The organism is Roseivivax marinus, from assembly GCF_900109705.1.
GTDB lineage: Bacteria > Pseudomonadota > Alphaproteobacteria > Rhodobacterales > Rhodobacteraceae > Roseivivax > Roseivivax marinus.
Map to the genome: position 1 here is coordinate 162,977 of NZ_FOAI01000002.1, position 110,624 is coordinate 273,600.

At 68.5% G+C, this 110,624-nt stretch carries 114 protein-coding genes and 1 riboswitch (2 of these 115 running past the window's edge); of the genes, 53 read left to right on the forward strand and 61 right to left on the reverse strand.

Features of this window, described 5'->3' with window-relative positions:
• The 4 genes from BMX29_RS03420 to modA form a co-directional block, all read right to left on the reverse strand.
• A protein-coding gene (locus BMX29_RS03420) for an aldo/keto reductase (protein WP_092810414.1) crosses the window boundary here: on the reverse strand, positions 1-166 show its start. The gene continues 878 nt to the left of window position 1, outside the view; only the first 166 of its 1,044 coding nucleotides appear in the window; its start codon is at positions 164-166; the stop codon falls past the left edge of the window.
• A gap of 143 nt (positions 167-309) precedes the next feature.
• Positions 310-1,386 carry a molybdenum ABC transporter ATP-binding protein gene (modC, locus tag BMX29_RS03425; protein ID WP_092810772.1) on the reverse strand — a complete coding sequence of 359 codons (1,077 nt, stop codon included), beginning with the start codon at positions 1,384-1,386 and terminating at the stop codon, positions 310-312.
• Positions 1,387-1,678: 292 nt separating this feature from the next.
• Positions 1,679-2,374, reverse strand: coding sequence for a molybdate ABC transporter permease subunit (gene modB / locus BMX29_RS03430; RefSeq protein WP_092810416.1), 696 nt, complete (start codon positions 2,372-2,374; stop codon positions 1,679-1,681).
• A 5-nt stretch (positions 2,375-2,379) separates the two neighbouring features.
• Positions 2,380-3,159, reverse strand: coding sequence for a molybdate ABC transporter substrate-binding protein (modA, locus tag BMX29_RS03435; RefSeq protein WP_092810774.1), 780 nt, complete (start codon positions 3,157-3,159; stop codon positions 2,380-2,382).
• 155 nt (positions 3,160-3,314) lie between these two features.
• Here modA and BMX29_RS03440 point away from each other — a divergent pair, with 155 nt between their 5' ends.
• Entirely contained in the window at positions 3,315-3,920 is a 606-nt protein-coding gene (locus BMX29_RS03440) for an ImuA family protein (protein ID WP_092810418.1), read from the forward strand.
• A gap of 167 nt (positions 3,921-4,087) precedes the next feature.
• Positions 4,088-5,797, forward strand: a complete 1,710-nt coding sequence (gene metG, locus BMX29_RS03445; RefSeq protein ID WP_092810420.1) for a methionine--tRNA ligase — start codon at positions 4,088-4,090, stop codon at positions 5,795-5,797.
• Positions 5,798-5,888: 91 nt separating this feature from the next.
• Here metG and BMX29_RS03450 read toward each other — a convergent pair whose 3' ends face one another.
• Positions 5,889-6,323, reverse strand: coding sequence for an FKBP-type peptidyl-prolyl cis-trans isomerase (locus tag BMX29_RS03450; protein WP_043843326.1), 435 nt, complete (start codon positions 6,321-6,323; stop codon positions 5,889-5,891).
• A gap of 323 nt (positions 6,324-6,646) precedes the next feature.
• On the opposite strand from BMX29_RS03450, the gene BMX29_RS03455 reads away from it, so the two are divergent.
• Together BMX29_RS03455 and BMX29_RS03460 are read left to right on the forward strand one after the other, a co-directional pair.
• Complete coding sequence (locus tag BMX29_RS03455; RefSeq protein ID WP_175471108.1) at positions 6,647-7,201, forward strand: L,D-transpeptidase; 555 nt, start codon at positions 6,647-6,649, stop codon at positions 7,199-7,201.
• Positions 7,202-7,363: 162 nt separating this feature from the next.
• The gene (locus BMX29_RS03460; RefSeq protein WP_092810438.1) at positions 7,364-7,576 is read left to right on the forward strand and encodes a hypothetical protein; all 213 of its coding nucleotides are present in this window, start codon (positions 7,364-7,366) and stop codon (positions 7,574-7,576) included.
• Positions 7,577-7,581: 5 nt separating this feature from the next.
• On the opposite strand, the gene BMX29_RS03465 is transcribed toward BMX29_RS03460, so the two are convergent.
• Complete coding sequence (locus BMX29_RS03465; protein WP_092810440.1) at positions 7,582-7,851, reverse strand: hypothetical protein; 270 nt, start codon at positions 7,849-7,851, stop codon at positions 7,582-7,584.
• A 138-nt stretch (positions 7,852-7,989) separates the two neighbouring features.
• On the reverse strand, positions 7,990-8,694 hold the full coding sequence (locus BMX29_RS03470; RefSeq protein ID WP_051487432.1) for an arylesterase: 705 nt from the start codon (positions 8,692-8,694) through the stop codon (positions 7,990-7,992).
• Between the two features lie 13 nt (positions 8,695-8,707).
• Here BMX29_RS03470 and BMX29_RS03475 point away from each other — a divergent pair, with 13 nt between their 5' ends.
• From BMX29_RS03475 to BMX29_RS03495, 5 genes are all read left to right on the forward strand, one after another.
• Positions 8,708-9,403 carry an ABC transporter ATP-binding protein gene (locus BMX29_RS03475; protein ID WP_092810441.1) on the forward strand — a complete coding sequence of 232 codons (696 nt, stop codon included), beginning with the start codon at positions 8,708-8,710 and terminating at the stop codon, positions 9,401-9,403.
• Positions 9,400-11,928 (forward strand): ABC transporter permease, encoded by a 2,529-nt coding sequence (locus BMX29_RS03480; RefSeq protein WP_092810443.1) that lies wholly within the window; start codon positions 9,400-9,402, stop codon positions 11,926-11,928. The genes BMX29_RS03475 and BMX29_RS03480 overlap by 4 nt, the downstream gene beginning before the upstream one ends.
• Positions 11,929-12,096: 168 nt before the next feature.
• Positions 12,097-12,963, forward strand: a complete 867-nt coding sequence (locus BMX29_RS03485) for an inositol monophosphatase family protein (protein ID WP_043842935.1) — start codon at positions 12,097-12,099, stop codon at positions 12,961-12,963.
• A gap of 78 nt (positions 12,964-13,041) precedes the next feature.
• Complete coding sequence (locus BMX29_RS03490) at positions 13,042-13,350, forward strand: ATP-dependent Clp protease adaptor ClpS (protein WP_051487430.1); 309 nt, start codon at positions 13,042-13,044, stop codon at positions 13,348-13,350.
• 215 nt (positions 13,351-13,565) lie between these two features.
• Complete coding sequence (locus tag BMX29_RS03495) at positions 13,566-13,868, forward strand: hypothetical protein (RefSeq protein WP_043842934.1); 303 nt, start codon at positions 13,566-13,568, stop codon at positions 13,866-13,868.
• Positions 13,869-14,361: 493 nt separating this feature from the next.
• Here the strand turns inward: BMX29_RS03495 and gcvP are convergent, their stop codons facing one another.
• The 4 genes from gcvP to BMX29_RS03515 form a co-directional block, all read right to left on the reverse strand.
• A complete protein-coding gene (gene gcvP / locus BMX29_RS03500; protein ID WP_092810444.1) occupies positions 14,362-17,217 on the reverse strand; it encodes an aminomethyl-transferring glycine dehydrogenase in 2,856 nt (951 codons plus the stop codon).
• Between the two features lie 161 nt (positions 17,218-17,378).
• Positions 17,379-17,741: a glycine cleavage system protein GcvH gene (gcvH, locus tag BMX29_RS03505; RefSeq protein ID WP_043842930.1), complete on the reverse strand. Its 363-nt coding sequence runs from the start codon at positions 17,739-17,741 to the stop codon at positions 17,379-17,381.
• 26 nt (positions 17,742-17,767) lie between these two features.
• Positions 17,768-19,057 carry a glycine cleavage system aminomethyltransferase GcvT gene (gcvT, locus tag BMX29_RS03510; protein ID WP_092810446.1) on the reverse strand — a complete coding sequence of 430 codons (1,290 nt, stop codon included), beginning with the start codon at positions 19,055-19,057 and terminating at the stop codon, positions 17,768-17,770.
• Between the two features lie 171 nt (positions 19,058-19,228).
• A riboswitch (glycine riboswitch) is annotated at positions 19,229-19,317 on the reverse strand.
• 19 nt (positions 19,318-19,336) lie between these two features.
• On the reverse strand, positions 19,337-19,846 hold the full coding sequence (locus BMX29_RS03515; RefSeq protein ID WP_092810448.1) for an RrF2 family transcriptional regulator: 510 nt from the start codon (positions 19,844-19,846) through the stop codon (positions 19,337-19,339).
• Between the two features lie 188 nt (positions 19,847-20,034).
• Here BMX29_RS03515 and BMX29_RS03520 point away from each other — a divergent pair, with 188 nt between their 5' ends.
• The gene (locus BMX29_RS03520; protein WP_338110908.1) at positions 20,035-20,493 is read left to right on the forward strand and encodes a gamma-glutamylcyclotransferase; all 459 of its coding nucleotides are present in this window, start codon (positions 20,035-20,037) and stop codon (positions 20,491-20,493) included.
• Positions 20,490-21,731, forward strand: a complete 1,242-nt coding sequence (locus BMX29_RS03525) for a DUF2254 domain-containing protein (protein ID WP_092810452.1) — start codon at positions 20,490-20,492, stop codon at positions 21,729-21,731. The genes BMX29_RS03520 and BMX29_RS03525 overlap by 4 nt, the downstream gene beginning before the upstream one ends.
• Positions 21,732-21,827: 96 nt before the next feature.
• Here the strand turns inward: BMX29_RS03525 and gltX are convergent, their stop codons facing one another.
• Positions 21,828-23,165: a glutamate--tRNA ligase gene (gene gltX / locus BMX29_RS03530; RefSeq protein WP_092810454.1), complete on the reverse strand. Its 1,338-nt coding sequence runs from the start codon at positions 23,163-23,165 to the stop codon at positions 21,828-21,830.
• Between the two features lie 116 nt (positions 23,166-23,281).
• Between gltX and BMX29_RS03535 the strand changes: the two genes are divergently transcribed.
• Both BMX29_RS03535 and thpR read left to right on the forward strand, forming a co-directional pair.
• A complete protein-coding gene (locus tag BMX29_RS03535) occupies positions 23,282-23,752 on the forward strand; it encodes a GNAT family N-acetyltransferase (RefSeq protein ID WP_092810456.1) in 471 nt (156 codons plus the stop codon).
• 69 nt (positions 23,753-23,821) lie between these two features.
• The gene (thpR, locus tag BMX29_RS03540) at positions 23,822-24,370 is read left to right on the forward strand and encodes an RNA 2',3'-cyclic phosphodiesterase (protein ID WP_175471109.1); all 549 of its coding nucleotides are present in this window, start codon (positions 23,822-23,824) and stop codon (positions 24,368-24,370) included.
• Positions 24,371-24,373: 3 nt separating this feature from the next.
• Here the strand turns inward: thpR and BMX29_RS03545 are convergent, their stop codons facing one another.
• Complete coding sequence (locus BMX29_RS03545) at positions 24,374-24,925, reverse strand: 2OG-Fe(II) oxygenase (protein ID WP_092810460.1); 552 nt, start codon at positions 24,923-24,925, stop codon at positions 24,374-24,376.
• Between the two features lie 122 nt (positions 24,926-25,047).
• Positions 25,048-25,641, reverse strand: coding sequence for an NAD(P)H:quinone oxidoreductase (gene wrbA, locus BMX29_RS03550; RefSeq protein WP_092810462.1), 594 nt, complete (start codon positions 25,639-25,641; stop codon positions 25,048-25,050).
• 145 nt (positions 25,642-25,786) lie between these two features.
• Between wrbA and BMX29_RS03555 the strand changes: the two genes are divergently transcribed.
• Positions 25,787-26,185, forward strand: coding sequence for a metallopeptidase family protein (locus BMX29_RS03555; RefSeq protein WP_092810778.1), 399 nt, complete (start codon positions 25,787-25,789; stop codon positions 26,183-26,185).
• Between the two features lie 12 nt (positions 26,186-26,197).
• Here BMX29_RS03555 and BMX29_RS03560 read toward each other — a convergent pair whose 3' ends face one another.
• Positions 26,198-26,650: a phosphate-starvation-inducible PsiE family protein gene (locus tag BMX29_RS03560; protein WP_043842917.1), complete on the reverse strand. Its 453-nt coding sequence runs from the start codon at positions 26,648-26,650 to the stop codon at positions 26,198-26,200.
• 69 nt (positions 26,651-26,719) lie between these two features.
• Complete coding sequence (locus tag BMX29_RS03565) at positions 26,720-28,381, reverse strand: NAD+ synthase (protein ID WP_092810464.1); 1,662 nt, start codon at positions 28,379-28,381, stop codon at positions 26,720-26,722.
• 231 nt (positions 28,382-28,612) lie between these two features.
• On the opposite strand from BMX29_RS03565, the gene BMX29_RS03570 reads away from it, so the two are divergent.
• From BMX29_RS03570 to BMX29_RS03580, 3 genes are read left to right on the forward strand one after another with little or no spacing between them, the layout of a single operon-like run.
• A complete protein-coding gene (locus BMX29_RS03570; RefSeq protein WP_092810466.1) occupies positions 28,613-30,151 on the forward strand; it encodes an MORN repeat-containing protein in 1,539 nt (512 codons plus the stop codon).
• 4 nt (positions 30,152-30,155) lie between these two features.
• Entirely contained in the window at positions 30,156-30,893 is a 738-nt protein-coding gene (locus tag BMX29_RS03575) for a DUF4336 domain-containing protein (RefSeq protein ID WP_092810468.1), read from the forward strand.
• Positions 30,894-30,919: 26 nt separating this feature from the next.
• Complete coding sequence (locus tag BMX29_RS03580; protein ID WP_043842914.1) at positions 30,920-31,135, forward strand: hypervirulence associated TUDOR domain-containing protein; 216 nt, start codon at positions 30,920-30,922, stop codon at positions 31,133-31,135.
• A 122-nt stretch (positions 31,136-31,257) separates the two neighbouring features.
• On the opposite strand, the gene BMX29_RS03585 is transcribed toward BMX29_RS03580, so the two are convergent.
• The 4 genes from BMX29_RS03585 to truA all read right to left on the reverse strand — a co-directional run bounded on the left by BMX29_RS03585 (position 31,258) and on the right by truA (position 35,377).
• Positions 31,258-32,223 (reverse strand): calcium/sodium antiporter, encoded by a 966-nt coding sequence (locus BMX29_RS03585; protein ID WP_092810470.1) that lies wholly within the window; start codon positions 32,221-32,223, stop codon positions 31,258-31,260.
• A 136-nt stretch (positions 32,224-32,359) separates the two neighbouring features.
• On the reverse strand, positions 32,360-33,886 hold the full coding sequence (locus BMX29_RS03590) for a cryptochrome/photolyase family protein (RefSeq protein ID WP_175471110.1): 1,527 nt from the start codon (positions 33,884-33,886) through the stop codon (positions 32,360-32,362).
• A complete protein-coding gene (locus BMX29_RS03595; RefSeq protein ID WP_092810474.1) occupies positions 33,883-34,548 on the reverse strand; it encodes an SDR family NAD(P)-dependent oxidoreductase in 666 nt (221 codons plus the stop codon). The genes BMX29_RS03590 and BMX29_RS03595 overlap by 4 nt, the downstream gene beginning before the upstream one ends.
• Positions 34,549-34,606: 58 nt before the next feature.
• Positions 34,607-35,377, reverse strand: coding sequence for a tRNA pseudouridine(38-40) synthase TruA (gene truA / locus BMX29_RS03600; RefSeq protein ID WP_092810476.1), 771 nt, complete (start codon positions 35,375-35,377; stop codon positions 34,607-34,609).
• A gap of 104 nt (positions 35,378-35,481) precedes the next feature.
• Between truA and BMX29_RS03605 the strand changes: the two genes are divergently transcribed.
• From BMX29_RS03605 to BMX29_RS03615, 3 genes are read left to right on the forward strand one after another with little or no spacing between them, the layout of a single operon-like run.
• On the forward strand, positions 35,482-36,897 hold the full coding sequence (locus BMX29_RS03605) for a YcjX family GTP-binding protein (RefSeq protein ID WP_092810478.1): 1,416 nt from the start codon (positions 35,482-35,484) through the stop codon (positions 36,895-36,897).
• Positions 36,894-37,379 (forward strand): GNAT family N-acetyltransferase, encoded by a 486-nt coding sequence (locus tag BMX29_RS03610; RefSeq protein ID WP_240093101.1) that lies wholly within the window; start codon positions 36,894-36,896, stop codon positions 37,377-37,379. The genes BMX29_RS03605 and BMX29_RS03610 overlap by 4 nt, the downstream gene beginning before the upstream one ends.
• Entirely contained in the window at positions 37,376-38,419 is a 1,044-nt protein-coding gene (locus BMX29_RS03615; RefSeq protein WP_092810480.1) for a YcjF family protein, read from the forward strand. Before BMX29_RS03610 ends, BMX29_RS03615 begins: the two co-directional genes overlap by 4 nt.
• A 131-nt stretch (positions 38,420-38,550) precedes the next feature.
• Here the strand turns inward: BMX29_RS03615 and BMX29_RS03620 are convergent, their stop codons facing one another.
• A complete protein-coding gene (locus BMX29_RS03620; protein WP_092810482.1) occupies positions 38,551-38,859 on the reverse strand; it encodes a hypothetical protein in 309 nt (102 codons plus the stop codon).
• Between the two features lie 840 nt (positions 38,860-39,699).
• Here BMX29_RS03620 and ileS point away from each other — a divergent pair.
• Both ileS and BMX29_RS03630 read left to right on the forward strand, forming a co-directional pair.
• Positions 39,700-42,726, forward strand: a complete 3,027-nt coding sequence (gene ileS / locus BMX29_RS03625) for an isoleucine--tRNA ligase (RefSeq protein ID WP_092810484.1) — start codon at positions 39,700-39,702, stop codon at positions 42,724-42,726.
• Positions 42,727-43,046: 320 nt separating this feature from the next.
• Positions 43,047-44,069, forward strand: a complete 1,023-nt coding sequence (locus BMX29_RS03630; RefSeq protein ID WP_244889137.1) for a LacI family DNA-binding transcriptional regulator — start codon at positions 43,047-43,049, stop codon at positions 44,067-44,069.
• 158 nt (positions 44,070-44,227) lie between these two features.
• Here BMX29_RS03630 and BMX29_RS03635 read toward each other — a convergent pair whose 3' ends face one another.
• Positions 44,228-45,010, reverse strand: a complete 783-nt coding sequence (locus BMX29_RS03635) for an NYN domain-containing protein (RefSeq protein WP_092810488.1) — start codon at positions 45,008-45,010, stop codon at positions 44,228-44,230.
• A 285-nt stretch (positions 45,011-45,295) separates the two neighbouring features.
• On the opposite strand from BMX29_RS03635, the gene BMX29_RS03640 reads away from it, so the two are divergent.
• Together BMX29_RS03640 and BMX29_RS03645 are read left to right on the forward strand one after the other, a co-directional pair.
• On the forward strand, positions 45,296-46,441 hold the full coding sequence (locus BMX29_RS03640; RefSeq protein WP_092810489.1) for an amidohydrolase family protein: 1,146 nt from the start codon (positions 45,296-45,298) through the stop codon (positions 46,439-46,441).
• A gap of 333 nt (positions 46,442-46,774) precedes the next feature.
• Entirely contained in the window at positions 46,775-46,999 is a 225-nt protein-coding gene (locus BMX29_RS03645; protein ID WP_043842898.1) for a hypothetical protein, read from the forward strand.
• Between the two features lie 190 nt (positions 47,000-47,189).
• Here BMX29_RS03645 and rpsD read toward each other — a convergent pair whose 3' ends face one another.
• Positions 47,190-47,810, reverse strand: coding sequence for a 30S ribosomal protein S4 (gene rpsD / locus BMX29_RS03650; protein ID WP_043842896.1), 621 nt, complete (start codon positions 47,808-47,810; stop codon positions 47,190-47,192).
• Positions 47,811-48,052: 242 nt separating this feature from the next.
• On the opposite strand from rpsD, the gene BMX29_RS03655 reads away from it, so the two are divergent.
• The 5 genes from BMX29_RS03655 to BMX29_RS03675 all read left to right on the forward strand — a co-directional run bounded on the left by BMX29_RS03655 (position 48,053) and on the right by BMX29_RS03675 (position 52,956).
• Positions 48,053-48,877, forward strand: a complete 825-nt coding sequence (locus BMX29_RS03655) for an EAL domain-containing protein (RefSeq protein ID WP_092810491.1) — start codon at positions 48,053-48,055, stop codon at positions 48,875-48,877.
• 120 nt (positions 48,878-48,997) lie between these two features.
• Positions 48,998-50,173: an acetyl-CoA C-acetyltransferase gene (locus BMX29_RS03660; RefSeq protein WP_043842893.1), complete on the forward strand. Its 1,176-nt coding sequence runs from the start codon at positions 48,998-49,000 to the stop codon at positions 50,171-50,173.
• A gap of 48 nt (positions 50,174-50,221) precedes the next feature.
• Positions 50,222-51,064, forward strand: coding sequence for a patatin-like phospholipase family protein (locus BMX29_RS03665; protein ID WP_092810493.1), 843 nt, complete (start codon positions 50,222-50,224; stop codon positions 51,062-51,064).
• Between the two features lie 82 nt (positions 51,065-51,146).
• A complete protein-coding gene (gene phbB, locus BMX29_RS03670) occupies positions 51,147-51,869 on the forward strand; it encodes an acetoacetyl-CoA reductase (protein WP_043842889.1) in 723 nt (240 codons plus the stop codon).
• A gap of 151 nt (positions 51,870-52,020) precedes the next feature.
• On the forward strand, positions 52,021-52,956 hold the full coding sequence (locus tag BMX29_RS03675) for a VOC family protein (RefSeq protein WP_092810495.1): 936 nt from the start codon (positions 52,021-52,023) through the stop codon (positions 52,954-52,956).
• A gap of 74 nt (positions 52,957-53,030) precedes the next feature.
• Here the strand turns inward: BMX29_RS03675 and BMX29_RS03680 are convergent, their stop codons facing one another.
• The 3 genes from BMX29_RS03680 to BMX29_RS03690 form a co-directional block, all read right to left on the reverse strand.
• On the reverse strand, positions 53,031-53,210 hold the full coding sequence (locus BMX29_RS03680) for a YdcH family protein (protein ID WP_043842885.1): 180 nt from the start codon (positions 53,208-53,210) through the stop codon (positions 53,031-53,033).
• Between the two features lie 116 nt (positions 53,211-53,326).
• Entirely contained in the window at positions 53,327-54,109 is a 783-nt protein-coding gene (locus BMX29_RS03685) for a tRNA1(Val) (adenine(37)-N6)-methyltransferase (RefSeq protein ID WP_092810497.1), read from the reverse strand.
• Positions 54,099-54,314: a putative signal transducing protein gene (locus tag BMX29_RS03690; RefSeq protein ID WP_043842884.1), complete on the reverse strand. Its 216-nt coding sequence runs from the start codon at positions 54,312-54,314 to the stop codon at positions 54,099-54,101. The genes BMX29_RS03685 and BMX29_RS03690 overlap by 11 nt, the downstream gene beginning before the upstream one ends.
• A gap of 58 nt (positions 54,315-54,372) precedes the next feature.
• Here BMX29_RS03690 and BMX29_RS03695 point away from each other — a divergent pair, with 58 nt between their 5' ends.
• Positions 54,373-55,380: a polyprenyl synthetase family protein gene (locus BMX29_RS03695; protein ID WP_043842883.1), complete on the forward strand. Its 1,008-nt coding sequence runs from the start codon at positions 54,373-54,375 to the stop codon at positions 55,378-55,380.
• A 13-nt stretch (positions 55,381-55,393) separates the two neighbouring features.
• On the opposite strand, the gene BMX29_RS03700 is transcribed toward BMX29_RS03695, so the two are convergent.
• From BMX29_RS03700 to BMX29_RS03710, 3 genes are all read right to left on the reverse strand, one after another.
• Positions 55,394-56,251: a 4-(cytidine 5'-diphospho)-2-C-methyl-D-erythritol kinase gene (locus BMX29_RS03700; RefSeq protein ID WP_092810499.1), complete on the reverse strand. Its 858-nt coding sequence runs from the start codon at positions 56,249-56,251 to the stop codon at positions 55,394-55,396.
• Complete coding sequence (locus tag BMX29_RS03705; RefSeq protein ID WP_092810501.1) at positions 56,238-57,962, reverse strand: tetratricopeptide repeat protein; 1,725 nt, start codon at positions 57,960-57,962, stop codon at positions 56,238-56,240. The genes BMX29_RS03700 and BMX29_RS03705 overlap by 14 nt, the downstream gene beginning before the upstream one ends.
• A gap of 130 nt (positions 57,963-58,092) precedes the next feature.
• On the reverse strand, positions 58,093-59,742 hold the full coding sequence (locus BMX29_RS03710; RefSeq protein ID WP_092810503.1) for an electron transfer flavoprotein-ubiquinone oxidoreductase: 1,650 nt from the start codon (positions 59,740-59,742) through the stop codon (positions 58,093-58,095).
• Between the two features lie 239 nt (positions 59,743-59,981).
• On the opposite strand from BMX29_RS03710, the gene greA reads away from it, so the two are divergent.
• Together greA and BMX29_RS03720 are read left to right on the forward strand one after the other, a co-directional pair.
• Positions 59,982-60,452: a transcription elongation factor GreA gene (gene greA, locus BMX29_RS03715; RefSeq protein ID WP_043842877.1), complete on the forward strand. Its 471-nt coding sequence runs from the start codon at positions 59,982-59,984 to the stop codon at positions 60,450-60,452.
• 16 nt (positions 60,453-60,468) lie between these two features.
• Positions 60,469-61,500: a hypothetical protein gene (locus tag BMX29_RS03720; protein ID WP_092810505.1), complete on the forward strand. Its 1,032-nt coding sequence runs from the start codon at positions 60,469-60,471 to the stop codon at positions 61,498-61,500.
• Between the two features lie 18 nt (positions 61,501-61,518).
• Here the strand turns inward: BMX29_RS03720 and BMX29_RS03725 are convergent, their stop codons facing one another.
• A complete protein-coding gene (locus tag BMX29_RS03725; RefSeq protein WP_092810781.1) occupies positions 61,519-63,066 on the reverse strand; it encodes an ATP-dependent DNA helicase in 1,548 nt (515 codons plus the stop codon).
• Positions 63,067-63,160: 94 nt separating this feature from the next.
• Here BMX29_RS03725 and BMX29_RS03730 point away from each other — a divergent pair, with 94 nt between their 5' ends.
• Entirely contained in the window at positions 63,161-63,898 is a 738-nt protein-coding gene (locus BMX29_RS03730) for a metallophosphoesterase family protein (protein ID WP_092810507.1), read from the forward strand.
• 9 nt (positions 63,899-63,907) lie between these two features.
• On the opposite strand, the gene BMX29_RS03735 is transcribed toward BMX29_RS03730, so the two are convergent.
• The 5 genes from BMX29_RS03735 to BMX29_RS03755 form a co-directional block, all read right to left on the reverse strand.
• Entirely contained in the window at positions 63,908-64,543 is a 636-nt protein-coding gene (locus tag BMX29_RS03735) for an acyl-homoserine-lactone synthase (RefSeq protein ID WP_092810509.1), read from the reverse strand.
• Positions 64,544-64,708: 165 nt separating this feature from the next.
• Positions 64,709-65,437 carry a helix-turn-helix transcriptional regulator gene (locus BMX29_RS03740; protein ID WP_244889138.1) on the reverse strand — a complete coding sequence of 243 codons (729 nt, stop codon included), beginning with the start codon at positions 65,435-65,437 and terminating at the stop codon, positions 64,709-64,711.
• Positions 65,376-65,585, reverse strand: a complete 210-nt coding sequence (locus BMX29_RS18755) for a hypothetical protein (protein WP_043842869.1) — start codon at positions 65,583-65,585, stop codon at positions 65,376-65,378. Before BMX29_RS18755 ends, BMX29_RS03740 begins: the two co-directional genes overlap by 62 nt.
• 203 nt (positions 65,586-65,788) lie before the next feature.
• A complete protein-coding gene (ccrA, locus tag BMX29_RS03750) occupies positions 65,789-67,075 on the reverse strand; it encodes a crotonyl-CoA carboxylase/reductase (RefSeq protein WP_043842866.1) in 1,287 nt (428 codons plus the stop codon).
• 130 nt (positions 67,076-67,205) lie between these two features.
• On the reverse strand, positions 67,206-68,594 hold the full coding sequence (locus BMX29_RS03755; RefSeq protein ID WP_092810513.1) for a 1-acyl-sn-glycerol-3-phosphate acyltransferase: 1,389 nt from the start codon (positions 68,592-68,594) through the stop codon (positions 67,206-67,208).
• 175 nt (positions 68,595-68,769) lie between these two features.
• On the opposite strand from BMX29_RS03755, the gene BMX29_RS03760 reads away from it, so the two are divergent.
• From BMX29_RS03760 to deoD, 3 genes are all read left to right on the forward strand, one after another.
• Positions 68,770-70,749: a protein meaA gene (locus BMX29_RS03760; RefSeq protein WP_092810515.1), complete on the forward strand. Its 1,980-nt coding sequence runs from the start codon at positions 68,770-68,772 to the stop codon at positions 70,747-70,749.
• 175 nt (positions 70,750-70,924) lie between these two features.
• Positions 70,925-71,236 (forward strand): H-NS histone family protein, encoded by a 312-nt coding sequence (locus tag BMX29_RS03765; RefSeq protein ID WP_043842861.1) that lies wholly within the window; start codon positions 70,925-70,927, stop codon positions 71,234-71,236.
• A 4-nt stretch (positions 71,237-71,240) separates the two neighbouring features.
• A complete protein-coding gene (gene deoD, locus BMX29_RS03770) occupies positions 71,241-71,951 on the forward strand; it encodes a purine-nucleoside phosphorylase (RefSeq protein WP_092810517.1) in 711 nt (236 codons plus the stop codon).
• Positions 71,952-71,973: 22 nt separating this feature from the next.
• On the opposite strand, the gene BMX29_RS03775 is transcribed toward deoD, so the two are convergent.
• From BMX29_RS03775 to BMX29_RS03840, 15 genes are all read right to left on the reverse strand, one after another.
• Positions 71,974-72,816, reverse strand: coding sequence for an urea carboxylase-associated family protein (locus BMX29_RS03775; RefSeq protein ID WP_092810519.1), 843 nt, complete (start codon positions 72,814-72,816; stop codon positions 71,974-71,976).
• Between the two features lie 114 nt (positions 72,817-72,930).
• Positions 72,931-74,115 (reverse strand): type III PLP-dependent enzyme, encoded by a 1,185-nt coding sequence (locus tag BMX29_RS03780; RefSeq protein WP_092810521.1) that lies wholly within the window; start codon positions 74,113-74,115, stop codon positions 72,931-72,933.
• A gap of 197 nt (positions 74,116-74,312) precedes the next feature.
• Entirely contained in the window at positions 74,313-74,507 is a 195-nt protein-coding gene (locus tag BMX29_RS03785) for a hypothetical protein (RefSeq protein WP_092810523.1), read from the reverse strand.
• A gap of 64 nt (positions 74,508-74,571) precedes the next feature.
• Entirely contained in the window at positions 74,572-74,739 is a 168-nt protein-coding gene (locus tag BMX29_RS19115) for a hypothetical protein (RefSeq protein ID WP_175471111.1), read from the reverse strand.
• A 192-nt stretch (positions 74,740-74,931) separates the two neighbouring features.
• On the reverse strand, positions 74,932-75,711 hold the full coding sequence (locus tag BMX29_RS03790; RefSeq protein ID WP_092810525.1) for a succinate dehydrogenase iron-sulfur subunit: 780 nt from the start codon (positions 75,709-75,711) through the stop codon (positions 74,932-74,934).
• A 1-nt stretch (position 75,712) separates the two neighbouring features.
• Positions 75,713-76,036 carry a hypothetical protein gene (locus BMX29_RS03795; protein ID WP_092810527.1) on the reverse strand — a complete coding sequence of 108 codons (324 nt, stop codon included), beginning with the start codon at positions 76,034-76,036 and terminating at the stop codon, positions 75,713-75,715.
• Entirely contained in the window at positions 76,036-77,841 is a 1,806-nt protein-coding gene (gene sdhA / locus BMX29_RS03800; protein WP_092810529.1) for a succinate dehydrogenase flavoprotein subunit, read from the reverse strand. Before sdhA ends, BMX29_RS03795 begins: the two co-directional genes overlap by 1 nt.
• Positions 77,842-77,856: 15 nt before the next feature.
• Positions 77,857-78,228 carry a succinate dehydrogenase, hydrophobic membrane anchor protein gene (gene sdhD / locus BMX29_RS03805; RefSeq protein ID WP_092810531.1) on the reverse strand — a complete coding sequence of 124 codons (372 nt, stop codon included), beginning with the start codon at positions 78,226-78,228 and terminating at the stop codon, positions 77,857-77,859.
• A 12-nt stretch (positions 78,229-78,240) separates the two neighbouring features.
• Positions 78,241-78,624 carry a succinate dehydrogenase, cytochrome b556 subunit gene (sdhC, locus tag BMX29_RS03810; RefSeq protein WP_043842844.1) on the reverse strand — a complete coding sequence of 128 codons (384 nt, stop codon included), beginning with the start codon at positions 78,622-78,624 and terminating at the stop codon, positions 78,241-78,243.
• A gap of 162 nt (positions 78,625-78,786) precedes the next feature.
• On the reverse strand, positions 78,787-79,197 hold the full coding sequence (locus tag BMX29_RS03815) for a hypothetical protein (RefSeq protein ID WP_092810532.1): 411 nt from the start codon (positions 79,195-79,197) through the stop codon (positions 78,787-78,789).
• A gap of 4 nt (positions 79,198-79,201) precedes the next feature.
• A complete protein-coding gene (locus BMX29_RS03820) occupies positions 79,202-80,254 on the reverse strand; it encodes a MaoC family dehydratase (protein WP_092810534.1) in 1,053 nt (350 codons plus the stop codon).
• Entirely contained in the window at positions 80,254-80,457 is a 204-nt protein-coding gene (locus BMX29_RS03825; protein ID WP_043842840.1) for a DUF1737 domain-containing protein, read from the reverse strand. Before BMX29_RS03825 ends, BMX29_RS03820 begins: the two co-directional genes overlap by 1 nt.
• 4 nt (positions 80,458-80,461) lie before the next feature.
• Positions 80,462-81,007, reverse strand: a complete 546-nt coding sequence (locus BMX29_RS03830; protein ID WP_092810536.1) for an NnrU family protein — start codon at positions 81,005-81,007, stop codon at positions 80,462-80,464.
• 3 nt (positions 81,008-81,010) lie between these two features.
• Positions 81,011-81,865 carry an HpcH/HpaI aldolase/citrate lyase family protein gene (locus BMX29_RS03835; protein ID WP_217644372.1) on the reverse strand — a complete coding sequence of 285 codons (855 nt, stop codon included), beginning with the start codon at positions 81,863-81,865 and terminating at the stop codon, positions 81,011-81,013.
• A 163-nt stretch (positions 81,866-82,028) separates the two neighbouring features.
• Positions 82,029-82,784 carry a sulfite exporter TauE/SafE family protein gene (locus BMX29_RS03840; RefSeq protein WP_092810540.1) on the reverse strand — a complete coding sequence of 252 codons (756 nt, stop codon included), beginning with the start codon at positions 82,782-82,784 and terminating at the stop codon, positions 82,029-82,031.
• A 185-nt stretch (positions 82,785-82,969) separates the two neighbouring features.
• On the opposite strand from BMX29_RS03840, the gene mdh reads away from it, so the two are divergent.
• Positions 82,970-83,932 carry a malate dehydrogenase gene (gene mdh, locus BMX29_RS03845; RefSeq protein WP_043842834.1) on the forward strand — a complete coding sequence of 321 codons (963 nt, stop codon included), beginning with the start codon at positions 82,970-82,972 and terminating at the stop codon, positions 83,930-83,932.
• A gap of 72 nt (positions 83,933-84,004) precedes the next feature.
• Here mdh and BMX29_RS03850 read toward each other — a convergent pair whose 3' ends face one another.
• The gene (locus tag BMX29_RS03850) at positions 84,005-85,072 is read right to left on the reverse strand and encodes a glycosyltransferase family 2 protein (protein WP_175471112.1); all 1,068 of its coding nucleotides are present in this window, start codon (positions 85,070-85,072) and stop codon (positions 84,005-84,007) included.
• A gap of 261 nt (positions 85,073-85,333) precedes the next feature.
• Here BMX29_RS03850 and sucC point away from each other — a divergent pair, with 261 nt between their 5' ends.
• The 9 genes from sucC to lpdA all read left to right on the forward strand — a co-directional run bounded on the left by sucC (position 85,334) and on the right by lpdA (position 95,744).
• Complete coding sequence (sucC, locus tag BMX29_RS03855; RefSeq protein ID WP_043842832.1) at positions 85,334-86,527, forward strand: ADP-forming succinate--CoA ligase subunit beta; 1,194 nt, start codon at positions 85,334-85,336, stop codon at positions 86,525-86,527.
• A gap of 160 nt (positions 86,528-86,687) precedes the next feature.
• Complete coding sequence (locus BMX29_RS03860) at positions 86,688-87,074, forward strand: hypothetical protein (RefSeq protein ID WP_092810544.1); 387 nt, start codon at positions 86,688-86,690, stop codon at positions 87,072-87,074.
• 58 nt (positions 87,075-87,132) lie between these two features.
• Complete coding sequence (gene sucD / locus BMX29_RS03865; protein ID WP_043842830.1) at positions 87,133-88,020, forward strand: succinate--CoA ligase subunit alpha; 888 nt, start codon at positions 87,133-87,135, stop codon at positions 88,018-88,020.
• A 116-nt stretch (positions 88,021-88,136) separates the two neighbouring features.
• A complete protein-coding gene (locus BMX29_RS03870; RefSeq protein ID WP_092810546.1) occupies positions 88,137-91,112 on the forward strand; it encodes a 2-oxoglutarate dehydrogenase E1 component in 2,976 nt (991 codons plus the stop codon).
• Between the two features lie 4 nt (positions 91,113-91,116).
• The gene (gene odhB / locus BMX29_RS03875) at positions 91,117-92,742 is read left to right on the forward strand and encodes a 2-oxoglutarate dehydrogenase complex dihydrolipoyllysine-residue succinyltransferase (protein WP_092810548.1); all 1,626 of its coding nucleotides are present in this window, start codon (positions 91,117-91,119) and stop codon (positions 92,740-92,742) included.
• A 106-nt stretch (positions 92,743-92,848) separates the two neighbouring features.
• Positions 92,849-93,232 (forward strand): cupin domain-containing protein, encoded by a 384-nt coding sequence (locus BMX29_RS03880; RefSeq protein WP_092810550.1) that lies wholly within the window; start codon positions 92,849-92,851, stop codon positions 93,230-93,232.
• Positions 93,229-93,810, forward strand: coding sequence for a hypothetical protein (locus tag BMX29_RS03885; protein WP_092810552.1), 582 nt, complete (start codon positions 93,229-93,231; stop codon positions 93,808-93,810). Before BMX29_RS03880 ends, BMX29_RS03885 begins: the two co-directional genes overlap by 4 nt.
• A gap of 51 nt (positions 93,811-93,861) precedes the next feature.
• Positions 93,862-94,257, forward strand: coding sequence for an MAPEG family protein (locus tag BMX29_RS03890; RefSeq protein ID WP_092810554.1), 396 nt, complete (start codon positions 93,862-93,864; stop codon positions 94,255-94,257).
• Between the two features lie 98 nt (positions 94,258-94,355).
• Positions 94,356-95,744, forward strand: coding sequence for a dihydrolipoyl dehydrogenase (gene lpdA, locus BMX29_RS03895; RefSeq protein ID WP_092810556.1), 1,389 nt, complete (start codon positions 94,356-94,358; stop codon positions 95,742-95,744).
• 85 nt (positions 95,745-95,829) lie between these two features.
• Here the strand turns inward: lpdA and BMX29_RS03900 are convergent, their stop codons facing one another.
• Genes BMX29_RS03900 through BMX29_RS03915 form a run of 4 tightly spaced genes read right to left on the reverse strand, consistent with a single transcriptional unit; the run spans position 95,830 to position 98,598 of the window.
• A complete protein-coding gene (locus BMX29_RS03900; RefSeq protein ID WP_175471113.1) occupies positions 95,830-96,267 on the reverse strand; it encodes a GNAT family N-acetyltransferase in 438 nt (145 codons plus the stop codon).
• 8 nt (positions 96,268-96,275) lie between these two features.
• Complete coding sequence (locus BMX29_RS03905) at positions 96,276-97,019, reverse strand: lysophospholipid acyltransferase family protein (protein WP_043843297.1); 744 nt, start codon at positions 97,017-97,019, stop codon at positions 96,276-96,278.
• Positions 97,019-97,912, reverse strand: coding sequence for a cell division protein FtsX (locus BMX29_RS03910; protein WP_244889139.1), 894 nt, complete (start codon positions 97,910-97,912; stop codon positions 97,019-97,021). Before BMX29_RS03910 ends, BMX29_RS03905 begins: the two co-directional genes overlap by 1 nt.
• Positions 97,913-97,920: 8 nt before the next feature.
• On the reverse strand, positions 97,921-98,598 hold the full coding sequence (locus BMX29_RS03915) for a cell division ATP-binding protein FtsE (protein ID WP_092810785.1): 678 nt from the start codon (positions 98,596-98,598) through the stop codon (positions 97,921-97,923).
• Positions 98,599-98,797: 199 nt separating this feature from the next.
• Here BMX29_RS03915 and BMX29_RS03920 point away from each other — a divergent pair, with 199 nt between their 5' ends.
• The 3 genes from BMX29_RS03920 (at position 98,798) to BMX29_RS03930 (ending at position 100,738) form a co-directional block, all read left to right on the forward strand.
• Positions 98,798-99,796 carry a zinc-ribbon domain-containing protein gene (locus BMX29_RS03920; protein ID WP_092810562.1) on the forward strand — a complete coding sequence of 333 codons (999 nt, stop codon included), beginning with the start codon at positions 98,798-98,800 and terminating at the stop codon, positions 99,794-99,796.
• A 92-nt stretch (positions 99,797-99,888) separates the two neighbouring features.
• Positions 99,889-100,227, forward strand: a complete 339-nt coding sequence (locus BMX29_RS03925) for an STAS domain-containing protein (protein ID WP_092810564.1) — start codon at positions 99,889-99,891, stop codon at positions 100,225-100,227.
• A 7-nt stretch (positions 100,228-100,234) separates the two neighbouring features.
• Positions 100,235-100,738, forward strand: coding sequence for an ATP-binding protein (locus BMX29_RS03930; RefSeq protein ID WP_092810566.1), 504 nt, complete (start codon positions 100,235-100,237; stop codon positions 100,736-100,738).
• Positions 100,739-101,849: 1,111 nt separating this feature from the next.
• Here the strand turns inward: BMX29_RS03930 and BMX29_RS03935 are convergent.
• The 3 genes from BMX29_RS03935 to BMX29_RS03945 form a co-directional block, all read right to left on the reverse strand.
• Positions 101,850-103,220 carry a glutamate--cysteine ligase gene (locus BMX29_RS03935; protein ID WP_092810568.1) on the reverse strand — a complete coding sequence of 457 codons (1,371 nt, stop codon included), beginning with the start codon at positions 103,218-103,220 and terminating at the stop codon, positions 101,850-101,852.
• 62 nt (positions 103,221-103,282) lie between these two features.
• Positions 103,283-103,795: a hypothetical protein gene (locus BMX29_RS03940; protein WP_342342374.1), complete on the reverse strand. Its 513-nt coding sequence runs from the start codon at positions 103,793-103,795 to the stop codon at positions 103,283-103,285.
• Complete coding sequence (locus BMX29_RS03945; RefSeq protein WP_092810570.1) at positions 103,792-104,526, reverse strand: 16S rRNA (uracil(1498)-N(3))-methyltransferase; 735 nt, start codon at positions 104,524-104,526, stop codon at positions 103,792-103,794. The genes BMX29_RS03940 and BMX29_RS03945 overlap by 4 nt, the downstream gene beginning before the upstream one ends.
• A gap of 12 nt (positions 104,527-104,538) precedes the next feature.
• Here BMX29_RS03945 and ubiA point away from each other — a divergent pair, with 12 nt between their 5' ends.
• The 3 genes from ubiA (at position 104,539) to BMX29_RS03960 (ending at position 107,828) form a co-directional block, all read left to right on the forward strand.
• A complete protein-coding gene (ubiA, locus tag BMX29_RS03950) occupies positions 104,539-105,504 on the forward strand; it encodes a 4-hydroxybenzoate octaprenyltransferase (RefSeq protein ID WP_092810572.1) in 966 nt (321 codons plus the stop codon).
• A 61-nt stretch (positions 105,505-105,565) separates the two neighbouring features.
• The gene (locus BMX29_RS03955; RefSeq protein ID WP_092810574.1) at positions 105,566-107,515 is read left to right on the forward strand and encodes an OmpA family protein; all 1,950 of its coding nucleotides are present in this window, start codon (positions 105,566-105,568) and stop codon (positions 107,513-107,515) included.
• The gene (locus BMX29_RS03960; protein ID WP_043842810.1) at positions 107,502-107,828 is read left to right on the forward strand and encodes a hypothetical protein; all 327 of its coding nucleotides are present in this window, start codon (positions 107,502-107,504) and stop codon (positions 107,826-107,828) included. The genes BMX29_RS03955 and BMX29_RS03960 overlap by 14 nt, the downstream gene beginning before the upstream one ends.
• A gap of 10 nt (positions 107,829-107,838) precedes the next feature.
• On the opposite strand, the gene BMX29_RS03965 is transcribed toward BMX29_RS03960, so the two are convergent.
• A complete protein-coding gene (locus tag BMX29_RS03965; RefSeq protein ID WP_043842808.1) occupies positions 107,839-108,156 on the reverse strand; it encodes an HNH endonuclease family protein in 318 nt (105 codons plus the stop codon).
• Between BMX29_RS03965 and BMX29_RS03970 the strand changes: the two genes are divergently transcribed.
• Positions 108,155-109,411 (forward strand): TIGR03862 family flavoprotein, encoded by a 1,257-nt coding sequence (locus BMX29_RS03970; protein WP_092810576.1) that lies wholly within the window; start codon positions 108,155-108,157, stop codon positions 109,409-109,411. The two genes, BMX29_RS03965 and BMX29_RS03970, sit on opposite strands and share 2 nt — an antisense overlap.
• A 76-nt stretch (positions 109,412-109,487) precedes the next feature.
• On the opposite strand, the gene holA is transcribed toward BMX29_RS03970, so the two are convergent.
• Both holA and lptE read right to left on the reverse strand, forming a co-directional pair.
• Positions 109,488-110,513 carry a DNA polymerase III subunit delta gene (gene holA, locus BMX29_RS03975; protein ID WP_092810578.1) on the reverse strand — a complete coding sequence of 342 codons (1,026 nt, stop codon included), beginning with the start codon at positions 110,511-110,513 and terminating at the stop codon, positions 109,488-109,490.
• A 9-nt stretch (positions 110,514-110,522) separates the two neighbouring features.
• Positions 110,523-110,624, reverse strand: the end of a protein-coding gene (gene lptE / locus BMX29_RS03980; protein WP_092810580.1) for an LPS assembly lipoprotein LptE. Its footprint extends 399 nt past the window's final position; only the last 102 of its 501 coding nucleotides appear in the window; its start codon lies off the right edge, out of view; it ends in the stop codon at positions 110,523-110,525.

Consider the following 110,624-nt stretch of genomic DNA (forward strand, 5'->3'; position numbering starts at 1 on the left):
TCACCGGGTACATCTCGGCCGCGTCGAGGAAGTTGATCCCGGCGTCGCGGGCACGGTCGAGCTGGGCGTGCGCGTCCTTCACCCCGGTCTGGTTGCCGTAGGTCATGGTGCCGAGGCAAAGCTCGGTGACATCGAAGCCGGTGCGGCCAAGCGGTTTCGTCTTCATGTGAGGGGGCCTCCTTGCGGTCGCGCGGAACCTAGCGGCGCGCGGGCCGGGTGCAAGGAGGTCAGCCGTGTGCGCTGGCGCACGACGCGAACCGATGGTCCAGTTGCTCTCGGCTTGAGCACGGGGACCGCCCATGGGCCGGTTCAGCGCGCCCCGATATCCGCCGGCGCGACCGCCACCGATTTCAGCACCGCGTAGCACGACATTCCCTCGGCGAGCCTCAGCGCCTCCGCGCTTCGGCGGGTGACACGGGCCAGCAGCATGTCGTCGCCCGCCCGCAGCTGCGCCGTCACGCCTGGGCCGCCCCCGTATCGCAGGGCGGCCACCGTCACCGGCAGCACGTTCAGCGCCGAGATTCGCGCCGGCCGCTCTGTCGCGATCATCACGTCCTGCGCGAGGATCCGGACCCGAAGCGGGGTGCCCTCCGCGGCGTCGATCCGCGGCAGGTAGAGACGCCCGCCGGAAATCGACAGCTCCGTCACGCCGTCCTCGGCATGCGCGGCGACGCGGGCGGGCAGGACCGCGCCGGCCTCGCGCAGCCCCATCAGGTGAACGAGGCCCGGATCGGCCATCAGGTCCTCGGGCGGGCCCGCGCGCACCACCTGCCCCGCCTCCATAACGACGAGGTGCGAGGCCAACCGCGCGACCTCGGCCAGCGCGTGGGTGACGTAGAGGATCGGCACCCCGGTCTCGGCCCGGAGCCGTTCGAGATAGGGCAGGATCTCGGCCCGCCGCGCAGCGTCCAACGCGGCAAGAGGTTCGTCCATCAGAAGGATGTCCGGCTCGGACAAGAGCGCGCGCCCGATCGCCACCCGCTGCGCCTCGCCCCCGGAGAGGCCGCGCGGACGACGGTCCATCAGGTGCGCGATTCCCAGCATCTCGGCCACGCGGCCGCGCGCCGCGGCGGACGCCCCCCGCCGGGCATAGGCGAGGTTCCCCCCAACGGTCAGGTGTGGAAAGAGCCGTCCCTCCTGAAAGACGTAGCCGACGCGGCGTCGGTGCACCGGCACGTCGATCCCGCGAGCACTGTCGAAAAGCACCCGGTCGCCCACCGTGATCCGCCCCGTGTCCGGCCGCAACAGCCCTGCGACGGCGTTGACGACCGACGTCTTGCCCGAACCGGAGCGCCCGAACAGCACCGTCACCCCGGAGGGTGCGGAGAAGGCGGGCCCGAGTTCGAAATGGCCCAGCCGGTGCGCGATATCGATCTCTAGGTCCATGCGGCCTCGCGTGCGGTGGCGTCGGTCCGCTGCGGTCGGCGCGATTCCGGCTGCGAAGAGCATGTTGGTCCCGTCGGCACATCGCGCAGCACATGAAGGACGGCTCGGCGCACATGGGGTGAGGTGCACGCCAGTTCGACCCTCCGGCTGGGCTCATCGCATCTGCCAGTCGCATGACGGGGGGGCTGCAACGCCCACGCGATGTCTGCGCGCAGGCCCGAGGGCATGGCGTGGGTCGTAGCCGGCCGCGCCTCTGCTTGCGGACGGTCTCTGCTGCCGTCGCCCATCCCGCTCATCCCTCCCGGATGCGGGCGGCGACGCGCGCGCCCAGCCATTCCGACACCGCCAGCGCCGCCATTGCGATCGCGATGGAGATGGCCACGAGCACCAGGGCCGCGCGTTCTCCGCCGGGCACCTGTAGGAATGCGTAGATCGCCGAGGGCACGGTCTGGGTCTCGCCGGGGATGTTCGACACGAAGGTGATGGTCGCGCCGAATTCGCCCATCGCCTTGGCGAAGGCCAGAACCGCGCCCGCCACGATCCCCGGCGCGATCAGCGGCAGCGTGATGGTCAGGAACACGCGAACCCGCGACGCGCCGAGCGTGGCCGCAGCCGATTCTAGCCGCGGATCCACGGCCTCGACCGCCAGACGGATGGCCCGCACCAGCAGCGGGAACGCCATGATCGCCGCCGCGAGCGCCGCACCGGTCCAGCGGAAGGCCAGCGTGATCCCGAACCAGTCGTGCAGCCACGCGCCCACCGGCCCCTGCCGCCCGAACGTCATCAACAGCAGGTAGCCCGTGACCACCGGCGGCAGCACCAGCGGCAGGTGGACGAGCCCGTTCAGAAGACCACGCCCCGGGAAGCGGCCGCGCGCCAACGCGATCGCGGCGAGCAGGCCGAGCGGCAGGCTCGCCAGCGTCGCCACCAGCGACACCCGCAGCGACAGAGCCACTGCCTGCCACGCCTCGGGGCCCAGCGCCTCCACCCGCCTCAGTCCGCGTCGCCGGTGTCGAAGCCGTGGCTGTCGAGCACCGCGCGCCCGGCCTCGGTACCGAGCCAGTCGAGGAAGGCCGCGGCGGCCCCGGGGGCGTCGGCCTCGGCGGTCACGGCGCCGGGATAGACGATGGGATCGTGGGAGTCGTCGGCAAAGGTGCCGGCAACATGCACGCGCGGCTCGGCGGCAGCGTCCGTGGCGTAGACGATGCCCAGCGGCGCCTCGCCCAGCGCGACCAGCGCCAGCGCCGCGCGCACGTTGTCGGCCTGCGCCACGCGGGGGGCCAGTGCCTCCCACCTGCCGAGCGAGGTCAGCGCCTGCCGCCCGTAGATGCCCGCCGGTACCGCGTCGACGAGCGCCATGGCGAGCCGGCCTTCCGGGCCGAGCGCACCGGCGATATCGGTGTCGGCGGTCACCTCTTCGGTGCTGTCCTCGCCCGCGCCGGAGGCGATCAGGACCAGCGAGGTCCGCGCGACGTCGCGGCGGGTGCCCGTGTCGATCATGTCGCGGTCGGTCAGCCAATCCATCCAGTCGGCATTGGCCAGCACGACCGCGTCGGCGGGCGCCCCCTGCGCGATCTGCCGCGCCAGCGCCGAGCTGCCCGCGGGCGCGACGGTGACCTCGTGCCCGGTCTCGGCGCCCCAGGTCTCGCCCGCCTCGGTCATCGCGTCGCCCAGCGAGGCGGCGGCGAACAGCGTGACCGTCTCGGCCCGCGCGTTCGCGGCCGAGGCGAGGATCATGGCGACGCCGAGAAGCGGCAGCGCAGGGCGGAACATGGGCACGGACCTTTCGGGACGGATCGCGCGCAGTTTCAGGGCGTTGGGCGCCGAGAACAAGGGGCGCCGGCCGCGCACCCCCGTTCCATCTCCGGACGGGCCGGTTCTCGCATCGAATCGTTGAGAACAAATAAAGAACAAACTACCCTCTCTCCATGCCCCGCTCTGCCGCCTCCGTCCTGACCCGCGCGCCGCACGCGCCGCCCCCTGCCCTGTCGCTCTGGGACGAGGTGGCGCTGCCGCTGTCGCGGGTGCACGAGGTCTGCGGCGGGGCGCGGCGGACCCTGGCGCTGCGGATCGCCTCCGAAACCGGCGGCCCGGTGATCTGGATCGCGCCGTCCTGGGGCCGCGACCCGCTGCACCCCGACGGCATCGCCGGGCTGATCGAGCCGCGCGAGGTCCTCTTCGTCTCGCCCCGCCGTCCCGAGGACATGCTCTGGTCGATGGAGGAAAGCCTGCGCGCGGGCGTGGCGCCGCTGGTGGTGGCCGACCTGCCCGAGCCGCCGCCGCTGACCCCGGTCAGGCGCCTGCACCTCGCCGCCGAGGCCGGCACCACCGAGGGCACGGTGCGACCGCTCGGCCTGCTGCTGACCCCCGGTGCCGGCGGCGCGCCCGGTGTCGAGACCCGCCATCGCATGGAGCCCGCCCATGCCGGCGGCGCCTCGCGCTGGCGGCTCGAGCGGCTGCGCGCCCGGATGGCCCCGCCCAAGACGTGGGAGGTCACCGAGACCGGCCTCGCCCCGTCCGTCGCGTCGGTCTGACAGGAAGACGGGCAGCCAAACGCACGCTGCGTGCCTCGCGACAACCTGAGGCTCACCCGAACACGGCCCGGACTCAGCTCCGACGCGCCCGTCCGGTCGCGGCACTGGCACTTCGCCGTCCCGTTCGCTAGGACGGCCCCAACCTGACGACACCTCGGCGGAGCGACATGGCACGGCATCTCATCACCTCGGCCATCCCCTACATCAACGGGATCAAGCATCTGGGCAACCTCGTGGGCAGCCAGCTGCCCGCCGACCTCTACGCCCGCTACCAGCGGGCGCGGGGCCACGAGGTGCTGTTCCTGTGCGCCACCGACGAACACGGCACCCCTGCCGAGCTGGCGGCGGCCAAGGCCGGCAAGCCCGTCGCCGACTACTGTGCCGAGATGCACGGCGTGCAGGCGAAGCTGGCCGAGGGGTTCCGGCTGTCCTTCGACCATTTCGGCCGCTCCTCCAGCCCGCAGAACCACAGGCTGACGCAGGCCTTCGCCAAGGCGCTCGACGAGGCCGGGCTGATCCGCGAGGTCAGCGAGACGCAGATGTATTCCCCCGAGGACGGACGCTTCCTGCCCGACCGCTACATCGAGGGCACCTGCCCGAACTGCGGCTTCGAGAGTGCCCGGGGCGACCAGTGCGACAACTGCACCAAGCAGCTCGATCCGGTCGACCTGATCGACCCGCGCTCGACCATCTCGGGGGCCACGAACCTCGAGATGCGCGAGACCAAGCACCTGTTCCTCCGCCAGTCGGCGATGAAGGACGAGCTCGAGGCGTGGATCGACACCAAAGCCGACTGGCCGGTGCTGACCACCTCGATCGCCAAGAAGTGGCTGAATGACGGCGACGGCCTGCAGGACCGCGGCATCACCCGCGACCTCGATTGGGGCGTGCCGGTGCAGCGCGGGGACGAGCCCTGGGCGGGCATGGAGGGCAAGGTCTTCTACGTCTGGTTCGACGCGCCGATCGAGTACATCGCCTGCGCGCAGGAGTGGGAAGAGGCCGGCAAGGGCTCGGACTGGGCGCGCTGGTGGCGCACCGACGCGGGCGCGGACGACGTGCGCTATACGCAGTTCATGGGCAAGGACAACGTGCCCTTCCACACCCTGTCGTTCCCCGCAACGATCCTCGGGTCGGGCGAGCCGTGGAAGCTGGTCGATTACATCAAGTCGTTCAACTACCTGAACTACGAGGGCGGCCAGTTCTCGACCTCGCGCGGGCGCGGCGTGTTCATGGACCAGGCCCTCGACATCCTGCCCAGCGACTACTGGCGCTGGTGGCTGCTGTCCCATGCGCCCGAGTCCAATGACGCCGAGTTCACGTGGGAGAACTTCCAGTCGTCGGTGAACAAGGACCTTGCCGACGTGCTGGGCAACTTCGCCAGCCGGGTCACCAAGTTCTGCCGCTCCAAGTTCGGAGAGGACGTGCCCGCGGGCGGCACCTTCGGCGACCGCGAGCGCCAACTGGTCGCGGACCTGTCGGCCAAGATCGGCGAATACGAGGCGCACATGGAGGCGATCGAGGTCCGCAAGGCCGCCGCCGCCCTGCGCGCGGCGTGGGTGCTGGGCAACGAGTACCTTCAGGAAGCCGCGCCCTGGTCGACCTTCAAGGAAGACCCCGAGACCGCGGCCATGCAGATCCGGCTCGGTCTGAACCTGATCCGTCTTTACGCGGTGATCTCGTCGCCGTTCATTCCCGATGCCTCCGCGCAGCTGCTCGAGGCGATGAAGGCCGGCGACGCCGACTGGCCGTCGGAACTGGACGCGGACCTTCAGAAACTGGGCGCGGGCCACGCCTTCACGGTCCCGGACGTCACCTTCCGCAAGATCGCGGATGCCGAGCGCGAGGACTGGCAGGCGCGTTTCGCCGGCACGCGCTGAGGCGCGCTCAGCCGCACCATCGGGTCACGCATGAAAAAGCCGCCGGGCCATAAGGCGCCGGCGGCTTCTTTTGATCAGAGAGATCGTGAGATCAGGCGGCTTTGATCTCGACCAGCTCGATGTCGAAGTTCAGGTCCTGCCCGGCCAGCGGGTGGTTCGCGTCGAGCGTGACCTCGGACTCGTTCACGTCGGCGACAACGACCGGAACGGTCTGTCCGTTCGGGGTCTGGACCTGCAGCTGCGTGCCGGGATCGAGCGGGATGTGATCCGGGATCTCGGTGCGCGGCACGGTCTGCGTGGCGTCGGGATTGCGGTCGCCATAGGCTTCGGCGGCCGGCACTGCGACGGTCTTCTTCTCGCCGACGTTCATGCCGGGCATGGCGCTGTCGAGGCCGGGAATGATCTGGCCCGAGCCGACGGTGAACTCGAGCGGGTCGCGGCCCGCGCTCGAGTCGAAGGTCGACCCATCAGCCAGCGTTCCGGTATAGTGGATGAGAACGGTATCGCCCGTTTTGACTTCGGTCATCATGACCTCCGGTTCAGGTTCGGGTGTATCTTGCGAGGCCACGGCGCGGATGCCGCGGGTAACTCGCCTTTGCGGGTTCGATCACGAATCGTAAGCATCGTGTCCGTCCTTTGCAAAGGGGCGGGCACGATTCATCTGCCCCGAGCGCGATATTTCCCCAACGTCAGGTGGAAACTCGGCGGTTTCCCCCGGTTTTGTGTGACAATAGCGCCATTTTGGGCCCCCGAGACACTGCACGGTGGACGGTCCGGGTGTGATTCCCGGCCCCGCCTGCAATGATCGGGTCCAGACCGTTTCGTGCCGACCAGATGTAGAGAGATGCCATGATTTCACGCCGCCATTTCCTGACCGTCGCCGCTGCCGGCGTCGCCACCCCCGCGATCGTGTCCGCGCAAGCGGTCGACCCGGTGTTCCAGCCGCAGCGCGTGCGGGTGAAACAGTCGCTGGGCTCGCCGCAGATCCTGATCCTGCCGCAGGCGCACTTCCTCTATTTCGTGGACCAGCCGGGCTCGGCGCTGCGCTACGGCGTGGGCGTGGGACGTGCGGGCCTCGAATTCACCGGGGAAGCCACGATCCAGGCGAAGAAGGAATGGCCGACCTGGCGCCCGACGCAGGAGATGATCGAGCGCGAACCGCAGACCTACGGACGCTTCGCCGGCAATGACGACGTCCAGCCGGGCGGCCCCGGCAACCCCCTGGGAGCGCGCGCGCTCTACCTTTTTCAGAATGGCCGCGACACGTTCTACCGCATCCACGGCACGAACGCGCCGGGCTCGATCGGACGCTCGGTGTCGAATGGCTGCATCCGGATGCTGAACGATCACGTGATCGACCTGTACCAGCGCGTGCCGATCGGCACCAAGGTCACTGTCTTCTGAGAGGCGTCGGGGCCGCACTCCACATTGCGGCCCCGTCCCGCGAGAGCATGGCGAACGCCCCGACCTTTCGTCACCGGGCCATATTCACGCCACCTTTACCCGCTTGAGTAAATCTCGTCGCACAACCGCGAGGATCGCGCGACGGGGACGCAGGAGGCTTGAATGGTCACGATGGCACTGGTGCTCGGAAGCGCGATCGGCACGCTCGCAGGCATCTTCGGGTGGCTCGCCCTCGGCCTCGCGCCGCTGTCCGCCTTCGGTCTCTATCTCGGCTGCGCGTTCGGCCTCGCCGCCCTGGCGGCCTCGGCCAATCTTATGCGGGCAACGGTCTCCCGAGCCGCGCCGAAGGCCGTGCGGGTATCCCCGGTGCGCTGAGGCGCCTACCAGACCACCCGGATGAACAGCAGGATCGGCACGATGCCAGCTGCGGCAATACAGAACAGTTGCGCCCAGTGGCTCGACCGTTTCAGCAGGCCGGACGATTTCATCGCGTCCCCGTAGGCATAGGCCGCGAACGGCAAGGCCGCAGCCTGACCCGCCTCGATCATCTGACGCCGGCGCACCGTGCCGGACAGGTCGCGATACCGCGCCTTCATCGCCTCGGTGTCCGGACGATCGTGGGCGGTGTGGGACGTGGCGTGCTGGTTCATGATGATACGCTCTTCCTGACCTTGCGTAACAGCGACTTGGCGCAGTCCGCCCCGAAGGCAAGGCCGCTTTGCGGGCGGGTGTCTCGACCGCGTCCCACCGGCCGAAGCGGAGTGCGAGGTGACCCGGGCGACCCGCCTTCAGCCGCCGTCCGCCGGACGGCCCGCGGCGCTGTCGTCCGCGCCCACATCTTCACGCAACAGTGCCGCGACCTCGGGCCCGATCGCCTCGACGATCCGCGCAACGCCCTCCGCGTTGGGGTGGATGCCATCGGACTGCATGAAAGCCATCGCACCCGACGGGTCGCCTTCTTCGGTCAACGGCCCCAGAAAGTCAGGGACGAACCGCGCGCCGTACTGCTCCGCGAGGTCGGGATACATGGCCTCGAAATCGCGCTTGTATGCGGCGCCGTAGTTGCCCGGGGCCGACAGTCCCACCAGGAGGACAGGCAGGTCGCGGCCATCCGCCGCGGTTAGGATGCCATCGAGGTTCTCTCGGCTGACCGCCGGGTCGATCCCCCGCAAGAGGTCATTGCCTCCAAGTGCCACCATCATCGCGTCGGTTGTGTCCTGCAACGACCAGTCGACCCGTGCGAGGCCGCCCGCCGTGGTGTCGCCCGAGACGCCCGCGTTGATCACGTCCACGTCAAGTCCGTCCGCGCGCAGCCACGCCTCGAGCTGCGGCACGAAGCCGTCGGCCTCGGGCAGACCGTAGCCCTGCGTGAGGGAATCGCCCAGTGCGACCAGTTCCAGCGTCTCGGCCTGCGCGGTGCCGCACAGCAGCATCGCCACCAGCGCTGCCTTGCTGAGCGGGGTCACCACCCCATATGTCGCTCTGCCTAACATGGGACTTCTCCATATGACGGACGCCGTTCTCCGCCTCCAAGATGTGACCTTGCAGCTGATGGGCAATGCCGGCCCGGTCGAGATCCTGCACGACATCGACCTGGAGGTTGCGCGTGGCGAGACGCTGAGCCTGATCGGCCCGTCCGGCTCCGGCAAGTCGTCGCTTCTCATGGTGATGGGCGGGCTCGAGCGCGCGACCTCCGGCAGGGTCGAGGCACTGGGCCATGACCTCACCGCGATGGACGAGGATGCGCTGGCCACCCTGCGCCGCGATCACATGGGAGTGGTGTTCCAGAGCTTTCACCTGATCCCGACCATGACCGCGCTGGAAAACGTGGCCACTCCGCTGGAACTGGCCGGCATGTCCGACGCCTTCGACCGCGCCCGCGCCGAGCTGGACGCCATGGGCCTCGGAAAGCGCACCGATCACTACCCCGCACAGATGTCGGGTGGCGAGCAGCAGCGCGTCGCGCTCGCCCGCGCCGCTGCCCCCCGCCCCGAGATCCTGCTGGCGGACGAACCCACCGGCAATCTCGACGGCCAGACCGGCGATGCGATCATCGACCTTCTGTTCGGGCTGAGCGAGCGTCACGGCGCGACACTGGTTCTCGTGACCCACGCGCCCTCCCTCGCGTCGCGCTGCGATCGCACCGTACGGCTGACCGACGGGCGCCTGGACCGCGACGGCCTGCGCGGGGCGGCGGAATGACCCTTCGCACCGCCGCCATCTTCGCCCGGCGGGAGCTGCGCGGCGGTCTCCGCGGCGGCTTTCGCGGCTTTCGCATCTTCCTCGCCTGCTTGGCTCTCGGTGTCGCGGCCATCGCCGGGGTCGGCTCGGTTCGCTCGGCCATCCAGGCGGGGCTCGAGGATCAGGGCGCTGTTCTGCTGGGCGGCGACGCGCAGGCACAGTTCACCTACAGGTTCGCCAACGACGAAGAGCGGGCATGGCTCGACGACATCTCGACCGAGCTCTCCGAGATCGCCGACTTCCGCTCCATGGCCGTGGTGCCGCGCCCGGACGGAAACGACCGCGCCCTGACGCAAGTGAAGGCGGTCGATGACGCCTATCCGCTGCTCGGAGAGGTGGAGCTGTCACCCGCCATGCCCCTGTCCGAGGCACTGGACGGGGACGGCGTGGTGATGGCCCCGATCCTCGCCGACCGGCTGGACCTCGCGCCCGGCGACACCGTCCGGCTGGGCGACAAGGACTTCACCTTCCGCGCCACGTTGGAGACCGAGCCGGACGACGCCGGCGGCGGGTTCGAGTTGGGCCCCCGCACCATCGTCGCGAGCGCGGCGCTGGACGGCACCGGTCTGCTGGAGCCGGGCACACTGTTCGAGACGGAGTATCGCCTGCGCCTGCCCCCCGGCGCCGACCTCGACGCGCTGGCCGCGGAGGCGCGCGACCGATTTCGTGACAGCGGCATCCGGTGGCGCGACGCCCGCAACGGGGCGCCGGGCACGGCACGTTTCGTCGACCGTCTCGGCGCGTTCCTCGTCCTCGTGGGGTTGTCGGGCCTCGCAGTCGGCGGCATCGGGGTGTCCTCGGCGGTGCGGGCGTACCTGTCGCGCAAGACGTCCGTCATCGCGACGCTGCGCACCCTCGGCGCCAGCCGTGCGACGATCTTCCAGACCTACTTCCTCCAGATCGGCGCGCTGGCCTGCTTCGGGATCGTCATCGGCCTGGTGCTCGGCGCCGCGTTGCCGCTCCTGTTCGCGCCGCTCATCGCCGATGCGCTGCCGGTTCCGACGCTGTTCACCCTGCACCCCGGGCCGCTGGCCGAGGCCGCGATCTACGGCGTGCTGACGGCGCTGCTGTTCACGCTCTGGCCGCTTGCCCGGACCGAGGACGTGCGCGCGGCCACGCTCTTCCGCGACGCGCTGTCGACCGCGCGCACCCTGCCCGCGCCGCGGTACCTCGCGGCGACCGGCGCACTGCTGGTGGCGCTGGTGGGACTGGCGATGGCGTTCTCGGGCACGGTGGAGCTGACGCTTTGGACCGCCGGAGGCATCCTCGGCTCGCTCGCGATCCTCGCCGTGGCCGCGATGGGCCTGCGCGCGCTGGCCCGCCGTGCCGCGCCGGCCGCGCGGGGCCGTCCGGCTCTGCGCTGGGCGCTCGGCGCCATCGGCGGCCCCCGGGACGAGGCGGCCTCGGTCGTGCTGTCGCTGGGTCTCGGTCTCGCCGTGCTCGCCGCCATCGGGCAGATCGACGGAAACCTGCGCGCGGCGATCGCAAGGGACCTGCCCGAGGTCGCGCCCTCCTACTTCTTCGTCGACATCCAGAAAGACCAGATGCCGGGGTTCCTCGACATCGTGGAGGGCGATCCGTCGGTGCACCGCGTCCAGTCCGCCCCGATGCTCCGCGGCGTCATCACCGAGATCAATGGACGCCCCGCCGAAGAGGTCGCGGGCGACCATTGGGTGATCCGGGGCGACCGTGGTGTGACATACTCGGCCGCGCCACCCGAGGACACGCGCCTGACCGCGGGGGACTGGTGGCCCGAGGACTATGACGGACCGCCGCAGGTCAGTTTCGCCGCCGAGGAGGCCGAGGAGATCGGCCTGCAGCTCGGTGACGAGGTCACCTTGAACATCCTCGGACGGGACATCACGGCCGAGGTCACCAGCTTTCGGGGGGTGGACTTCTCGACCGCGGGGATCGGCTTCGTGATGTCGATGAACCCCGCGGCACTCGAAGCGGCGCCGCACACGTTCATCTCGACGGTCTACGCCGATGCCGACGCCGAGGCGGACGTCCTGCGAGAGGTCGCGGACGCCTTCCCGAACGTGACCGCAATCGGCGTGCGCGACGCCATCGATCGGGTGAGCGAACTTCTCGCAGGCGTCGCCGAGGCGGTGCGCTGGGGCGCGGCGGCGACGTTGATCACCGGCTTCCTCGTACTGATCGGCGCGGCAGCCGCCGGGGTCGAGGCCCGGACCTTCGAGGCCGCGGTGCTCAAGACGCTGGGCGCACGGCGCGGCCGCATCCTCGCGAGCTTCGCGCTGCGCTCGGCGTTGCTGGGGGCGGGCGCTGGGATCGTCGCCATTATCGCGGGGCTCGGCGGTGGCTGGGCGGTGACCACCTTCGTGATGGAAACGTCCTTCGCCCCGGTCTGGGCTTCGGCGCTGGGGATCGTGGCCGGCGGGATCGCGGCGACGCTGCTCGCCGGGCTCGCTTTTGCCTGGGGCCCGCTCGCCGCCCGGCCGGCGCAGGTGCTGCGCGCGCGGGAATGAGGCATAGCCCTTCGAATCGGGGAACTTTCGGGCAAGGCGCCGTCGTTTTCTGAAGATGGCCGTCGCGGCAGCTTCAAGCGGGTGCCGCGCCGCTTGATCGCCGGGTCCGCGCTGCGTAAGCCCGGTCACGACGCCTTGCCCCGACACCGCCCGACCGAGGAACCGCCGATGTCCGAAACCCTGCCCGCCCCGCTTTCGGCCGATATCGGCCGCGCCCGGAAGACCCAGGTCCTCAACCTCGTTCGCCGCGCCGCACGGGCCGAAATCCTGCCGCGATTCCGGTCACTTGGCGCGGGAGACGTGGATCGCAAGAGCGGTCCGCAGGACCTCGTGACCGATGCCGACCGCGAGGCCGAGAAGATGATCGCACGGGGCCTGCAGGCGCTCTGGCCCGAGGCTATGATCCTCGGCGAGGAAGATGCGGCCACCCATCCCGAGCGCATCCAGAAGATCGGAGAGGCGGCCGTTGGCTTCACCATCGACCCTGTAGACGGGACGTGGAACTTCGCGAACGGTCTGACGCTATTTGGCGTCATGGTCTCGATGACCCGGTACGGCGTTCCGGTCTTCGGCCTGCTCTACGATCCGATCATGGACGACGTCATCTGGGCCGAGGCCGGAGAGGCGGCGGAGTTCGTGAAGGGCCGCCGCACGCCGCGCAAGCTGAAGGTCTCGGGCGGGGGCGTCCTCGAGGAGATGTCGGGCTTTGCCGGGCTGCACCTGCTGCCCGCCGACAAGCAGGAGGCGTTCGCCGCCACCCTGCCCCGGCTCCAGCGCGTCGTGTCGATGCGCTGTGCCTGTCACGAGTTCCGCACCTTCGCCCAGGGTGGCGTCGACTTCGTGCTGGCAACGAAAGTCACGCCTTGGGACCACACCCCCTGCGCCATCGTCGCCGAGCGCGCGGGCGGGTACGTTTCCATGCTGGATGGCTCTGATTTCCGTGCAGGACAGACAGATGGCTATCTTCTGGCCGCATCCAACCGGGCCAGCTGGCGCCGCCTGCGGGACCTCTGGGCGTTCCTGCTGGACGACTGAGGCGCGAAGCCTCCACACGTAAAACTGGACAAATGAGCCTCTTCGCGCAACCATGAGGGGACGCGAGGAGTGTTGTCCATGTCCGGCACCCACACCATCGACGCGCCCGCCCCCGAGGTGAAGAGCCGCGCCGCGCGGCCGCGCCTGTTCAAGGTGATCCTGCTCAACGACGACTTCACCCCGCGCGAGTTCGTGGTGGGCGTGTTGCGAAGGATTTTCCGGATGGCGGACTCCGAGGCGCTGGGCGTGATGCTGACCGCGCATCGCCGCGGTGCCTGCGTGGTGGCGGTATTCACCCGCGAGGTCGCGGAGGAGAAGGCCAGCCGCGCAACTCAAAGAGGAGCCGATTCGGGGCACCCTCTGACCTTCACAACCGAAAGCGAGTAACGTGGCGGCCTGTGCCACAATTCAGGGGTGATTGTCGTGAAGCCGACAACAAGGCCGCAAAACCGGGGTAATTGTGTCGAAGAAAGCTCGCCTTCTACGAGAATCCCCGTGTTCCCCCAAGGGCCTCATTAACGTATAGTTAACGACAACCGCAGGTTTAGAACTGCGGGACAGTCGCCGGGGGGCGCCCGGCTGTTAGTCACGGAGACACGGTCATGTTCTACGACAAGACACTCTGCGCAGATGCCGCTCTGGTTGCATCGGTTCCCGTTTCGGCCCTGAGCCGCACCCGGGTCCGTCGTTCGGCCAAGCGTCTTCTCTCGTACCTCTCGAGCCCGCAGGTGCGCATGGCGCTTCCGGGCAGCGAGCGCAACGGTGTGCGCGATCTCCGCACCCTGTGCGGTTCGCTCCTGAGCAAGGGCACGCTGGAAGAGTCCGAGGCCTGCGCCCTGCAGCGCCGGGCCCTGGAATTCCACGACTCCCTTACGCAGCACGACTCCCGCGCCGACATTCTCTGATCGGCTCCTCGCCGGCGGCCGTCCCTCACGGCCGCCGGCGCGACGACGACGCCTCACGGCGAAGACCGCGCGACACGCGCCCGACCGGCACCCCGCCGCGGCGCAGCACCCATAGATTTGTCGCGGTCCGAACGTGATCGTCGGGCACCCCCGGCCGGCCTTGCCTGCAAGGTCGGCCGCGCGGTGACACACGCAGTAGGCGAAGCGCCGCACTGCAGAAATCAGCCCCCTTATCGACCTGTCGATCGACCACCGCACACGCCTGCGGCGAAAGGCATGCGGCTCGTTCCGCCCTATTGCCCTGCGCGCGGAGCTTTCCGGCATACCACTTCACGCACGCCACAGGCGATACAACCGCATGGGCGGGGTTTCACACGCGTGCGCGGGGCAAAGGCAGCCACAAAACGCATCCCGCGCCCACCCCGAAACGCAAAATCGCCGGCGCCCGAAGGGACGCCGGCGGTGTCGATCCGAAAACGGTGCCGGTGGTGCCTTACTCTGCCGCCTCGGCGTAATCCTCCATTGGCGGGCAGGTGCAGATCAGGTTCCGGTCGCCGTAGACGTTGTCCACGCGGTTCACCGGCGGCCAGTACTTGTCGACACGGAAGGCGCCGGACGGGAAACAGCCCTGCTCGCGCGAATACGACCGGTCCCAGTCGCCGACCAGGTCCTCGACCGTGTGCGGCGCGCGCTTGAGCGGGTTGTCCTCCCGGTCCGACGTGCCGTCCTCGATCGCGCGGATTTCCTCGCGGATTCCCAGCATCGCGTCGCAGAAACGGTCGAGCTCGGCCTGTGTCTCCGACTCCGTGGGCTCCACCATCAGCGTACCGGCCACCGGCCAGCTCATGGTGGGCGCGTGGAAGCCGCAATCGACCAGCCGCTTGGCGATGTCGTCCACGGTGACGCCGGCGCTCTTGTCGAAGGGCCGCACGTCGAGGATGCACTCGTGCGCCACACGGCCCTTCGGCCCGCGGTAGAGCACCTTGTAGGCGCCCTCCAGCCGCTTGGCGATGTAGTTGGCGTTCAGGATCGCCACCTTGGTCGCCTGCGTCAGGCCCGCGCCGCCCATCATCTGGATGTAGGCCCACGAGATCGGCAGCAGCGAGGGCGAGCCGTAGGGCGCCGCCGACACCGGCCCCGGGCCGGACCCCTCGGCCGCCAGAGGGTGCGACGGCAGGTGCTCGGCCAGGTGCGACTTCACGCCGATCGGACCCATGCCGGGGCCACCGCCGCCGTGCGGGATGCAGAACGTCTTGTGCAGGTTCAGGTGGCTCACGTCGCCGCCAAGATCGCCCGGCCGCGAGATGCCCACCATGGCATTGAGGTTCGCGCCGTCGATGTAGACCTGCCCGCCATTGGCGTGGGTGATCTCGCAGACCTCCTTGACCGTCTCCTCGAACACGCCGTGGGTCGAGGGATAGGTGATCATGATGCCCGCGAGGCTGTCGGCGTGCTTCTCGGCCTTTGTGCGGAAGTCCTCGATGTCGATCGAGCCCATCTCGTCGCATTTCACCGGCACGACCTTCCAGCCCACCATCTGCGCCGAGGCGGGGTTGGTGCCGTGGGCGTTCACCGGGATCAGGCAGACGTTGCGGTGCGCCTCGCCGTTCGCCTCGTGGTAGGCGGCGATGGTCAGCAGGCCCGCGTATTCGCCCTGTGCGCCCGAATTCGGCTGCATCGAGATCGCGTCGTAGCCGGTGACCTGGCACAGCTTGGCGTTCAGCCCGTCGATCAGCTCCTTGTAGCCGGCGGCCTGGTCCTCGGGGCAGTAGGGATGCAGATTCGCGAACTCATGCCACGACAGCGGCATCATCTCGGCGGCCGAGTTGAGCTTCATCGTGCACGAGCCCAGCGGGATCATCGCCCGGTCGAGTGCCAGGTCGCGGTCCGCGAGACGGCGCATGTAGCGCACCATCTCGGTCTCGGCCCGGTTCATGTGGAAGACCTCATGCTCGAGGTAGGGCGACGTGCGGATCAGCGCCTCGGGCAGCCGGTAGGTCTGCGATTGCGGGTCGTCCTTGCGCGTCACGCCGAAGGCGCGCCACACGGCCTCGATCGTGGCGGGGCGCGTGGTCTCGTCCACCGCGATGCCCACCTTGGTCTCTCCCACGGCACGCATGTTCACGCCCTCGCGGACGCCCGCGTCGATCACCGCCTTCTGGAACAGGCCGACCTCGACCGTGATCGTGTCGAAGAAGTCCTTGGGCTCGATTTCGAAGCCCGCGTCCTCGAGGCCCTGCGCCAGCCGCGCGGTCTTGCGGTGGATGCGCTCGGCGATGGCGCGCAGGCCCTTGGGGCCGTGAAAGACGGCGTAGAAACCCGCCATGACCGCCAGAAGCGCCTGCGCGGTGCAAACGTTCGAGGTCGCCTTCTCGCGCCGGATGTGCTGCTCGCGGGTCTGCAGGGCAAGGCGGTAGGCGCGGTTGCCGCGCGCATCCACCGACACCCCCACGAGGCGGCCGGGGAGCGACCGTTTGTAGGCGTCACGGCAGGCGATGTAGGCGGCGTGCGGCCCGCCGTAGCCCATCGGCACGCCGAAGCGCTGGGTGGTGCCCACGGCTATGTCGGCGCCCATTTCGCCCGGCGACTTCAGCACGCAAAGCGCCATCGGATCGGCCGACACGACGCCCACGGCCTGCGCCGCGTGCAGACGCTCCATATGGCCGGTGAAGTCGCGGACGCGGCCGTAGGTGCCCGGATACTGGAAGAGCGCGCCGAACACGGCTTCGGGGTCCAGATCGTCGGGGTCCCCGACGATCACCTCGATCCCGAGCGGACGGGCGCGGGTGCGGACCACGGCGATGTTCTGCGGGTGGCAGTTCTCGTCGACGAAGAATGTCCTCTGCTTCGACTTGGCGACGCGCCCCGCCATGGTCATCGCCTCGGCACAGGCCGTGGCCTCGTCCAGCAGGGAGGCGTTCGCGATCTCGAGACCGGTGAGGTCGGACACCATCGTCTGGTAGTTCAGCAGCGCCTCGAGGCGGCCCTGGCTGATCTCGGGCTGGTAAGGCGTGTAGGCGGTGTACCAGGCCGGGTTCTCGAGGATGTTGCGCTGGATCGCCGGAGGACAGATCGTGCCGTGATAGCCCTGCCCGATCAGCGAGGTCAGCACGGTGTTCTTCTTGGCGATCTGGCGCATCCACCACAGCAGCTGACGCTCGGACATGGGCCGGCCGGTCTCGAGCGGCTCCGACTGAAGGATGGATTGCGGCACGGTCTCGGAGATGAGAGCGTCGATGTCGTCGACGCCCAGCGTCTCGAACATCGCGTCCATCTCGGACGGCGACGGCCCGATATGGCGGCGGTTGGCGAAGTCGTAGGGCTGGTAGTCGCTCGGCGCGAAACTCATCCGGTGTCTCCTGTCAGGGGCCGGCCCGCGCGGGGCCCGTCAATCTGTCGATCGGAAATGCGAAGGACGTCGCGGGCCGGGCCGCGAGGCGTCCAGAGGTGGTGCTGTCGGCGATCCGGTGGCGCCCGCCCCCTCGGCACGAGGGGTCCGGGGAACCGGGATCAGCCGATGAAGTCCTTGTAGGCGGCGTCGTCCATCAACTCGTCCAGCGCCGAAAGGTCCTCGACCTGGATTTTGAAGAACCACGCGTCGCCCTCGGGGTCGTCGTTGACCTTGCCCGGCTCCTCGACGATGGCCTCGTTGACCTCGACGATCTCGCCGTCGACCGGCGCGAGGATGTCCGAGGCGGCCTTAACCGACTCGATCACCACGACCTCATCGTCCTTGGAGACGGTCTTGCCCACGTCGGGCAGTTCGACGAACACCACGTCGCCCAGCTGTTCGGCGGCATGCGCGGTGATGCCCACGGTGACGATGTTGTCCTCTTCGGGACGTAGCCACTCGTGCTCTTCGGTATATTTCATCGGGTATCTCTCTCCTGCTGGAAGGGTCAGCGTTTGAAGCCGGGGGAGACGAAGGGCAAGGCGACGACCTCGACCGGCATCCGCTTGCCGCGCACCTCGCCCCAAAGGGTGGTGCCCGGCGTGGCGGAGGCGGCCGGCACGTAGCCCATGGCGACCGGGCCGCCCACGGTGGGGCCGAACCCGCCCGAGGTCACGCGGCCGACCGGGCTATCCCCGGTCTCGTCGTCGTAAATGACCACGCCCTCGCGCATCGGCGCCCGTCCCGTCGGTTTCAAACCGACTCGCTTACGCGCGCCGCCGCCGTCGAGTTCCCGCGACGTGCGATCCGCGCCGGGGTAACCGCCCGCGCGCGCGCCGCCCGGACGCCGCGCCTTGCCGATGGCCCAGGCGAGCCCGGCCTCGACCGGCGAACTTTCGGTGTCGATGTCGTGGCCGTAGAGGCACAGCCCCGCCTCGAGCCGCAGCGAGTCCCGCGCGCCAAGGCCGATGGGTGCCACGTCGGGGTGGTCGAGCAGCTTGCGCGCCAGTCCCTCCGCCGCCTGCGCGGGCACGGAAATCTCGTAGCCGTCCTCGCCGGTATAGCCCGAGCGCGAGACCCACGCCTCTGCGCCGTCAAGCTCGACGGTCGCCACGTCCATGAACTTCATGTCCCGCACTTCCGGCGCGAGTTCGGCCAGCACCGCTTCGGCAGCGGGGCCCTGCAACGCGAGAAGTGCGCGGTTCTCCAGCACCTTGACCGTCACTTCAGGCTCGAGCCCCGCGCGCAGGAGCGCGATGTCGGCCTCCGCACGGGCGGCGTTGACCACGAGGAACAGGTGATCGCCGCGGTTGGCGACCATCAGGTCATCCTCGATCCCACCGGCCTCGTTGGTCAGAAGGGCATAGCGCTGCCGGCCTTCCTTCAGCCCCGATACGTCCGCGGGCACGAGCCGCTCCAGCGCCTCTGCCACGTCGGCCTGGCGACTGCGGAGCACGACCTGGCCCATGTGACTGACGTCGAACAGGCCCGCCTTCTCGCGCGTGTGCTGATGTTCCTTCATCACGCCCATCGGGAACTGCACGGGCATGTCCCAGCCCGCAAAGTCGACCATCTTGGCGCCCAGCTCAACGTGGAGGGCGTGCAGCGGCGTACGCTTCGGACCGTCCTCCTCGTCGGACGCGCCGCCCGCGTTGGACTGGGCCGACTGCGCCGGATTGGCGTGGTGGTGGTGATGATGATGTTCGCCCGGACCGTGTGGCACGCCGCAGCCACAGATGTCGCGGGTCTCAAGATGCGCGTAGCGCGCGTTCGCGTCGTCGTCGTCGCGTCCGGCCATGCGGTCCCCGTTCGCTTGCGCCCGATGCGGCTGTTGCCGGGTGCCGGGCCGTTCCTGTCACGAGGCCCGGCGCACGCGCCGCGACCCCCAGAACGCCCCCTCTGTCCCTTCGCCTGAGATCGTTATCCCTTCGGCGGACGCGGTCGCTGCCGCGCCTCTCTCCAGAGTCGTTACCCCGCGACGGTCCGTCTGCCTGAGAGTTTCCGGGGCGGTTGCTCCTTCGGCACCGGCGCAGTGGCCGGTTCTCCCATCGCGGTTGAAGCGAAGCTAGACGAGTGTTCAGCGGGAGGCAAGCTTGCGGTCGACGGCTTGTGACGGGGTGTCGTCGTCGTTCTGCGCAAGCCCCGAAAGCGGCGCCTTGCCCTCGAAGATATCCAGAAGGTCCGAATTGTCGTCGATCAGCGAGGCCAGCGTGATCGCGTCGAGCATGGAGTAGAACGCGTTGCCGGCCATGGCGAGCGCGGGCCGCAACCGGCAGGCCCCGACAAGCGGACAGGTGGTCGTGGTGGGATCGAAGCACTCCGCGATGGGCGAGTCGGACTCGAAGGCACGGAAGACCGGCCCGAGCCTGACTTCGTGCGGGGCCTGCGCCAATGCGATACCGCCGTACCGCCCACGCCAGGTCTTGAGGTAGCCCAGTTGCGCCAACTGGTTCACGATCTGTCCGAGGTGATGCTCGGACGCGTTGCAGGATTCGGCGATCGCCGACTTGGTGATGCGTTGCCCCGGGCGCGCCGCGCAGTACATCAGCACGCGCATGGCTATGTTCGATCTCTTCGTGATACGCATCCCACGTCCCCCACCACAGGACGCAACCGTGACGCCCTGCAATCAGTATAGCGTATAAAGGTAATAAAATACCATTGGCTAATTTCGAATTCTTTTTCGGATATGGGAGCCTCGTCAATACCGCGACACATTCCAATCGTCCGACTCGGTCGGCCAGATTGCGAGGGTGGCGCCGGGCCTGGCGGGCGGTGTCGGCGCACGACACCGGCTTCCTTACCGCCGTGCCCGCACCGGACGACGAGATCGAGGGTCTGGTGGCCGGAGTCGCCCCCGAGGAATGGCAGATCCTCAACACGCGCGAGGCGTTCTACGACCGCCACGACGTGACCGAGACCATCGCCACCGACCCCGCACCGTCGGCACGGGTGGCCGTCTACGCAGTCCCGCTCGACGGCTCGACCATGCCGCATTCAGCTGCGCCGGTGCTGCTCAGCTACGTCGACGTGGTGATCCAGGGCTATCTCGCGGTCTTCGGCCCCGAGGGTGTGCGCCGTTTCGCCGAGACCACCGACGGGTGGGACGACGCCGTGTTCATCGACGACCGCGCCGCGCCTCGCTACCCGCGCGCGCAGCTTCTGACAGCCGAGGAAACCGCGCTGGTGGACACCACGCTCGCCGGCCTCGGCGTCGTGCCCGTACGCGCATGATCCGCCGCGTGGGCCGGCTGGCGGTGCGGGCGTGGCGCCGCCTCGACGTCCGCGTGCTGGCGATGGCGACCCTGGCCCTGATCGGCTCGGCCGTCGCCCCCCTTCTGGCGGGCCTGATTCCCGAGTTCCTCACCGACCGCTTCGACCGCGATGCGGTTCTGCCGGTGCTGGACATCCTCGCCTCGTCGATGCTGGCGGTGACGACCTTCTCGCTCGGCGTGATGGTCTCGGCGCTCCATGCAGCCTCGGGTCAGGCGACGCCGCGCGCATTCCGCATCCTCGTGCAGGACCCGACCACCCAGAACGTGCTGGGCACTTTCGTCGGCGCCTTCCTGTTTTCGCTGACCGCGATCGTGATGTTCCGGGCCTCGTTCTACAGCCCCGAGTCGGCCGTTGTGATCGCGGCGCTGACCGGTGTGACCATCGCGACGATCATCCTCGCCATCCTGCGCTGGATCGGACATCTCGGCCGGCTCGGCAGCATGGATCACACGTTGTCGATGGTCGAGGAGGCCGCGCGTGGCGCGCTGGCCGAGGTCGCACGGGCGCCGGGCCTCGGTGCCGTGATCAGTTCCGCGCCGCCCCCGAGCACCGCCGCGCCGATGCGTTCGGATCGCGGAGGGTACGTCACCGGCCTCAGCCTCGAGACGCTGAACACCGCCGCCGAGGAAGCCGACGCGACGATCTGGCTAGCGGTGCGACCGGGCGATTTCGTGGTGGCCGGCGCGGTTCTGGCCCACACGGACGGTGATGCGGACGCGCTGGAACCCACGGTGTGCGAGGCCGTACTGATCGGCGCCGAACGCGACCAGGACCAGGACCCGCTGTTCGGGCTCATGGTCATGGCGGAGATCGGCGCCCGGGCACTGTCGCCCGGCGTCAACGATCCCGGCACCGCGATCGACGTGACCCTGCGCCAGTCGCGCCTGCTATGGGACCACGCCCGCGACGTGCGCAGCTCGACCCCCGAAGTCTGGGCTCCGCGCCTGCGACTCGAATCGCTGACGCCGGACACGATGATGAACGCCGCATTCGACGTGGTGATCCGCGACGGCGCCGACCGGATCGAGGTGATGGACGTGATCCTGCGCGAACTGACGCGGCTGACCGAGGCCGAGGACCCGGCAATCGCCCGCGCCGCGGCGGACAAGCGCGCCTATGCCGCCGACCACGCCCGCGCGGGGATAGATCACCCCGCGGACCGCGACCGGCTGGAAGCCCGGATCGAGGGCGGCTGACCCGACCCGTCCGTCACACCGGGAAGACGCGAAAAAGCCGACGCGCGGGGGCACGTCGGCTTTTCCTGTCATCACGATGTTGGTCGCCGCGGAGCGTCAGCCCTTCGCGAGGTTGCGCGCGCGCACCACCTGCATCAGCGGCATCACGTCGGCCATCTCGGGGCCGCGGTCCATGCCGGTCACGGCGCGGCGCAGCGGCATGTAGAGCCCCTTGCCCTTGCGCCCAGTCTCGGCCTTCACGGCGTCGGTCCACGTTTTCCAGGTGTCGGCATCGTAGGGCGGCTCGCCCAGCATCGCCATGGCCTGGGCGACGAACTCGCGGTCCTCGTCGTCGATCTTGGGGTCCGCACCCTCGCTGAACATCGCCCACCACGCGGGCAGGTCGTTGCGGGTGGTGATGTTCTCGCGCGCCACGCTCCAGAACAGCGGCGCCTTGTTATCCGGCACGCCCAGCGCCCGCAGTTCGTCGGCCATGTCGTCGTAGGGCAGCGCGTGCAGCTTGCGCGCGCTCAGGGGGTAGAGGTCGTTGACGTCGAACTTGGTCGGGGCCGAGCCGAACTGCGACGGATCGAAGCCCTCGGCGATCTCGTCGAGCGACGCGCGCAGCTCGACCGGCTGGCTGGACCCCAGCCGCGCCATCAGCGACAGCAGCGCCTCCGGCTCCACGCCGCTTTCGCGCAGGTCCTTGAGCGCGAGAGAGCCGAGGCGCTTGGACAGCCCCTCGCCCTGCGGGCCGGTCAGCAGCGAGTGGTGGGCAAAGGCCGGATGGCCGTGGCCCAGCGCCGCCATGATCTGGATCTGCGTCGCGGTGTTGGTCACGTGGTCCGAGCCGCGCACCACGTGGGTCACGCCCATCTCGACGTCATCCACCACCGAGGCCAGCGTGTAGAGCACCTGCCCGTCGCCGCGGATGAGCACCGGGTCGGACACCGAGGCCGCATCGATGGAGATCTCGCCGAGGATGCCGTCCTCCCACGCGATCCGCTCGTGGTCGAGCTTGAAGCGCCAGTGACCGTCGCCCCGCTCGGCGCGCAGCTTCGCCTTGTCGTCGTCGGACAGCGCCAGCGCGGCGCGGTCGTAGACCGGCGGGCGGCCCATGTTCAGCTGCTTCTTGCGCTTGAGGTCCAGCTCGGTCGGCGTCTCGAACGCCTCGTAGAAACGGCCCATCTCGCGCAGGCGATCGGCGGCGGCCTCGTAGCGATCCAGCCGCAGCGACTGGCGCTCGACCTTGTCCCAGTGCAGGCCCAGCCACTCCAGGTCGCGCTTGATGCCGTCGACGTACTCTTCCTTCGACCGCTCGGGATCGGTGTCGTCGATGCGCAGGATGAACTGGCCGCCAGCCTTGCGTGCGATCAGGAAGTTGAACAGCGCGGTGCGCAGGTTGCCCACGTGGATGTGGCCGGTGGGCGACGGCGCGAAGCGGGTCGTGGTCATCTCGGGGCTCCTCGAATGCGGCTCACGCCTTGCCACCACGGACGCCGGTTGTCCATATCACGAGGCCCACGCGGCCCCCGATTGCGGTCGCGCGCCGGACGGGCCACGGTGCTGCCATGACGGACGACAGCGCCCCCATTCCGATACGGCAGGCCCGCGCGACGGACGTGGACGCGATCCGCGCCTGCGCCGAGCAGGCCTACGCCCCCTACATCCCCCGCATCGGCCGGGCGCCCGCGCCCATGGCCGCGGACTTCGCCGCCCTCGTGGCGCGCGGCGTGGTGTGGGTCGCGACGGATGCCGAGCACGGCCTCCTTGGCTTCGTGACGTTTTGGCCCGAGGGCGATCACGTCTACCTCGACAGCGTGGCGGTGCGCCCCGAGGCGGCCGGGCGCGGGCTCGGCAAGGCGCTGATCCGGTTCTGCGAGGAGCGTGCCCTCGCCGACGGCTTCGGCACCGTCGCGCTCTACACCAACGCGGCGATGACCGAGAATCAGCGGATCTATCCACGGCTCGGCTATGTCGAGGTCGACCGGCGCGAGGACGATGGCTTCGACCGGGTCTTCTACGAGAAGAGATTGACCTGACGGCCCCTTGCAGGTGCGCTCCCGCCTGACATGATCGCCGCGCCAAGCACTCCGCCGAGAGGACCCGCCATGCGCGCCTTCATCGCCCTGCCCCTGCCGTCCTCGGACGCCGAGGTGCTCGAGGCGATGGCCGACCGGCTCGACGTGGGCCGCGCCGTGCCGTCCGAGAACATGCACCTGACGCTGGCCTTCCTCGGCGATGTGCCCGAGGCGGAGCTGCGCGAGGTCGCGGAGGCGCTGGAAACGCTGGCGCCCCCGGCCTTCTCGTTCCGGCTGTCGGGCGTCCAGAGCTTCGGGCCGAACGAGACCGGTCCGTCGCTGGCGCTGGCGGTCGATCCTGTGCCGGGGGCGCTGAAGGACCTGCACGACCGCGTGCGCTCGCGCTGCCACGGCGCCGGGCTGGTTCTGGAGCGCCGCCGCTTTCGGCCGCACGTGACCTTCGCGCGCCTGCCAGCCCGGCTGACCACGGAAGAGGACAACAAGCTCGCCGCGTTCCTGCGCCACGAGGGCGCCATGCACGTGGACGACATCCCGGCGCGCGAAGTGGTGCTCTACGAATCGATCCTGACAAAGGACGGGCCGGTCTACGAACCGCTTGCGGAGTTCCCGCTTGCCTGAGCCCTAGCGGAACGCGGGCCCGTGGACCCAGACGGTCAGGGACCGCCGCACGCCCTCGGTCACCGGCGTCACTCGGTGCAGCATGAACGAGGGAAACAGCGTGGCAGCGCCACGCTGCGTCGGCGCCGTGATGATCGCCGCGCTCGGCATGATCTCGAGCCCACCGCCGGCGTAGTCGGCAGGCTCGGACAGTTGCACAACCATCGTCAGCTTGCGCCGTGCAGCGACGGCCCCCTCGCCGATATCGGCGTGCCAGTCGAAATGGCCCGCGCGCTCGGCGCCGTAGCGGGCGACCTGCGGGCTTTCGGCGAAGTCGGTCAACTCGAAGTCGAAAACGCTGCGGTTGGCGCGGCGCACCACGTCCACCAGCCGGTCCATCACCCACTCGCCGCCCTCGGCCTCATCGAGCCAGGCCAGCTCGGCCCGGCGCTGGCCGTGGTCGTGCTGGCCGCGGACAAGGCCGGCGTCCCGCAGGGGCGCTGCGTCGGCCAGCGCGAGGATGCGGTCGCACTCGGCGGGGGAAAAGGCGTCGGGGATGGTGTGCGTGGCGATCATGGCAGTCGGCGAAGTGGGAAGGTCGGGCCCGATGCCACGGAACGAGAAACCGCGCGCGCCGGAAACCGACGCGCGCGGCGAAAAGCGACATGCTCAGCGCCCGGTGGCGCGAAACCGCCCGATCAGGCGATGAGCTTCGCGGTCTTCTCGACGAGGCGCTTGGCCTGGTGCGCCAGCGCCGCCTTGTCGGTGTCGGTCAACTCGCCCGCGGCCTTGGAGAAGCCGTAGGGGTTGCCGCCTGCCTCGAAGATCGACTGGTCGGTGTAGCCCGGCGGGACCATGATGCAGCCCCAGTGCGAGAAGGTGACCATCATCGTCAGAAGCGTGGTTTCCTGACCGCCGTGCACGGTGTTGGCCGAGGTGGCCGCGGTCACGGTCTTGTCGGCCAGCTTGCCGTCCATCCAGAGAGGGCCGAGCGTGTCGATGAAGACGCGCAGCTGGCTCGCGGGGTTGCCGTAACGGGTGGGCGACAGGAAGAAGTAGCCGTCCGCCCAGGTCATGTCGTCGTGGCTGATCTCGGCGATGTCCGACATCTTTTCGAGCTGCGCCTTCCAGGCGTCCTGCCCCTCGACCACCTCTTTCGGCGCGGTCTCGGGGACGCGGCGCAGGCGGACCTCGGCGCCGGCTTCGGTGGCCGCACGCTCGACCTCCTTCGCCATGGCGTGGTTGGTGCCGTAGGTGGAGTAGAAGATGATCGTAATTTTCGGCTGTGCCATCGGAAGCTCCTTCTGAGGAATGGATGGTTGGGTCCGTTCGGTGTCGAAACTTGGCGTATCGCAGAACGTTCCGCGGTGCGATGCGCGGGTTCTGTGCAGGAACGCAGAGCTTCACGACCGCCGCTCCCCGCGCCATATGAGCCGGATGACCACGCGTTCCACCCCGTCGCCCGAAGACTTCGAATCCATGGCCCGGTCCGCGCTCGAGGCGCTGCCGGCGCCCTTCGACGCCCATGCCCGCGCAGTGCTGCTGCACGTCGCCGACTGGCCCGACCGCGACATGCTCGAGGATCTGCAGATCGACGACCCGCTCGATCTCACCGGGCTCTACGAGGGCATCCCCCTGACCGAGAAATCCGTGGCCGATCCCGCGCCTTTCCCCGACCAGGTCTGGCTCTTCCGCGAGCCCATCATCGCGGAGTGGCGTGACCGCGGCGACGTGGAACTCGAGGACCTGGTGGCGCACGTCGTGGTGCACGAGATCGCCCACCATTTCGGCTGGTCCGACGAGGAGATCGCAGAAATCGACCGATGGTGGGAATAGGCCGGAGCAGCCCTATTCGCTGTCGCCCTCGCGCCGCGGGGCGCCGTGCTGCCGGTCGATCCAGATGACCAGCGCGAAGGCGCAGCCCAGCGCGAACACGGCCGAAGCGAGACCGAGCAGAAGCATCCCGGACACGGTCTCGAGCTCGATCACGATGAGCTTGCGGACCACGGCCAGCATCCCGATCACCAGCACGATTCGGACCTGTGCGTAGATACTGCCCCCCGACAGCATCAGGTGGACCGAGTGCGCAAGCTCCATCGCGATGACGGCGCCCAGAAGCAGATCGAACAGCGTCTGAAGCGTGGTGTAGGGGATCTGCATCCCGTCGGTCTGCGCCACCTCGACGGTCAACCGCAGGAAACTCGCGGTGGCGAGGATCACCACCGCCGCCGTGCCCAGCAGAAGCGCCACGGCAACGAGGCGCGAGAACAAGGTGTAGAGAACGTCCACGGTCTTCTGCATGGCAGATGACCTAGGGCGCCGGACGGCGTTGTCGTGACGTCACCCCCAAGACCGTGCTCCGGTCGCGCCTCAGCGCCGCCCCTCGCGCCAGCGGTTCACGATGGGATAGCGGCGGTCCAGCCAGAACGCACGCTCGGACAGGCGCGCGCCGGGCGCGGACTGGAAGCGTTTGTATTCGCTGACATAGACAAGGTGCTCGACCTTGGCCGCGTCCTCGGCGGAATACCCCTCGGCCACGCAGTCGGCGATGGAGCCGTCGCGGTCGACGAGTATCTCGAGAATGCCGTCGAGCACGGGGTAATCGGGCAGCGAGTCGCTGTCCTTCTGGTCCGCGCGCAGTTCGGCCGACGGCGGCTTGGAGATCACCCGTGGCGGCATGACCTCGCCCCCGGGCGCCTTCATCCAGTCCCGGTGATTGGCGTTGCGCCAGCGGCAGATGTCGAAGACGCGTGTCTTGTAGAGGTCCTTGATCGGATTGTAGCCGCCCGCCATGTCGCCGTAGATCGTGGCGTAGCCCACCGCGACCTCGGACTTGTTGCCGGTGGTCAGCAGCATCTCTCCGAACTTGTTGGACATCGCCATGAGCAGCAGCCCGCGCAGGCGCGACTGGATGTTTTCCTCGGTCAGGTCGGCGTCGCGTCCCTCGAAATGCGGGGCGAGCGTTTCGGCGATCGCGTCCCGGCCCTGCTGGATCGGCACGAAGTCGTAGCGGCACCCAAGCCGCTCGGCCACCGCCTTGGCATCCTCGAGCGAGTGCTCCGAGGTGTACTCCGACGGCAGCATGACGCAGCGGACGTTCTCGGGGCCGATGGCGTCGGCCGCGATCACCGCCACGATGGCGCTGTCCACCCCGCCCGAGAGCCCCAGAAGAACCTTCGAGAAGCCCGACTTGGCAAGGTAGTCCCGCAAAGCGGTGACCATCACGCGGTAGTCCTGCTCCAGCGTGTCGGGGTGGCGGTCGAAGCGGCCCTCGACGGCACGCCAGCCGTCGTCGGTGCGCTCGAAGTCGACATGCTCGATGCACTGTTCCAGCACCGGAAGCTGCACCGCCATCTTGCCGCCGGGGTTCAGCACGAAAGACCCGCCGTCGAACACCTGATCGTCTTGTCCGCCCACCATGTTGAGGTAGACCAGCGGCAGCCCGGTCTCGACGGTGCGGGCGATCATGTGGTTCAGCCGGACCTCGTACTTGCCGCGGTGATAGGGCGAGCCGTTCGGCACCAGCAGCAGCTCGGCCCCGGTCTCGGCCTGCGTCTCGGCCACGTCGTCGTACCAGGCGTCCTCGCAGATGGGCGAGCCGATGCGCGTATTGCCGACACTGTAGGGTCCACCGATCGGGCCGGCGTCGAAGATCCGCACCTCGTCGAACACCGCGTCGTTGGGCAGGTGATGCTTGAGCTGCGTCGACGCGATCTTGCCGCCCTTGAGGATGAAGTAGGCGTTGAAAAGCTCGGTGCCCTCGATCCACGGCCCGCCGATGGCCAGCGCGGGGCCGTCGGCGCAGTCGCGGGCCAGCGCGCGGATCTCCTCGATCGCCGCCATGTGGAAGGCGGGCTTCATCACGAGATCCTGCGTATTGTAGCCGGTCACGAACATTTCGGGCAGCGCCACGAGATCGGCATCCGCCGCGCGTCCGGCCTCCCACGCGTCGCGCGCGAGGCTCGCATTCCCGGCGAGATCGCCCACCGTGGGATTGAGCTGTGCCAGTGTCAGCCGGAACCTGTCGGCCATCGCCCGCCCCTTCGCGTCACGTCTTCGGTCGGGTGCCGACATAGCAGATGGGGCCGCGAGGGGAAGCGGTGGACCGCGATTGGCGTGTCGCGACCACGGTCCCGGCCCCGGCGGCGGCCCGCACCTCACCGTGAGGGCGGCGCGAAAGGCGTTGTATGGCAGACGGCGCGCCGTTAGTTTTCCAACACTTTCCGACCGGGTGGCACAGGACGTGGGGGTTCTTTGAGACGCATGCGCGGACAGTTTCGCCGATATCTCGTGACGGCCGTGGCGGCGCTTGCGCTCCCCGCGCTTGTCTCCGCGCAGTCGCAGGACGGCGATATTCAAACCAAGCAGTACGATGACGGCGGTGTCTACGAGGGCACGTTCCGCAACGGGCTGCAGCACGGCACCGGCACCTACCGGCTGCCCAACGGCTACGAATACACCGGTGAGTGGGTGGAGGGCGAGATCCGCGGCGAGGGCACCGCGACCTTCCCCAACGGCTCGACCTACGAAGGCCAGTTCGCCAAGGGCAAGCCCGAGGGCGTCGGCAAGATCACCTTCTCCGACGGTGGCTCCTACGAGGGCACCTGGAAGGACGGCAAGATCGCCGGACAGGGCGTCGCGGTCTACGCCAACGGCGTGCGCTACGAGGGCAGCTTCCGCAACGCGCTGCACCACGGGCGCGGCACGATGACCGCCCCCTCGGGCTACGTCTACGAGGGCGACTGGGTGAACGGCGTCAAGGAAGGCAACGGCACCATCACCTATCCCGACGGCTCGGTGTACGAGGGCCGCGTCGCCGGCGGCGCACGCGAGGGACAGGGCACGCTGACCATGCCCGACGGGCTGGTCTACGAAGGCACCTGGGACGACGGCCAGATCGACGGACAGGGCACACTCACGCAGCCCAACGGCGACGTCTACGAGGGCGAACTCGCCGACGGCCGCCGCCGGGGCGAAGGCCGGGTGACCTACGCCTCGGGCGACGTCTACGAGGGTGGCTTCTCGGACGACCAGCGCGACGGCCAGGGCACCTTCACCGGGACCGACGGCTATTCCTACACCGGCACCTGGGTCGAGGGAGAGATCGAAGGCCAGGGCCAGATCACCTATCCCGACGGCTCGGTCTACGTGGGCGAGGTCGCGGACGGGCTGGCGCACGGAACCGGCCGCATCACGTACCCGGACGGCGCCACCTACGAGGGCGACTGGGTCGATGGCGTGATCGAGGGCGAGGGCCGCGCGGAATACGAGGGCGGGCTGGTCTACGAGGGCGGCTTCCGCAACGCGCGCAACCACGGCCAGGGCGTGATGACCTATCCCGACGGCTACCGCTACGACGGCGAATGGGTCGACGGCGAGCGCGAGGGCCAGGGCACCGCCACCTATCCCGACGGCACGGTCTACACCGGCACGTTCGAGGACGGCCAGCGCCACGGCGAGGGCGAGATCGTCATGGCCGACGGCTTCCGCTACACCGGCCAGTGGGAAGACGGCGAGATTTCGGGCCAGGGCACCGCCACCTACGCCAACGGCGACGTGTACGAGGGCACCTTCGCCGACGGCAAGCGTCAGGGTGAGGGCACGATGACCTATGCCAGCGGCGAGACCCGCTCGGGCGAGTGGATCAACGGCGCGCTGACGCAGGACCCGGCCGGCGAGGATGACGCCGCCCCGGACGCGGAGACGCCCGACACCCCGGACGCTCCCGATGCCGATCCCGCACCCGAGACGCCCGACACCGCGGAGACCTCCGGGGCCGACGCCGCCTCGGACGACGGCTGACCGCATGACACAATCGCTCGCGGCCTTCGGACCCGACCTTTTCCTCTCGGAGGGGCCGGTCGTCCGGGGCGCTGGCGGCTTCCGCTTCCCCACCCGCATGGCCGTGGCCCGGATGCCCGATTGCGGTCTCTGGGTCTGGTCGCCCGTGGCGTTGACGCCAGAGTTGCGCGCCGCCGTCGACGCGCTCGGGCCCGTCCGCCACGTGGTCGCGCCGAACGGCCTGCATCACCTCTTCGTGGGCGAGTGGGCCTCGGCATACCCGGAGGCACGGGTCTACGCCGCGCCGGACGTGGCCGGGAAGCATCCCGACCTCGGGCCGGTCCGGCCCCTGTCGGACGACGTGCCGGGAGCCTGGCGAGCTGTCTTCGACATGGCGCTCGTGCGTGGCAACCGGCTGACCACCGAGGCGGTGTTCCTCCACCGGCCCAGCCGCACGGTCCTCGTCTGCGACCTGATGCAGAACATCCCCCGCGACTTCTATCGCGGCTGGCGCAAGGTGATCGCGCGGCTCGACCGCATGACCGAACCCGAACCCGCGATGCCGGCCAAGTTCCGCGTTGGCTTCGTCGATCGCGCCGCCGCACGCCCGGCCGCCGCGCGGATCCTGTCGTGGCCCGCGGAACGGCTGGTCGTCGCCCACGGCACCCCGGTCGACCGCGACCCCGCCCCCCTGCTCGAGCGCGCGTTCGGCGCCCTCGCCCGCGGCGGCCGCGGGGAACCGCACGCCTCTGATCCGGGTTGACCCGCGATCACAGACAGGAGGCCGACATGGGCTATTCGACCGGAGACCGCGTGGAATGGGACTGGGGCAACGGCACCGCCTCGGGCGAGATCGAGGAGCGCTATACGCAGAAGGTGACCAAGACGATCAAGGGCAACGAAGTGACCCGCGACGCCAGCGTCAACGAACCGGCCTTCCTCATCCGCCAGGAGGACGGCACCCCGGTGCTGAAGAAGAGCACCGAAGTCCGGAAAGCGAACTGAGACGCGGCGCGATCCGAACCCCGGATCGCGCCGCCGTCAGGCATATGTGTCCGCTCTGCGGGACGGTTGAACGGCCCGCGCGACGCGCTTCGTTCAGGTTCCGCGCCCCCGGCCGCCAGGCGTCAGGGCCAGATCGCCCAGACATACGCGCCGTAGCCCGCGAGCAGGACAGCGCCCTCCCAGCGCACGATCCGCAGGCCCGTGGCCGCGAAGGCGACGAGCGCCACAGAGACCCCCACCATCAGCAGCGCGTCGAACGCGGCAATTCCCTCCGGCACCGGTCCCGGCGCGATCAGCGCCGTTGCACCGCCGATTCCGAGGATATTGTAGATGTTCGACCCGACGATGTTGCCGAAGGCCACGTCGCTCTGACGTTTCACCGCCGCGACGATCGAGGTCACCAGCTCGGGCATCGAGGTGCCGATCGCAACGATGGTCAGGCCGATGACGGTCTCGGGAATGCCGAAGGACTCCGCGAGCGCCACGGCCCCCGAAACCAGGAGCGAGCCGCCGAACACGACCATCAGCAAGCCGCCGACGGCCAGGCCCAGCGGCACCGCGAGGCCACCGCGGGGGGCGGCCGCCGGCGTGACGGCCGGGTCCACGCCCTCGAGTGCGGCGGCCTTTGTAGCGACCGCGCCCGCGCTCTCCTGGCGGAAGGCGAGATAGATGTAGCCGCAGAGCACGGCGAGGAACGCGACCCCCACGAGGCGGCTCATCGGGACGAGCAGGGCAAGCCCCGCGAACGCCACGGCCACGGCCAGCATGACCACCGCGTCGCGGCGCAGGGCCTGGGAGGCGATGGCGATGGGAAACAGGATCGCCGAGGCGCCGACGATCAGCAGAATGTTCGCGATGTTCGAGCCGACGATGTTGCCGTAGGCGATCCCCGGCGACCCGGCTAGTGCCGCCTGCACCGACGTCACGAGTTCGGGCATGGACGTGCCGAAGCCCACGAGGGTCAGGCCGATGACCAGCGGCGAGACGCCCAGCCGCTCGGCCACACGGACCGATCCGCGTACCAGAAGATCGCCGCCGAGGATCAGCAGCGCGAGGCCCGCCAGAAGCGGCAGCCAGATGTCCGTCATGAGAATGTCCCTTCGTGCCCTGTGTCGTCCCTCGGGACCGACGCATGGGCGGCACGGTCTTCGACGACCGCTTGCCGCAAATCGGCGTCGGGCCCTGGTCTTTCAATACGCCCGCCAGAAAATCGCGCGGGCGAGGTCAGACCGTGTCGCCGCTCGACAGCCGCTTGAGGAAATCTTCGGCCTCGGCGACGATGGTCTCGCGCTTGTCGGGCTTCATGCGGTCCCAGGTGCCATAAATCTGCGCCATGCGGGGGTTCTTCTCGAAGCGGTCGCGGTGGCGGTCCATGAAGTGCCAGTAGAGAACGTTGAACGGGCATGCGCCCTCGCCCGTTTTCTGCTTCACCGAGTAATGGCAGTCGCCGCAATAGTCCGACATCTTGTCGATGTAGGTCCCGCTCGAGACGTAGGGCTTCGACGCGATCACGCCGCCGTCGGCGAACTGGCTCATGCCGACGGTGTTGGGGGCGGTCACCCACTCGAACGCGTCGAAGTAGACACGCATGTACCAGTCCTCGACCTCGGCCGGATCGATCCCGCACAGCAGGGCGAAGTTGCCGGTAACCATCAGCCGCTGGATGTGGTGGGCGTAAGCCTCGTCCCGGGTCTGCTCCACGGCCTTCGACAGGCAGTGCATCTTCGTCTCCGCGCCCCAGTAGAGCGGCGGCAGTGCCCGCTGGTGATTGAGCGCGTTGCGCCGGGGATAGTCGGGGCCTTCGTGGAAATAGATCTGGCGCATGTATTCGCGCCAGCCGATCACCTGCCGGATATACCCCTCGGCCGCGTTTATCGGCGTGTCGCCGTCGCGCCACGACTGCTCGACCGCGTCGCAGACCTCGCGCGGGTCGAGAAGGCCGAGGTTCATGTAGGCCGAGATCACCGAGTGATAGAGGAACCGCTCGTCCCCCATCATCGCGTCCTGGTAATCGCCGAACTTCGGCAGGGCGTGTTTGACGAAATGCGTGAGCGCGCGCCGCGCCTGGCCCCGGTCGGTGGCGAACCAGAACGGGCGCAGCTCGCCAAACCAGTTGCCGAAACGGGCCTCGACCAGCTCCAGCACCGCCTCGACGGTCTCGTCGGGGGTGAAGTGCATCGGGCCGCCGAAGTCGATGTCCTCGGGCGCGGGCTGGCGGTTGTCGTGGTCGTAGTTCCACTGGCCGCCGGCAGGCTCGTCGCCGTCCATCATGTAGCCAGTCTTCTTGCGCTGCTCGCGGTAGAAATACTCCATCCGCAGCGACTTGCGGCCCTTCGCCCAGTCCTCGAATTCGGAGCGCGATGCGATGAAGCGGTCGTCGGCAAGCTGGTGAATCTTGAGCGGCATGTCCGACAGCGCCTCGATCAGGCGCCACTCGCCCGGCTCGGTGGCGATAACCTCCTTCGCGCCGGTCTCGTCGGCGCGGCGCAGAAGCTCGCCGGGGATGGAGCCCGCGTTGTCGGTATCGTCGAGCTCGGTATAGCGCACGTCCCAGCCGTCCTCGCGCAGGCTGGCGGCGAACTTGCGCATGGCAGCGAAGACCAGCGCGATCTTCTTGGGGTGGTGCTGAACGTAGGTCGCCTCTTCGCGCACCTCGGCCATGACAACCACGTCCGACCCCTTGTCCGCCTCGCGCAGGGCCGAGAGGTTTTCCGACAGCTGGTCGCCCAGAACGAGGATCAGACGGCTCACCACGGGATCTCCTCGAAGGCGTAGTCGTAGAAGCCGCCGGTATGCTCGGGGCCCAGCCGTTCGAACACGTCGCAAAGCCGGGCGGCGGCGCGCTCGGGCGTCACGGTCGGATGGGTGTCCTGGTAGTCGGCGGTGAAGCGGGTCTCGACGGTGCCGGGGTGCAGCGCGACGCAGGACAGGTGGCGGTGCGAGCGCGCGAATTCCACGGCGGCGGTGTGCACCACCTGGTTCACGGCGGCCTTGGCCGTGCGGTAGGAATACCACCCGCCGATGCCGTTGTCCCCGATCGAGCCCACGCGCGCCGACAGCACCGCCATCACCGCGGCCTCCTTGCGCGGCACCAGCCGGATCGCGTGCTTGAGCACCAGCGCCGGACCGACCGCGTTCAGCATGAACTGGTCGCGCATCGCCTCCGGCTCGAGCCTCTTGATCGTCTTCTCCGGCGCGGCGCCGTCGATCTCCAGGGCTCCGGTGGCGCAGAAGACCAGGTCGAACGGGCCGTCGAGCGCGCCGAGATGCCGCTCGACCGAGGACTCCTCGGTCACGTCCAGCCCATCGCCCGAGCGCGACAACCCGGTGACATTGACGCCGCGGTCCTTCAGTTCTGCTGCCACGGCAGAGCCGATCCCGCCAGAGGCGCCGATGATCAGTGCGTTTTCCATTGCCCGCGAGCTAGCGGCGGGCGGGTCCGCTTCAAGCGCGACGAAGTGCCCCCGAGCATCAGCCCGAGAACGGATCTTCGTCGTAGCCCACCCCGGTCAGGTAGAGCCCTTGCGGCGGGGCCACCGGGCCGCACGCTGCGCGGTCCCGGGCCTCTAGCGCGCGGGTCACGTCCTCGGGCGTCCAGGCGCCGGAGCCCACGCGTTCGAGGGTGCCGACGAAGCTGCGGACCTGGTTGTGCAGGAACGATCGCGCTCGGAACCGCAGGTGCAGCTCGCGGCCGGCGCCGGTCTCGACCACCTCGACCTCGGCGGCGTCCAGCGTCTTCACCGGGCTCGCCGCCTGGCACATGGTCGAGCGGAACGTGGTGAAGTCGTGCCTGCCCACGAGCCGCGCGGCCCCCTCGGCCATGCGGTCCGCATCCAGCGCGCGCTGCACCTGCCAGACATGCCCCGCCTCGAGCGTGGCGCGGGCACGGCGGTTTAGAATGCGAAAGAGGTAGCGCCGCTCGGAGGCCGAAAACCGCGCGTGCCAGTCGTCGGCCACAGGCGCCGCGGCGACGATGGCCACCGGGGCGGGCCGCATGTGGTGGTTGAGCGCGTTCATCAGCGTCTCGGCTTTCCACTCACGCGCCATGTCGCAATGGCAGACCTGCCCGCGGCCGTGCACGCCGGCATCGGTCCGGCCGGCGGCGGCGATGCGTGGCAGGTCGGGCTCCAGCCGGGCGAGCGCAGCCTCGATCGTGCCCTGGACCGAGGGCTGATCGTCCTGCCATTGCCAGCCCGAAAAGGGGCCGCCGTCGTATTCCACCATGAGCGCGTATCGAGGCATGGTGGGGCCTTAGAGCCTGCGTCGCGCCCGGGCAAGCGTGCGCGCGCCCTTTTACCGGGGCCGTGCGGGTTCTATCTAGGGGCGACAGCCAACGGAGCGCGCCCTTGAACATCGGAGACTTCGCCCACCACCTCTCGCGTCGTGTCGAGGGCCTGACCGGCGCGGTCACGGACCCGTTCCGCCCGACGGTGATCCGCCTCGGCGTGACCGGGCTCGCGCGTGCGGGCAAGACGGTGTTCATCACGTCGCTCGTGGCGAACCTGACCGACCGCGGGCGGATGAGCCAGCTCCGCGCCGTCGGCGAAGGCCGGATCGAGGCCGCCTACCTGCAGCCCCAGCCCGACGACACCCTGCCCCGCTTCGACTACGAGGCGCACCGCGCCGCGCTCCTGGGCGACCGACCGCACTGGCCGGAAAGCACGCGCGCGATCAGCGAGCTGCGCCTCTCCCTGCGGGTCCGGCCCACGGGCCTTCTGTCGGGCTTTCAGGGCACGCGGACCGTGCACCTCGACATCGTGGACTATCCCGGCGAATGGCTGCTGGACCTCGCGCTGCTCGACAAAAGCTATGCCGAATGGTCGCGCGACACCATCGAACGGCTCGCCGGACGCCCCGTCGCCGCCGACGCGCTCGAAGCGCTCAAGGGCGAGGACGCAACCGCCAAGCTCGACGAGACCCGCGCGCAGGTGCTGACCCGTGCCTTTACCGGTTACCTGGAGGCCGCACGGGCCGAGGGATACTCCGACCTGACCCCCGGCCGTTTCCTCCTGCCCGGCGACCTCGCCGGCAGCCCGGTCCTGACCTTCGCACCTCTGCCACCGCAGGACGACGCACCGCGCAAGTCGCTCTGGCGCGAGTTCGAGCGGCGCTACGAGGCCTACAAGGCGCGGGTGGTAAAGCCGTTCTTCCGCGACCACTTCGCCCGGATCGACCGGCAGGTGGTGCTGGTCGACGCGCTCGGCGCGATCCACAAGGGCCCGGCTGCGGTCGAGGACCTTCGACGGACGATGGCCGATATCCTCGGCGCCTTCCGCCCGGGGCGGAACGCCTTCCTGAGCCAGATCCTCATGGGCAAGCGGGTCGAGAAGATCCTGTTCGCCGCCACCAAGGCCGACCACCTGCACCACACCCAGCACCCGAGCCTCGCCGCGCTGATGCAGGCGCTGACCCGCGAGGCCGCCGACCGGGCGCGCTTTGCCGGGGCCGAGACGCAGTCGATGGCCATCGCAGCCCTGCGCGCCACCACGGAGGAAACCCGCGAGCATCACGGCCAGTCTCTGGACTGCGTGCGCGGCACGCTGCTCGAGACCGGAAAGAGCGCCGCGTTTTACCCCGGCGATCTGCCGCAAGACCCGCAGAAGCTGCTTGGGCCCGCGCAGGAGGGCGCCGAGGGCTGGCTCGACGGCGATTACGGCATCATGAGCTTCGCCCCCGCGAACCTGAGCCTGCGCCCGGGTGACGGCCCGCCGCACATTCGTCTGGACCGCGCGGCGCAGTTCCTGATCGGGGACAAGCTGTGAGCGGGTCGGACACGATCACGCTCGAGCGCCCGGTGACCCTGCGGGCGGCACGGACCACGGACGCGGGCGCGGTGGCCGGCATCCTCGGTGCCTTCACCGATGCGACACCGTGGCTGCCGCGCGTGCACACCGGGGCGGAGGACATCGCCCATGCGGGCCTGATGATCGACCGCGGCTGGGTCACGCTGGCCGAGGACGAGGCCGGCCGTGTGATTGGCTTCCTCGCGCGCGAAGGCGACGAGATCCACGCGCTTTACCTGCGCGACGCGGCACGGCGCGCGGGCCTCGGCACCGCACTTCTGGACCGGGCCAAGGCAGTCCGCGAGACGCTGGCGCTCTGGACCTTTGCCGCCAACGGGCCCGCGCGCCGCTTCTACGCGCGCCGGGGCTTCCGCGAGGTGGCCGCCACCCGCGGCGCCAACGACGAGGGCCTGCCTGACGTGCGCTGCGTCTGGACCCGGCGACAGGAGGCGGCGGCATGAGCGACGAACGCGATACCAAGGCCCGCCGGGGTCCCGTTCTCTTCGACCTCGACGCGGATGCCGACACGGGCGCCAGGAAAGGCCCGAGCCCCGCCGACGCGCCCCCGGTGCCGGAACCGGACCTTCCCGACGCGCCGCCCGAGGGTGCCGCGATGCAGGCAGCGATCCGGGTCGCCGGCCGTCGCAGGACCGCGCTCGGCCGCTGGTTCTGGCGGCTGCTCGCCGCGCTGGTCGGCGTCTTCGTGACCGCCGGGGTTTGGGCCTTCGTCGAGGCGATGCTGGCGCAGAACGTCATTCTCGGCTGGGCGATCACTGCGCTGTTCGCCGCGTTCGTTGTGGTGGTCCTGCTGCTGGCCCTGCGCGAGGCGCGCGCCTTCGCCCGGCTGGCGCGGATCGATAGCCTGTCGCGCGACGCAGGCGTGGCGCGCGCATCCGGCGCGCTTGACGCGGCAATGGACGTGACCGACCGGCTGGTCGCACTCTACGCGGGGCGGGACGACACCCGCTGGGGACGCGAGCGGCTGGCCGAGCGGCGCGGCGACGTGTTCGACGGCGAGGCTCTGTTGAGCCTTGCCGAGCACGAGCTTCTGGCCCCTCTCGACAAGGCCGCCGCGCGCGAGGTGCAGGCAGCGGCGAGACAGGTGGCCGGCGTGACCGCGCTGGTGCCGCTGGCCTTCGCCGACGTGGCCGCGGCGCTGGCCTCGAACCTGCGGATGATCCGGCGCATCGCCGAGGTCTATGGCGGCCGGTCCGGCACGTTGGGGACATGGCGGCTGACGCGCGCGGTGTTCTCCCACCTGCTGGCGACCGGCGCGATATCGGCGGGCGAGGACATGCTGGAGCCGCTTCTCGGGGGGTCCGTGCTTGCCCGGCTGTCACGTCGCTTCGGCGAGGGGGTTGTGAACGGAAGCCTGACCGCCCGTGTCGGAGTGGCCGCGATGGAGGTCTGCCGGCCCGTGCCCTTCACCCCCGAGACACGGCCGTCGGTCCGCAATCTGGTGGCGCAGAGCATGACCGGGCTATTCGGGTCGGGTCGCTAGGTTGGCGCTGCACGCGCACTGAATTGGGGCGATCCACTAAGGCCCTGAAAAAGAGAAATGGCCGGCCCCCCGGCGGAGGGGACCGGCCCATCGCATAGCTGACGACCAGGGGAGCCGCCCGCGCCGCGATGTCACTCGCCCGCGGCGGGCGCGGGCCGTTGTTGCGTGCCGTCGGCGGTGCCGGTCGGCGCCACCGGGGCCGAGACGCCGTCGCTTGCCGGCGCGCCCTGCTCCGTGGCGGCGGGGGCGGTCTGCGGCGCGGTGTCGCCGCCGTCGCCGCCCAAGAAGGACACGCCCACGATCACCAGGAGGACGAGGCCGAGGGCGGCGCCGAGGCCAGCCACGCCGCCGCCGGTGCGGGGGGTGCGGTTCAAGGGCTCCATGCCCATGGGCTGAGCATAGGGGTCGTGGGTCGGGTGCGTGCGGTCGCTGTAAGCCATGAGGATCTCCTTTGCTGGCGACGCGCCCCGGCTCCGTGCCGGTGCTGATGGAAAGGTTGGCACCCCGTCAGGACATTGCGAGGGGCGTCACCCCGCCCGGCGCCGGACGGGCGGCGACGCGCGCATCGGGCCCGTTCCCGCAGGCCAAAACCGGCCGCGCCGCAGCGCAGTATCGCGGGAACCGGCCAAGCTGTGCCGATGCAGAGCACCCGTGGGCGGAACCGGGCCGATTGGTCCTGCGAAGCCCCGGCGCGTGGTCGCGAGGGCAGCATGCCTTAAGGCCGATACTTGGCCCGCATTTCAGAATGACAGCGCGTTTGCGCGACGTCCCGAAGAGCGTTGTGTCCTCGGAAGTCGCCTCATCTTCAGGACGGAGCAAGGAGCATCCGGACGCCGCGATCGACGACCGCCATCCGGCTCGCGCAACGAACGCGCCGTTCCTCGAATATCATGCGGCCGGGTCTCCCCCGAGACGCGCCACCGATCCGGCACGTTCATCGAGCAGCGGGACCTGCCCGATCGTCTCACCGCGGCGTGGTCCCTTCCCGCTCGGACGGTCGCGCACCACGGTCGTCTCTACGACGCAGCCCGCCGCGCCTGCTCCGACGCCCTGCCTCCGATCCCTTCGCGCATCGCCGTTTCCCCGGCTTTACGGCGCCGGGGCCTGCGCCTATAACGCGCGCCATGACGGACACTTTCGCGATCCGCACCTGCATCCTGCGAATTACCGGCCCGGCGCGGTGATCCCACGCGGACACCTCTGCGCCGGGACAATGGCGTCTGGACGACCGCGCCGCCGCATCCGCTGATATCACCGACGAGTTTCCGAGGACGCCCCTCATGTGCGCCGACACGACCGACACCCCGACCGCGACTCCCGACTACAAGGACACGCTGAACCTGCCGCAGACGGACTTTCCGATGCGTGCGGGCCTGCCCAAGCGCGAGCCCGGCTGGCTCGAGCGCTGGGAGGAGATCGGCATCTACGACCGCCTGCGCGAGCGCGCCGGCGACCGCCCGCCGTTCACGCTGCATGACGGCCCGCCCTACGCCAACGGCCACCTGCACATCGGTCACGCGCTGAACAAGACGATCAAGGACATCATCGTGCGCTCGCACCAGATGATGGGCCACGACGCGCGCTACATCCCCGGCTGGGACTGCCACGGCCTGCCGATCGAGTGGAAGATCGAGGAGCAATACCGCTCCAAGGGCATGGACAAGGACGCCGTCGACACCGTCGACTTCCGGCAGGAATGCCGCAAGTTCGCGGAGAGCTGGATCGACATCCAGCGCTCGGAGTTCAAGCGCCTCGGCGTGACCGGCGCGTGGGACCGTCCCTACCTGACGATGGACTACCGCGCCGAGCGGATCATCGCGGAGGAATTCCAGACCTTCCTGATGTCGGGCGTGCTCTACCAGGGCTCGAAGCCGGTCATGTGGTCGCCGGTCGAGAAGACCGCGCTGGCCGAGGCCGAGGTCGAGTACCACGACAAGGAGAGCTTCACGATCTGGGTGAAGTTCCCGGTCACCCAGTTCTCGATGCCCGAGGCCGACGTTTCGGACGAGGAGATGTCCGACGACGAGCGCGAGGGCGTCGCCGCCGCCAAGGCCGCCGCGGCCGACCGTCTGATCGGCGCCAACGTCGTGATCTGGACCACCACGCCGTGGACCATCCCCTCGAACAAGGCCGTGGTCTGGGGCGAGCACATCTCATACGGCCTCTACGAGGTCACCGGCACGCCGGATGAATGCTGGGCCAGCGTGGGCGAGCGGTTCATCCTCGCCGACAAGCTGGCCGAGGCGACCTTTGCCAAGGCGCGGCTGAACGACGACCAGTGGACCCGCGTCGGCAACGTCACGCAGGAACAGCTGCGCGGCATGACGCTGGAACACCCGCTGGCCGGGGCCGAGGGCGCGCAGGGCGAATGGGACGACCCGCGCGATTTCCGTGCCGCCGACTTCGTCACCGACGAAGAAGGCACGGGCTTCGTGCACTGCGCCCCCTCGCACGGCATGGAAGAATACGAGCTCTACCGCGAGCTTGGGATGCTGTCGCAGGTCATCACCTACAACGTCATGGACGATGGCTCCTTCCGGGAGGATCTGCCGTTCTTCGGCGGGAAACGTATCCTCGCGGCCAAGGCCAAGAAGGGCGATTGGGAAGGTGACGCCAACAAGGCCGTCATCGCCAAGCTGACCGAGGTCGGCGGCCTTCTGGCGCGCGGCAAGATCAAGCACTCCTACCCGCATTCGTGGCGCTCCAAGGCGCCGGTGATCTTCCGCAACACGCCGCAATGGTTCGCCGCCATCGACCGCGCCGTGGGCGACGGTCAGGACACCTACGGCAAGACGATCCGCGAGCGTGCGCTGACCTCCATCGACCAGCTGGTGAAATGGACGCCCAGGACCGGGCGCAACCGGCTCTATTCGATGATCGAGAGCCGCCCGGACTGGGTGTTGTCGCGCCAGCGCGCGTGGGGCGTGCCGCTCACCTGTTTCACCAGGGCCGGCGCCAAACCCACCGATCCCGACTTCCTGCTGCGCGACCCCAAGGTCAACGCGCGGGTCCTCGAGGCGTTCGAGGCCGAGGGTGCCGACGCGTGGTACAAGCCCGGCGCCAAGGAGCGGTTCTTGGGCGACGACTACGACCCCGCCGAGTGGGAGCAGGTCTTCGACATCCTCGACGTGTGGTTCGACTCCGGCTCGACCCACGCCTTCGTGCTGCGCGACCGCGAGGACGGCACCGAGGACGGCATCGCCGACGTCTACATGGAGGGCACCGACCAGCACCGCGGCTGGTTCCACTCGTCCATGCTGCAGGCGTGCGGCACCATCGGCCGCGCGCCCTACCGCAACGTGGTGACCCACGGCTTCACCCTCGACGCCAAGGGCAACAAGATGTCCAAGTCGCTGGGCAACGTGACCGTGCCCGACGAGGTGGTGAAGCAGTACGGCGCCGACATCCTCCGGCTCTGGGTGGCACAGGCGGACTACACCGCCGATCAGCGCATCGGCCCCGAGATCCTCAAGGGCACCGCCGACAGCTACCGCCGCCTGAGGAACACGCTGCGCTTCATCCTCGGCAACGTGGCGCATTACCGCCCCGAGGATAAGGTCGCGGCCGAGGACATGCCCGAACTCGAACGCCTGATCCTGCACAAGCTGGCCGTGCTCGACGAGACCGTGCGCGAAGGCTACCGCGCCTTCGACTTCCAGCACGTGTTCCAGTCGGTGTTCAACTTCGCCACGGTGGACCTGTCGTCGTTCTACTTCGACATCCGCAAGGACGCGCTCTACTGCGACCCCGAGGACAGCCTCGTGCGTCGTTCGGCGCTGACCGTGCTGGACCTGCTGTTCCACCGCCTGACCACCTGGCTCGCGCCGATCCTGGTGTTCACCAGCGAGGAAGTCTGGCTTGAACGCTTCCCGGGCGACGACAGCTCGGTGCATCTGCAAGACATCCCGGAAACGCCTGCCGCATGGCGCGACGATGCGCTGGCGACGCGGGCCGAGACGGTGCGTGCAGTGCGCCGCGTGGTCACAGGCGCGCTCGAGCAGAAGCGCCGCGACAAGGTGATCGGCTCCTCGCTCGAGGCCGCGCCGATCGTGCACCTGTCGCCCGAAGCCGCCGAGGTCGTCACCGACCCCGACACCTTCGCGACACTGTGCATCACGTCGGACGTGCGCCTGACCACCGATCCGGCGCCCGATGACGCCTACCGCCTCCCCGAGGTTCCGGGCATCGCGGTGGTGTTCGCCGAGGCCGACGGCGCGAAGTGCGAACGCTGCTGGAAGATCCTGCCCGACGTGGGCACGCATTCGCATCCGGGCGTCTGCGGCCGCTGTGACGCGGCCCTCGATTGACGATCACGCAAGGCGGCGCGGACCAGATTGTTCGCGCCGCTTTCGTTCCGGACCTTCGCTCGCCTTTCCTTGGGTGAAGATGCGCCTTTGCCCGAAACCGTTCCCCACCCGGCATTCGGAAACGGACCCCGGCCGGGACCAGCTCGGAGGCCAGCCCTTCCGACGCCCTCGCCGCGATGTCGTTTCGAGACCGAATTATCGGCGCCGCCCGCCCCAAGTCCCTCGCGACACGCACGAATAGCGCCGTTTCTCACGCGCTTGTGCCTCTGCCCGCGGTCGCGCTACCTTCGCGCAAACGCATTCCCGGAGGGACACCCACCTTGGCGACCGAACCCCGACCGCTGACCCTGCGCGACGTCTCCGAGGCGTCGGGCGTCTCGGAAATGACCGTGAGCCGCGTCCTGCGCAACCGCGGCGACGTGAGCGAAGCCACCCGCACCAAGGTGCTCGAAGCCGCGAAGGCGCTGGGCTACGTCCCCAACAAGATCGCCGGCGCACTGGCGAGCCAGCGGGTGAACCTCGTCGCGGTCATCATCCCTTCGCTGCGAAACATGGTCTTTCCCGAGGTCATGTCGGGGATCAGCCGCGAGCTGGAAGAGACGGATCTCCAGCCGGTGGTCGGTGTGACGGACTACATGCCCGAGAAGGAAGAAAAGGTCCTCTACGAGATGCTCTCGTGGCGGCCCTCGGGCGTTATCATTGCCGGCCTCGAACACTCCGACGCCAGCCGCGCCATGCTCAAGGCCAGCGGAATCCCGGTGGTCGAGATCATGGACACCGACGGCACCCCGGTCGACTGCGCCGTGGGCATCTCGCACCGCCGGGCGGGCCGCATGATGGGCCGCGCAATCCTCAAGGCGGGCTACCACCAGATCGGCTTCATGGGCACCAAGATGCCGCTCGACCACCGCGCGCGGAAGCGGTTCGAGGGCTTCACCGAGGTGCTGGCCAAGGAGGGCGTCGAGATCATGGACCGCGAGTTCTACTCGGGCGGCTCGGCGCTGGCCAAGGGCCGCGAAATGACCGCGGCCATGCTCGAGCGCACGCCGGAGCTCGATTTCCTCTACTATTCGAACGACATGATCGGCGCGGGCGGCCTTTTGCACGTGCTGGATCAAGGGATCGACGTGCCGGGCCGGATCGGCCTCGCCGGGTTCAACGGGGTCGAATTGCTCGACGGCCTGCCCCGACGCCTCGCCACGATGGACGCCTGCCGCACCGAGATCGGCCGGCGCGCCGCGCGTATCATCGCCTCGCGCGTGGCCGATCCGGACACGCCGGTGGAACCGGTGGTGGAACTGACCCCCACGATCGATTTCGGCGACACGCTGGAGCGAAGCTGACCCGCAGGTCCCGACGGGGGCCGGTATTCCGTGCAGATGGTACGCGGCTCGGCGTATCGCACGGGGCACGGGCCTATCGCGTCCGGAAGGGGCTGGTCCGTCGGCGGCTCGCCTCGGGAAAAGGCTGTCAGCCGGGACCAGCCTTGCGAAGCCCGCGGTCAGGCCAGCTTGCGCACCGCGTAATCGCTTTTCAGGCTGACGCTGACCACGGTCGAATTTTTCCCGCCATAGGTGACGTCCGCGATACCGGATGCCTTTACCAGAGTTGTCAGGTTCGAATATCCAAGTTTCCTGGAGTCGAAATGCGGTGCGTTTTGCGAAAGGTGCGATCCAACCGCCGATAGGGTCGCCTGCCCATTCTTCGTGGACGCGTGAATCGCCTTGGCCAGCGTCTCGATGGCCTTGCTTTTTATCGCGGGTTTCTGCGCGGGCGGCGCTTTCACGGCATTTGCCGATACTTTGCTTTTTTGCGCGCACGGCTCTGCCGGCGCGACGGGTTTGGCGGACGGAGCGTCGATATAGTGGAACGTATCGCAGGCCGTGACGAACGGCCGGGGCGTCTTCGGTGCGCCGAAACCGTGGACGCTCAGCCCGTCCTCACGGATACGCGCGGCGAGGCGCACGAAGTCGCTGTCGCTCGAAACGAGGCAAAATCCGGAAAAGCGACGTGTGTAGAGCAGGTCCATCGCGTCGATGATCATCGCGCTGTCGGTGGCGTTCTTGCCGAAGGTATAGGCAAACTGCTGGATCGGCTGAATCGAATGCTCGAGCAGGCAGGCTTTCCAGCTATCGTTATCCGGTCGCGTCCAGTCCGCGTAAATGCGTTTCACGCCGAGGGTGCCGTACGCCCCTGCCTCGGCCAACAAATCGGTCACGATCTTCGGCGACACGTTATCGCCGTCGATCAGCAATGCCAGAGATTGGCCTTTATCACCCGTCATATCGTCCCCGCGTGCCCCCGTATTCTCATTCTAAGCGCGACACGAGCGGCCTGTCCATTGAATTGTCGCGGCGATTGCCATGCAGAACCCTCGGGCGGCCGGGAAACCGGGTCCCCGCCGGCGCGTAGCAAACCGGATGCGAGCGCTGCACAGCCCGGAATGCCTCACCTCGCTGGATGACTGCGATCCGCCGAACACCTCAGACACGGCGCCCAGAGAGACGCACGTTTTATCCGGCGATTTCCATGTCACTTCCCCGACATACGCGCGCTCTAGGTTCGCGGCATGTCACCTGCCGGATTCCAGAGTGCCGCCCCGAAGTCGGTCCGCCTGCGCCTCACCGGCGGGCGTGTGCTGCGCGAAGGGCGTCTGTGGCAGAGATCGGTCGCGATCGCGGATGGCCGGATCTCGAGGGGACCGCTGCCCGAGGTCGACATGTCGGGTTATTACATCCTGCCGGGGATCGTGGACCTTTACGGCACAGGGCTCGATCAGGCGCCAGACGCCGATCCGGTCGCACGCCTCGCCGCGGCCGAGCGCGAGGCCGCCGCCCACGGCATCACGACCGCGTGGCTGTCGCAGGGCTGGAGCCGCGAGGGCGGCGCCGCCGATCCGGGCACGGCGCTGGCCATGCTGGAGGCGCATGGCGACTACGCCTCATCCCGCGCGCTTGTGGACCTGCGCCTCGCACTGGTCTGCGATACCCATACCGTCGCGTCGCGCGACGCGCTTCTGGCAGCCGTGCGCCGCTTCCGGGTGGACCTGGTTCTCTTCGCCGACCGCCTGTCGCAGCTCGGCGCGCGCGGACCCGCCGACCGACCGTCAAAGGAAGGTCTGTGCGAGGTCGCAAGCGCGGCCCGAGACGTGCCCCGCCACCTCTGCCGGCTGGCCGAGGGGTTCGACACGCTGGGCGTCACCTATGGCAGCCTCGACGACCGGGACGGCGAAACCCGCGAGACGTACTCGATGATCGGCGCGAAGCTCTGCACGCGACCCGAGCGGCGCAGCGCGGCGGCGCTGGCCCGCGCGGTCGGAGACCCGGTGCTTGTGAGCTCGACCGCGATCCTGGGCGCGGGCGGGGCTGGCGCCGACCGCACCGCCCTCGACCTCGTGCGGCACGGGATGGTGAATGCCCTCGTGTCCGACACCTCTTACGGCGGGCTGGCCCGGGCGGCCTTCGCGCTGACCCGGGCGGACATCCTGCCGCTGCCGGAGGCCTGGTCCCTGATCTCGGCGGCGCCGGCGTCGATCCTGCGGCTGCCCGACCGCGGAGTGATCGACTACGGCCGGCGCGCCGACCTCGCGCTGGTCAACGCCGACACCCGCGAGGTCGAGGGCACGATCGTTGCGGGCCGGGTGGCATACCTCTCGGGCGCCGCGGCCGAGCGCTTCATCCTGAGCCGGGCCGAGGTGGCGCTGGCGGCGGAGTGAAGCGCTTCGCGCAACCCGATTTTCAGAAAACGGTGGCCCGAACGTTGTCGTATCGTCATGGCCCGGCGCTACCCTTCCCCTGCGACTGTGACCGCACCCGGCCCGCGGGCCATCCCTTGTTGCCGACGCCTTTCAGACAGACGATTTGAGACAAGGGGTGGCCACGGCCGCCCCTTTTTTCCGGACATCCCACGGCCTTAAGGGTCCGTCATGCACCAGACGGGACGCCGGCTTGCGGTCTGGCGGGCTTCCCACGCTGCGACGCAGCATCTAACTATCAGCGCAAGGGAGGGAGCACAGACGTTGTCACAACTCACAGAGGCTCCGATCGACATGGCATACGCAGCAGACATCAACACCGCATCCGCATCCCACGCAGGCGAGCGCCGCGGTATCTTCACCCGCATCTTCGACGGCCTCGTGGCCATCGCAGAGAACAACCACCGCGTCCGTCGCGTGCAGTATCTCAGCCGGCTCTCCGACGCTGAGCTCGAGGCCCGCGGCCTGAAGCGCGACGACATCGCACGACACGTGTTCAGCGACGTGTTCTACGTCTGAACCGGGCACGAGGGGCGGACCTGTCCGCCCGACGATTGCAGGGCCGCGCCGGGGAACCGGACGCGGCCTTTTGCTTGTCCGGGGGTCGGGTCCCCGTCCCCTGGCACGAAAAATGGCCGCGCCGGGGATCCCGGTCGCGGCCATTTCCGAAGCGTATCGCGGCGCGGCCCGCGCGGGGCCGCCAGCCGGATCAGTTCTGTGCGTAGTATTCGATGACCAGGTTCGGCTCCATCTGTACCGGGTACGGCACGTCGCCGAGGCCGGGCTGGCGCACGAAGGTCGCGGTCATCTTGGAGTGGTCCACCTCGAGGTAGTCCGGAACGTCACGCTCGGGCAGTTGGACGGCCTCGAGCACCGAAGTCAGCTGCTTGGACTTCTCGCGGACCTCGATGACGTCGCCTTCCTTCACGCGGTAGGAGGGGATGTTCACCTTGCGGCCGTTCACGAGGACGTGGCCGTGGTTCACGAACTGGCGCGCGGCGAAGACGGTCGCGACGAACTTCGCGCGGTAGACGACGGCGTCGAGGCGGCGCTCGAGCAGGCCGATGAGCAGCTCACCGGTGTCGCCGCGCAGACGCTCGGCGTCTGCAAAGATGCGGCGGAACTGCTTCTCGGTGATGTCGCCGTAGTAGCCCTTGAGCTTCTGCTTGGCGCGGAGCTGCAGACCGAAGTCGGACATCTTGCCCTTGCGGCGCTGGCCGTGCTGGCCGGGGCCGTATTCGCGGCGGTTCACCGGGGACTTCGGGCGGCCCCAGATGTTTTCGCCCATGCGGCGGTCGATCTTGTACTTGGCAGAGGTGCGTTTGGTCACCGTCTGATCTCCTTCAATGATGTGCCGGCCCTTGCGGTGGTCGCTCGGGCGGCGGATGAAGGGCGTTGTCCTCTCGGGTCTTCTGGCCCGTGACAGGCATCCCCTTGCGGGGGCCACCAACACCAATGAGCGCGCCGCGTATCGCAGGGACAGGGGCGAGTCAAGCCGGCCCGCGCGGGCGTTAAGCGCATGGCAACGGACGCGGGTCTAGATGGGGCCGCCATGACCTGGGACCGCGTGCCGTGACAGACGATTCCCCAAGGGACCGCCGCCCCCGCAATCCGCTGGTCGAGGCCGTGCTCGCCCGCGACCGCGAGGCCGAGGGCGCGGCCCGCACCGCGATCCGCCACGGGCAGGTGCGGCTCGCCTACCAGCCGGTGGTGCAGGCCGCCAGCACCGAGCGCACCGCTTTCTGGGAGGGGTTCGCCCGCGTCCTCGACGAAACCGGGCGCGTGCTGCCGGCGGCCGACTTCCTGCCCGCTATAGCCGAGGACGAGGATGCCCGGCGGCTCGATTGCATGGCGCTTGACCGGGGGATCGCCGCTCTGATCCGGGTGCCGGCGTTGCGGCTGGCGGTAAACCTCTCGGCGCGCTCGATCGGCTACCGGCCGTGGCGGCGCGCCCTCGAACGCGGGCTGAAGCGCGACGCGACGCTGGGCGAGCGCCTGATCCTCGAGATCAACGAGGAATCGGCCATGCAGGTGCCCGAGATCGCCGGCGCCTTCATGACCGAAATGCAGGCCGAGGGCATCGCCTTCGCACTCGACGACGTGGGCGCGGGCCGGACATCGCTGCGCCATCTGGCCGAGCTGCCGGTCGACATCCTCAAGATCGACGGCCGCTTCACCCGCGACCTCGACACCCGCGCCGACGCGCAGGCGGTGGTGCGCGCCGTGGCGGCTCTGGCGCGGGAACTGGACCTTTTCACCGTGGCCGAGAAGGTCGAGACGGCCGGCGACGCGGCGCTGTTGACCGACATCGGAATCGATTGCCTGCAGGGGTATTTTTTCGCCGCCCCCACCCTGTCGCCGCCGTGGGCCGACGACGCGACCCGTGCCGCCGGATAGGGCGCAAGCCCCCCGCGCCGCCACGTCATTGTGCCGTTCCCCGCGATCCGATATTGACCGTTGGGAAAGGTCCGGCCGCCCGCCGCGCGGCCGCGCGCCCGTGACAGAGGAGACGTAGGCATGACCAATATCGTGATCGCATCCGCGGCCCGGACGGCCGTCGGCGGTTTCAACGGCGGCTTCGCCACAACCCCGGCCCACGATCTGGGCGCCGCGGTGCTCGAAGCGCTGGTGGAGCGGGCGGGCATCGAGAAGTCCGACGTCTCCGAGACGATCCTCGGCCAGGTCCTGACCGCCGCGCAGGGACAGAACCCCGCGCGCCAGGCCCACATCAATGCCGGCCTCCCGCAGGAAAGCGCCGCCTGGGGCATCAACCAGGTCTGCGGCTCGGGCCTCCGCGCCGTCGCGCTGGGTGCTCAGCACATCATGCTCGGCGATGCCGACATCATCTGCGCCGGCGGCCAGGAAAACATGAGCCTCGCGCCCCACGCCCAGCACCTTCGCGCGGGCCACAAGATGGGCGACGTGACCTACATCGACACGATGATCCGCGATGGTCTTTGGGATGCCTTCAACGGCTACCACATGGGCCAGACCGCCGAGAACGTCGCAGAGAAGTGGCAGATCAGCCGCGAGCAGCAGGACGAGTTCGCCGCCGCCTCGCAGCAGAAGGCCGAGGCCGCCCAGAAAGAGGGCAAGTTCAAGGACGAGATCGTTCCGTTCACCGTCAAGACCCGCAAGGGCGAAACGGTCGTGGACACCGATGAGCACCCCCGCCACGGCGCCACGGTCGAGGGCATGGCCAAGCTGCGCCCGGCCTTCGCCAAGGACGGTTCGGTCACCGCTGGCAACGCCTCGGGCATCAACGACGGCGCCGCGGGCGTCCTGCTGATGACCGCGGACGAGGCCGAGAAGCGCGGCATCGAGCCGCTCGCGCGCATCGTGTCCTACGCAACCGCCGGTCTCGACCCGCAGATCATGGGCGTGGGCCCGATCCACGCCAGCCGCAAAGCCCTGGAAAAGGCCGGCTGGAAGCCCGAAGACCTCGACCTCGTGGAGGCGAACGAAGCCTTCGCGGCGCAGGCCTGCGCGGTGAACAAGGACATGGGCTGGGATCCGTCGATCGTGAACGTGAACGGCGGGGCCATCGCCATCGGCCACCCGATCGGCGCGTCGGGCGCGCGCATCTTCAACACGCTGCTGTTCGAAATGAAGCGCCGCGGCGCCAAGAAAGGCCTGGCCACGCTCTGCATCGGTGGCGGCATGGGCGTCGCCATGTGCGTCGAACGCCCCTAAAAGGGGGGACATACGGAACGGCGGGCTCCATTCCGCCGTTCCCATCTCATGGCACAGGCGTTCAGATCCCCCGACCAGATGGTCTTTTCCGGTGGCGGCCTGCGCTGCTTCTGGCAAGGCGGATTCCTCGAAGTCGTCGCGAAGGAGCACAAGTTCGCGCCGAAACGGGTCACCGGGGTCTCTGGCGGCGCGCTCTCCGCGGTGGGCTTCCTGTCCGGCCGCGAGAGCGCTCTCTACGAGGAGATGTGCGCCGCCTTCCGGTCCCAGGAAACCAACCACAACGCCCACTCCCTGTTCGACGAGAAGGACGGCGGCCTGACGCCGCACCAGGAAATCTACTGTAGCGTCGTCGAGAAGGTCATTGATGCCGAGGCCGAGCGCATCATCGCCGATGGACCGCAGCTGCAAATCCTGATCGCGCACCCGCCCGCCTCGAAAGCGCCGGCCACCACCGGCGCCGCGATGGCGCTGGCCTACCAGTCCGAGCTCTACATCAAGTCCAGTCCGCACTTCGGCTGGGCCGAGAAGATGGGCCTGACCTCGACGCTGGTCGATGCCAACCAGGCCGCGCGGGACGGCAAGCTCGTGCACCTGATCTGCTCGGCCGCGACGATCCCACCGGTATTCAAGCCGCCGAACTGGGACGACAAGCCGGTGATCGACGGGGGGATGGCCGACCAGGCGCCGATGCCGGATCCGGACGAAGGCGAAACGATGATCCTGCTGACGCGCGAGTATCGGAATCTGCCAAACGACCCGCGACGCACGTATATCGAGCCGTCCAAGGAGACACCGGCGGACAAGATAGATTTCACGGATCCGGAGAAACTCGGACTGACTTGGCGGCAGGGAGAAGCCGACGGAAGACGCTGGCTTGACGGGCGTCTCTAAAGCTGGTCTGAGGTGAGACATATTGTTGCGCAAATAATGCATAACAGCGCAACGTAATTACCGCGGGAGTGGAGGAGGACCTATGGCACGGACAGCACTTGTCACTGGCGGCAGCCGCGGCATTGGCGCGGCGATCTCGAAAGCATTGAAGGAGGCCGGCTACCAGGTTGCCGCGACCTACGCGGGCAACGACGAGAAGGCCAAGGCCTTCACGGATGAGACCGGCATCAAGACCTACAAGTGGAACGTCGCCGACTACGACGAGTCCAAGGCCGGGATCGAACAGGTCGAGTCCGACCTCGGACCGATCGACATCGTGGTTGCCAATGCCGGGATTACCCGCGACGCACCCTTCCACAAGATGAAGCCCGAGCAGTGGAAAGAGGTGGTCGACACCAACCTGACCGGCGTCTTCAACACCGTGCATCCGGTCTGGCCCGGAATGCGCGAACGCGGCTTCGGCCGGATCATCGTAATCTCGTCGATCAATGGCCAGAAAGGTCAGTTCGCCCAGGTGAACTACGCGGCGACCAAGGCCGGCGACCTCGGGATCGTGAAAAGCCTCGCGCAGGAGGGCGCGTCCAAGGGCATCACCGCCAACGCGATCTGCCCCGGCTACATCGCGACCGAGATGGTCATGGCCGTGCCCGAGAAGGTGCGCGAAGCCATCATCGGTCAAATCCCGACCGGCCGCCTTGGAGAGCCCGAGGAGATTGCGCGCTGCGTCACGTTCCTGGCCTCGGACGACTCGCAGTTCATCAACGGCTCGACCATCTCGGCGAACGGCGGCCAGTTCTTCGTCTGACGCGGGCTGCCGCGCATGACGTGAAACCGGAGGGGCGTGCCCGCGTGGCGCGCCCCCCTTTCTGTTCGGTAGCGCACGAATGGGCTGTGACGGTGGCTGTTCCGCGCAGCGAGGCGCGAACCTATATGGGGACCAAAGAAAAGGAGGCCCCATGACCCGCCATATCACCGGATTGCACCACGTCACCTCCCTGGCCTCGGACGCGCAGGGCGTGAACGACTTCTTCACCGGGACGCTCGGCCTGCGGCGGGTGAAAAAGACGGTCAATTTCGACGCGCCCGACGTTTACCACCTCTACTTCGGAGACGGTGCGGGCACGCCCGGCAGCGTGATGACCCATTTCCCCTTCCCCCACGCTGCGCCCGGCCGGCGCGGCACGGGCGAGGCCGGGACCACCGCCTTCGCCGTGCCCGTGGGCGCCCTGCCCTACTGGCACGAACGCCTGACCCGCGCGGGCCTCGGCGACAGCCTCGAACCCGGTATCCGCTTCGGCGAGGCGCGGCTCGGCTTCGCGGGCCCGGACGGCGACGGCTTTGCGCTTGTCGAGGTCGAGGACGACGACCGAACCCCTTGGGAGGGCGCGGATATCCCCTCAGACGTGGCGATCCGGGGATTCCACTCGGTCGAACTGGTCCTGCGAGAAATCAACGGCACGGCGCGGTTGTTGGGAGTGATGGGCTACGAAGACGCGGGCGCAGAGGGCGAGACGCGGCGACTGGCGATCCCGGACGGCAACGGCGCCCACCGGATCGACCTGACCCGCAGCAGCGCGGCGCCGGCCGTGCAGGGCGCCGGATCGGTGCACCACGTGGCCTTTGCCGTGGAGGATCGCGCGGCGCAGGCCGAGGTGCGGGACGCGCTGACGCGCGCGGGCTTCGACCTGACACCGCCGATCGACCGCGACTACTTCTGGGCTGTCTATTTCCGCAGCCCCGGCGGCGTCCTGTTCGAGATCGCCACCGCCGAGCCCGGCTTCGACCGCGACGAGACGCCGGAGACGCTCGGCACCGCGCTCAAGCTGCCGACTCAGCATGAACATCTGCGCGACCGGCTCGAAGGCCGCATCCTCGCGCCGATCGTGGACTGACGCGGCCCCACGAAAAACACAAAGGCTCCGGCGATGCCGCCGGAGCCCCATTCCACGGCCAAACAGGCCAGCCCTTAGTGGAGCGTGGCGCCCGACGACAGGCGCGCGATCTCCTCTTTCAGGCGGAGCTTCTGCTTCTTCATCTCGGCCACCTGCAGGCCATCCGTACTCGGCGCGCGTTGCGCCGCCTCCACCGCCTGCGACAGGGATGCGTGTTTCCTCTTCAGTTCCTGCAGATGCGAACTCAAGCTCATGGAGACCTCCTTGCGATGGATGAGACTATGATCGAAGCACGAAACGGCCCTCAAGTCACGCCGCGACGCACGAATGCGTAACGTTTTGCCGAAAGGCAGTTAACAAAATTGCAAAGCTATGCCGAAAAGTGCAGATCGGCGGCCCGGCGCAGCACGGCCTCGATCGCCGGGGCATAGTCGTCGCCGTCCTTCTCGTGCGATGTGCCACGGTGCAGAACGAGCGGGGCGTGCAGCCGGAAGGGTGTGCGTCCGCCCTTACGACCACGCACCAGAACGAGGCGCGGTGGCCGTCCCGCGCGCGGCGCAAGTGGCTGCAATTCAACGGCCCCGATATGCGCGCAGAAGCCAGCCAGCAGTTCGGGCACCCGTTCGGCCCGGTGGATGAAGGTGACTTCACCGCCCGGCGAACAGCGGCGCGCCGCGACCTCGATCCAGGTGGCGAGCGGCGTTTCCTCGGCCAAGCCGGCCTCGCGGCCTGCATCGGCGGCGCGGGTCCGGCCGGTGCTCTCGAAATAGGGGGGATTCGCGATCACGCGGTCAAATCGCACCTGCCTCACGTCGGCTGGCAACGCAGTGAGGTCGGCGGTGACGATGGCGGCGGCGATGCCGTTCTCGTCGGCGTTCCGCCGCGCGAGCGCCGCGTAGTCGTCCTGCCGCTCGATCCCCGTCAGCGCGAGCCCCGGCACCCGCGTCCCGAGGCATAGAAGTGCAGGCCCCGCGCCGCAGCCCAGCTCCAGCACCGACTGCCCGGCCCGGGCCCGAACCGAGGCCGCGAGCAGCACAGGGTCGATCCCCGCGCGGTAGCCGCCGCGCGGTTGCAGGAGATGCAGCGCGCCGCCGAGAAACGCATCGCGGCTCAGCGCCTCGGGCGCGAAGCCCGCCCGGGCCTCAGCCGTCAATCCGCACCCCGTTTTCCCACAGGACCCTGCGCGCCGCGGGCAGATCGTCGCGTCGCACCATCAGCCGCCGCGGCAAAATGCCGATGGAGCCCTCCAGGACGCTCATGTTTACGTCCAATTCGAAGCACTCTATACCCTCGTCGGCGAGAAGGGTCCGTGCAAGCGGGATGACGGTGATGTCGGTCGTGCGCAAAAGCTCTTCCATGCCAGCGATCTAACCCTTGGGGGCTCGCCCTGTCGAGCCTGCCCGGCAAAGGACGGACATGCCTCTGGACCATCCCGGCGAGAAGCCCCACGACCAGCTTGCGAAGCGCCTGTCGGCGGACATGGACGCGGTCAACACCCTGATCCGCGCACGCATGGCATCCGAGAACGCGCCGCGGATCCCCGAAGTCACCGCGCACCTCGTCGAAGCCGGGGGCAAGCGCCTGCGGCCGATGATGACGCTCGCCGCGGCGCGGATGATGGGTTACCCCGGTGACGACCACGTGAAACTCGCCGCGACGGTTGAGTTCATCCACACCGCGACATTGCTGCACGACGACGTGGTGGACGAGAGCAGCCAGCGCCGCGGCCGCCCGACCGCCAACCTGCTGTGGGACAACAAATCCAGCGTCCTGGTCGGCGACTACCTCTTCGCGCGGTCGTTCCAGCTCATGGTCGAGACCGGCAACCTGCGGGTCCTGGACATCCTGTCGAACGCGGCGGCGACCATCGCGGAAGGCGAAGTGCTGCAGCTGTCTGCGGCGCAGAATCTGGCCACCGACGAGGGCATCTATCTGAAGGTGGTGCGCGGCAAGACGGCGGCCCTGTTCTCGGCCGCGACCGAGGTTGGCGGTGTGATCTGCGGCGCGCCCGAGGCGCAGGTCGACGCGCTGCGGACCTATGGCGACGCACTCGGGATCGCCTTCCAGATCGTCGACGACCTGTTGGACTACCAGGGCGATGCCAAGGCCACGGGCAAGAACGTCGGCGACGACTTCCGCGAGCGCAAGCTGACGCTGCCGGTCATCAAGGCGGTGGCTGCCGCAGACGCCGAAGAGCGCGCGTTCTGGTCGCGCACCATCGAGAAGGGCAAGCAGGAGGACGGCGACCTCGAACACGCGCTCGTGCTGCTCGACCGTCACGACGCCCTGACCGCCACGCGCGCGGATGCCATGGGGTGGGTGGAACAGGCCAAGGCCGCCCTGTCCGAGGTGGAGCCCGCCGATGCGGAACTGCACGCGCTGATGCTGGCGCTGGCGGACTACGTGGTCGAACGGGTGCGCTGAAGCGCGCCCTTCCCTATTCTGACGGCATGGGCCCGTTCAGGGTCGTGGCGCGCACCCACCAGTCGGGACGTGCGGCGGAGATGCGCGCAGCAGCGCCGGCCGCGGCTTCGGCGTCCGGGTAGAGACCGAAACAGGTCGCCCCCGATCCCGACATCCGCGCCAGGTCGGCATCCGACAGCGCTTCCAGAACCTCGGACACCACGGGCGCGACCGCTAGGGCGGGCGCCTCGAGGTCATTGCGTTGGGTGGCGAGCCAGTGCGCAGCGTCGCGCGGCGTGGCGAGTGTCGGCAGGGTATCCGGCATCGGCGGATTCTCCTTTGTCTCGAGCCGCGAAAAGACAGCCGGTGTCGCGACGGGGACGCGCGGATTCACCAAGACCGCCGGCAGCTCCGGCAAGCCGTCGAACGGGGCGCAGTGCTCTCCGATGCCCTGCACGCGCTGCGCCCGTGGCGACAGGCACATGGGGGTGTCCGCGCCGAGGCTCACGACGTCCACGGGCACCTCCCGCCCCCAGAGCCGCGACAGCAGCCGCAGGGTTGCCGCGGCGTCGGAGGACCCGCCGCCGACCCCGGCCATGCTCGGCAGGTCCTTGACCAGAGTGAGATGCGCGCCTGCCTCGGCGTCCATGAGCCGCGCCGCACGCAGGACGAGGTTCTCGGGCCCCTCGGGCACGCCCGCCGCCATCGGCCCGAGGACGGACAGCGACAGGGTGTCGGCCACCCGGGCCTCCAGCGTGTCGCCGCAATCGGCGAATACCACCAGCGAGTCGAGTTCATGGTAGCCGTCGGCCCGGCGGCCGGTGACGTGCAGCGTCAGGTTTATCTTCGCCGGGGCGAAGGCGCGGAGCCGTGACGGCTCAGCGCTGCTCATCGGCGGCCACGTCGAGCGGCGGCGAACCTTCCTCGGCCAGAACCGTGTCGAGGCCGACCTCCAGCTTGCGGCGGATGCGGTCGGGATCGGCGTCCTGGCTGACATCCTCGGCATCCACGAAGGACAGGGCGCGGTTCCACATGAACTCGGCCTCGAGCTCGCGGCCCACGGCCCAGTAGACGTCACCGAGGTGGTCGTTCACCACCGGGTCGATGGGCATCAGCTCGGCAGCACGCTCCATATGGCCGACCGCTTCGTCGTAGCGGCCAAGCCGGTAGAGGACCCAGCCGAGGCTGTCGACGATGTAGCCGGAGTTCGGCTCGATCTCGACGGCCCGCTCGATCATGGCGAGCGCCTCGTCGAGGTTCTCCTGCTGCTCCACGAGGCTGTAGCCGAGGTAGTTCAGAACCTGCGGCTGCTCGGGATTCAGCTCGAGCGCGGCGCGGAAGTCGGATTCGGCCTCGTCCCAGTTGCCTTGCCGCTCCTGGCTGATTCCGCGGGCGTAGTAGAGGAACCACTGCGCGGTATCCGGCTCTGCGAAGAGGTCGAGCGCGGCCGTGTAGGCGTCGACCGCGGCCTCGAAGCGCTCCATCGTGCGATAGGTGTCGCCCAGCGCCGACATCACCACCGGCAGATCGCCATGGCTGTCGGCGAGGCTTTCCAGCACTTCCACCGCGGCGTCATCACGGCCACTGCGGCGCAGGCTTTCGGCGCGACCGAGCTCCGCGGCGTGGAAGGACGGATCGTCGCGCGGCACCTGTCGGTAGGCCTCGACCGCGAGGTCGAACTGGCCGACCTCGTCATAAAGCTCGGCGGTCAGCAGCTGCGCGTCGATGTGATCGGGGCGCAGTTCGGTCGCGATGCGGGAATAGATCAGCAGGAAGTCGCTCGACATTTCGGACGAGAAGGCGCCTGCAAGAGTGTAGAACACCTCGGCCAGTCCGTCGCGGGCGCTCTGCGCGTGGGTGAAGGGCAGCGCCTCACCCGATTCGAGCGAGTCCCGCAGGGCGCGCAGGCCGGGATCGATGCCGGGGCCGAAGCTGTCGTTCAGCAGCGCCAGCGCCTCGTCGGTGCGATCGAGCTGCGACAGCACCTCGGCGTGGGCCATGATGGCGCGGCGGGTGCCTTGCACCGACCCCATCGCGCCAGAGGCGAAGATCGCCTGGGCGCCCTCGTAGTCGCCGACCGACGCCAGCGCCAACGCCTTGTGATAGCTCGCAAGCGGCGCGAGGCCCTGCATCTGGGCAACCTCGTCGAAGGCCACGAGCGCGGCGGACATGTCGCCCTCGCCCAGAAGCGCCCACGCCCCGATCAGGCCGTCGACCACGGTTCCGACGCCCTTGCCGTCCTCGATCATGGCGACCGTGCCGGCATAATCGCCGCCCGACAGCCGGTCCGCGATCATCGCCATCTGCGCGATGCGGCTGGACTGCCCCAACTCGGTCAGGCGGTCGCCAAGGCTGCCGGCGCGATCGAACTCGCCCAGCGCCATATGGGCGAAGATCGACCGCTCCAGTAGTTCGGGCCGGGAATTGTCGCGGGCGATGGTGCGGTCGTAGTAGCGGGCGGCGGCCTCGAAGTCGCCGAAGATGCTGGCCTGACGGGCGGCGAGGTAATCGCCGGCAAATCCCTGCGCCATGGCGCCGCCGGGGGCGGCGAGCACGAGGGCGAGCGCGGCGCCCCTGATCCAGTCGCGTGCGGGTGCGGCCATGCTGCTCTCTCCTCGGGCTGCAAACGGGTTGTCGAAGCCTATCGGGCGCACGCGGAAGGCGCAACAAACGCCCCGTCGGGGCGGGCGGATGCGGGCGTCACGTCTCCGTCACCGCCCACATCCCGATCTCTTACATGTTGGGGTAGTTCGGCCCGTCACCGCCCTGCGGCGTGGTCCAGACGATGTTCTGCGCCGGGTCCTTGATGTCGCAGGTCTTGCAGTGGACGCAGTTCTGGAAGTTGATGACGAACTTCGGATCGCTGTCGGTGTCCACGAACTCGTAGACCCCGGCCGGGCAGTAACGCTGCGACGGCCCGGCGAATTCGCGGTAGTCCACGTCGACCTGCACCTTGGGATCCTTCAGCTTGAGATGCGCGGGCTGGCTTTCCTCGTGGTTGGTCATCGCGAAGGACACGTTGGTCAGCCGGTCGAAGCTCAGCTTGCCGTCGGGTTTGGGGTAGTCGATCGGCTTGAACTTCTCGGCCTTTCCGGTGGCCTCGGCGTCGGACTTGCCGTGCTTGATCGTACCCAGCACCGACGCCCCGAAAAGCGAGTTGGTCCACATGTCGAAGCCGCCCAGCGCCAGCGAGGCGTTGAGTCCGTACTTGGACCACAGCGGCTTGACGTTACGCACCTTCTTGAGGTCGTCGCCGATGGCGCCGCCGCGCACCTCGGTCTCATAGTCCGACAACTCGTCGGCCGAACGCCCGTCCCTGAGCGCGGCATGTGCGGCCTCGGCCGCCGCCTTGCCCGAGAGCATGGCGTTGTGGTTGCCCTTGATGCGCGGCACGTTGACCATGCCGACCGAGCAGCCCAGCAGCGCCACGCCCGGCGCGACCATCTTCGGCATCGACTGGTAGCCGCCCTCGCTGATCGCGCGCGCACCGTAGGCCAAGCGCTTGCCGCCCTCGAGAAGCTCGGCCACCAGCGGGTGATGCTTGAAGCGCTGAAACTCCATGTAAGGGTAGAGATACGGGTTCTCGTAGTTCAGGTGCACCACGAAGCCCACGTAGACCTGGTTGTTCTCGAGGTGGTAGATGAACGACCCGCCGCCGGCATTCTTGTTCAGCGGCCAGCCCATCGTGTGGGTCACCGAACCCTCGCGGTGCTTCTCGGGGTCGATCTCCCAGATTTCCTTCATGCCGAGACCGTACTTCTGCGGCTCGGACTCCTTGTCGAGCTCGTACTTGGCGATGACCTGCTTGGAGAGCGAGCCGCGCACGCCTTCGCCCAGGAAGACATACTTGCCGTGCAGTTCCATGCCCGGCTCGTAGCCGTCACCCTTCGTGCCGTCGGGCGCGATGCCGAACTCGCCGGCGACGACGCCCTTCACTTCGCCGTTCTCTCCCCACACGATCTCGGAGCAGGCCATGCCGGGGAAGATCTCGACGCCCAGTTCCTCGGCCTGCTCGGCCATCCATCGGCAGACATTGCCCATCGAGACGATGTAGTTGCCGTGGTTGTTCATGAGCGGCGGCATCGGCCAGTTCGGCACGCGCACCTTGCCCTCTTCGCCGAGCAGGTAGAAGTTGTCGTCCTTGACCGGCACGTTCAGCGGCGCGCCCTTCTCCTTCCAGTCCGGGATCAACGCGTCGAGCCCGCAGGGGTCCAGCACCGCGCCCGACAGGATGTGTGCGCCGACCTCGGAGCCCTTCTCGAGCACGACCACCTCGAGGTCCGCGTCGAGTTGCTTGAGCCGGATCGCGGCCGAGAGGCCCGCCGGCCCCGCCCCCACGATCACCACGTCGTACTCCATCGTCTCGCGCTGGGTGTCGGTCATCTCTCTCCCTTTCGGCGCCCGGAGGGGCGCAAGCATCCTTGAAGAATTTGCAAAGAAGTAAAGCGCGGCACGGGCGGGGGTCAATCGCGACACGGCGTCCCGGCGCCGCGGTGCGGCGTTGCGTTTCGGAAACCCGGCACTGTCGGGCCCCGACCCTTGAAATCGACCGGGGATTGGTCTCACATGCACAGTAACAGAGCGGGCGGCCCACGGGCCGCCCCAAAACGTTTGGACGACCCATGGAAAAGATACCGATGACCCGCGCGGGCAACACCGCGCTCGAAAAGGAACTGAAGACGCTCAAGTCCGAAGAGCGTCCGGCCATCATCGCCGCCATTTCCGAGGCGCGCGAGCACGGCGACCTGTCCGAGAACGCCGAGTATCATTCCGCGCGCGAGAAGCAGAGCTTCATCGAGGGCCGGATCAAGGAGATCGAGGGCATCCTGTCGCGCGCCGACGTGATCGACCCCAAGACCCTGTCGGGCTCGATCAAGTTCGGCGCCACGGTCACAGTCGTCGACGAGGACACTGACGAGGAGAAGACCTGGCAGATCGTCGGCGAGCACGAGGCCAACATCGAGAAGGGCCTGCTCAACGTGAAATCTCCCATCGCACGCGCCCTGATCGGCAAGGACGAGGGCGACAGCGTCGAGGTCCGCACGCCGGGCGGCGAGAAGTCCTACGAGATCATCAAGATCGACTACGTCTGAGCCGGAGGGCCGGGACATGGCCGAAGAGACCAGCGCGCGGGGCACGCCCATCGGGCTCTACGGGCACGAGGGCCCGGAGGCCATCGGCCCCGGAGAGGTTGCGGCCGCGGCGCTCGCCGGCGCGTGGGTGCTGCTGACCGGCGGCTATTTCGCCCTGTTCGGTCCGGATGGGACGGATGGCCTGCGGGGCGTGCTGATCCTGCTCGCGGTGTTCCTGCCTGTCGCCCTGATCTGGGTGGCGGTCATGGTCATGCGCTCGACCCGCGTGCTGCGCGCCGAGGCCGCGCGCCTCGAATCCGCCGTGGACGCGCTGCGCCACGCCTATGTCTCGCAGGCGCAGGGGGGCCGCAACGAGCCCGGCCCCGACAGCATCTCGCGCAAGCTCGACGAGATCGCGGCGGCCCAGCGCAAGACCGAGACGGCCCTTGCGGTGTTCTCCTCGACCCGGGCGGCTGCGCGCAACGCGGGCGGCAGTCCCCGTCCCGCCGAGCCTGCCCCGGCCGCGTCCACGCCCCCCGCGCAGTCCGGCGATCAGGCGTCACTGGCACTCAGCACCCCGCCCGACGCGATGGGTCCGGCGATCGGCACCGCCGACCTGATCCGGGCATTGAATTTCCCGGACACGCCCGACGACGCCGACGGTTTCGCCGCCCTGCGCCGCGCGCTGAAGGACCGGCCGTCGGCGCAGCTGATCCAGGCCGCGCAGGACGTGCTGACGCTGCTGAGCGAGGACGGGATCTACATGGACGACCTGCGTCCGGACATGGCGCGGCCCGAAACCTGGCGGCGGTTCGCGCAAGGCTCTCGCGGCCGGGAAATCGCCGCGCTCGGCGGCATCCGCGACCGTTCCTCGCTGGCGCTTGCGGCAGCGCGCATGCGCGAGGACCCGATCTTCCGGGACGCGGCGCACCATTTCCTGCGGCTCTACGACAAGGGCTTCGCCCGGTTCGAGCCCGAGGCCAGCGACGCCGAGATCTCGGATTTCGCCGACACCCGCTCATCGCGCGCCTTCATGCTGCTGGGCCGGGTCGCCGGGACCTTCGACTGAGAGTCGACCGTGCGCCTCTCAGGAGGCCTGCGGATCCCCGTCCACCTCGACCTCGAGAGCGAGCGGCGCGGCCTTGCTCGGCAGGTCGTCGATCGTCAGCGGCGCGGTCGGCTTCGACAACCGGTTCCGCACCACCCAGTGCAGCCGCTCGGACGAGCGGGTGATCGCCACGTAGGCGAGTCTCTTCCACAGCGGCTGGCCGGCCTCGACCCGCCCCATGCGCGCGGCGGCGTAAAGGTCGGGCGCAAAGACTTGCACGTCAGGCCATTGCGACCCCTGCGCCTTGTGGATCGTCACCGCCGCCCCGTGCAGGAACGTCGCCCCCATGCGCGCAGCGAAGGGAATGAACGGCTCTTCCTCGTCCGGCTTCTCGATCTTGACGATGGACGCCGCCGACAGCCGCGGGTCCTCCGCGCCCACCACGTGCAGCCGCGAGAATCCGGACTTCTTGCCGGGGCCGAGGTAGATCACCTGCGCGCCCTTCACGAGGCCGCGCGCCTCGAGGTCGATACGCTTCTTGCGGTGCTTGATCGGCAGCTCGATGCCGTCGCAGATCAGCGGCTCGCCCTCCAGCAGCGCGGTCTCGGGGGCGCCGTGCACCGCGCGGAACGCGTTGATAAGCCGGATGCGCGTGGCGTTGCGCCAGACCAGAACCGGCGAGCGGGCCATCAGGTCGACCTCGACCCTCTGCCCCCAGATCACCCGCTCGTCCTGCCGTGCACGGTCCTCGACCATGCGCTCGAACTCCTCGAAGCCGAGTTGCGGGTCGGCCAGCGCGTGAGCGAGATCGAGGATCGGGTTGTCCGCGGCCTGCCGGTGGATGCGCGCCAGCTCGATCTTCTTCGGGGCGGGGATGTCGTCGAACACCATCTTGCCGGACTGGTTCACCGGCGCGAGCTGCGCGGGATCGCCGAACAGCAGCAGCGTCGGGAAAATCTCGCGCAGGTCGTCGTATTGCCGTTCGTCGAGCATCGAGGCTTCGTCAACGAAGCCCACGTCCAGCGGCTCTTCCCGGCGTTTCCAGCCGGAGATGAAGTCCGATCCGCGCAGGCCTGCCGCGGCCAGCGCCGCCGGCACCGACCCGTGAACCTGGTAGGCCGCGAAAGCGCGATCGAGCGCCTCGTCCGACAGGGCCTCGGTCTCGGGGCGTTCGGCCTGTCCGGTCAGCCACTCGGCGACCTTCTCGAACTCGGGGTCGTAGACCGGCGTGTAGAGAATGCGGTGGATCGTGGTCGCGGGAACGCCACGCGTGCGCAGAACGCTCGCCGCCTTGTTTGTGGGGGCGAGCACCGCCAGCGTGCGTCGTTCGCGCCGACGGCGGCCCTCGTAGTCGCCCGAGACGATCTCGACCCCCGCCTCCTTCATCGCGCGGCAAAGCTCGGCCAGTAGCAGGGTCTTGCCCGACCCGGCCTTGCCGAGGATCGCCAGCATGCGCGAGGCGCCGTTTTCGCGGGCGGCGGCGGTGTGTCCGTCCGCGAGATCGACGCCGGCCTCGGACAGAAGGTCGGCGACACGGTCCCAGGCATCGGCCTGGTCGTCGGAAAGCGTGAGGGCGGGCGCGGTCATGGCGCGGACCCTAATTGCCACGCGCGGGCGGCGCCAGCGGCTTCCCGCGCGCACCGGCTTGGCGGGAGCCACGGCAGCCATTACCTCGGGCGTCATGCGATTGCCCGACCTCCTCCGCCGGTTCCGCGCGCCGGCCTTCGATGCGCCCCTCGCCCCTGACCGGCCCTTCGCCGCGATCGGCGACATCCACGGCTGCGACGACCTCGTGGCGCGGCTCCTCGACCGGCTCGACGGGGACCTGAGCCTGGTTTTCGTCGGCGACTACGTGGACCGGGGTGACGACAGCGCGGGCGTCCTGCGCCGGCTGCGCCGGCTCGACGGCGAGCCGCGTGTGACGTGCCTCATGGGGAACCACGAGCAGATGCTGCTCGACGCGCTGGACATGCCGGAGACGGCGATGCCGCGCTGGCTTCAGCATGGCGGCCTTCAGACCGTGGCGAGCTTCGGCGTGGGCGACGTGCCCGACCGAAGCGACACCGCGGGCCTCGCCGCCTTCGCCGACCGCCTGCGCGGCGCGATGGGCGACGATCTGCTGACGTGGCTGCGCGCCCGCCCCCTGTCGTGGCAGAACGGCAACGTCGCGGTGGTCCACGCGGGCGCGGCGCCCAACGTGGCGCTGGACGATCAGTCGCCTGACACGCTGATCTGGGGTCATCCGGATTTCGGCCGCCGCGCCCGCACGGACGCGCTGTGGGTGGTACACGGCCACACCATCGTCGACGCTGCGACGGCGCGGGACGGCGTCGTGTCCATCGACACCGGCGCCTATGCGACGGGGCAGCTGACAGCAGCGGTCGTGCGCCCGAACGACGTGAGCTTCGTGACCGCCTGAGGCAGCCGCTCAGGCCGCCGCGACGACCGTGCGAGGGCGCCCGCCGAAGGCCGCCTCGAACCAGCGGCGCGAGGTCTCGGGCGCGATGCCGGCGCTTTCGGCCACCCGCGCCTGCGCCTCGGCAGAGAATGCCCATAGCCCCACCGCAATACGCGCGCGGCCCTGGCCCTCGGCGCCCAGCACCTCGGGCGAGGCGCCGATGCGGCGGTAGATGCGGACCATGCGGGCGTCGAACACGCCGACGTAGTGCTCGACACCGAAGCCTCGCATGACCTCGCCGCCGGCCAGCATCAGCGCCGCCGCCGTGCCCGGATCGGTGTCGCGGGCGAGGCAGAAGCGGGTGCATTCCCAGATCAGCGGGCTTTCGATCCTGACACCGCCAGTGAGGTGGTGGAAGTGGTCGTTGACCATCGTCTCGCCGGTCGTTGGCAACAGGCGCATTGAGCCGCCGTGCCGCCCGTCGGACCTCTCCCAGATGACGTAGAGCGGGTTCAGATCGTCGTAGCGGTCGCGCTCGGCGCCGGTGGCGTCGACGCTGACCTCCCACCCGAGGCGAGTGTGGAACTGGTCGGCGCGGTCCTCGAACATGCTGCGCGCGAGGCGCGGCACGCGATGCAGTTCGGATGCTTGGATGAAGCGGATCATGGCGGGTTTTCCTCCGTGCAGTGACGGGGGAAAGCTGCGTCGGGGCCGGTTAACCGCCTCCCCGCGCGGAGCGCGCGGCGTTTACCGTCGCCGCAAAGTGGGTGAACGAAACCTTGGCCCCACCGCGCGGCAGGCGCAGCCGCAACGAAAAAGGCGTTTTCCGCCTCAGACCACGATGACCCCGCGCTGGAGCGCGCGGGCCACGGCATGGGTCGTATTGAGCGCGCCGAGCTTGTGTCGCGCGCTTTCAATATAGACCCGCAGCGTATGCTCCGAGATCGTGAGCGTATCGGCCACCTGAGCCCGGCTGTAGCCCATAGCCAGCAGGGTCAGCGCATCGATTTCGCGCGGCGACAGAGGTGTGGCCTCGGGCGGCGCGCGCCCGGGCTCGAGTTCGAGCACCTGATGATTGAAGTAGTGAGCCAGCAGGATCAGGTCGCGGCGGTTTTCTTCGGTAAAGGCGGCCCAAACGTCGTCATCGCAATCGTGGTTCACCGTGAACAGCGCGAATTGACCGTTCGGGCCGCGAATGGGGATCGAATAGCCCTGGTTTCCCAGACCGAAAGCGACGGCGTCTCGGAGGAAGTCCCGCGCCACCTTTCCCGACCAGTCCAGCCGTTTCCAGTCGACCGGGTGAAAGCGCTGGTAGCAGCCCTGTATGACCGGATCGATGCGCAAGTAGTTGCGGTCGAGATAGCGCTGGACCCAGGCCGGCTCGTAGGTGCCGCAGCCGTATTGCTGTCCGGCGCTGTTCACCCAGTGATAGACGACATGTCCGACACCGTATTCGGCGCGAATGCGCTCGGCCAGCGCCTGAAGATCGCCAAGACCCTCAGCCGACTCCAAATCGGCCAACACCTTTTCGATCCACGGTATGGACGAGAGGAAGCCCACCAGTGAGTTCTTTCGCCGTCTTGGACGCGATCTCGGTGTGCGCGACGATCGTCGCGTCGTTGATTTGCGCGGCGAGCGCGGACAGGTCGTTCTGCTGCGCGAAATCACGTAGGTCCGAGAGAACGTCGATGATCCAGTCGTGTTGCATCCTTGTCGCCCTCAAAAGGTTAACCGCGGGTTAACTTCTAGACTATCCACGGTTGTGGTTCCGCACCATTCACGAAAACTCCCTCCCCGATTCCGGCGAGGGCGGCCCGTGCAGATCATTGATCTTCAGCGCCGGCCCGAAAGAACAAAGGCCCGCGCCGATACGGCGCGGGCCAGTCCTGACATGGTTCGGAAAAGGATCCGTTACTTCTTGGCGTCCAGCGCGTCTTCGAGCGTCCGCAGGCCGGTGGTCGGCGCCTGCACGAGAACCGACATGTTGCCCGGCTTGTGCTCGTTGCGCATCATCTTCATGTGCGCGTCGGGGATCTCGGCCCAAGGGAAGACCTCAGACATGCAGGGATCGAGACGCCGCTCGACCATGAGCTGGTTCGCGGCTGCCGCTTGCTTGAGGTGCGCGAAGTGGGAGCCCTGCAGGCGCTTCTGGTGCATCCACATGTAGCGCACGTCGAACGTCGTGTTGTAGCCCGAGGTGCCGGCGCAGATCACGACCATGCCCCCCTTCTTCACCACCAACGTCGAGACCGGGAAGGTCGCCTCTCCGGGATGCTCGAACACCATGTCGACGTTCACGCCCTTGCCGGTGATCTCCCAGATCGCCTTGCCGAACTTACGCGCTTCCTTGAGCCACTCGTTGTATTCCGGCGTGTTGACCGTGGGCAGCTGCCCCCAGCAGTTGAAGTCCTTGCGGTTGATGACGCCCTTGGCGCCCATCGACATGACGAAGTCGCGCTTGCTCTCGTCCGAGATGACGCCGATCGCGTTGGCGCCCGCGGTGTTCGCCAGCTGGATCGCGTAGGAGCCGAGGCCGCCGGACGCGCCCCAGACCAGCACGTTCTGGCCGGGCTTGAGCTCGTGCGGATGGTGGCCGAACAGCATCCGGTAGGCGGTGGCCAGCGTCAGCGTGTAGCAGGCGCTCTCTTCCCAGGTCAGGTGCCGGGGCCGCGGCATCAGCTGCTGCGCCTGCACGTTGGTGAACTGCGCGAAGGAGCCGTCCGGCGTCTCGTAGCCCCAGATCCGCTGGCTCGGCGACAGCATCGGGTCGCCGCCGTTGCATTCCTCGTCGTCGCCGTCGTCCTGGTTGCAGTGGATCACGACCTCGTCGCCGACCTTCCAGCGCTTCACCTTGTCGCCCACCGCCCAGACGATCCCCGAGGCGTCGGAGCCGGCGATGTGGAACTCGGCCCCGTGAACGTCGAAGGGCGAGATCGGCACGCCCTTGCCCGCCCAGACGCCGTTGTAGTTCACGCCGGCGGCCATCACGAGAACCAGCACCTCGTGGCTGTCGAGCTTCGGCACGTCCACCACTTCCTGTTGGAAGCTCTTGTCGGGGTCGCCGTGGCGCTCGCGCCGGATGGCCCAGCAATACATCTGCTTCGGCACGTAGCCCATCGGGGGCATCTCGCCGATCTCGTAGAGGTCCTTTTCGGGCGCGTCATACTGCGCGACGTCGGTTTGCGTGTCCAAAGCCATCCGGGCCTCCTTCAATGCGACCTGTCGGGACGGCGCACCGCGTGCCGCGGCGCAGAATCATCCGCCCGTTTCCGGTGGAATATCGTCCGGCGCGCAACAATTCAACACGTGTGACGTCAGGTTTGTAATTTTATGACCGAGCGGGCGCAGAAAAATCCGGCGGCACCGGGTCTTCCGCGACAAGGTGAGCGATCGACTTTGCATAGAACTTCAGGAGATCGGTCTCGTCCTCGGCGATCCGGTAGACGCCGTCCTCCTCGATCACGAGGCCGCGGGTCGTCAGGGTGCGCAGGCCGACCTCCACCGCGTAGTCGCGGTGACCGCGCGGCACATGTGCCACGGGCCGCTCGAGAGCGCGCAAGACGGCGGTGAAACCGAGTTCGATCTCTCCACGCGTCATCGGCCCCTTCGCCAGCAGGAGATGCGCGACCAGTGGCACCGGCAGCACCGGCACCACGTCGCCGATGCGGGACATGATCTCGTCTCCCAGCGCCTCGGGCGTGCGCGCACCGGTCCAGTTTTTCCACGACAGCGGTGATCCGAAGCTGACGGAGGCATAGCCGAACTTGTGGTAACGCCCGGTCACCCGCCGCCAGAGGTGGCGCAGGGCAAAGCCAGCGACCACGCCGATCCGCGCGTCGAAGCGCCGCCCCCCGCGTTTGAGCGCCCGCGTCAGGATCCGGTCCTCCAGCACCCGGTCGTAGTTCAACGCCACCGGCACGAAGACCACGTCGCGCTCACCCTCCTCTGCCCCGTCCACGAGGTATTTCAGTAGTCCCAGCCGCGGCGGCGCCATGCCACCGTCGAGACTGAGACCGCCCTCCGGGAAGATCGCCTGCGTTACGCCGTTCACGGTGGCAAGATGCACGTAGCGCTCCAGCACCCGGCGGTAGAGGTCGTTGCGTGTCCGGCGGTGGATGAAATATGCCCCCATCGCACGGATCAGGCGCGACAGCGGCCAGACCTGCGCCCATTCGCCCACGGCATAGGATAGCGCCGAGCTGTCCGCGGCGAGATGCGTCACCAGCACGTAGTCCATGTTCGAGCGGTGGTTCATCACGAAGACCACGGTCGCGTCCGGGTCGATGGCGCTCAGTGCCTCGTGGTCGTGGCGCACCAGCCGGACCCGGTAGAGCGCGTTCGACAGCGCCCGTGCCAGCCGGATCGCCACCCCGAAATAGAGCGATGCAGAGAACGACGGCACGATCTCGCGTGCGTAGCGGCGCGCCTCCTCGAAGGCCACGTCCTCGCGCACGCCGGTGCGATGGGCGTGGTCGACGATGGCGCGCGTGACCTCGGGGTCGTAGCAGAGCCGCTGAATCAGGTCGTAGCGGCGCAACAACTTGAACGGCTGGATCGGGCGCTCCAGGCGGGTATTGAGCTGCGCCACGGCCCGCTCCAGCCGCCGGCGGAAGAACCACCGCACCGACGGAAACAGGAAATGCGACGCGAAGGTCACCGCCGCGAAGGCGAGGATCAGCACGAAGAGCCAGACGGGAAGCGTGACGGAGCCGGTCATCGGCGACAGATTGCAGGACGGGCCGTGCCTGACAAGCGCGCGGACGCTGCGAAACGGCGACGGCACCGGGCCTGCCGCAACGCAGCGAATTGACATTGGCACAATGTTTCCACTAATCCACTAGCAGCGCAATAATCTTGCTCAGCCAGTTTTCCAGCCTCAGGTGACGCTTGCCATGACCGAGATCCCCGCCCTGCCGCCCCGCGACAAGCCGTGGCTCATCCGCACCTATGCCGGCCATTCCACGGCCGCCGCGTCCAACGCGCTTTACCGAGGCAACCTCGCGAAGGGCCAGACCGGACTTTCGGTGGCGTTCGACCTGCCGACGCAGACAGGCTACGACAGCGACCACGTCCTGGCGCGCGGCGAGGTCGGCAAGGTGGGCGTGCCCGTCTGCCATCTGGGCGACATGCGCACGCTGTTCGACCAGATCCCGCTGGAACAGATGAACACCTCGATGACGATCAACGCGACCGCGCCATGGCTGCTCGCGCTCTACATCGCGGTGGCCGAGGAACAGGGCGCCGACATCTCCAAGCTTCAGGGCACGGTCCAGAATGACCTGATCAAGGAATACCTGTCACGCGGCACCTATATCTGCCCGCCCAAGCCGTCGCTGCGGATGATCGGGGACGTGGCCGAGTACTGCTACAAGCACGTGCCCAAATGGAACCCGATGAACGTCTGTTCCTACCATTTGCAGGAGGCCGGCGCGACGCCCGAGCAGGAGCTGGCTTTCGCGCTGGCCACCGGCATCGCCGTCCTCGACGAGCTAAAGCCGCGTGTCCCGGACGAAGACTTCCCCACCCTCTGCGGCCGCATCTCGTTCTTCGTGAACGCGGGCATCCGCTTCGTCACCGAGATGTGCAAGATGCGCGCCTTCGTGGACCTCTGGGACGAAATCCTCGCCGAACGCTACGGCATCGAGGACCCGCGCTACCGCCGCTTCCGCTATGGCGTGCAGGTGAACTCGCTGGGCCTGACCGAACAGCAGCCCGAGAACAACGTCTACCGGATCCTCATCGAGATGCTGGCTGTCACGCTGTCCAAGAAGGCCCGCGCCCGCGCGGTGCAGCTGCCGGCGTGGAACGAGGCCCTCGGCCTGCCCCGCCCGTGGGACCAGCAATGGTCCATGCGGATGCAGCAGATCATGGCCTACGAAACCGACCTTCTGGAATACGACGACCTCTTCGACGAGAACCCCGCCGTCGACCGCAAGGTCGCTGCGCTGAAAGAGGGCGCTCGGGCGGAACTCGCGAACCTCGACAGCATGGGCGGCGCCATCGAGGCCATCGAATACATGAAGGGCCGGCTCGTGGAGTCGAACGCCGACCGCGTGAACCGGGTCGAACGCGGCGAGACGGTGGTGGTCGGCGTGAACCGCTGGACCGAGAGCGAACGTTCACCGCTTCTGGGCGAGGACGGCGGCATCATGACGGTCGACCCCGCCGTGGAACAGGACCAGGTCACGCGACTCGATACATGGCGCGCCGAGCGCGACGCCGACGCCGTGGCGGCCGCATTGGCCGATCTGCGCGCCGCCGCGCGCGAGGGCCGCAACGTGATGGAAGCCTCCATCGCCGCAGCGAAGGCCGGCGTCACCACCGGCGAATGGGCCGGCGAGATGCGCGCGGCCCACGGCGAATATCGCGGCCCCACAGGCGTCTCGAAATCGGTGTCGAACAAGACTGAGGGTCTCGACGACATCCGCGAGTCCGTGGCCGCCGTGTCGGACCGTCTGGGTCGCCGGCTCAAGTTCCTCGTCGGAAAACCCGGTCTCGACGGCCATTCCAACGGCGCGGAACAGATCGCCTTCCGGGCACGCGACTGCGGAATGGAGATCGACTACGAGGGCATCCGACTCACGCCAGCGCAGATCGTCGCGGCCGCCCGGGAGGGTGACGTGCACGTCATCGGCCTTTCGATCCTGTCGGGAAGTCACCTGCCCCTGGTCGAGGAAACGCTCGCCCGACTACGGGAGGCCGGACTTGGACACCTGCCCGTGATCGTCGGCGGCATCATTCCCGAAGAGGACGCAAAAGCCCTTAAAAATATGGGTGTAGCGCGGGTTTATACACCCAAGGATTTCGAATTGAATACCATCATGCGGGACATCGTGACGCTTGTGGATCCCGAGCCGGTTGCAGCCGAATAGCACCAATTCACCCGACTCCAGTTAGCGTCAAATTGGTAAAGAAAAGGAGGCCCCGGACACCAATCCGGGGCCTTATTCGTTTTAGATTGCTTTTACCCTTGTGACTTTACATTAATTGCAGTTAGGGGACTTTTACCTTTCCGGGCTTTCCCGGACATCCTAATGGGGACATCTCATGGATATCGATCTAGAACAGTACTCGAAAGAAGACCTGCGAAAGCTGAAAGCGGACGTGGAACGCGCCTTGAAGACCATCGACGCCCGGCGCAAAGCCGAAGCGAAACGCGCGGCGGAACACGCCGCAAAGGAATACGGGTTCTCTCTCGACGACCTCATCGTCGAAGGCGGCGGCAAGGCGTCCAAGGGAATTCCGCGCTACAAGAATCCCGAAGATCCGTCCCAGACCTGGACCGGTCGCGGCCGCAAGCCGAACTGGGTGATTTCCGCACTCGACGACGGCAAGACGCTCGACGACCTCAAGATCTGAGCCGATGACAATTCATATCGGTGCCGAACCGGGCGAGATCGCGGAAACCGTGCTCATGCCCGGCGACCCCTATCGCGCGAAATGGGCGGCCGAGACATTCCTGTCGGACGTGCGTCAGGTGAACGCCGTCCGCGGAATGTTGGGCTTCACCGGGACATGGAACGGAACCCCCGTCACTTTTCAGGGCTCCGGCATGGGAATGCCGTCGCTTTCGATTTACGCCAATGAACTCATTCGCGATTACGGCGCAAAGACGATGGTGCGGATCGGGTCCTGCGGCGCAATGCAGGAACGGATCGCCCTGCGCGACGTCATCCTCGCGATGACGGCAACCTCGGTCTCCACACCGTCGCGCAGCATATTCCGGGAAGTGAACTACGCCCCCTGTGCCGACTGGTCCCTGCTCGAGGCCGCCGTCGCCGCGGCCCGCGCCAAGGGCACCACCCTGCATGTCGGCGGCATCTATTCGTCCGACGTCTTCTATGACGAGCGCCCCGACCTGACCGAGCAGATGACCCGCCACGGCATCCTCGGCGTCGAGATGGAAGCGGCCGAGCTTTACACCGTGGCGGCGCGCCACGGTGTCCGGGCCCTCGCGGTGCTGACGGTCAGCGACCACCTGATGACCGGCGCCGCCCTGCCCTCGTCCGAGCGTGAGACCAGCTTCGCCGAGATGGTGGAGATCGCCCTCACCGCGGCGGTGCAACCGGCGTAGGACCTCGACCGGCCACGGCGCCTCAGGCGCCGTGGCTGCCGTCGTAGCCATTCCGCGCCGGCGGCGCCCATCCCGGCACCTCCTTCGAGGGCGCGAGGATCTCCACGTCCAGCGGATGACAGTGTGCCACGTCGCTCGAATGCGCCTGGCCGCAATCCCCGCCGGGACAGGCGCTCAGTGCACCCAGCACGTCGATCTCGGCCCAGAGAGTCAGGGCATCGCCCGGGCGCACCGGGCTTGCCTTCATGAAGTACTGTCCCGTGTCCCGCGTGAAGCCCGTGCACATGAAGACGTTCAGCACGTCGTGCACATGCGGCTCCGCCTCCGCGACGCTCACCTCCATCTCCGCGGCCAGCGCGCGCGTCAGGTTGGAGTGGCAGCAGTGGTGATACTGCGCGCCCGACAGAAGCTGCGCCGTGTAAGGATCGCAGCGCGTGCCGATCACGTCGTGCACCGACCCGCCATCCCCGTCGATCCCGTACCAGTCAAGGCTGTCCGCAACGATGGTCGCCATGGGCCGCAGGTGCGGAAAGCACGACCACAACCGGTCTCCGGTGCTCACATGCGTGCCGTGCAGCGCGCGGGTCTTGCCGGAATAGAACCGCTCCGAAAGGTCGTTTGCCGCCCATAGGTTCAGGTCGCCGACCTGGGGCCCCTCTACCGACACGATGCGGAAGAAATGCCCCGCGGGCACCCGGAACGTCGCCGCATCGCGCGGCGGAACGCGCACACGGTCCACGACCCGCGCGTCCTCGAGGGCCTTTGCATAGACCGAGAGGTCCGGCGCCGGCAGTGTCTCCGGCGGGTAGCAGATCACCGGAGGCGCCGTGCGCCGCGCCTCTGCATCGCTTGGCTCGCGTCCCATCCCGTTCCCCCGCTTTCCGGCTTCGTCCTGGTTCGAATATCCAAATCCGAAGGGGCCGCAAAAGAAAAGGCCGGGACGATTCCCGGCCTTCACTCCAGAAACAGGTGTCGCGCCTCAGATGGCCACGACGTCGAGCGGCGGGAAGCCGTTGAAGCCGACCGACGAATAGGTCGACGTGTAGGCGCCGCAGCTGCGGATGATGATCTTATCCCCGGCTTTCAGACCGAGCGGCAGCTCGACCGGGCGCTTTTCGTACATGACGTCGGCCGAGTCGCAGGACGGGCCGGCCAGAACGCAGGGGCCTTTGGCCTCGCCGTCACGCTCGGTTACGAGCTGGTAGCGGATCGCCTCGCCCTCGGTCTCGGCGAGACCCGAGAAGCGGCCGATGTCGAGGTAGACCCAGCGGTGGAGGTCCTGCTCCGACTTGCGGGAGACAAGCAGCACTTCGGCGGCGATGGCGCCGGCCTCGGCCACGAGCCCGCGACCCGGCTCGGCCATCACGTGCGGCACGTCGCCAAACCGCTCCTGCACCAGTTCCATGACGCGGGCGGCATAGGCCGTCGGGGCGTCGATGCTCTCGGTGTAGAAGGCGGGGAAGCCGCCGCCGATGTTGAGCGTGTGCAGCGCGTGGCCTGCCTCGTGCGCGGCGCGCCAGACGGCCGCAACCTGATCCAGCGTGCCCGACCAGCCGAGCGCCCGCTTGGTCTGCGAACCGACGTGGAACGACAGGCCGATCGGCTCGAGTCCGAGGGACACGGCGAGGTCGAGCAGCGAGATCGCCTTGTCCTGCGCGCAGCCGAACTTGCGCGACAGCGGCCAGTCGGCCTCGGAGGCGTCGACGATCATGCGGACGTAGACCTGCGCGCCGGGCGCGTTGTCGGCGATCTTGTGCATCTCCTCCTCGGCGTCCACGGCGAACATGCGGATGCCCGCCTGGTGCGCGAAGGCGATGTCGGAGGCGCGTTTGATCGTGTTGCCGAACGAGATGTCCTGCGGGCGCGCGCCCTGCGACAGGCAAAGCTCGATCTCACCGCGGGAGGCCGCGTCGAAGTGCGAGCCGAGGCCCACGAGGGTCTCGATCACGGCACGGTCGGGGTTGGCCTTCACTGCGTAGTGGATCGTGGCGCGACCCAGACCGGCCTTCAGGGCGCGGTACTGCTCGGCCACGGCTTGCGTGTCGATGACGAGCGTCGGACGGTCGAAGGCCGTGGTGCGGATGAATTCCTCGACGCGCGAGGACACGCCGCGGGGCGCGCGCACGACTTCGGTTGCCGAAAGCTCGGTGACGTATGCGTTCATGGTTCATCTCCAATAGGACCCGGTCCTCGCAAGAACCGACCAGTGCTGTCAGAGACGTTACCGTCGCTACGTAACCGTGGGGCGGACCCATGGGACAGAGGCGCGTGCGTTGGCGTCTGGTAAGACGCATATGCGCCCGGATGCGAGTCGCATCAAGACGGTATCTGCATCGGATTTTCGATTTTTCCCCGTCGCCGTCAGGCGTTGTCGCGCAGACACATCTCGGGCGATTTCCGGGGCAGTCCGGTGGTCTTGGCCCCGCACTGGACACAGGTCCACGTGCTTTCCGTGTCACTGGTCCGGTATTCGCGCCACCGGCAGGCGCGCGTCGCGCGGTTGCCGAAGAAGAACATGAGCGCGAAGGCGATGATGAATCCGATGACGACGATCATGGAACCTCAACGCATAAGGCGCCCCGCCCGATCCCAGATCGGCAGGCGGGGCGAACGGCGGCGCTCAGGCCGCGTCGAAGTAGGCCGGCGCGCCTTGCGGAGCATTTGCGTCCGCGTCCTTGTCGGACGTCACGACGCGCGGAGCCGGCGTGTAGTAGGAGAGCTGGTCTGCGAGAATGGCGAGCGCCTGTTCGGGGCGCGTGGCGGGAGCTTTCGCGGAAGTCTCGGTCATTTCGGGTGCCTCTAGCTGCGGTTTGCTGTGGCCCCTCCCTGACGCGTTAGATGATGCCGCAATGCAGCATTGTCACCCCCGGAACAGTGCAACCGTGCCATGAAGCAGGCGCAAAGCGACGCAGGGTCACAATGAAAAAGGCGGCACCCTCGCGGATGCCGCCCCTTTTTCTCGTGGTTCAGGTCGCGTCGCTCAGACGGTGCGCTCGACCATGGTCTTTTTGATCTCTGCGATGGCCTTGGCCGGGTTCAGACCCTTCGGACAGGTCTTGGCGCAGTTCATGATCGTGTGGCAGCGATACAGCTTGAACGGATCCTCGAGGTCGTCCAGCCGCTCGCCCGTTGCCTCGTCGCGGCTGTCGATGATCCAGCGATAGGCATGAAGCAGCGCGGCGGGCCCGAGATAACGGTCACCGTTCCACCAGTAGGACGGGCACGCGGTCGAGCAGCAAGCGCACATCACGCATTCGTAGAGGCCATCGAGCTTCTCGCGGTCCTCGATGGACTGCTTCCACTCCTTCGCCGGCCGCGGCGTCTCGGTTTCCAGCCAGGGGTGGATCGAGGCGTGCTGCGCGTAGAAGTGCGTGAGGTCGGGGATGAGGTCCTTGACCACCGGCATGTGCGGCAGCGGGTAGATCTTCACGTCGCCCTTGATCTCGTCCATGCCGTAGATGCAGGCGAGCGTGTTGATGCCGTCGATGTTCATGGCACACGAGCCGCAGATGCCCTCGCGGCACGACCGGCGGAAGGTCAGCGTCGGGTCGATCTCGTTCTTGATCTTGATAAGCGCATCCAGAACCATCGGCCCGCATGTGTCCATGTCGACGAAGTAGGTGTCGACGCGGGGGTTCTCGCCGTCGTCCGGCGACCAGCGGTAGACCTGGAACTTGCGCAGGTTCTTCGCGCCCTCCGGCTTGGGCCACGTCTTGCCGGTGCGCATTTGCGAATTCTTGGGCAGGGTCAGTTGGACCATATCAGCCTCCCGTTCGGAGAAGGGCCGGCAGCCCTTCGGCTGCCAGACAGGTAAGCGTTTCCGGGCGTTGGACAATCTCTGCAACGATTTGCGCGGAGGAGGCCGTGGGCCCGGTGACCGAGTCGGCGGCGAGCGCGTAGATCTGCTGCGCGCTCGCGTTGTCGATGACGCAGCCGATGGCCGGCTCGACGGGGACGCCGGGATAACGCTCGAGCACGATCCGGTTCACCGTCGAGCGCGCGGCGTTCCGCGCGATCTGGTCCTGCGTCTGCGCCGTGCAGGCGCCGACGAGGAGCAGGGTAAGGCACGCCGCTTCGAGCCGCATCAGAACGTCCGCGCCTTGGGGGCGATCCGCTCGAGCTCGATCCCGCCCTGCTGCTGCTCGGTCAGCGGGTCGGTGATGACGGGGCGGTAGGTGAGATCGACCTTGGTGTCGTGCACGTGCGCGATCGTGTGCACACGCCACGCGTCGTCGTCCCGGTCGGGATGATCCTCGTGCGCGTGGGCGCCGCGGCTTTCCTTGCGGGCCTCGGCCCCCACGATGGTCGCCAGCGCGTTCGGCATGAGGTTCGTCAGTTCGAGGGTCTCCATCAGGTCGGAGTTCCACACGAGGCTGCGGTCGGTCACCTTGATGTCGTCGAGCTTCGCCGCGACAGCGCCCATCTTCTCGACACCTTCGGCCATGGTCTTGGCGGTGCGGAACACGGCCGCATCCTCCTGCATGGTCTTCTGCATCTCGAGGCGCAGTTCCGCGGTGGGCACATTGCCCGAGGCATGGCGCAGGCTGTCGAAGCGATCGAGCGCCTTGTCCACCTGGGCGATGTCCACCGTGCGCGGACGTGCGGCCCGGTCGATGGCCTCGGAGGCCCGGATTGCCGCGGCCCGGCCGAACACCACGAGGTCGATCAGCGAGTTGGAGCCGAGACGGTTCGCCCCGTGCACCGACGCGCACCCGGCCTCGCCCACGGCCATCAGGCCCGGCACGATGCGGTTGGGCTCGTCCTGGGTCGGGTTCAGAACCTCGCCCCAGTAGTTCGTCGGGATACCGCCCATGTTGTAGTGCACTGTCGGAAGGACCGGAATCGGCTCCTTCGTGACATCGACGCCGGCGAAGATGCGCGCCGATTCCGAGATACCCGGCAGGCGCAGCTGCAGCGCCTCCTTGGGGAGGTGCGACAGGTTCAGGTGGATGTGATCACCGTGCTCGCCGACGCCCCGGCCTTCGCGGATCTCCATGGTCATGGAACGCGAGACGTAGTCGCGCGGCGCGAGGTCCTTGTAGGTGGGCGCATAGCGCTCCATGAACCGCTCGCCCTCGGAGTTGGTGAGGTAGCCGCCTTCGCCCCGCGCGCCTTCCGTGATGAGGCAGCCCGCGCCGTAGATGCCGGTCGGGTGGAACTGCACGAATTCCATGTCCTGAAGCGGCAGGCCCGCACGCGCCACCATGCCGCCGCCGTCACCCGTGCAGGTGTGTGCGGAGGTGGCCGAGAAATAGGCCCGGCCGTAGCCGCCGGTGGCCAGCACCACCGTCTTGGCGTTGAAGACGTGGATGGTGCCGTCGTCGAGCTTCCAGCACACGACACCGGTGCAGGCGCCGTCCTCGCTCATCATCAGGTCGATGGCGAAGTACTCGATGTAGAACTCGGCGTTGTTCTTCAGCGACTGACCGTAGAGCGTGTGCAGGATCGCGTGGCCGGTCCGGTCCGCGGCGGCGCAGGTGCGCTGCACCGGGGGACCCTCACCGAACTCGGTGGTGTGGCCGCCGAACGGGCGCTGGTAGATCTTGCCTTCCTCGGTGCGCGAGAACGGCACGCCGTAATGCTCGAGCTCGTAGACCGCCTCGGGGGCGTGCCGCGCGAGGTATTCCATCGCGTCGGTGTCGCCCAGCCAGTCCGACCCCTTCACGGTGTCGTACATGTGCCACTGCCAGTGGTCCGGGCCCATGTTCGACAGCGAAGCGGCGATGCCGCCCTGCGCCGCCACCGTGTGCGAGCGGGTCGGGAAGACCTTGGTCACGCAGGCGGTCTTGAGCCCCTGCTCGGCCATGCCGAGCGTCGCGCGAAGGCCGGAACCCCCGGCGCCCACCACCACGACGTCGTAGTCATGCGTCTCGTAGTCGTATGCTGCCATGTCGTCTTGCCTTGTTCAGAGCGCCAGCCGCACGACGGCATAGATGCCGAACGCCGCGGCGGCGTAGGAAATGCAGGTCATCAGGAGGATGAGGATCTTCTCGGCCAGCCCGTGAACGTAGTCCTCGATCAGCACCTGGACGCCGTCGGCGAAGTGGAACCAGCTGACAAGGATCGTCAGTGCGGCCACCACGGCCGGGAACGGACGGGCGTAGAAGGCTGTGACCTCCTCGTAGCTCGAACCCAGGATCGGCCCGAACGTGAAGATGAACAGCGGGATGAGGAAGAACAGCGCGACGGACTGCACGCGGGTGCGCCAGAAGTGCTGGGTGCCGGACTTCGCGCTGCCGAGGCCGGTGGCGCGCTTGCGGTCGGTAAGAAAGGCCATGTGCGCGCTCCTTCAGACGATGAGGGCAGTAAGGACGGTGAGGACGGCGGCGCCGATCAGGCAGGCCCAGCCGAGCTTCTCGGCGAACTCGATTTCCATGCCCCAGGCGGTGTCCCAGACGAGGTGACGCACGCCCGCGAGGAAATGGTACCAGAGGCCCAGAAGCGACAGGAACATTACGATGTCGCCGAACCAGCTGGTGATGAAGCCGTTCGCCGTCTCGAACGCCTCGGGGCCGACCGAGGCCGCCACGAACCACCACACGATCATCAGCATCGCCACGATCAGCGCATTGCCGGTGATACGGGTCAGGATCGAGGTGATCGAGGTCAGTTGCGGGCGATAGACCTGGAGGTGGGGTGAGAGCGGGCGATTGCCGCGGTTCACGTCTGCCATTGTGGACGTCCTTTCGCTTCCCTTGGCTGCGTTCTAATCGTTTTTGACGCGGTGTCACGGACCGACCGCTTGCAAGGGCGCGGTTTTTTGGCGCATTCGGGTCGATCCCGGCCTTGCGTGATCACACGGCAGCCACCTGTGATCACGCTGTTCGCGCTACCATCAGACCAGCGACAGCACGGGGCCGAGAATCGCGAGACCGCAGATTCCGGCGACCGTGCGCCACGGTGTGCGCGGCCCCACGCGCCTCTCCATCCCGTGCAGGACAAGGGTTGCCGTGCCGCAGCTCAGCCCCGTCACCAGGGCCACGCCGAACAGCGCGAGCGACGCGCCCTGCCCGTGCGCCAGCAGCGCCAGAACCGCGATGCCCACGGCCGAAGCCGCCAGCGCGCCCGCCAGAACCGTGTAGATCGCCCGCATCAGCGTGCGCAGCCCGTCGCTTTGCGGGGCATCCAGCGCCTCGAGCAGTTGCGCGTGGTAGCCCACCGGCACCGGTCCGGTCACGTAGATCGCCGCCAGCCGCAGCAGCCACGCGGCGGACAGGAGCAAAAGCGCGGTGGCAACCAGGGACATCCGCTCAGACCGGCATCAGGGCCCAGTAATCGAGGTCGAGCAGGACGCCGGGCAGGTACTTTCCGTCGTCGCCCTTCAGGTCCCCGACGCCGCCGTCCTTGGTGGCCACCAGCCGCAGGCGGATTGCGCCGACCCCGGGGCGGGCCGTCTCGGCGGTGTCCAGCACCTCGGACCACGCGCGCACGGTGTCGCCCGAGAAGGCGGGGTTGGCGTGCGCGCCGCCGTTCAGACCGACGATCATCTGTGCGTTGGCGAGCCCGTTGAACGACAGCGCGCGGGCCATCGAAATGACGTGACCGCCGTAGATCAGCCGCTTGCCATCCTCGCGCATGGTGCCGTCGAAATGGGTCTTGGAGGTGTTCTGCCAGAGCCGCGTCGCCATCATGTGCTCGGCTTCCTCGAGCGTCACGCCGTCCACATGGTCGATGATCTCGCCCACCTGGTAGTCGCCGAGGCGATGCGGCTCTCCGGCAAGGCTGAAATCATAGTCGGCAAAGGTCAGCTCCGGCGGCACCGCGAGGTCGGAGGGGGCCAGCGCGCCCTTCAGTTCGGGGACCACGGTCTCGGGCGCCGGCGATCCCTCGTCGCGCTTCTTGACCATCACCCATCGCACGTACTCGATCACCACCGCGTCGTTCTGGTCGAGCCCGCGGGTGCGGACCCAGACCACGCCGGTCTTGCCGTTGGAGTTCTGCTTGAGGCCAATCACTTCGGATTCCGAGCGCAGCGTATCGCCCGGGCGCGCCGGCCGACGCCACAGGCCCTCGGCATAGCCGAGATTCGCGCGGGCGTTCAGCGACACATCGGGCACGGTCTTGCCGAAGACCACGTGGAACGCCAGCAGGTCGTCCAGCGGCGCCGCGCCCAGCCCGCAGGCCTGCGCGAAGAGATCCGAAGAGTGCAGCGCGTGCCGGGCCGGGTAGAGCGCGTGGTAGAGCGCCCGCTCGCCCGAGCCCACGGTGCGCGGCACGCCGTGCAGGATCACTTCCCCGACTGTGTAGTCCTCGAAGAACCGGCCCGGATTGGTTTTCGACGTGGCGCGCGGCGCGTCGGTCATCACTGCTCTCCCAGCTTGAGATCGGGGGAATAGGTGCCGTCGACCTCCTTGGTGACGGCCTGCCCGCAGCGCATGACGCCATTGGCCTCGTCATAGGCATAGGTGGGATCGCCGTAGAGGTCCCACCCCTTCGACAGCGCCTCGGACACCTTGTGGCAGAAGGCCGATGTGTCGTCGGCGGACAGGAAACGGAAGAGTTTCATCGACTTACCCCGGGAATGGCCAGACGCCGAGCCAGGCGTGGATGCCGGTAATGATCGCGAACATCACCAGCGTGATGATGACGAGAACCACGTCTTTCTTGGCGGGGCCCGGCTCGGGGCGGTCCCAGGTCGTGGTCTTGTTGATGACGATGACCTCGGCCACGGCCCAGGCCAGCATGCCGCCAAACAGGATGATCGAGGCAAGATCGCCGTTCACCAGCAGGTGCGCCACGGCCCATATCTTGACCGCCGTCAGCTGCGGGTGGCGCATCTTGCCGCGCAGGCGGCCGGTGGTGGCGCTCATGCCATAGACGAAGACCGCCAGGATCATCAGCAGGTTGTTGAGGTGGGTCAGGAACGCGGGCGGCGTCCAGACCGGCACGAAGGCTGCCCCGCGATAGCCTATGATGATGAGCACGAGGCCCAACAGCACCCCCGCGGCGACGGCGCCCTTTCCGGCATTGCCCATGCGGGCGCGGGCGTCGGGCGCGAGGCGTGGAAACAGGTGCGCGCCCACCCAGAGGGCGAGGCCGAGAATGAGAAGGATCATGGCTTACTCCGCTGCGATCTGCCCTATCGCCTCGGCTTGTGCCAGAATCCGCCGTGCGGTGTCCACGTGAAGGTTCTCGACGATCTTGCCGTCGACGACCGCCACCCCCTGCCCGTCGGCCTGCGCGGCCTCGTAGGCGGCGATCTGGCGGCGGGCGAGGTCGATCTCGTCCTCCGAGGGGCCGAACTCGGCGTTCGCGGTGTCGATCTGCGCGGGATGGATCAGCGTCTTGCCGTCGAAGCCCATGTCCCGCCCCTGCCGGCACTCGGCCGCGAGGCCCGCCTCGTCCTTGAAGGCGTTGTAGACGCCATCGACGATGACCTTGCCGTGGGCCTTGGCCGCGATGACGCAATGGCCGAGGCCGGTCATGACCGCCACGCGGTCGGGCGTGGCGCGCCCGTTGAGTTCTTTCACGAGGTCGTTGGTGCCCATGACCATGCCGCCGAGCTGGCGGTGCGCGGCGATGGCCCGGGCCTCGAGCATCCCTAGCGGGGTCTCCATCATCGCCCAGACTGCGCGGTCGGTGCCGATCAGCCCGGCAAGCCGGTCGATCTGCTCTGGCCCTTCGACCTTGGGCAGCAGGACTGCGTCGCAAGCCATGTCCGCCACGGCGCGGGCGTCCGCGGTGCCCCAGATCGTATCGAGTCCGTTGATCCGCACGATGGTGAAGCGGTGACCGAAGCCGCCCTCGGCCAGCGCCGAGGCCAGCGTCTCGCGCGCGCTCTCTTTTTCTTCGGGCGACACCGCATCCTCGAGATCGAAGATGATTGCGTCCACCGGCAGGCTCTTGGCCTTCTCGATGGCGCGCACCTTGGAGCCGGGAATATAGAGGACGGAGCGGAACGGCTGGACGGTCATCGGCACACCTCTGGGACGGGTCGGATCAAGTGCGAAACAAAGTTGCGCGATAAACGACATTTCGTGCCGAAAAATTCAAGCGCAAAATGCCGCAACGCAGCGGAATCGTATGCGATGGTGCACGGACGGCAGCGCTGCGCGAGATTTCCGCGCGCCCTCCCCCCTAGCCGAGCGCATCCCAGACGAGCTTGAGCCCCGTTACGGTGAGCAGCACGTAGGTGATCGCGAAGAAGGTGCGCTCGGACACGCGCTCGTGGCCGACCACGCCCAGCCAGGTGCCGAGGAACGCGAAGGGCGACAGCGCAATTCCGAGCAGCAGCGTCTCGCGCGTGAAGATGCCCATGCCGGCATAGAACCCGGCCTTCGACAGGTTCACTGCCCAGAATGTCAGCACCGTCGTCGCCTGGAATGTCGTCTTGTCGAGTTTCCGCCCCAGCAGGTAGACCGCAGCCGCAGGCCCGCCCGCGTGGCTGACGAAGCTGGTGAACCCGACGGCAAAGCCGCAGATTGCGCCGGCCGCGCGGCCTAGCGGGCGTTGACCCAGTGTCACCCACCCGCGCGAAAGCGCCAGTCGCCATCCCACGAATCCAAGGGCCACCGCACCGATCAGCAGACGCACCGCATCGGGGGACGCCCAGTCGTAGAACGCCGCGCCGAGCGCCACGCCCGGCAAGGCAGCGAGGATCAGCAGCCGCGCGTCGCGCCAGTTCCAGCGCCGCCAGTAGGCGCGCAGACTGGTCGCGTCGATCAGCATCAGCAGCGGCAGCATCACCCCGAGCGCGGCACCGGGCTCGAGCACGAGGGCGAGAATCGTCGCGCTGGCGAAGGCCGCGCCCGAGCCGAATCCGGCCTTGGAGATACCGGCGAAGATCACCGCCGGCACACCAAGGGCAAACACGCTCCAGCTTAGTACGTCCATGATCTTCGGCCCTTGTTCCGATCGGCAAAACGGCGATTTCACAGCCAGTTATGGCGCGGCGCCCAGAGGTCACGCGGGCATCCCGGCCGCGATGCCGCGTTGCGGCGCCCTTGCGCGGCGCGGCGGTTCGCCGTAGCCATGCGCGAAACACTGACAACGGACCAACGGAACCGGAGACAGACCCAATGGCCAGACCCAAGATCGCGCTCATCGGCGCCGGACAGATCGGCGGCACGCTCGCGCATCTCGCGGCGATGAAGGAACTGGGCGACGTCGTCCTCTTCGACATCGCCGAGGGCACCCCCGAGGGCAAGGCGCTCGACATCGCGGAATCCGGCCCCGCTGAGGGCTTCGACGCGCACCTCAAGGGCACCTCGGATTACGCCGATATCGCCGGCGCTGACGTCTGCATCGTGACCGCCGGCGTGCCGCGCAAGCCGGGCATGAGCCGCGACGACCTGCTGGGCATCAACCTCAAGGTCATGAAGGCCGTGGGCGAGGGCATTGCCGCCAACGCGCCGAACGCCTTCGTCATCTGCATCACCAACCCGCTCGACGCGATGGTCTGGGCCCTGCGCGAGTTCTCGGGCCTGCCGCACGAGAAGGTCTGCGGCATGGCCGGCGTGCTCGACTCGGCGCGGTTCCGTCACTTCCTGTCGCTCGAATTCGGCGTGTCCATGAAGGACGTGTCGGCCTTCGTGCTCGGCGGTCATGGCGACACCATGGTTCCGCTGACCCGCTACTCGACCGTCGCCGGCATCCCGCTGCCCGACCTGATCGACATGGGCTGGACCACGAAGGACAAGATCGACGCCATCGTACAGCGCACCCGTGACGGCGGCGCCGAGATCGTCGGCCTGCTCAAGACCGGCTCGGCGTTCTATGCGCCCGCCACCTCGGCGATCGAGATGGCCGAAGCCTACCTCAAGGACCAGAAGCGGGTCCTGCCCTGCGCGGCATGGTGCGACGGCGTCCTCGGGCTCAAGGGTCTCTACGTGGGCGTGCCCACCGTGATCGGCGCCGGCGGCATCGAGCGTATTGTCGACATCAAGATGACCAAGGACGAGCAGTCCATGTTCAACAGCTCGGTCGACGCGGTCCGCGGCCTCGTGGACGCCTGCAAAGGCATCGACGACAGCCTCGCCTGATCGCGAATTCGTCTCCCGGACGACATACGCCCCGGCCCGCCAAGGCCGGGGCGTTTTCGTGTGCGGCGTGGTTCAGCCCGGAATGTCGCGGATCAGCCCGTCAAGCGAGCGCGGCCCCTCGTAGCGCCGCGTGCCCTGCCAGACCGGCGACCGGGCCAGCACGTCGCCACGCTCCAGCATCTTGCGGATGCCCCGGGCGCCCTTGTTGTGCTGGCCGCGCGCCGCCGTGTATTCCAGACCCGCCTGCCCGCGCGTGAACTTGTAGTGCAGGAAGGCCGCGATGCTCTCGGACACGGGCAGAGCGCGGTCGACCTTGTGCGCCCCGCCGTTGAACGCCATCCCTGCCTGCCAGCGGATCAGCCCGAGCTTGGTCTGGTTGGCGTTGGCCCGCACCGTGCGGTAGGTCAGCGCCCGTGCCGCGAGGTTGCGCGCCCGCTCGGCCGGGCCGGGGTTGATCGGCCGGTCCAGCCTGTTCAGCCGCTCGATCGCGGCAGCCTTCCAGCCCGGCAATCCCTCCATGTGGTCGGTGAAGAGCCGGTGCCGCAGCCCGCCCGAGAACGCCACCGGCGGGGTCGGCCAGCGCTTTCGCTCCCGCCCCGAGGTGGGTCGCATGAAATAGCCCGCGGGCACCGCGGCGGGGCCATCGAACAGCGGGAAGGTCTCGGTGAGGGTGCGATCGTCGGCAGGGTCGAAGACGTGTTCCGCCAGCGGCCGGTCGGCATACATGTCTATCATCAAGGTGGCGACGGCCTCGGCCCCCTCGGCCTCGAGCGCGGCGCAGTAGGCGTCGAGAGACCGCGCCTCCATGCCCGGGAAGACGAAATGCTCGTCCAGGTCCGGGGCCAAGCACCAGCGCCCGTCACAGTAGGTGTCGAGCAGGTCCGACCGCCACTGCGCCTTGTCGTCGCGATAGTTCGAGCCCGCGCGCGGCGTGAACACGGTGACGTCCGGCGCGGCGGCCAGGATCTCGGCCGTGCCGTCGGTCGAGCGGTCATCGACGATAAGGAAGGCGGGCCTGGTGATCGCGCGGTAATGGTCGAGAAACGCGCCGAGGATGTTCGCCTCGTTGTGCGCCAGCGCGATGATCGGGACCCCGTCCTCGGGGCGGCGGTCTGGCCCGGTGCGATCCAGTTTCTTCATGCGCGGCGCCTCGTGTACGGACAGGTCTGCGCCCGCTTTGCCCGCCCCGTGCGCCTCGATCAAGGCCCCCGGCAGCGCCCGCCGCGGCCGATTCCGCATCGGTTCCACCTTTGCCCGGCTTGTGATCACAAGGTCCACACGCGTGACCACAAAGGGCGAAAAATGCCCGTCGGGCCGTGTCACCGGCAAGAAACCCTTTATGTCGGTCCGGTAGTCGTGCCTAGAACGGGCCAACCGCAGCAATACGGGGACAGGATTTCCATGAACATCCACGAGTATCAGGCAAAGGCGCTCCTGCGCAGCTACGGCGCGCCGGTGTCGGACGGCCGCGTGGTCCTCCGCGCCGAGGAGGCCAAGACGGCCGCAGGCGCGCTTGACGGACCGATGTGGGTCGTGAAGGCCCAGATCCACGCCGGCGGCCGCGGCAAGGGCTCCTTCAAGGAGTCGGACGCGGGTGAGAAAGGCGGCGTGCGCCTCGCCAAGTCGGTCGAGGAAGCGGCCGAGGAAGCCAAGAAGATGCTCGGCAAGACGCTGGTGACCCACCAGACCGGTCCGGCCGGCAAGCAGGTCAACCGGATCTACATCGAGGACGGCTCGGACATCGAGCGCGAGCTCTACCTCGCGCTGCTGGTCGATCGCGTCACCAGCCGGGTGTCCTTCGTCTGCTCGACCGAGGGCGGCATGGACATCGAGGAAGTCGCCGCGTCGACCCCCGAGAAGATCCTGTCGTTCAGCGTCGACCCGGCCACCGGCTACCAGGCGTTCCACGGCCGCCGCATCGCGTTCTCGCTCGGCCTCGAGGGCGCGCAGGTCAAGCAGTGCGTCAAGCTGATGGGCATCCTCTACAACGCGTTCATCGAGCGCGACATGGAGATGCTCGAGATCAACCCGCTGATCGTCACCGACAAGGGTGACCTCAAGGTGCTCGACGCCAAGCTCGGCTTCGACGGCAACGCGCTCTATCGCCAGTCCGACGTGGCCGAACTGCGCGACGAGACCGAGGAAGACTCCAAGGAGCTCGAAGCGTCCAAGTACGACCTCAACTACATCGCGCTCGACGGCGAGATCGGCTGCATGGTCAACGGCGCGGGCCTCGCCATGGCGACGATGGACATCATCAAGCTCTACGGCGCCGAGCCCGCGAACTTCCTCGACGTCGGCGGCGGCGCCACGAAGGAGAAGGTGACAGAGGCGTTCAAGATCATCACGTCCGACAAGAACGTGAAGGGCATCCTCGTGAACATCTTCGGCGGCATCATGCGCTGCGACGTCATCGCCGAGGGCGTGATCGCCGCGGTCAAGGAAGTCGGCCTTCAGGTTCCGCTGGTCGTCCGCCTCGAGGGCACCAACGTCGAGAAGGGCAAGGAGCTCATCAACAACTCCGGTCTGAACGTGATCGCCGCCGACAGCCTGTCGGACGGGGCACAGAAGATCGTGAAGGAAGTGAAGGGCTGAGGTTCGGGATCCGGGACATGCGGAACGCGGTGAACAAAGCGGCGGTGTCGGGGGTTTGCCCCTCGTCGCCCCGTGCCCGCAAGGGCGCGGCTTTGTCCACCTGCTCGCGTTCCGGGCCGTCCGGCCCGGTCATCCGTCCATCTCTTTGAACGAGGCTCACATGTCCCTCTTCTCCCGCTCCTCCACTCAGAACCTGCCCAGCGTGTCCGACCACCTGCCGGACATGCCCGAGCTTCCCGAGTTGCCCGAGGGCCTCGGCGCCTATGCCCCGCTCTTCGCGGGGGCGGCGATGATCGGCGCGGGGCTTCTGATGCGCCGCATCGAGCCCGAGACCCTGCGCCTGCCCGAACCGTCCCGCCGGCCGAAGTCGCTGCGCGACGTCCGGTCCGGGCGCGACGCGGTCCGGGCAACGCGCGACGGCATCGCGCGGTTCACGCCGCACAACCTGACCAAGACGCTGGGGCGCTCGCTCGTGCTCATGGGCGCCGCCACCATCGCGGTGCGGATGCTCGACGAACTCGTGGACGACGACTCCGCCCGCTACTGACGACACCTGCAGGCGGGCCCGCAGAGGCCCGCCGACCGAGGGACAAAGGACGACGAAAATGGCAATTCTTGTCGACGAAAACACCAAGGTGATCTGCCAGGGCCTCACCGGCTCGCAGGGGACCTTCCACACCGAGCAGGCCATCGCCTACGGCACCAACATGGTCGGCGGCGTCACGCCCGGCAAAGGCGGCCAGACGCATCTCGACCTGCCGGTGTTCAACTCCGTGCACGAGGCCAAGGCCAAGACCGAGGCGAACGCGTCGGTGATCTACGTGCCCCCGCCCTTCGCGGCCGATTCGATCTGCGAAGCGATCGATGCCGAGATGGAGCTGATCGTCTGCATCACCGAGGGCATCCCGGTCCTCGACATGATGAAGGTCAAGCGCGCGCTCGAGGGCTCCAAGTCCAAGCTGATCGGCCCCAACTGCCCGGGTGTCATCACGCCCGATGCCTGCAAGATCGGCATCATGCCGGGCCACATCCACAAGCGCGGCAAGGTGGGCGTTGTTTCCCGCTCGGGCACGCTTACCTACGAGGCCGTGAAACAGACGACCGACGTGGGCCTCGGCCAGTCGACCTGCGTCGGCATCGGCGGCGACCCGATCAAGGGGACGGAGCATCTGGACGTGCTGGAATGGTTCCTGGCGGATGACGAGACCGAGGCGATCATCATGATCGGCGAGATCGGTGGTTCGGCCGAGGAAGACGCCGCCCAGTTCCTCGCAGACGAGAAGAAGAAAGGCCGCTGGAAGCCGACCGCGGGCTTCATCGCCGGCCGCACCGCGCCTCCGGGACGCCGCATGGGCCACGCGGGCGCGATCGTCGCCGGCGGCAAGGGCGGCGCCGAGGACAAGATCGAAGCCATGAACCGCGCCGGAATCGTGGTGGCGGACAGCCCCGCCTCGCTCGGCGAAGCGGTCCTGAAGGCGATCGACAACGGCTGACCGGCCCCGCCGGACGACCCTGACCGGGTGTCCGGCACATGCACATTCGGAGGGCCCCGGCGCACCGCCGGGGCGCGTCCATGCCCGGACCCGGGCGAACCAGGAGACCAGAGACCATGACCGAGCAATCTCCGAACGACCAGTTTCGCGCATCATCCTTCATGCAGGGCGTGAACGCCGACTACCTCGAACAGATGTACGCGCGATACGCCAACGACCCGGGCGCGGTCGACGAGGCGTGGCAGGCGTTCTTCGAGGCCCTCGGCGACGACGAGGTCTCGGTCAAGAAGGAGGCCAGCGGTCCCTCCTGGGCGCGCGCCGACTGGCCGCCGCAGCCGGAGGACGACCTGACCGCCGCGCTCACCGGCGAATGGCCCATGCCGATGATGCCCGCCGAGGCGAAGGGCGCCGCGCAGAAGATCGAGGGCAAGGCCGAGGCCAAGGGCGTCACGCTGACCGACGACCAGGTCCAGCGCGCCGTGCTCGATTCGATCCGTGCGCTGATGATCATCCGCGCCTACCGCATCCGCGGCCACCTCGCCGCGCAGCTCGACCCGCTGGGGATGCGCAACATCGACAAGGAGCATCCCGAGCTCGATCCGAAGTCGTATGGTTTCACCGAGCAGGATCTCGACCGGCCGATCTTCATCGACAACGTGCTCGGTCTCGAGATCGCGTCGCTGCGCGAGATCGTCGGCGTCCTCAAGCGCACCTACTGCGGCACCTTCGCGCTTCAGTACATGCATATCTCCGACCCCGAGCAGTCCGCCTGGCTGAAGGAGCGGATCGAGGGTTACGGCAAGGAGGTGAAGTTCACCCGCGAGGGCCGCAAGGCGATCCTCAACAAGATGGTCGAGGCCGAGGGCTTCGAGAAGTTCCTGCACGTCAAGTACACGGGCACCAAGCGTTTCGGTCTCGACGGCGGTGAGAGCCTCGTGCCGGCGATGGAGCAGATCATCAAGCGCGGTGGCAACCTCGGCCTGAAGGAGATCGTCATCGGCATGCCGCACCGCGGCCGCCTGAACGTGCTCGCCAACGTGATGGGCAAGCCCTACCGCGCGATCTTCAACGAATTCCAGGGCGGCAGCTTCAAGCCCGACGACGTCGACGGCTCGGGCGACGTGAAGTATCACCTCGGCGCCAGCCACGACCGCGAATTCGACGGCAACACCATCCACCTGTCGCTGACCGCGAACCCCTCGCACCTCGAGGCGGTGAACCCCGTGGTTCTCGGCAAGGTCCGCGCCAAGCAGGACCAGCTCAAGGACCAGACGCGCACGCAGGTTCTGCCGATCCTGCTGCACGGCGACGCGGCCTTCGCGGGCCAGGGCGTCGTGGCCGAGTGCTTCGCGCTGTCGGGTCTGCGCGGCCACCGCACCGGCGGCACCATCCACCTGGTGGTGAACAACCAGATCGGCTTCACCACCGCGCCGCACTTCTCGCGCTCGTCGCCCTACCCCACCGACAACGCACTGGTGGTCGAGGCGCCGATCTTCCACGTCAACGGCGACGACCCCGAAGCCGTGGTCCACGCCGCGAAGGTCGCCACCGAGTTCCGCCAGAAGTTCGGCAAGGACGTCGTCATCGACATCTTCTGCTACCGCCGGTTCGGCCACAACGAGGGCGACGAGCCCATGTTCACGAACCCGCTCATGTACAAGCAGATCAAGGGCCACAAGACGACCCTGACGCTCTACACCGAGCGGCTGGTCAAGGACGGCCTGATCCCCGAAGGCGAGGTCGAGGATCTCAAGGCGTCGTTCCAGTCGCACCTCAACGAGGAGTTCGAGGCCGGCAAGAACTACAAGCCGAACAAGGCCGACTGGCTGGACGGCCGCTGGTCCCACCTCGACAAGCAGAACAAGGGCAAATACCAGCGCGGCAAGACGTCCATCAGCAAGCAGACGATGGACGATCTCGGCAAGGCGCTGACCTCACCGCCGGAAGAGCTGCCTCTGCACCGGACCGTCGGCCGCCTGCTCGACAACCGGAAACAGATGTTCGAGTCGGGCAAGGGCTTCGACTGGGCCACCGCCGAGGCGATGGCGTTCGGCTCCCTGCTGACCGAAGGCTACCCGGTGCGCCTCTCGGGGCAGGATTCGGTGCGCGGCACGTTCTCGCAGCGGCACTCGGCGCTTGTCGATCAGGACACCGAGGAGCGTTACCTGCCGCTCAACCATATTCGCGAAGGTCAGGCCCGGTTCGAGCCCATCGACTCGGCGTTGTCCGAATACGCGGTGCTGGGCTTCGAATACGGCTACAGCCTGGCGGAGCCCAACGCGCTGACCCTGTGGGAAGCGCAGTTCGGCGACTTCGCCAACGGCGCGCAGATCATGTTCGACCAGTTCATCTCGTCGGGTGAATCGAAGTGGCTGCGGATGTCGGGCCTCGTGTGCCTCCTGCCCCACGGCTACGAGGGTCAGGGCCCCGAGCACAGCTCGGCCCGGCTCGAGCGCTTCCTTCAGATGTGCGGTCAGGACAACTGGATCGTGGCGAACTGCTCGACACCCGCGAACTACTTCCACATCCTGCGCCGGCAGCTGCATCGCTCGTTCCGCAAGCCGCTCATCATGATGACGCCGAAGTCGCTGCTGCGGCATAAGCTCTGCGTTTCCGAGGCCGAGATGTTCCTCGACGGATCGTCCTTCCACCGTGTTCTGTGGGACGATGCCGAGCACAAGGACTCGGAATTCAAGCTCAAGCCGGACGACCAGATCCGGCGCGTGGTGATGTGCTCGGGCAAGGTCTACTACGACCTTCTCGAAGAGCGTAACGCGCGCGGGCTGGACGACGTCTACCTGATGCGGATCGAACAGTTCTATCCGTTCCCGGCGATCTCGACCGCGAAGGAACTTGGCCGCTTCAAGGAGGCCGAGGTCATCTGGTGTCAGGAAGAGCCCAAGAACCAGGGCGCATGGCTGACCATCTCGTCGGATATCGAGTGGGTGCTCGGCCGCATCGAAGCGACCTTCTCCCGGCCGCGCTATGTCGGCCGCGCCACCTCGGCCTCGCCCGCGACGGGCCTGGCCTCGACCCACAAAGCCCAGCAAGAGTCGCTTGTCGACGAAGCGCTGACGATCGAAGGAAAGTGACCCCATGACCGAAGTGCGCGTGCCCACCCTGGGCGAATCCGTGACCGAAGCCACGGTCGCCACCTGGTTCAAGAAGCCGGGCGACCGCGTCGAGGCCGACGAGATGCTGTGCGAGCTCGAGACCGACAAGGTCACCGTCGAGGTGCCCGCCCCGGCCGCCGGCACCCTATCCGACATCGTCGCCGGCGAAGGCGAGACCGTGGGCGTCGACGCGCTCCTCGCCAATATCGAGGAAGGCGGCTCGGGCAGCGGCGATGCCGGCTCGGGCGGCGGCGCGGCCAAGGCCGAAGCCGACAGCGGCGAGACCAAGGAAGCGCCCAAGGAAGAGGTCGCCGATGCGGGCGGCGATCAGGGCGACGCCACCGGCGAGAAGGTCGACGTGATGGTGCCCACCCTGGGCGAGAGCGTGTCCGAAGCGACCGTCTCGACCTGGTTCAAGAAGGTCGGAGACGAAGTCGCGGCCGACGAGACGCTCTGCGAGCTCGAGACCGACAAGGTCTCGGTCGAGGTGCCCGCCCCGTCCGCCGGCACGCTGGCCGAGATCGTTGCCGAGGAGGGCACCACGGTCGAGGCCGACGCCAAGATCGCCGTGATCGCCAAGTCGGCCGCCGGCAAGGCCGGGTCCGGCGAAGCCGCCTCCAAGCCGAAGGACGGCGGCGACGCGCCTGCCACGCCGCAGGGCGAGACGCAGTACTCCATGCCCCCCGCCGGCAACGGCGGCCCCGGCCGTTCGGACGTCGAGGATGCCCCCTCGGCCAAGAAGGCGATGGCCGAGAAGGGCGTCTCGCGCGACCAGGTGCAGGGCTCCGGCCGTGACGGCCGCGCCATGAAGGAAGACGTGGACCGTGCGGTGGCCGCCGCCAAGAGCCAGCCCCAGTCCGACGCGCAGCCCAAGCAGGCGCCGCGCGCGCCCGTCGCCGCCGAGGACGAGAGCCGCGAGGAACGGGTGAAGATGACCCGCCTGCGCCAGACCATCGCCCGGCGCCTCAAGGACGCGCAGAACACCGCGGCCATGCTGACCACCTACAACGAGGTGGACATGACCGAGACGATGGCGCTGCGGAAGGAATACAAGGACCTGTTCGAGAAGAAGCACGGCGTGCGTCTCGGCTTCATGTCCTTCTTCACCAAGGCCTGCTGCCACGCGCTCAAGGAGGTCCCCGAGGTCAACGCCGAGATCGACGGCACCGACATCGTCTACAAGAAGTTCGTGCACATGGGCATCGCCACCGGCACGCCCACGGGCCTCGTGGTTCCGGTGATCCGTGACGCGGACTCGATGTCCTTCGCCGAGATCGAGAAGGCCATCGGCGAGAAGGGCAAGCGCGCCCGCGACGGCAAGCTTTCGATGGCCGAGATGCAGGGCGGCACGTTCACCATCTCGAACGGCGGCGTCTACGGCTCGCTCATGTCCTCGCCGATCCTGAACCCGCCGCAATCGGGTATCCTCGGGATGCACAAGATCCAGGAACGTCCGATGGTCGTCGGCGGCGAGATCAAGATCCGTCCGATGATGTATCTCGCGCTGAGCTACGATCACCGCATCGTCGACGGCAAGGGCGCGGTGACCTTCCTCGTGCGCGTCAAGGAAGCGCTCGAGGATCCGCGCCGCCTGCTCATGGATCTCTGATCCGCCCATCCTCGCGTGGGGGCGCGGTTTCCAACGCCGTGCCCCCGCCTAGCTCTCCGGGCAATGCCGGAGCGGACCGCTCCGCCCCAGACCAGGAGATCCCGAGATGACCCAGCCCGTCCACGTCCCGAACGAGAGCCCCGAAGTGAAGGTGATGGGCGAGGCCCAGCGCGGCGGCCTCAAGTATCGCCTGCTGATCGACGCCGGCTACGGCCCGACCACCGGCATCGCGCAGGGCATCTTCTACCTCTACGACAGCCACACCGAGAGCCGCCACCGCCACCAACTGGCCGAGACGGTGCACGTGCTGGACGGTTCGGGCAAGGTGACCATCGAGGACCGCGAGATCGCGCTTGCGGTCGGCGACACCGTCTTCATTCCCGCCGGGCACCTGCACGGGTTCGAGGCCGAAGGCACGCTCACGATGCTTTTCACCTTCGCCTGCGACAGCTTCTCGGACGTCGAGTACGATTACGGAGACGCCGCATGAGGCCGGCGCGGCGCGATGCGACCGATACGGGAGGTGCGCGGGCGCGCGCCTACCGCGACGCGGTCGCGCGGCGCCGCGCCTTCCGCCTTCCGGGCTACGTGACGCTGGCCGAGGCCGGCTTCGACGGCGAATGGGTCTCGCCGATCCAGATCACGTCCGGGGCGCTCGACGGCCCGATGCTGATGACCAAGGACTGGCTCGACGCGCCCTCCGCCGCGCGCCACCGCGACCGGCTTGCGACCCGCGGCTACCTGCCCGAGATTCCGTTCAACAGGGTGCTCGACGCCGCGCTCGACCTCCTCGGCCTCGACCGCGGGGCGATCTACGTGGCTCCGGTCTTCTGCCTGCTGCCCCCGGTGCGCTCGCACCCGCTGCCCGCCGCCGACGCCCGCGCCTCGTTCGAGGCCGTCACCCGCCACGAGATCATGGGCCGTCGCCCGGTCGCCGCCGGCGACGACGCCGCGCGGGTCCTGCGCCACTTCGACGTGCCCCACGTCGCCACCATACACCCCTCGCGCCGCGGTCTCGACTACGCCGCCCGGGCGCGCCTCATCGCCGACGCGCTCGAGGCGGCCTGACGTGCCCGTGACGGCCGCCTCCGCCCCGCAGAACCGAAAGGGACCGGACCAATGACCCCGGAACTCACCGCCCTCGTCCTCGCCGCGCTCCTGCAGGTCGTGCAGTACCTGCTCTTCGCGATCCCCGCGAACCTCGAGCTCGGACCCGGCTACACCATGTCCGCCCGCGACCGGGACCCCTCGCGTGGGCTCTCGAAGGGCACCGCGCGGCTGCAACGCGCCCTCGGAAACCATTTCGAGGGGCTGATCCTGTTCTCCATCGCGGTGTTCACGGTCACCCTCGCCGACAAGGGCAACGCGATCACCGCCGGCGCGGCGTGGCTCTACCTGCTCGCCCGCATCGTCTACATTCCCGCCTACTTCTTCGGCTGGCGGCCCGGTCGCTCGCTGATCTGGGCGGTGGGCTTCCTCGCCACCGTGATCCTGCTGCTCGCAGCGTTGTTCTGACCCTTCTTCTCGTTCCAAGTACTCCGGGGTGAATTGGCCGACAGGCCAAGAGGGGCAGCGCCCCTCCCCCGGCCCCACAACCGAAAGGACCCAACCCAATGGCAAGCTACGACGTCATCGTGATCGGCTCCGGCCCCGGCGGTTATGTTGCCGCGATCCGCGCGGCCCAGCTCGGGCTCAAGACCGCCTGCGTCGAGGGCCGCGAGACGCTCGGCGGCACCTGCCTCAACGTGGGCTGCATCCCCTCCAAGGCGCTGCTGCATGCCACCCACCAGTTGCACGAGGCCGAGCACAACTTCGCCAAGATGGGCCTCAAGGGCAAAGCGCCCTCGGTCGACTGGGACCAGATGCTCACCTACAAGTCCGAGACCATCGAGACCAACACCAAGGGCATCGAGTTCCTCTTCAAGAAGAACAAGATCGACTGGCTGAAGGGCTGGGGCTCGATCCCGGAAAAGGGCAAGGTCAAGGTCGGCGAAGAGGTCCACGAGGCCGAGAACATCATCGTCGCCACCGGCTCGGAGGTCGCGCAACTCAAGGGCGTGGAGATCGACGAGACGGTGATCGTCTCCTCCACCGGCGCGCTCGAACTGTCGAAGATTCCGAAGAAGATGATCGTGATCGGCGCGGGGGTCATCGGGCTCGAGATGGGCTCGGTCTATTCCCGCCTCGGCGCGGAGGTCACCGTTCTGGAATACCTCGACACGATCACGCCCACGATGGACACCGAAGTCCAGAAGCAGTTCCAGAAGATCCTCGGCAAGCAGGGTCTGAAGTTCGTGCTGGGGGCCGCCGTTCAGGGCGCCGAGGTCAAGAACGGCAAGGCCAAGGTGACCTACAAGCTCAAGAAGGATGACAGCGAGGAAACGCTCGACGCCGATGTCGTGCTGGTCTCCACCGGCCGCAAGCCGGTCACCGAGGGACTGGGCCTCAAGGAGCTTGGCGTCGATATCACCGAGCGCGGCTTCGTGAAGACCGACGGCCACTGGAAGACCTCCGTGGACGGCATCTATGCCATCGGTGACGCGACCGAGGGCCCGATGCTCGCGCACAAGGCAGAGGACGAGGGCATGGCCGCCGCCGAGGTCATCGCCGGCAAGTCGGGCCACGTGAACTACAACGTGATCCCGAGTGTCATCTACACCCACCCCGAGGTCGCGGCGGTCGGCAAGACCGAGCAGGAGCTCAAGGACGCCGGCCATGCCTACAAGGTCGGCAAGTTCTCGTTCATGGGCAACGGCCGGGCCAAGGCGAACTTCGCGGCGGACGGCTTCGTGAAGATCCTCGCCGACAAGGAGACCGACCGCATTCTCGGCGCGCACATCATCGGCCCGATGGCCGGCGACCTGATCCACGAGATTTGCGTGGCGATGGAATTCGGTGCTGCGGCCGAGGACGTGGCGCTGACCTGCCATGCCCACCCGACTTATTCGGAGGCGGTGCGCGAGGCGGCGCTGGCCTGCGGCGACGGTCCGATCCACATGTGATCGCCGCGGCGATCCAGTTATTCGGGAAGGGCCGGGCGCGCGACGTCCGGCCCTTTCTCTTGCGATGCGCCACCGTGCGGGCGTGTCAGCGGTCCGTGCGCAGCGGTCCCGTCATCCGGAAGCGCTGCAGCGGAACACCGCGCCGCTCGACGATCTCCTCGGCCTCGACGTGCCAGCCCTGCGCCTCGAAGAACGGCCGCGCGACAAGGCTCGCATGGGCCGAAAGCGTCGTGGCGCCCAGGTCGGCGGCGCGCGCGGCGCAGGCGCTCAGGAGCCGCGCGCCGATCCCCCGCCCCGCGCAGGACGGCAACACGAAGGCAAGGTCGATATAGCCCCTCGCATCGATGGTCATCACGCCCACGGGTTCGCCGTTCAGCTCGGCTACCCAACCCCCTAGCTGCGCGACGCGCGTCTCCCATGACGCAAGATCGATCGTCTCGCCGGCCCACGGCGGCGGAGTCGTCCCGAACGAGCGGGCGGATGCGGACGTCCATCGGCTCTCCCTTCGCTGTCGGCAATGCACCGCGCCCCTCAGGCGTCGATCTCGATCCGCTTGAACCCGCCCTCTTCGAGCAGAGCGTCGGAGGCGGTCTCGACCTCCTGCTCGAGCCGCGCGAGGAAGGTTTCGGGCGGCGTCTCGGCCGGAATGCGCGGCAGGAACTCGACAACGCCGTGACCGGGACGCTTCAGGATGCCGCTGCGGGGCCAGACCAGCCCGACGTTCGTCGCCACCGGCACGCAGTCCTGCTTCAGCTGGCGGAACAGGATCATCGAGCCGACCTTGTAGGGCGCGGGGATGCCGGGGGCGATACGGCTGCCCTGGGGATAGATGATGAGCTGACCGGGCTCGGCACGGCCCTTCTCAACGTCGGCCACCATCTTGGCGATGGCCTGCCCCCGCTTGCCCCGGTCCACGGGCACGCAGCCGATGCGATAGGCGTACTGGCCGATCACGGGGGTGTAGAGCAATTCGCGCTTCATGATGAACTTGGCGGCCGGCACCGCCTCGAAGATCATCAGGATGTCGAGAAAGGACTGGTGCTTGGCCGCGATCATCACCTCGTCGGTGGGCACCTCGCCGCGCACTTCCGTGGTGATCCCGCACATCCACTTCACGCTGAACCGCGCCCAGTGGCAGAAGAGCGTACAGGCGGTGCGCGCGCCTTTCGGCGAGGCCAGCGCCCAGGGCAGGAAGACGATCCCCATCACGGCCATCACCGCGTAGAGCTGCACGGTGAAGACGAAGCTCCGGGTCCACATCCAGGCGCGTGAGATCATGCGAGGCTCCCGAGGACGCGCCGGGCGGCGGCGCGGGTGGCAAGAAGGGCGGTCAGCGCGGCGAGCGCCGGAACCGCGAGCGGCCAGAGCCAGTGCCAGCCCCGGAACCCGATCCCGGTCAGCACGCCGGCGGCGTCCCCGGTGTCGGGCATCAGCGCGACGGCGGCAAGCCCGATCGCCGCACCCGCCGCCGCGCCACATAACGCGCGCAGGGTGAAGCGCCGCACGAAGGCGCCCGCGATGTAGTCATCCGTCGCGCCCACGAGCCGGAGCACCGCGATGACCTGCGCGTTCGCCGCCAGCGCCGCGTTGGCCGCCAGCGTCACCATGGCGGCGAGTGCCCCGAAGATCAGCGCCAGCGCGCTCCACCCGAGGATCCGCAGACCCGTGGCGGCGGCCACCAGCGGCCGGCGCCACCGGCGGTGGTCATCCAGAACCGCTCCCGGTACCTCGGCCTGCAGCCGCAGGCGCAGCCCGTCGGGATCGTAGCCCTCGGCGGTTTCCGAGAACGCAATCAGCTGCGGGATCGGAAGACGGTCGAGCGGCAGGTCGGGCCCGAACCACGGCGCCAGCAGTTCGCGCTGCTCGGCCTCGCTGAGCGCGCGCACGTCCGTCACCCCCGGCGTGGTCTCGAGCACCCGCAGCGCCGCGCCGACCTGCCGGTCCATCTGGTCCGCCGGCGCCGAGATCCGCAGCGTCGCGCCGCGGGCCAGTTCGTCGCCCCAGCGGTCCGCCAACCGTCCGGCAGCAAGCGACAGGGCCAGCGCGAAGACCGCGAGGAACGCCATGGCAGCCGCGGTGAAAAGCGTCAGGCGCACGGTGAACCCGGTCGGCGGCACCACCCGGTCCGAGGCCGCGTCGCCCCTGACTGCCCGCAGGATACGTGCCACGCCGCCGGTCACAGCTCCGCCCCCGCCACCTGCACCTGCCGGTTGGCGATCCGCAGCACCCGTGCCTGCACCTGCGACTTCGCCGCGCGGATGAGGCTCAGGTCGTGGGTCGCGATCATCACCGCGCGCCCCATGCGGTTCAGCTCCAGCAGCAGCGTCAGCAGACGCTGAGACATATCCCAGTCGACGTTTCCGGTGGGCTCGTCGGCGAGGATGGCGTCTGGCGACACGATGACCGCGCGGGCCAGCGCCGCGCGCTGCCGCTCGCCGCCGGACAGCTCGGGCGGGCGCGCGTCCCTGCGGTGGCCAAGCCCGACCCAGCCCAGAAGCTCGTCGAGGTCGCGGCGCGCGGCGGCGCCGTCCATGCCGGCGACCGTCAGCGGCAGCGCGACGTTCTCGGCCACGCTCAGGTGGTCGAGAAACTGGCAATCCTGGTGCACCACTCCGATCCGTCGTCTGAGGTGCGCCACCCCGTCGCGATCGAGCCCGGTCACCGGCTGCTCGAACAGGCGCAGGTCGCCCGCGGTGGGGGTCAGCGCGGCGTAGCAAAGCTTGAGGAAGGTGGTCTTACCCGCCCCGGACGGCCCGGTCAGGAAGTGGAACGAGCCCGGCGCGAGGTCCAGCGTGATGTCGGTCAGTAGCGCGCCGCCACCGTAGGAATAGGCCACATTGTCGAAGCTGATCACGGGGGCGGCATCCATCGGTGCTGGCGGGGTGGTCGGGTCCGAGGCGAGCCACTCGGCGACCGGGCCTGTTGTGCCCGAGCCGCGCGCGCGATTCAATCGGCCCGGGCCGCCGCAATTGGACTTTCCGCCATGGGGGCGGCATCTTATGGTCCATCGACGGGCCGGAGGAGACCGGCGAAGGAACGCGGGACGAATTCGGATGCGGCTGATCTGCCCCAATTGCGACGCGCAGTACGAAGTGCCGGTGGAGGTAATTCCGGCCGACGGGCGCGACGTGCAATGTTCGAGCTGCGGCAAGGTCTGGTTCCAGGCACATCCCGATGCGCCTCCCGCGAGCGAGGACGCGCTTCACGACGTCGAACAGGCCAGCGATGCCGACGCGCCCGAGGCCGCCGTCGCCGCCACGCCCGCGCCCGACGCGGCCGAAGGTCCCGAACGGGAGGCGCCGGTGGCCGGCACCGGCGACGCCCCGGCGCCCGTCACGGAAAACCCGGCGCCCGAAGAACCCGACGCGCCCGCTCCGGTGGCCGAAACCGGGCCCCGCCCACGTCGCGACAACCGGCGCATTGACCCAGATGTCGCCGAGGTCCTGCGGCAGGAGGCCGAGTACGAGGCCCGCCACCGCGCCGCCGAGGCCGGATCGCTCGAAAGCCAGCCCGATCTGGGGCTCGAGAGCCCCTCCGAGGACGAGGCGGCCCACCGCGCACGGCAGGCGCGTGAGCGAATGGCCCGGATGCGCGGAGAGCCGGTCGAGGCTCGCGATCGCGCCCGCACGGCCGCCGCAAGCACCGGCGCCGTCGGCGGCACAGCGGTGCTCGACGACCCCGAGGACACGCCGCCGCAGGAAAGCCAGCCCGGGTCGCGCCGCGACCTGCTGCCCGACATCGACGAGATCAACCAGACCCTGCGTTCGAGCGAAGAGCGCGGCCCGGTCGAGACGCCGCAGGGCCGGATGGCCGCCGAGGAAGAAGCCACCGCCCAGCGCGGTGGATTCAGCCGCGGGTTCCTGACGGTGCTGCTCGTCGGCGCGGCACTGATCGCAGCCTATGTCTTCGCGCCCGCCATCTCGGATGCGCTTCCGGCCGCGGCAGAGCCGTTGGAGGGCTACGTCGCCGCGGTGAACGACCTGCGCGGCTGGCTCGACATGCAAGTGACCTCGGCGCTCGTCTGGCTCGAGACGATGGGCTCCGAAGGCTGAGCCGCCGGTCCGAAAACCGCCCCGCCGCATACCGAATGGAAAGGTTTACGCCCTAGCGTCCCCCAAGGTCGTTCCGACAAGGAGGGAGCGTTATGAACCTGACCACCGAGGCGCATCCTGGCGCGCTGATCGTGCGCGTGCCCGAGGCGCGGATCGACGCCGCCGTGGCGATCCAGTTCAAGGATGCCATGCGCGCCGTGACGGAGGGGGCGCCGGGCCGGGTCTTTCTCGACCTGCACCGCGTGGATTTCGTGGATTCCAGCGGCCTTGGCGCGATCGTCGCGGCCATGAAGCAGCTCGGCCCGGAACGGCGGCTGGATCTCGTGGCGCTCACTCCGAATGTGGACAAGGTGTTCCGCCTGACGCGCATGGACACGATCTTCGCCATCCACGACGACCTCGACGCGGCACTCGCCGGGCAGGACGACTGACGATCCGATGCCGCCGCTCGACCCGAACGCCGCCGCCCCGCCGGAAAAGCGTCGCACGCCGCTGAAGCTGGCGCTCGAGGTCGCGCCGGACCTGACCGCGGTCCGAGACAGCGTGATCGAGTTGGAGGACCGGCTCGTGGCCTACGGCGTGGCGACGGAGGCCGCGGGGATGAGCGCACTGACCGTCGCGGAGGCGCTCAACAACATCGTGGAACACGCGCTGCGCCGGCACCCCGCCCAAGGCCCGATCAGGGTCGAGGCGCTGGTGCGCAAGGCGCGGATGCGGGTGGTGATCCTCGACCACGGGGCGCCGATGCCGGGCTTGCTGCCACCGGCCGGGCGCCCCCTCGATCTGCGCGTGCCCCACGCGGACCTTCCCGAGGGCGGCTTCGGCTGGTTCCTGATCCGAGCGCTAACCAGCCGGCTCGACTACCGTCGCCGCGGCACCGAGAATCGTCTCCGCTTCGAGATCGACCTCGACGCCGCCGCCCATGCGGCCCCGGTCGCGTAGGATCGCCCACCTTGTGCTGTTCGCCTGCGACCGGGCGGAGGGCGCTCGGATCGGTCCTTTGCGCCAGCCGGGCCGGCGCACGACGTGTTTCGCGAGCGTCGTGCTTGCATCTTGGCTGGGACACGCCGCGTCCTGGATGGTCGCCGGAGAGCATCGCCCCATATGACCGTTCCCTGCTATCGAGCCCGCGCGGACGACCAGCGATGCGAACGAAGGCCACAGGGGCGACTTGAAGACCGGCAAAGGAGTATCCGGCGTGCCGGGCCACCGAGCCGGGTGAAAGAAGCCGCGGCGCGCGTAGCGACCTTTCGTTAATCGGCTTCGCGGTCGCCCCGGTGGAGACAGCGCGGTCCCGACGCCGCAACTTCAAGCGCCACGAAAACGAATCCCCCCGGGCCGACGAAACGGCCGTCGCCCGGCGAACTCTCCCTCAGGGAGACCTACCATACCACCCCCGCAACTCAGGGGTAACCCACGCCACCCATTGCCGAAAAATGGTCGCAAATACTGCCCGGCGACGCCCGAAACGACCGTCATCTTCAGTCTCGTAGCTGCATATGGCTTCCCTCGGCGTCGCGTTGCAACAGCCCCCACCCAGTGCGCGGCGTCGAGGACTTACCACTCCCCCATCAGACCGTATCCGCATCGCGTTGACGCCGCTCGACGGCAGTCTTGCCTCTCCGCAGTCCGTGGTCAGGCCACCACGATGCCCGACTTGCAGGATGCCGGGCCGCCCGTCGGTCAGTGCCGACAACGGCCAGGTGGCCACTTCCGACGCGTTCGCCACTCAGGTGTTTTTCCGCGTCAGGAACGGCGAAAATGCGGGCGCCGCGGGTCCGGTCCTTCCGGGCATCTGCGAACCGGCCATCAGGAGACGTCGCACGACGCGCGGATGCCCTGCGGGGGATGGGCGGCCTTCATCAGCCGGCGTATACACCAATAGCCGGGTCTCGCTTGTCAGGTCTTTTTTTCCCGAGAAGACGACAAGAGGCGCTCAGGGCGATCCGGATGCATAAGGCGGCGGCATCGATGGCGCGACGGACCCGCGCACGGACGGCTGCGCCCCGGGAGACCAGGGCGGGCGCAGGGCGTTTCCAGCCCCGCCCCGTCTTCAGTAGCTGTATTCCGCGAAGATCCGCGACAGATCGCCGTCCCAATCGCCGCGATACTTGGCGAGGAGTTCGTCCGCCGGCACTTCGCCTGTCTCGACGCTGTCCTTCAGCGCGTTGAGGAAGTGCGTCTCGTCCGGGAGCAAGCCCCCCGCCCCTTCACGGGCCCGACGCTTGAGTCCGGCCTCGGACAGCGCCACCGCCTCGCGCGCGAGGGTCAGCATGTCGATATCCGCGACCTTCGCCTGAAGCCCGTCGACCGATGCGGCGATCCGCATCGCTTCGCGCGTGGCGGCGTCCCAGCCCTTCACGAGATCCCAGGCGGCGTCGAGCGCGGCGTCGTCGTACATCAGCCCCACCCAGAACGCGGGCAACGCACAGAGCCGGCGCCACGGGCCGCCATCGGCGCCGCGCATCTCGATGAACTTCTTGACGCGCGCCTCGGGGAAGATCGTGGTCAGGTGGTCGGCCCAGTCAGACAGGGTCGGCACCTCGCCCGGCAAGGCGGGCAGGCGGCCATCGAGGAAATCGCGGAACGACTGGCCGGTGGCGTCGATGTAGGTGCCATCGCGGTAGACGAAGTACATCGGCACATCGAGCGCGTAGTCCACCCAGCGCTCGAACCCGAAGCCGTCCTCGAAGACGAAGGGCAGCATACCCGTGCGGTCCGCGTCGAGGTCGCGCCAGACCCGCGAGCGCCACGACTTGTGGCCGTTTTCGCGGCCGTCGAGGAAGGGCGAATTGGCGAACAGGGCGGTGGCCACGGGCTGCAGCGCGAGGCCCACGCGCATCTTCTTGACCATGTCGGCCTCGGACCCGAAGTCGAGGTTCACCTGCACGGTGCAGGTCCGGTACATCATGGTCTTTCCCATGGTGCCGACGCGATCCATGTAGTCGGTCATGATCCGGTAACGCCCCTTGGGCATCATCGGCATGTCCTCGAAGGACCAGGTCGGCGCGGCGCCAAGGCCGATATATCCCGCGCCCACGGCATCGGCCACGTCGCGCACCTCGGCCAGGTGCTGGTTCACCTCGTCACAGGTCTGGTGGATGGTCTCGAGCGGGGCGCCCGAAAGCTCGAGTTGCCCGCCCGGTTCCAGAGAGACGTTGGCACCGTCCTTCTCGAGGCCGATCAGGTGGCCGGATTCCTCGACCGGGCTCCAGCCGTGGCGGTCGCGCAGACCCTCCAGAACGGACCGGACCGACGCGCGGCCTTCGTATGGCAGCGGCTCCAGCGTCTCTTTGACGTAGCCGAATTTCTCGTGCTCGGTGCCGATGCGCCAGTCGGACTTCGCCTTGATGCCGCTCTCGAGATATTGCGCCAGCTGGTCTCGATGCTCGATCGGCCCGCCGCCGGATTGTGGTATGGACATGGGCCGGAGGCTCCGCTGATCTGTCGCGTGGTTCCGAGGCATGTAGCGATGCGCCGGTGGTGTCAATGCAACCCAATGGCGGGGTGATGCGCAGGCGACCTGCGCCAGATCACCGTCACGCCCGTGCCGGGGCGACGAAGCGCGCGCAGCATCCGTTCGGTATCCAGCCCGGGGAGCGCGGCGAAGGCGTCGAAGAGCGCGTCGGCCCCCTGCGCCGTCACCGGAATGAAGAGAGCGGCGTCACCCTCGCGATCGAGGTGCCAGTGCGCGGGCCGCCCCGTCGCATCGAGAGACAGCGCCCGGATCGAGTCGAGGTCGGTCACTCCGCCCGAAAGCGGACCGAAATAGGCGATACGGCCCTCGGTCACGTCGACGATTCCCGGCCCGCCGCCGCCGGTGCGGAAGCGTCCGCGCTGCACGCCGGCGAAGGTCAGGGCGAGCCCGGCCAGAACCACCGCCCAGCCGAGCCAGCCGCCCGATCCGCTGGCCCAGAGCACGCCCAGCGCCACGACGCCCGCGCCGACCAGCGCCTCGGCCCAGCGGCCGAGCAGGGCGCGCACCTCGGGGCGGATCACGTCCAGTCCCCGAACCGCAATTGCCAGAGCGTGATCGCGGCCACCGCCGCGGTGTCGGCCCGCAGGATGCGTGGCCCGAGGGACGCGACATGTGCCGCCTCCATCGCGTGCAGGCGCGCACGCTCGCGGTCGGAAAAGCCACCCTCGGGACCGATCAGCACCGCCCACGGCCCTGGTCCCCCCGCCTCGGCGAAGGGCCGCGCCGCAGGGCCGTCCCCGCTGGCCTGTGCCTCGTCGCAGAACATAAGCCGGCGGTCTTCCGGCCACGCCGACAGGACGTCCGGGAGCTTGGCGAGATCGGCGACCTCGGGCACGAAGGTCGCACCGCATTGCTCGGCGGCCTCGCGGGCGTGGGCCTGCAGACGGTCCTGCCGGATACGCTCGGAATTGGTGAACTCGGTGGCGACCGGCAGCAGGCGGCGGACGCCCATCTCGACGGCCTTCTCGACGATGAAGTCGGTGCGCGCCTTCTTCACCGGCGCGAACATGAGCCACAGGTCGGGCGGCATCGTCTGCGGCCGGGTCCGCCTCTGCGGCTCCAGGGTTCCGCCGCGCTTGCCGGCCTCGACCACGGTCGCGCGCCATTCCCCGTCCGCGCCGTTGAACAGCAGGACCTCGGCCCCCTGCTTCAGCCGCATGACGCCGAACAGGTAATGCGCCGCGTCGCGGTCCAGCGGCACCGGTTGTCCCGCACCGAGCGGGTGATCTACAAACAGCCTGACACCTGACATGGAGCGGACACTATGCCCGAAGGAGCACAGGCGCCAGAGACCACCGGATCGGTCGCCGACGCCTATCGCGGAAACTGGGTGGACCGGTACGCGCCGGAGTTCGCCAAGCCCTATTTCCGCCTTTCGCGGCTCGACCGCCCGATCGGGACGTGGCTTCTGCTGCTGCCGTGCTGGTGGGGCCTGTTCCTGGCAATCGCGGCCACCGGCGAGCCCCGGCTGTTCGACGCGTGGATCTTCATCGGCTGCGGGCTGGGCGCGATCCTGATGCGGGGTGCAGGCTGCACTTGGAACGACATCACCGACCGCGGCATCGACGGGTCGGTGGCACGCACGGCCTCTCGGCCGATCCCGTCGGGTGCGGTCAGTGCGAAGCAGGCCCTGGCCTGGGCCGTGGCGCAGTCGCTGACGGCGTTCCTGATCCTGCTGACTTTCAATTGGGCGGCCATCGGCCTCGGGATCCTCGCGCTCCTGCCGGTGGCGGTCTACCCGTTCGCCAAACGATTCACATGGTGGCCGCAGATCTTCCTCGGCCTCGCCTTCAACTGGGGCGCGCTGCTGGTGTGGACGGCGCATACAGGGTCGCTCGGCTGGCCGGCCGTGCTGCTCTACGTTGCCGGCATGGCGTGGACGCTGTTCTACGACACCATTTATGCCCACCAGGACCGCGAGGACGACGCGCTGATCGGGGTGAAGTCCACCGCGCGGCTCTTCGGCGACGCGACGCCCAAGGCACTGGCCGTGTTCCTCTGCGCCGCGGTCACGCTGATGGGGCTGGCCGTGATCGCTGCCATCCCGCGCGGCGAGATCGCCACGATGGTGGTCGCGCTGGCGGGTCCCTGGGCGATGGGCTGGCACATGTTCTGGCAGCTGCGCCAAGTGGATCTGAACGATCACCCGCTGCTGCTGCGGCTCTTCCGGTCGAACCGCGATGCGGGCCTCCTGCCCGTGCTGATTTTCGCCGCTGCCTGCCTCGTCTGATTGCGGCAGGGGCCGCGGGGTCGTATCACCGTGCGACTCCGAAGCCACACTTGAGACGTCCATGCGCCTGTCCGCTGTTGCCATTCTCGCCGGAACCTTCACCGCTGCCGCCGCGGTCTGCGTCGTCGCCGCGACCTTCTCGGCCGGAATCGTCGAGGACAACGCCATCGACGGGGTCGAGACCGAATTCACCCGTGAGGGAATCGAGTGGGCCGAAGTCGACGCGAACGGACTTCAGGTCTTCGTTCACGGCACGGCGCCCGACGAGGCAGCACGGTTCCGTGCGATCACCGCCGCGGGCAAGGTCGTGGATGCAGCCCGCGTTATCGACGAAACCCTGGTTGCCGAGCCAGAGGACATCCGCGCCCCCGACTTCGCCATCGAGATCCTGCGCAACGGCGACGCCGTGTCGCTGATCGGCCTCGTGCCCACCGGGTTCGACCGGGCCGCGCTGATCGACACGGCCGGGCGCATCGTCGGCGACGCGGAGGGGGTGTCGGACCTGCTCGAGACCGCCGACTTTCCCGAACCCGAGGGGTGGGGCGACGCGATCGGCGTGGCGACCCGCGCGCTCGAGATGCTGCCGCGGTCCAAGGTGTCGGTCGAGGCGGGATCGGTCGCCGTGCAGGCCATGGCCGCGGACGCCGCGGAAGTGCGCCGCGTGACGGCCCGGCTCGAGGGAGCCGCGTCGGAGGAAACGGAACTGGCGCTCGACCTCAACGCGCCGCGCCCGGTGATCTCGCCCTTCGCGCTGCGCTTCGTGAAGGAGGACGGCGCGGCGCGCTTCGACGCCTGCGCCGCCGACACCGAAGCGGCCCGCGAGAGCATCATCGACGCGGCGCAGGAGGCGGGCGCCGAAGGAACGCCGGGCTGCGTCATAGGTCTTGGTGTGCCCTCCCGCGACTGGGGCGCGGCGGTCAGCCGCTCGATCGCCGCCGTCGATGCGCTTGGCGGAGGCAGCGTCACCTTTTCCAACGCCGACGTGTCGCTGATCGCCGCCGAGGGCACCGCGCCCGAGCTTTTCGACGAGGTTACCGGCCAGCTCGAGCGCGACCTGCCCGATGCCTTCATCCTCGACGCCGTGCTGCCCGAACCGCCGGACCCCGACTCGGACGAGGGCCCGACCGAGTTCACCGCCACCCGCAGCCCCGAGGGTGAAGTGCAACTGCGCGGACGCCTGAACTCCGAAATGGCCCGGATCACGGCGGACAGCTATGCCCGCGCGCGATTCGGTTCCGACGCCGTGTCGGTCGGCACCCGGATCGACGACGACCTACCGGAAAGCTGGTCGGCGCGGGTGCTCGCCGGGCTCGAGGCGCTGTCCGTGCTCGCCAACGGCTCGGTTCGTGTCACGCCCGAGACCATCGAGGTTCGCGGCAACACCGGCAATTCCGATGCCGACGCGGAACTGGCGACCCTGCTGACCGACAAGCTTGGCGAAAGCAGCTACGACATCGACGTGACCTATCTCGAGCGGCTCGACCCAACGCTCGGCATCCCGACCCCCGCAGAATGCGTCGACCAGATCCGCGCCATCGTCGGTGCCCGGAAGATCACGTTCGAGCCGGGATCGGCCACGCTCGACGCGTCGGCGAAGGACATCCTCGACGAAATCGCCGAACTGCTGAAGGTCTGCGGGGAAATCCCGCTGGAGATCCAGGGCCACACCGACAGCCAGGGCCGCGAGGTGATGAACCAGCAGCTCAGCCAGGACCGCGCCCAGGCCGTTCTCGACCAACTGCGTCAGCGCCGGGTGCTCACCGCATCCTACCGGGCCACCGGCTACGGCGAGGAAGAACCGATCGCCGACAACGACACCGAAGCCGGCCGCGAGGCCAACCGCCGCATCGAATTCCGCCTGATCGAGGAGGAGCCCGAGACGGATGCCGCGGCGCTGGAGACGGAAGGCGTTGAATATCCCGCGCCCACGGGCGAAGAAGCGTCTGAGGCGGCGGAGACCGCCGAAGATGCCGAAACCGCCGAAGAGGGGCCGGGAAATGAACCGGATTGAGTTCATCGTCGCGACGGCGATCATCCTGTTCGTGGCGTTCTGCCTCGGCTGGTTCGCGAACTGGCTGGTGCATCGCTTCACGCGGGTCAGCCAGGCCGACGTGAACCAGCTCGAACGCATGAGCCAGGAACTGCACGAGGCAGAAGAGACGCGCGATCAGGCGATCACCTATCTGCAGCAGCGCGAGGCCGAGTTGACCAATCAGCTGGCGCAGACCGAGGCCGAGCTGTCCGCCGCGATGGAAGGCCTGCGCGAAGCCCGCCACGAGGCCGAGGAAATGCGCGCCTACGTGGAGCGCATGAACGCAAGCTGACCCGCCCGGCCTAGCGCTTTCGTCGTCCGCCGGCGCTGCGCTTGTGAAAGGTCGGCGGCCGCTTCGACACCCAGCGCAGGAAGCCCGCCATGCGGGGATGCGCGCGCAGTTGCTCGATGGTGTTGAACTCGCGCGCGAGCTCGGTCTCGGTGAACGTCGCGTGGATCTCGTTGTGGCAGATCTGGTGCAGCCGCACGACCGGTCCGCCCTTGCCGCCGCGCAGCTTGGGCACGAGGTGATGCAGGCTCTGCCTGGCCTCGGGCGGGATCGGCCGCCCGCAGAGCGGACAGACCGGATCCTTGGTGCCAGTTGTCTGATCGCACGACATGCCGCAAGAAACTGGGACGCTGACGAACGGGATCAATTCCAACGTGACCGAGAGTTCCCACACGACCGGCCCCGAGCCGCTCGACGCCCTCGTGGTGGGCGGAGGACCGGCGGGGCTGATGGCCGCCGAGGCGCTGGCCGCGGCGGGGCGCCGCGTGGTCGTGGCCGACCACAAGCCGAGCGTGGCGCGCAAGTTCCTGATGGCCGGCAAGTCCGGCCTGAACCTGACCAGCGCCGTGTCTGTAGAAGAGTGCATCGGCACTTACGGTGACGCCGCCGACCGTCTGCGGCCGATGATCGAGGCGCTGCCGCCCGAGGCCATCACCGCCTGGGCCCGCGGGCTGGGCGAGGCCGTGTTCACCGGCTCCTCGGGGCGGGTCTTTCCGCAGGCGATGAAAGCGTCGCCGCTCCTGCGCGCGTGGCTCGCGCGGCTCGACGCGGGCGGCGTCGCGATCAGGACCCGGTGGCGCTGGACCGGCTGGGGCGCCGGCGGCGCGCTCGACTTCGCGACGCCGGACGGCCCGCGCCGGGTCCGACCGGCAGTCACCGTGTTCGCCCTTGGCGGCGCCAGCTGGAGGCGGCTCGGATCGGACGGGTCGTGGCGCAGCGTCTTCGAAGCGGGGGGCGTACCGGTGACATCCTTCGCGCCTGCCAATGCCGGGCTCGAGGTCGCGTGGTCGGATCACATGACCGCGCATCTCGGCGCCCCGCTCAAGAACGTGGTGTTCCGCGCGAACGGCTCGGAAAGCCGCGGAGAGGCCGTTCTGTCCCGGCGCGGATTGGAGGGCGGCGGACTCTACCCGCTGACACCCGAGCTTCGGCGGGGCGCGGCGCTCTCGGTCGACCTCTGTCCCGATATCGGCCCCGACATCCTGCGTGCCCGGCTCTGGCGGGCGTCGACAAAGGACAGTGCGTCCAACCGGCTGCGCAAGGCGGCGCGGCTCGACCCGGCGGCGATCGCGCTTGTCATGGAGACAGGGCGCCCGCTGCCCAAGGACCCGGCGGCCCTTGCCGACCTGCTCAAGGCGCTGCCACTGCCCTATGCCGGGCTGCGCCCGCTGGACGAGGCCATCTCGACCGCGGGCGGCGTGTCGTGGGACGCCGTGGACGATCGACTGGCGCTCTTCTCGCGGCCGGACACCTTCGTCGCCGGCGAGATGCTGGACTGGGAGGCGCCTACCGGGGGCTACCTGCTGACCGCCTGCCTCGCCACCGGCCTCTGGGCCGGGCGGGCGGCGGCGCAGACGGACGCCTGAGCCACGCAGGAGGGGTCCGGTTCGCCTGATCGGGACCGCGCGCTCTGCCCGGCAACAAGTTGCCCGACCCGCGCCCTCAGCGCCGCGCCAGCATCGCCAGCCGGATCAGGGCACGCTCCACCAGCGCCATCTGCGGCGCGCGCTGACCGGCCGATCTCAGGGCAAGGTCCGTCTCTGTAAGAACGCGAAGCGCCTGCTCCAGCCGGTGCATCCCCCAGCCCTGTGCCTGCCGCAGCATCCGGTCGCGTCGCGGGCCGAAGACCGGCGGGCGCAGCCGCGCGATGCCCTGCCCCGGCCCGCCGGGATCGGCCGCGGCCGCGTGCAGCGCGCGGAAGTGGCGCAGCGCCATGATGACCAGCGTCACCGCGGCGATACCCTGCCCTTCGAGCTTCTGCATCACCGGGCCGATTTCGCCGGTGCGGCCCTCGGCCACCACGTGCAGCACGTCGTCGAGGTCCGCGTCGGTGGTCGCCGGTGCCATCAGCGCCACCTCGTCGGCGGTCAAAGGCGCGTCGTCGCCATGCTTGTAGAGCGCGACCTTCTCGACCGTCTGGCGGAAATCGCCCGGATCCAGTTCGCGCGCCAGCGAGAAGAGCGCGTCCGAGGCCGCGCGATCGACGGCGGTCAGCCCGGCCTTCTCGAGCGTCGCCTCTATTTCGGCGCGCCCCGGCGGGTCGTTGTAGATGCCGACGGCATAGGCTTCCTTGGCGCCCTCGAAGGCCTTGCGCAGCTTCGACGACGCCTTGAGCGATCCGGCCGTCACCACGATCTGCGCATCGCCCGGCCGCCAGTCCTCAAGCGCGGCGATCACCGAGGGTGCGCAGGCATCGGTCGCGTCCTCGACGAAGGCCACGCGGGGACCTGGAAAGAAGCCCTGCGCCTTCACCGCGTCGACCAGCTGCGCGGGGTCTTTTCGCAGATCATTTCCGGGAATGCGCGACAGGCGCATCTCGGTCTCGCCCTCCGGGCCGATCAGCGCGGCGATGACCTCCTGCCGGCGGAGCGCAACGCGCATGGCGTCCTCGCCGTAGATCAGCAGGCCCGCCTTCGACGGATCGGGCTTGGCGAAATAGGCCGGGGCCTCACGCGCGGATAGCTTCATGGCCGCGCCTCAGCCCGGCAGGTCGGTGGCCGACAGGATCAGCCGGTCCACGATGCGGTCGGCAAGGATGACCATCAGCCGCTCGCGCGCGTCGCGTTCCGAGGCCAGCGT

Excerpts from the sequence above, each read along its gene's own strand:
- modC (WP_092810772.1), bottom strand. The coding sequence starts at position 1,386 with ATGGACCTAGAGATCGATATCGCGCACCGGCTGGGCCATTTCGAACTC.
- modA (WP_092810774.1), bottom strand. The coding sequence starts at position 3,159 with ATGTTCCGCCCTGCGCTGCCGCTTCTCGGCGTCGCCATGATCCTCGCC.
- BMX29_RS03440 (WP_092810418.1), top strand. The coding sequence starts at position 3,315 with ATGCCCCGCTCTGCCGCCTCCGTCCTGACCCGCGCGCCGCACGCGCCG.
- metG (WP_092810420.1), top strand. The coding sequence starts at position 4,088 with ATGGCACGGCATCTCATCACCTCGGCCATCCCCTACATCAACGGGATC.
- BMX29_RS03450 (WP_043843326.1), bottom strand. The coding sequence starts at position 6,323 with ATGACCGAAGTCAAAACGGGCGATACCGTTCTCATCCACTATACCGGA.
- BMX29_RS03455 (WP_175471108.1), top strand. The coding sequence starts at position 6,647 with ATGATTTCACGCCGCCATTTCCTGACCGTCGCCGCTGCCGGCGTCGCC.
- BMX29_RS03460 (WP_092810438.1), top strand. The coding sequence starts at position 7,364 with ATGGTCACGATGGCACTGGTGCTCGGAAGCGCGATCGGCACGCTCGCA.
- BMX29_RS03465 (WP_092810440.1), bottom strand. The coding sequence starts at position 7,851 with ATGAACCAGCACGCCACGTCCCACACCGCCCACGATCGTCCGGACACC.
- BMX29_RS03470 (WP_051487432.1), bottom strand. The coding sequence starts at position 8,694 with ATGTTAGGCAGAGCGACATATGGGGTGGTGACCCCGCTCAGCAAGGCA.
- BMX29_RS03475 (WP_092810441.1), top strand. The coding sequence starts at position 8,708 with ATGACGGACGCCGTTCTCCGCCTCCAAGATGTGACCTTGCAGCTGATG.
- BMX29_RS03480 (WP_092810443.1), top strand. The coding sequence starts at position 9,400 with ATGACCCTTCGCACCGCCGCCATCTTCGCCCGGCGGGAGCTGCGCGGC.
- BMX29_RS03485 (WP_043842935.1), top strand. The coding sequence starts at position 12,097 with ATGTCCGAAACCCTGCCCGCCCCGCTTTCGGCCGATATCGGCCGCGCC.
- BMX29_RS03490 (WP_051487430.1), top strand. The coding sequence starts at position 13,042 with ATGTCCGGCACCCACACCATCGACGCGCCCGCCCCCGAGGTGAAGAGC.
- BMX29_RS03495 (WP_043842934.1), top strand. The coding sequence starts at position 13,566 with ATGTTCTACGACAAGACACTCTGCGCAGATGCCGCTCTGGTTGCATCG.
- gcvP (WP_092810444.1), bottom strand. The coding sequence starts at position 17,217 with ATGAGTTTCGCGCCGAGCGACTACCAGCCCTACGACTTCGCCAACCGC.
- gcvH (WP_043842930.1), bottom strand. The coding sequence starts at position 17,741 with ATGAAATATACCGAAGAGCACGAGTGGCTACGTCCCGAAGAGGACAAC.
- gcvT (WP_092810446.1), bottom strand. The coding sequence starts at position 19,057 with ATGGCCGGACGCGACGACGACGACGCGAACGCGCGCTACGCGCATCTT.
- BMX29_RS03515 (WP_092810448.1), bottom strand. The coding sequence starts at position 19,846 with ATGCGTATCACGAAGAGATCGAACATAGCCATGCGCGTGCTGATGTAC.
- BMX29_RS03525 (WP_092810452.1), top strand. The coding sequence starts at position 20,490 with ATGATCCGCCGCGTGGGCCGGCTGGCGGTGCGGGCGTGGCGCCGCCTC.
- gltX (WP_092810454.1), bottom strand. The coding sequence starts at position 23,165 with ATGACCACGACCCGCTTCGCGCCGTCGCCCACCGGCCACATCCACGTG.
- BMX29_RS03535 (WP_092810456.1), top strand. The coding sequence starts at position 23,282 with ATGACGGACGACAGCGCCCCCATTCCGATACGGCAGGCCCGCGCGACG.
- thpR (WP_175471109.1), top strand. The coding sequence starts at position 23,822 with ATGCGCGCCTTCATCGCCCTGCCCCTGCCGTCCTCGGACGCCGAGGTG.
- BMX29_RS03545 (WP_092810460.1), bottom strand. The coding sequence starts at position 24,925 with ATGATCGCCACGCACACCATCCCCGACGCCTTTTCCCCCGCCGAGTGC.
- wrbA (WP_092810462.1), bottom strand. The coding sequence starts at position 25,641 with ATGGCACAGCCGAAAATTACGATCATCTTCTACTCCACCTACGGCACC.
- BMX29_RS03555 (WP_092810778.1), top strand. The coding sequence starts at position 25,787 with ATGACCACGCGTTCCACCCCGTCGCCCGAAGACTTCGAATCCATGGCC.
- BMX29_RS03560 (WP_043842917.1), bottom strand. The coding sequence starts at position 26,650 with ATGCAGAAGACCGTGGACGTTCTCTACACCTTGTTCTCGCGCCTCGTT.
- BMX29_RS03565 (WP_092810464.1), bottom strand. The coding sequence starts at position 28,381 with ATGGCCGACAGGTTCCGGCTGACACTGGCACAGCTCAATCCCACGGTG.
- BMX29_RS03570 (WP_092810466.1), top strand. The coding sequence starts at position 28,613 with ATGCGCGGACAGTTTCGCCGATATCTCGTGACGGCCGTGGCGGCGCTT.
- BMX29_RS03575 (WP_092810468.1), top strand. The coding sequence starts at position 30,156 with ATGACACAATCGCTCGCGGCCTTCGGACCCGACCTTTTCCTCTCGGAG.
- BMX29_RS03580 (WP_043842914.1), top strand. The coding sequence starts at position 30,920 with ATGGGCTATTCGACCGGAGACCGCGTGGAATGGGACTGGGGCAACGGC.
- BMX29_RS03585 (WP_092810470.1), bottom strand. The coding sequence starts at position 32,223 with ATGACGGACATCTGGCTGCCGCTTCTGGCGGGCCTCGCGCTGCTGATC.
- BMX29_RS03595 (WP_092810474.1), bottom strand. The coding sequence starts at position 34,548 with ATGGAAAACGCACTGATCATCGGCGCCTCTGGCGGGATCGGCTCTGCC.
- truA (WP_092810476.1), bottom strand. The coding sequence starts at position 35,377 with ATGCCTCGATACGCGCTCATGGTGGAATACGACGGCGGCCCCTTTTCG.
- BMX29_RS03615 (WP_092810480.1), top strand. The coding sequence starts at position 37,376 with ATGAGCGACGAACGCGATACCAAGGCCCGCCGGGGTCCCGTTCTCTTC.
- BMX29_RS03620 (WP_092810482.1), bottom strand. The coding sequence starts at position 38,859 with ATGGCTTACAGCGACCGCACGCACCCGACCCACGACCCCTATGCTCAG.
- ileS (WP_092810484.1), top strand. The coding sequence starts at position 39,700 with ATGTGCGCCGACACGACCGACACCCCGACCGCGACTCCCGACTACAAG.
- BMX29_RS03635 (WP_092810488.1), bottom strand. The coding sequence starts at position 45,010 with ATGACGGGTGATAAAGGCCAATCTCTGGCATTGCTGATCGACGGCGAT.
- BMX29_RS03640 (WP_092810489.1), top strand. The coding sequence starts at position 45,296 with ATGTCACCTGCCGGATTCCAGAGTGCCGCCCCGAAGTCGGTCCGCCTG.
- BMX29_RS03645 (WP_043842898.1), top strand. The coding sequence starts at position 46,775 with ATGGCATACGCAGCAGACATCAACACCGCATCCGCATCCCACGCAGGC.
- BMX29_RS03660 (WP_043842893.1), top strand. The coding sequence starts at position 48,998 with ATGACCAATATCGTGATCGCATCCGCGGCCCGGACGGCCGTCGGCGGT.
- BMX29_RS03665 (WP_092810493.1), top strand. The coding sequence starts at position 50,222 with ATGGCACAGGCGTTCAGATCCCCCGACCAGATGGTCTTTTCCGGTGGC.
- phbB (WP_043842889.1), top strand. The coding sequence starts at position 51,147 with ATGGCACGGACAGCACTTGTCACTGGCGGCAGCCGCGGCATTGGCGCG.
- BMX29_RS03675 (WP_092810495.1), top strand. The coding sequence starts at position 52,021 with ATGACCCGCCATATCACCGGATTGCACCACGTCACCTCCCTGGCCTCG.
- BMX29_RS03680 (WP_043842885.1), bottom strand. The coding sequence starts at position 53,210 with ATGAGCTTGAGTTCGCATCTGCAGGAACTGAAGAGGAAACACGCATCC.
- BMX29_RS03690 (WP_043842884.1), bottom strand. The coding sequence starts at position 54,314 with ATGGAAGAGCTTTTGCGCACGACCGACATCACCGTCATCCCGCTTGCA.
- BMX29_RS03695 (WP_043842883.1), top strand. The coding sequence starts at position 54,373 with ATGCCTCTGGACCATCCCGGCGAGAAGCCCCACGACCAGCTTGCGAAG.
- BMX29_RS03700 (WP_092810499.1), bottom strand. The coding sequence starts at position 56,251 with ATGAGCAGCGCTGAGCCGTCACGGCTCCGCGCCTTCGCCCCGGCGAAG.
- BMX29_RS03705 (WP_092810501.1), bottom strand. The coding sequence starts at position 57,962 with ATGGCCGCACCCGCACGCGACTGGATCAGGGGCGCCGCGCTCGCCCTC.
- BMX29_RS03710 (WP_092810503.1), bottom strand. The coding sequence starts at position 59,742 with ATGACCGACACCCAGCGCGAGACGATGGAGTACGACGTGGTGATCGTG.
- greA (WP_043842877.1), top strand. The coding sequence starts at position 59,982 with ATGGAAAAGATACCGATGACCCGCGCGGGCAACACCGCGCTCGAAAAG.
- BMX29_RS03720 (WP_092810505.1), top strand. The coding sequence starts at position 60,469 with ATGGCCGAAGAGACCAGCGCGCGGGGCACGCCCATCGGGCTCTACGGG.
- BMX29_RS03725 (WP_092810781.1), bottom strand. The coding sequence starts at position 63,066 with ATGACCGCGCCCGCCCTCACGCTTTCCGACGACCAGGCCGATGCCTGG.
- BMX29_RS03730 (WP_092810507.1), top strand. The coding sequence starts at position 63,161 with ATGCGATTGCCCGACCTCCTCCGCCGGTTCCGCGCGCCGGCCTTCGAT.
- BMX29_RS03735 (WP_092810509.1), bottom strand. The coding sequence starts at position 64,543 with ATGATCCGCTTCATCCAAGCATCCGAACTGCATCGCGTGCCGCGCCTC.
- BMX29_RS18755 (WP_043842869.1), bottom strand. The coding sequence starts at position 65,585 with ATGCAACACGACTGGATCATCGACGTTCTCTCGGACCTACGTGATTTC.
- ccrA (WP_043842866.1), bottom strand. The coding sequence starts at position 67,075 with ATGGCTTTGGACACGCAAACCGACGTCGCGCAGTATGACGCGCCCGAA.
- BMX29_RS03755 (WP_092810513.1), bottom strand. The coding sequence starts at position 68,594 with ATGACCGGCTCCGTCACGCTTCCCGTCTGGCTCTTCGTGCTGATCCTC.
- BMX29_RS03760 (WP_092810515.1), top strand. The coding sequence starts at position 68,770 with ATGACCGAGATCCCCGCCCTGCCGCCCCGCGACAAGCCGTGGCTCATC.
- BMX29_RS03765 (WP_043842861.1), top strand. The coding sequence starts at position 70,925 with ATGGATATCGATCTAGAACAGTACTCGAAAGAAGACCTGCGAAAGCTG.
- deoD (WP_092810517.1), top strand. The coding sequence starts at position 71,241 with ATGACAATTCATATCGGTGCCGAACCGGGCGAGATCGCGGAAACCGTG.
- BMX29_RS03775 (WP_092810519.1), bottom strand. The coding sequence starts at position 72,816 with ATGGGACGCGAGCCAAGCGATGCAGAGGCGCGGCGCACGGCGCCTCCG.
- BMX29_RS03780 (WP_092810521.1), bottom strand. The coding sequence starts at position 74,115 with ATGAACGCATACGTCACCGAGCTTTCGGCAACCGAAGTCGTGCGCGCG.
- BMX29_RS03785 (WP_092810523.1), bottom strand. The coding sequence starts at position 74,507 with ATGATCGTCGTCATCGGATTCATCATCGCCTTCGCGCTCATGTTCTTC.
- BMX29_RS19115 (WP_175471111.1), bottom strand. The coding sequence starts at position 74,739 with ATGACCGAGACTTCCGCGAAAGCTCCCGCCACGCGCCCCGAACAGGCG.
- BMX29_RS03790 (WP_092810525.1), bottom strand. The coding sequence starts at position 75,711 with ATGGTCCAACTGACCCTGCCCAAGAATTCGCAAATGCGCACCGGCAAG.
- BMX29_RS03795 (WP_092810527.1), bottom strand. The coding sequence starts at position 76,036 with ATGCGGCTCGAAGCGGCGTGCCTTACCCTGCTCCTCGTCGGCGCCTGC.
- sdhA (WP_092810529.1), bottom strand. The coding sequence starts at position 77,841 with ATGGCAGCATACGACTACGAGACGCATGACTACGACGTCGTGGTGGTG.
- sdhD (WP_092810531.1), bottom strand. The coding sequence starts at position 78,228 with ATGGCCTTTCTTACCGACCGCAAGCGCGCCACCGGCCTCGGCAGCGCG.
- sdhC (WP_043842844.1), bottom strand. The coding sequence starts at position 78,624 with ATGGCAGACGTGAACCGCGGCAATCGCCCGCTCTCACCCCACCTCCAG.
- BMX29_RS03815 (WP_092810532.1), bottom strand. The coding sequence starts at position 79,197 with ATGTCCCTGGTTGCCACCGCGCTTTTGCTCCTGTCCGCCGCGTGGCTG.
- BMX29_RS03820 (WP_092810534.1), bottom strand. The coding sequence starts at position 80,254 with ATGACCGACGCGCCGCGCGCCACGTCGAAAACCAATCCGGGCCGGTTC.
- BMX29_RS03825 (WP_043842840.1), bottom strand. The coding sequence starts at position 80,457 with ATGAAACTCTTCCGTTTCCTGTCCGCCGACGACACATCGGCCTTCTGC.
- BMX29_RS03830 (WP_092810536.1), bottom strand. The coding sequence starts at position 81,007 with ATGATCCTTCTCATTCTCGGCCTCGCCCTCTGGGTGGGCGCGCACCTG.
- BMX29_RS03835 (WP_217644372.1), bottom strand. The coding sequence starts at position 81,865 with ATGACCGTCCAGCCGTTCCGCTCCGTCCTCTATATTCCCGGCTCCAAG.
- BMX29_RS03840 (WP_092810540.1), bottom strand. The coding sequence starts at position 82,784 with ATGGACGTACTAAGCTGGAGCGTGTTTGCCCTTGGTGTGCCGGCGGTG.
- mdh (WP_043842834.1), top strand. The coding sequence starts at position 82,970 with ATGGCCAGACCCAAGATCGCGCTCATCGGCGCCGGACAGATCGGCGGC.
- BMX29_RS03850 (WP_175471112.1), bottom strand. The coding sequence starts at position 85,072 with ATGAAGAAACTGGATCGCACCGGGCCAGACCGCCGCCCCGAGGACGGG.
- sucC (WP_043842832.1), top strand. The coding sequence starts at position 85,334 with ATGAACATCCACGAGTATCAGGCAAAGGCGCTCCTGCGCAGCTACGGC.
- BMX29_RS03860 (WP_092810544.1), top strand. The coding sequence starts at position 86,688 with ATGTCCCTCTTCTCCCGCTCCTCCACTCAGAACCTGCCCAGCGTGTCC.
- sucD (WP_043842830.1), top strand. The coding sequence starts at position 87,133 with ATGGCAATTCTTGTCGACGAAAACACCAAGGTGATCTGCCAGGGCCTC.
- BMX29_RS03870 (WP_092810546.1), top strand. The coding sequence starts at position 88,137 with ATGACCGAGCAATCTCCGAACGACCAGTTTCGCGCATCATCCTTCATG.
- odhB (WP_092810548.1), top strand. The coding sequence starts at position 91,117 with ATGACCGAAGTGCGCGTGCCCACCCTGGGCGAATCCGTGACCGAAGCC.
- BMX29_RS03880 (WP_092810550.1), top strand. The coding sequence starts at position 92,849 with ATGACCCAGCCCGTCCACGTCCCGAACGAGAGCCCCGAAGTGAAGGTG.
- BMX29_RS03885 (WP_092810552.1), top strand. The coding sequence starts at position 93,229 with ATGAGGCCGGCGCGGCGCGATGCGACCGATACGGGAGGTGCGCGGGCG.
- BMX29_RS03890 (WP_092810554.1), top strand. The coding sequence starts at position 93,862 with ATGACCCCGGAACTCACCGCCCTCGTCCTCGCCGCGCTCCTGCAGGTC.
- lpdA (WP_092810556.1), top strand. The coding sequence starts at position 94,356 with ATGGCAAGCTACGACGTCATCGTGATCGGCTCCGGCCCCGGCGGTTAT.
- BMX29_RS03920 (WP_092810562.1), top strand. The coding sequence starts at position 98,798 with ATGCGGCTGATCTGCCCCAATTGCGACGCGCAGTACGAAGTGCCGGTG.
- BMX29_RS03925 (WP_092810564.1), top strand. The coding sequence starts at position 99,889 with ATGAACCTGACCACCGAGGCGCATCCTGGCGCGCTGATCGTGCGCGTG.
- BMX29_RS03930 (WP_092810566.1), top strand. The coding sequence starts at position 100,235 with ATGCCGCCGCTCGACCCGAACGCCGCCGCCCCGCCGGAAAAGCGTCGC.
- BMX29_RS03935 (WP_092810568.1), bottom strand. The coding sequence starts at position 103,220 with ATGTCCATACCACAATCCGGCGGCGGGCCGATCGAGCATCGAGACCAG.
- BMX29_RS03945 (WP_092810570.1), bottom strand. The coding sequence starts at position 104,526 with ATGTCAGGTGTCAGGCTGTTTGTAGATCACCCGCTCGGTGCGGGACAA.
- ubiA (WP_092810572.1), top strand. The coding sequence starts at position 104,539 with ATGCCCGAAGGAGCACAGGCGCCAGAGACCACCGGATCGGTCGCCGAC.
- BMX29_RS03955 (WP_092810574.1), top strand. The coding sequence starts at position 105,566 with ATGCGCCTGTCCGCTGTTGCCATTCTCGCCGGAACCTTCACCGCTGCC.
- BMX29_RS03960 (WP_043842810.1), top strand. The coding sequence starts at position 107,502 with ATGAACCGGATTGAGTTCATCGTCGCGACGGCGATCATCCTGTTCGTG.
- BMX29_RS03970 (WP_092810576.1), top strand. The coding sequence starts at position 108,155 with ATGCCGCAAGAAACTGGGACGCTGACGAACGGGATCAATTCCAACGTG.
- BMX29_RS03965 (WP_043842808.1), bottom strand. The coding sequence starts at position 108,156 with ATGTCGTGCGATCAGACAACTGGCACCAAGGATCCGGTCTGTCCGCTC.
- holA (WP_092810578.1), bottom strand. The coding sequence starts at position 110,513 with ATGAAGCTATCCGCGCGTGAGGCCCCGGCCTATTTCGCCAAGCCCGAT.